We start from the raw sequence: 115,343 nt of genomic DNA, 5'->3' as shown, positions 1-115,343 counted from the left end.
GATGAAGATCTTGATGAAGAACCCCAATTTCCTGATATTGGATGAGCCAACCAACGATCTGGACATTGACACACTCAACGTTCTGGAAGAGTTCCTGATGACCTACCCCGGCATCCTGATGTTGGTATCGCACGACCGTTATCTGTTGGATAAAATGGCCGAGCAATTATTCATTATGGAACCGGGTGGCCATGTAAGGATCTTCAACGGTAACTATTCATCATATAGGACTGAGCTGGAAGAAAGCAAACAACAGGCTAAGAAACCGGCGCCTGTTACAGCCCCTACTCCTGCGCCGCAGGCTAAAAAGAGTAAACTATCTTTTAAAGAAGAGAAAGAATTAGAGGGGCTGGAAAAAGAAATAGCAGAACTGGAAGATAAAAAAGCAAGAGCAAGCGAGGCCCTCAACAAAACTGGGATTGACGCAAAAACCTTGTCTGATACAACAGATCTGTTAGACAAACTTGACGCCCAACTTGAGGAGAAGACTATGCGCTGGATGGAATTATCAGAACTAAAAGAAGCTTAATAACACGGCATGAAACAGTCTGATATCATTGCATCTGTTGGGGTAACTATCCTGTTAGCGGCCTTTGTGTTTAACCTTTTTAAGGTACTAAACACACAGAGCAGGGTTTATTCGGCTATGAATTTTATAGGGGCGGCTATATGTGGCTACTCCTCTTATTTAATAGAATTTTATCCTTTTGTTGTACTTGAAGGTATATGGGCAGCATTTGGATTGTACTCGTTTTTCAATGTTCCACGTGGAACATCTAATTGATATTTTAAAGAATGTTCCACGTGGAACATCACCATTAATATGTTTAAGAAGTATAATGTTATTGTAGTTGGTGCGGGTCATGCGGGCTGTGAAGCTGCTGCTGCTGCTGCCAATTTAGGTTCATCTGTGTTGCTTATTACCATGAATATGGGCACCATTGCACAGATGAGTTGTAACCCTGCAATGGGTGGTGTGGCTAAAGGACAGATAGTGCGCGAGGTAGATGCTTTGGGTGGATACTCGGGTATTATCACCGATAAAACGTCTATCCAGTTCAGGATGCTGAACCAGTCTAAAGGCCCGGCTATGTGGAGCCCACGTGCCCAAAGCGACCGCATGCGCTTTGCTGAAGAGTGGCGTTTAGCCCTTGAACGTACCCCTAATGTTGACATGTGGCAGGATACAGTAACTTCTCTTTTAATAAAGAATAATACTGTTGCAGGCGTAAAAACTTCTATAGGTGTAGAGATAGAGGCCGATGCAGTTGTACTTACCAATGGTACTTTTTTGAATGGGATTATCCATATTGGTGAGAAGAAATTTGGCGGTGGCAGAACAGGTGAAAAAGCTGCTACAGGCCTTACCGAACAACTGGTAACCTTGGGCTTTGAAGCAGGCCGTATGAAGACCGGTACTCCACCCCGTGTAGATGGGCGCAGCCTTAATTACTCGTTGATGGAAGAACAATGGGGCGATACTGTCAGGGGCAAATTCTCTTACACCGATGTACAGGGTATAGAGGAGCAACGCTGCTGCTGGATAACTTATACCAACAGCAATGTGCACGAAACACTGAAAGAAGGCTTTGAAAAATCACCAATGTTTACCGGCCGTATCAAAGGTTTAGGCCCACGGTATTGCCCATCCATTGAAGACAAGATCAACCGTTTTGCAGAGCGCGACAGGCACCAGATCTTTGTAGAACCTGAAGGATTAAATACAGTTGAGATCTATGTAAATGGTTTCTCAACCTCGTTACCTGAAGATGTACAGTACCGTGCTTTGACCCAAATACCGGGATTTGAGACCGCCAAAATGTTCCGGCCTGGTTATGCCATAGAGTACGATTTCTTCCCCCCTACGCAGCTAAGTTTAACGCTTGAAACCAAACAGATCAGCAACCTGTATTTTGCCGGCCAGATAAATGGTACTACCGGTTATGAAGAGGCAGCGTCTCAGGGTTTCATTGCGGGCATCAATGCGCATCAAAAGATCAACGATAAACATGAACTGATATTGAAAAGATCAGAGTCATACATAGGTGTATTGATAGATGACCTGGTAACAAAAGGCACAGAAGAACCTTATCGTATGTTCACTTCAAGGGCCGAACACCGACTGTTACTTCGCCAGGATAATGCCGATATCAGGTTAAGTCCTATTGGCCATGAGCTGGGTTTGATCAATGATGAACGACTGGAGAAAGTGAATGCCAAGATCAAAAACTCTGACGATATAGTAGCTTTCACAAAAGCTAAAAGTATTGAGCCCAGTAAAGTAAATGCCATACTGGAAGAGAACGGTACTTCAGCCATCCCTCAAAACACAAAGCTTTTCAATTTATTAAGCCGCCCACAGGTAGGCTTTGATGAGCTGAAAGCCGCAGATAATTCATTACAAGAGCTGTTATCAAAATATGATAAAGAAACTATTGAGCAGGCTGAAATAAAAATCAAATACGAGAGTTACTTTATCAAAGAGATGGAGATAGTTGACAAGATGAAAAAAATGGAAGACCGTGAGATCAATCCAAATTTTGATTATAGTCAATTGGGTTCGCTATCAAAAGAGGCTCGTGAAAAACTGAGTAGAATAAAGCCACGTACTTTAGGCCAGGCATCTCGTATCTCGGGCGTTTCTCCGTCAGATGTGTCGGTTTTGATGGTGCATGTATCGCGATAGAGCATAAATTATTGATTTACAGATAATTATAAAATATTAATTTTAAGCCATTATTTTACTTTTTTAATATTGGCGTTCATAAAAACATAAAAATCGCTTATAGGGCTTAAAATATATGTTAAATCAAAAACCTGCCTTTTTTGCAAAAAATCTTTCGCTTGTGATAGCCATTTTGATCATTTTTGGTTGCGCGGCTATTCAAAAACCTCAGGGTGGCCCGCGTGACCTTACCCCGCCCAAATTGCTGAAAGCAACACCGGCCAACATGACCAGAAATTTTAATGCAAAAGAAGTTAATCTTGAGTTTGATGAATTTTTTAAACTCACCAACACTTACCAGGAAATTACCATGAGCCCTACCCCGGAGAAAGCACCGGAGTATAATGCCAATCGAAGAACACTTCAAATCAAATTTAAAGACACGCTGCAAAAAAATACAACTTACGTTATCAATTTTGGTAAGGCAATACAGGATGTAAATGAAAGCAATGTGCTAAAAAACTTTACTTACGTATTTTCCACCGGTCCGCATATTGATTCTTTGAGCATGTCGGGTTCGGTGATCAACAGCACCACACAAGAGAGAGAGAAAGATGCTACAGTAATGATCTTCCCTATAAGCCAAGACTCGTTGCTGTTTGGCAAAAAGAAACCAAGCATATTTGCAACAACAGATTCATCCGGTAACTTTTCTCTTAACAACTTACATGAAGGTACTTATCGCATTTACGCGTTAAAGGAAGCCAGCCCGAATAAGATATTCGATAACGATAAGGAATTGATCGCTTTCTCAAAAAAACCTATAGTACTTACTAAAGATTCGAGCAATATCCGCCTCGCACTCTTCCAGCAGATACCAAACAAATTCAGGGTTGAAAAAAAGTTTGGTACAGATGGAGTATTAGCGCTAAACTTCAACAAACGCCTGGCCAGTCCTTCGGTTAAAATAATTTATCCGCCTGCATTAAATGATCAAAAAATAGTAGAAATAGCCAAGACCAAAGATACTGCCACAGTTTATATGAAAAATATGGATTGGGATTCGATAAGTGTAGCTGTTTTTGATAATAATAAAGTTTTAGATACTATTTATCAGCGCAAGCAAAAGAAAGAATCGTTTACCCGTAATTTAGGTTTTAAGTACGGCATAAACAGAGACAACAGGCTTAAACCGGGAATGGATCTATCTATAACTGCTAACCTGCCTATAGCCTCATACGAACAGGGCTTGATGATCCTTAAAGAAGATTCGACAACTATACAAAACTTTACAATTACAAAAGATACCGCATCAACCCGTACGGTCTATTTAAAATACCGTTTCAGGCCGGGGCGCAAATATCAGCTCACTTTAAATGAAGATGCTTTTACAGATATTTATGGCGATAAAAACAAACGTGCAGGGGTTAACTTTGAAGGTGATAAACAAGAAAATTATAGTCAGCTTACTTTAAAAGTAACCGTTCCGGAGCCTGATAAAAGTTATGTAGTTGAGTTATTGGATGACCAAAAGAACTTATTAAGAAGCGACCCTATAACCAGCAGCACCTCTATAATCTATAAAAACTACCTAACCGGTAAATACCGTATAAGAGTGGTTTATGATAATAACAAGAATGGCCGTTGGGATAGTGGTAATGTAAAGCAACAACAACAGCCAGAGAATATATGGCTTTATGATAAGGAACTTACGCTGAGGCCCAACTGGGAATCGGAAGAACCTTTGGCCATCCCTCAAGAACAGGTTACTCTTTAAACCAGCCCGAATACATGATATAATTATTCGGCAACTTATCTAATAAAGCCCTTTGCTCATCAGTAAGGGGCTTTATTTTTTTAGCGGGAGAACCGGCGTATAAATAGCCCGATTCGCATACGGTGCGTTCTAATACAACAGAACCTGCGCCGATGATCACATACTCCTCTACCACAGCATCGTCCATTACAATGGCCCCCATGCCTATTAAAACATTATCCTTTAATGTACAACCATGTACAATGGCGTTATGACCGATTGAAACATTGTTACCTATATTAGTTGGCGCTTTTAAATACGTAGCGTGGATGCAAGCATTATCCTGGATATTGGTATTGTTACCTATCTTGATGTAATGTACATCACCACGGATAACGGCATTGAACCAAACGGAGCAATTATCGCCCATTACCACATCGCCCACTATAGTAGCATTAGGCGCAATAAACGAATCTTTACCAATCTGGGGCGATTTATCTTTTACAGGTAGTATAACAGGCATATTTTAATGAGTGATTTTTGAATGAGTGAATGAGTGAATAAATTATTATGTTTGATGATACAAGCGAAAATAGCTCAGCTGGTAGAGCATCAGTTTCCCAAACTGAAGGCCGCGGGTTCGAACCCCGTTTTTCGCTCAAATACAAATATTAATGTGTTAAGACCATTTTTTTTTCTCCTTCTTATCGCAAGTCCTTACAACTTATTTGGGCAAGACGATAAAATGAGTGTTAAATCATTTATAGATTTAACAGACGTAACAGCAATTGAAATTCATGATTCAAATAACAATAAAAAATGGATCGTCAATCAACAAAGCTTGAGATTAATAAAAGATATATTAGCCAAATCGTACTACACTAATCAACTCTTAGTAAAACCGGGACACTTGTCGATTAAGTTCATAGGACCTCAAAACTTAAAGAGTTACATCATATACATGTATAATGACGGTATCTACTTTGACCCGTTTCGCTACCGTAGAGATGGTAAACTTAAAAATAAAGAAAAGCCTGTCTCGATAGTTTTAACGCGGTCAATAAATTGGGCCAAGCTAAAATAGTTCAATGTGCTAAAACACCGTATCTTCTAAAACTTCTTGATGTGCAGGGTAGTCCGTAGTATAATGCAAACCCCTGCTTTCTTTACGCATCATGGCCGATTTTACTACGATGTACGATACTTGTATCAGGTTACGCAACTCACAAAGTTTAACGGATAGTTTAGTTCGTTTATAAAACTCCTCAGTTTCTTCATATAATAAACGCAGGCGGCGCATGGCCCGCTCCAGTCTGAAATCTGAACGGACGATACCTACATAGTCATTCATCAGCTTTTGCATCTCACGGATGTTGTGTGTAACCAGGATATCTTCGTCTGACAACTGCACACCTTTCTCGTCCCAATCCGGTATGTTATCCGGTACTACTATGTTAGAGAAATCAACAACCGCATCCTTATATATACGATGGGCAAAAACCAATGCTTCTAATAATGAATTAGAAGCCAAACGGTTAGCACCATGCAGTCCTGTTGATGAACACTCGCCACAAGCATACAAGCGGTTAATAGACGAACGGCCCTGATGATCTACCAGTACACCACCACACATATAATGGCACGCAGGTGCAACAGGTATCATATCGCGGGTCATATCTATACCCATATCTAAACATTTGGCGTAGATATTAGGGAAATGCTGCAGGATATCCTTCTTCTTTTTATGCCTTACATCAAGATAAACATAATCCTCACCCGATTTTTTTATCTCAGCATCAATAGCACGTGCTACAATATCTCTTGGTGCTAACGACTTACGCGGGTCATACTCCTGCATAAACTCTTCACCATTAGTACGTTTTAATATACCCCCGAAACCACGTACCGCCTCTGATATAAGGAAAGATGGATATTCGCCCGGATTATATAAAGCCGTTGGATGGAACTGGATAAACTCCATATTCCTTACTTTACCTTTTGCACGGTAAACCATGGCCACACCATCACCGGTAGCAATAACAGGGTTAGTAGTAACAGAGTAAATATGCCCCGCACCACCAGATGCCATTACGGTTATCTTTGAAAGTATCTTTTCAACATGATTAGTTTCTGTGTTGAAAGCATAAATACCGTAACATTTAATATCCTCGGTAGACTTATCCACAAACTCACCTAAATGGTGTTGGGTTATCAGGTCTACTGCAAAGTAATGTGTCAGTATTTCAATATTAGGTTCGCGGTGGATCTCTTCTAATAAAGCACGCTCTATTTCAAAGCCGGTTATATCCTTATAATGCAGTACTCGAAACTCAGAGTGGCCGCCCTCTTTTGCCAGGTCATAAATGCCATCGTTTGTCTTATCGAAATTAGTACCGTAGTCTATTATTTCGTTAATTCTCTCCGGGCCTTCGGTAACAACAGCCCTAACAACTTCGGGGTCGCAGAGGCCATCCCCGGCAATTAAGGTGTCATTTATATGCTTTTCAAACGAATCTTCTTTTTTATCCACAACTACTGCAACACCACCCTGGGCGTATTTAGTATTGCTTTCGTCCTCGTTAGCTTTTGTAACTATCAGAACCTTACCGTGCTTTGCAGCTTTAAGTGCAAAACTCAATCCGGCTATACCCGATCCGACAACAAGGAAATCAACATTTCTGGTCATGCTTTGTATATGTATTGTGTAAAATTAGGTTTTATGTTAATAAGCGGGGTAAAACGTGTTAAATTTGTGTAGGAAAAAAATCAGAAAAAGTATTGACTGTGGATAACCCCGATTTTTTGAGATTTCGACAGATCTTTTGAGCAATTTATAAGACAGTTTCACAACGAAATCAACAATTTTACACACCGATAATTATTAACAAATAAGTATTTAAACAAAAAGTTGTTTACGATATGGATTTAAAAATCAATTAGATAAAAAATATAAAGACGTTTAAAATTGTTAATAACAATGGAAAAACAACTTTTTAGCTAATTCGTATCCCGACTTTTTAACATAACTAACACCTTAACAAACAATAGTTTTATTTTAATATAAAAAGAAGCTATTATTAATTGATTTGTGGAATGAATACCTTCGAAGAAATAAATGTGAAAGGATTTGCCGACGAATACATCGACCCGACGCTTGATCTTTTTGCGGAAATAGATAAACTCAAAAAAGAAAAAAATGCTGTTATACTGGCCCATTATTACCAGGAAGGAGATATACAGGATATTGCCGATTATATTGGCGATAGCCTTGGCCTTTCGCAACAGGCTGCTAAAACAGATGCCGATATCATTGTTTTTGCCGGTGTACACTTCATGGCCGAAACAGCAAAAATATTATCACCCGATAAGAAAGTTCTGCTACCGGATCTGAAAGCAGGCTGCTCACTGGCTGATAGCTGCCCGCCGCATTTGTTCAGGAAATTTAAAGAGCAATACCCTGACCACCTGGTAATTACCTACGTAAATTGTACAGCAGAACTGAAAGCTTTAAGCGACATCGTATGTACCTCGAGCAACGCGGTACAGATTGTAGAAAGCTTACCAAAAGACCAAAAGATCATCTTTGGGCCCGATAGAAACCTTGGCGCATGGGTAGCCAAAAAAACAGGCCGCGACCTGGTACTATGGAACGGTGCCTGCATGGTGCACGAGATATTTAGCCGTGAAAAGATCACTAAGCTTAAAGAACGCCATCCTGATGCCAAGATACTGGCCCACCCGGAGTGTGAGGAAGTGATACTGGAACTGGCCGATTACATAGGCTCTACTACCGGTATACTGAAGTACGCTACTAACAGCCCCGCTAAGGAATTTATCGTAGCTACAGAATCGGGTATTATGCACCAGATGGAAAAGGATAATCCTGATAAAGTATTTATCCCGGCGCCGCCAAATAACCTTTGTGCATGTAACGATTGCCCGCACATGAAACGCAATACACTGGAGAAACTTTACCTGTGCTTAAAAAATGAAATGCCCGAGGTTGAGGTACCTGCGCATATCATTAAAGAAGCTGTAAAGCCGATAGAGCGTATGCTGGAGATATCAGCTAAATTGGGTTTATAAGCCCTGTAAGACATTAATGCCAACGGATAGGTATCTTGGTACTGATAATAGCAAATGAGAGCCTTAAACGGCTGCTATTGGAAAACTAAGATAGAAAGTAGTACCTGCATCAATAGCGGTATCAAACCAAACCTTTCCGTTGGCATTTTCTATTGAGTTTTTAACAAAGGCCAAACCAAGGCCTGTACCGGAACTTTTGGTAGTAAAGTTTGGCTCAAATATTTTCTCGCGCATATTCTCAGGTATGCCGCTGCCGTTATCTTTAATAGTTAAAAGGATGTTTTTTGTCGTGATGAGGTAATTGATCTCTATCTCACATTTCCTGTCCTCAGGCGTAGCCTCTATAGCGTTTTTAAGCAGGTTGTTAAAACAACGTAACAGCTGGTCGCGGTCGGCATCAACGTTAAATGGTGTTTCGGGCCATTTATAGGTGATCAGTACATTGTCCATTTGTTTAAAGATGGTTACCGCCTGGTTAAGGATATCAAAAATATTCATCCGCTCTATCCTGGTATCAGGCATCTTAGCAAAAGCCGAGAACTCAGATGCAATGGATGAAAGGCTTTCTATCTGCTCAACAAATGATTTGCTGAAACGCTCAAATTTCTGGTCAAACTTAGGGTCTTTATCCTTCCATGATTTATCAAGCAACTGTAAGCCAAGTTTAAGCGGCGTTAGAGGGTTTTTGATCTCGTGGGCTACCTGCTTAGCCATTTCACGCCAGGCGCTCTCACGTTCAGACTGTGCCAGTTTTATAGCGCTTTGTTCAAGCGCAGCAATCATGTTGTTATATTCTTTTATCAGTGCCCCTATCTCATCATCGCGGTCCCATTTAATAGGCTCGTTCTTTTTACCGTAAATGGTTTTACTTAAGTTGTATTGGATAAAGTTTAGCGGCGCTGTTATTTGCCTTGCTATGATCACCGCAAACAAACCAATGGCTATAAATACCAGGGCATAAACGTTTATCATGATGTTAAGCAATGAGCCTATACGCTCTGTATAATCGGCCTGGTTGGCAAAGTAGGGTAACTGCAGGTAAGCAATGGTTTCGTGCCTAACATTGCGGATGGGTGTATAAGCAGCTTTATACGATAGTAAACCTATCTTTTCATCACTTAAAACTTCAGATTTTTGCTGACCATTTAAAGCAATAAATGCCCTGCCGTTCATTTGGCGGCAAAGCAAACCATAATCATAAATTTTAGGTTGCGTGGTTAACAATAATTTGCCGTTCAAATCAAATAAGCTAAGGTCGGCAGAGTAGTTGCCGGCCAAATTATCAAAGGCTACCCTCGCCTGTTCATTATCGTAATTTAAACGATCAACCAGCGGGCCCACCTCAAAAGCCGTTGCTATTTGTAAAATTTTTGATCGTATCAGCTTCTCCTGCTGTGTTTGAAACTGCGAACTGATAGATACAAAAGTGATTATACCCACCAATATCAGCGTAATTACTACGGCAAATATCATAGAGAATTGTATACGCGTACGGTATAAGATCTTATCGAGGCTTATTTTAAAGCCCCATTTAATGCGGTTATTGTTAACCGTTAATATCCTTACTCTTATCCATAACAACCTTACCAAAATTACCAGCGTACCAAATAAAAGCAGGATAACAAAGAAAAAAGTTATGGCCGTTATATTTGATAAAAGCGCATTGTTTTCTTGTGTAACTACAATAAGGTTACGTTCGCTTTGCTTGTACAGCAGGTGGTTATATGTGGTAAACCTACTGGCTAAAGCGTTGTTGGTACCTTCAGATGTTTGCGTGGTATAATCATGCAGTTTTCCTTTAAACTCATTATTACGTACGCTGTAAACGTAATTACCGCTTTGCGTTACCAGGCGGTTATCAGCATAAAAAGCAAAAGAATAACCTTTAAAATCATCGCTATTTCCTTTTACCTGCTTATCTATCAACAGATCGGGGAATGAACCGGGAATCAAAAGAGGTTTAGACTTTAGTTCAATAACAACCGTACCCAGGTTATTGTCATTATCGAATACCGGTAAAATGGCAAAGTAGCTTTGGAAACCGAACGATTCGTTCTCCCGGTAGAAGTAATCAGATACTTTGTATGAACTGTAAACCACCATATCCTTGAAAACATCAAGCGAGTAGTTTTTTTCTACCGATATAGGCGAACCATTGGTATCGTATCCATGTACCTTAAAATCATATTTAGAAAGGTATTGGTCAAAATATGTTTTCTTTAAGCGGGTTTCCAGGTAATCATCGCTTCGGTCGGTACTTTTAAAGTACGATACCAGTAACGAATCTTTACTTAGGTCTTTTTCTATTTTTTTGAAGATGCCATCAGCTATAGCATCATCAGGCATCTCCAGTTTTTGGATCAGTACTTTTCTTACACCTTCTTCCCTAACCTGTTCAAAATGGTTAAGCTTTATGGCCGATATAATGGTACATATTAGTATTACCCATATAAAGGTCATCGAGGTAAACCGCCGGTTCTCATACTCATAAGCGTAACCCCTTATCAGTATAATAAACATCCACAAAATATTGTACATGCTAAACTCCCAGTAAAAAGTGGTGACTGCGGTTACAATAGCAATTGCACTAATAAAAATAATAGCCTGCTGCGAGGTTGGAATAGCAAGTTCAAAACAAATAGTAAGCGATATCTCGCTTAGCAGAAAGAACATCAGGAAACTGAAACAAAGCATCAGTACACCTAAATAACTAAAGCCAGATAAATTAAGGATGTTATTTACATCGAAACTTATCTTAGAGTTAATTACCAGGCCGTAGAATATCCTTAAAAGCTCGTTTGAGATAAATATGAGTATGCCCAATATGGCTGCCAGGATAACGTAGCTTAAAATTTTTCCCGGCTTTTTTTTCACCAACCGGTTGCGCTGGGTGTAAGCAAATGCAAAGAACCAGCATAAGCACAGGATATTGATACAAAAATCGCCCAGGGAACGGAATACGGGTGATGATGCATATAACTGGGGGCTAAATAATGATAATTGTTCGGTAAATACCGGTATACCTAAAAACAGGTTTATTATCCTGATGATGATCAAAGAACCGGCAAGGAACAAGAAGGAAGCATACACCCACTTACGAGCAAGATATTGCGTAATGTTTTGGATAAGTATGCATAAGCTGATAATTGCCAATACCCAAAAACCAACAACAAGGTTAAAGAAACGATGATTTACACCTTTTGTGAGTTTTAAAGAGAATAGGTAAACGCCATTAACATCATGCACGGCGTATACTTCTTTATCAGTAAAATCGGCAATTTCTACATTTTGATCGGTGGTGAGATCTTTTGCAAAAACGTTGCGCAGATATTCGTTTCCGAAAGGATAGCTGTTTCTTACAGGGATAAAAAATATAACCACTGTTTCACCATCGGTTTTACGGATAGCTTCGTAATAACCATTTGGTTGTTTTATAAAAGAACAGCCTTCTTTTATCCTTTGGACCGCCTTCGGCGGGATAACCTTAGCACCCGACCAAAAATTAAGTTTCCCGTTTTTGTATACCAGTGCCCATATACCACGTTTCATGGTATAATCCTGGATAAAATTGAGGCCTTTTTTAGGGGTATTACGTAAATTCTTTATCTCCTCAAAAGCTTGCTTACTGGTTAGGAAGTTATAAACAAGCGTTTCTTTTTTATGGAGATTATTTTCGAGCAGGCGTGCCGTTTGCACCAAATTGTTGGCCGGCGTGTACGTGCTTTCTATAGCCAGTGCTGTAAACAGTAAACTGGCAAACAATAAGGCTAACAGTACCCGTATTTTTCCGGCGGTTGACAATTATTTTTGTATCTAATAGGTAGTATAAAAATAAAGCCACCCAAAAAGGGCGGCTTTATGTAATGTATTATTCCTGGATGGCTGCGCTTGCAGTAGCAACCTCGCGGTTTACCTTTTTAACAAGTCCTTGCAATACTTTGCCGGGGCCAACTTCAGTAAATGATGTTGCGCCATCTTCAAGCATGTGCTCAACGGTTTGCGTCCAGCGTACCGGGCCGGTCAATTGTGCAATCAAATTATGTTTTATCTGCTCAACATTGGTATAAGCTTTTGCATCAATGTTTTGGTAGATAGGGCAAACCGGTTTGCTAAATGCTGTATTCACAATAGCTTGCTCCAGCTCAACACGTGCAGCTTCCATTAATGGTGAATGGAAAGCACCACCTACGTTAAGTTTCATAGCGCGTTTTGCGCCTGCCGCGGTCATTTTTTCGCAAGCTGCATCAATACCGGCAACCGTGCCCGATATAACCAGCTGGCCAGGGCAGTTATAATTTGCCGGTACAACCACATCAGTTAATTGCTGGCAGATATCTTCAACCGTAAAATCATCCAAAGCTAAAATAGCTGCCATGGTACCCGGTTGTATCTCACACGCTTTTTGCATAGCGTTTGCACGTGCAGCTACCAGGCGTAAACCATCTTCGAACGATAAAGCGCCCGATGCTACCAAAGCAGAGAACTCACCTAAAGAGTGGCCTGCAACCATATCCGGCTGGAAATCGCTGCCCAATACTTTAGCCAATATTACCGAGTGCAGGAATATAGCCGGCTGGGTTACATTGGTTTGTTTAAGATCTTCTTCGGTACCCTCAAACATTACATCAGTAATGCGGAACCCTAAAATTTCGTTCGCTTTTTCAAATAATTCGCGGGCCTGTCCGCTTTGTTCGTAAAGGTCTTTGCCCATTCCCAGAAACTGGGCACCCTGCCCAGGGAAGATGTATGCTTTCATAAGTTGCCCCCTAACCCCCTAAAGGGGGAATAAGTGTATATGTTTAGTAATTGATATATAAATAAATAGCTCCTGCTTCTCCGCCAGCTGGCGGAGGTTGGGGGGCTATTAACTCAATCGTGATGAGATCAAGTTTAAAAATTCTGTCCTGGTTTTTTCTTTCAAAAACTCGCCGGTAAATGCCGATGTGGTAGTTACCGAGTTTTGCTTTTGTACACCGCGCATGCTCATGCAAAGGTGGCGGCACTCTATTACCACACCTACCCCGATAGGGTTAAGCGTTTCCTGTATACAATCGCGTATCTCGTTGGTTAAACGCTCCTGCACCTGCAATCTGCGGGCAAAAACATCAACTATACGCGGTATTTTGCTTAGGCCAACTACATAACCGTTCGGTATGTAGGCAATATGCGCTTTTCCAAAAAATGGCAACATGTGGTGCTCACACATCGAATATACTTCAATGTCTTTAACAATCACCATTTGGCTGTACTCTTCCTTAAACATGGCCGAGTTAAGGATCTCTTTAGCATCCGAATCATAGCCATGGGTAAGGTAAAGCATAGCTTTTGCTACACGCTCGGGCGTTTTAAGTAAACCTTCGCGGTTTGGGTCCTCGCCAATTTGTTTTAAAACTTCGTGGTAATGGCCCGATAGGTTTTGGATCAGTTCGGGATTGTAACGGTCAACTTTTTGGTAACCGTTTATGCCCGCGTCCCTGTCAGGAATGTTGTCGTCGTCGTCGATCATCTATAAAGGTTTACTCGCCAAAGTACTCGGCAGAATTATTTTCGGTTTCAAATAATCTTACAGAATGCAAAAATACGCCTTCGTGTGCTTCAATAGGGCCTTTTAACTGGTTGAAAATTTCAATTGTCAGTAATTCTGTCGAAGCCATTTTGCCGGCCATAAACTCCACATCTTTATTGATGTTCTTATGATCCAGCTTTTCTATCACGTATTCGTTAATGATCTGTTTCAGATCTTTAAGGTCAATAAGGTAACCGGTAGCATGGGTAACTTCACCTTTTACAGTTACAAAAAGGTTGTAGTTATGGCCGTGCCAGTTAGGGTTTGCGCATTTGCCAAAAACCTCAAAGTTTTTCTCGGCGCTCCACTCCTCGCGGTACATACGGTGTGCCGCGTTAAAATGTTCCTTGCGCGTAATATGTATCATCATAACTTTTAATGGTGCAAATATACAAAACAAAAACAGGCGAGTTGTTTTATCTTAGCTTTCAAAAAATAGAGCTTATGCGGGTATTGTTTGTAGCAGCTACGGAGTTTGAAGTTGAAAGTCTTAAGTCCGAAGTCCGAAGGCTTAAGTCCGAAAGTGGAGATTCAGACTCCAGACTTAGAACTAACGACTTCAGACTCCTAATAACCGGCGTAGGTATGGTAGCAACAGCCTATGCCCTTGGCCGCGAACTGGCCACAAACCAATATGACCTGGCCATAAACCTGGGTATTGCCGGCAGTTTCGACCGTAATATTGCCCTGGGTGATGTTGTGGAGATAACCGAAGATAACCTTGCCGAACTGGGTGCCGAAGACGACGAAAAATTTTTGCCGATAGCAGAAATGGGCTTTGGGAAAAGCGCCTTCGGCGCAACTAAACCGTTGGAAGAACTGGTTGACCTGGGCCTTAAAAAATGTTCGGCAGTAACGGTGAACACTGTCCACGGAAATGAAGCGTCTATCCAAAAATTACAGCAACGTTTAAAAATCCAGATAGAAAGTATGGAAGGAGCGGCCTTCTTCTACGCCTGTTCCGAGGCCAAAGTAGCATGCATCCAGGTACGATCCGTTTCCAATTACGTGGAGAAACGCAACCGCGATGCCTGGCAAATAGGCCCGGCTATTAAAAACCTTAATGAGATAGCCATAAAATTGTTGGATGCGCTTAGCATAATGTGATAAGTGTTCAGGGTGTTCATGCGCGTGAACACTTAGGCGGTGAAGCCCCCTCTAAATCTCCCCCGACAGGGGAGACTTTTTACTAAGTCTTTTTTATAGCCCCTCTCCCTCGGAGAGGGGTTGGGGAGAGGCCTATTGTGCTTTCTCTACCCTCAAACCGGCATCAGTAACCTCATGCAAAGGGTTATCGCGCATGTTCTGTTCTATCTCAAAATGCCACTTGCCCGCCGTCGGGAATTTGTATGCTTTGCGGATAGGGATCTGGTAGCTATACATATTACCGGTACCGCTGCCCAGCCACTCGCCATCGGGTTTGGCCAGCTTAAACTCGTAACGGGTAACCAGTGTTTTCTTGCCCGGCGAGGTCATTTTTACCAGTGCAAACATGTTTGAATAGCGGTAGTTACCCGTTACCCGCACATTAAAATACAGGTTATACGGGATGTTGTTATCAGCAATATCAACATCATACTTAACCCTGTTAACGTACGACCAGTTGTGGTTGGCAATCTCGGTATTATCGTCCATCACCCTTGTAGGATCTGAACAACCCTGGGCAATTGCCGCTACCATTAACCCCAATAATAAAGCTCTTAACCTTACCATATATTACTGCGGATTTTGAGGTGGTGCACTGTTGCCACGTTCCTGATTACCGCCACCACCGCGGTTACCACGGTGCCTTCTGTTACGGTTGCGGTTATTGTTGCCGCTGCCTTCCGTTTTTGGGCCTGCGTTTTGAGCGCCTTCGGCGCGTTCTCCCTGAGCTTGTTGCGGCTGCTGCGGGCGGTTTGGCCTGTTATTTTGTTGCTGTTGCGGACGGTTACCCCCTTCGCCACCCTGCTGTTTGCCTTCCGGGCGAGGTTGGTTTTGCTGGCGGTTATTGTTATTATTTTCAGAGCGTTTAGCCTGCTGGTCGCCGCCACGGCGGTTGTTATCGCGGCTTTTCTGTTTTTGCTTGTTCTTGTTGCGGCGCTCATCCAAACGGGTAAGGCTATCCTGGCCAACAACGTTCTCGTAATCAAGCACTTTTGCCGGTTTGGTTTCTACCTCAACTACCTGCCCAAGGTCTTCAACCAGTACGCCCTCTTTATTTAACGCTTGTATCTCTTTAACACGTTTAATAGGCAGCGGGATCCATGATTCGGCACCAGGGAAACTGAACCACATCATGCGTTTAAAGATGTCGGTTTTTTGCAGGCGGGCATCACCGTTTTGGGTCTTTAACACATTTACATTATCGGGGATGTGTTTCAGCGCGTCCATATAAGTATCCAGCTCGTAGTTGAGGCAGCATTTTAATTTGCCACACTGGCCCGCAAGCTTAAGGGTATTTAAAGATAGATTTTGGTAACGTGCGGCAGCGGTAGAAACCGTTTTAAAATCGGTTAACCAGGTACTGCAGCAAAGCTCGCGACCGCATGAGCCAATACCGCCCAAACGGCTTGCTTCCTGGCGCATACCTATCTGGCGCATCTCGATACGGATGCGGAAAGCCTCGGCCATTTTCTTGATCAGTTCCCTGAAATCAACGCGGCCTTCGGCCGTATAATAAAAGGTGGCTTTGGTTTTATCGCCCTGGTAATCCACATCACTTATCTTCATTGATAAGTTGAGGTTAAGCGCCAGCGTGCGCGATTTGTGCATGGTTTCCCACTCCAGATCTTTGGCAGCTTTCCACTTATCTACATCGGCAGGCGTAGCACGGCGATAGATCTTTTTAACAACATCAGCTTCTTTAACATGGCGTTTGTGCATTTGCATACGCACCAGTTCGCCGGTTATCGAAACGTGGCCGATATCATACCCACCTGTAGTGGTCTCTACGGCAACCAGGTCGCCGTTCTCCAGGTAGATATTATCGTTGTTATGAAAAAATTCCTTTCTCGATCCTTTAAATCTTACTTCGATGATCGAAAATGGCTTATAGTTAGTTGGCATGTCCATGTGCGACAGCCAATCGTGTACATCAAGTTTGGCGCAACCATTAGTAAGGCATGAGCCATTACTTTTGCAGCCTGCCGGCGTACATCCGCCGGATGAGCAACTTCCGCATCCCATAATTAGTTCGGTATATAGTGATTCCCCTCGGGGACAATTTTCAAATGTAATATTTTTATAATCTGTAAAGATACGTCTAAAAACAAGATTTTAGGGTTTGCATTCCTTTCTATATGGTAATGCGCCGTTTCAAGCTCGCTGATCACCGCCTGAGCCATACCCAAACTGATAACGCCCGACATTTTTTTGGCCATTTCCATTTCATGCTCGGGCAGTTTCACAATTCGCTCCGCACCTGCACGTAAAAGGCAGCATTCCCGAAGGAAACTTATTCCGTATCTGATAAAATTCTTTTGGTTCTCACGCCCCATCTTGGCGGCCTGGTCTACAAAGCTCAGCACCTCGAGGCCTTTGTTGCTTACACACAGGCGCAGCCACTGCACAAAAAGTTCGTGATAGCTTTTGGTATCTTGTTGCAGCATGCCCAAGGCTTCGGTCATGTTGCCATTGGCGAGGTAGGCTATTTCTGAAGCTGCTGTTTCTGTTTGATGATGGCGGGTAAGCATCTCGGTTTTGATATCCTCATAATTTAAACAAGGAATTTTAACCAGTTGCGTACGCGACAGGATGGTGTTCAGTATCTGATCCTGATTTTGCGCCACCAATAAGAATAATGTATTCGGCTGAGGCTCTTCAATTACTTTAAGTAAAGCATTACCCTCTTTATCCAGATACTCGGGCAACCAAAGGATCAGGATCTTGTAAACCGATTCAAATGGTTTAAAGCTGAGTTTCTTGATGATCTGGTGGCACTCGGCAATATTGATGTTAGCTTGCTTGTTCTCGGCGTCCAGATATCCGCGCCACAAGTCGAGGCTTAGGTATGGGTTAGCCGTAAAAGCTTCGCGCCATTGTTCAATAAAAGTAAGTGCGTTATCATCCTTATGCTTCGCGAAGAAAGGGTATGAAAAATGCAGATCGGGATGCATCAGTTTCTGGTATTTGCGGCACGATGAACAAACCCCGCAAGAATCATCGGGCTGTTTATCCTCGCACGATAGATACTGTGCATAGGCCACTGCCAAAGCCAAAGAACCCGACCCCTCGGGCCCCAAAAACAACTGGGCATGACTCACCCTGTTCTCGGCTACCGAATTGATCAACCTTTGCTTTACCTCTTGCTGCCCTATGATCTCTTTAAACTGCATTTGGTGCAAGGTAACGAATAGATTTTAGATGTGAGATATGAGATTTGAGACCGCGGGGCGTTTACCGTATCTTTGGCGCAAAGATTCAATTGAAATGGTAGTTTATCTCATATCTCATATCTCACATCTAAAATCTGCGAAGCTATGAGGATCATGGCTTTCGACTACGGTACAAAGCGTATCGGCATTGCCGTTACCGACCCTATGCAGATCATAGCAACGGGATTGGATACCATACACCCTATGCATATTATTGATTACCTGAAGAAATACCTGCAAACCGAACAGGTGGAGCGATTTATAGTGGGCGAACCCAAGCAGATGGATAATACGCCATCACAATCGGCCATACATGTAAGGGGTTTTGTGAATTTGCTGAAGAAGACCTTCCCCGAGGTTCCCATTGAAATGCTGGATGAACGCTTTACTTCAAAAATGGCATCGGCAGCCATTGCCCAAAGTGGAATGGGCAAAAAAGCAAGGCAGAGTAAAGAGCTGGTAGATACGGTATCGGCAGTGATATTGCTGCAAAGCTGGATGAGTAAAGGTTTTTAAGTTGAAAGAGTTTTATGAACGATATGAGGCACAGATAAGGGCATTGGCCGTTGCGCCAATAGTGTTTATCGCATTGTATTTTATTAGCAGGGAGCCAAAGTTTTCTTGTGATGATTATGCAAAAGGATTTAGAGACGATTACGAATGCCATTTGATATTATCCCATAAGAGCGACGACCACATTTTTGCCTATTTTTTTGGGACGGATCTTTATACACACCAATCAACAGATGTTAAAGATGGTAGCAAGTGGATCTCTAAAAACTTCGATAAGTTTCGTAAAGGCGATACCATTATCAAAAACAAAGGCGAATACACCATAACCATTAAAAGAAAAGGAGAAGTTGTGAGTATCCCTTTTGAATGTAACAGGATATACCCCGATACTTTAGCTGCCCGCAAATAGCAAAGCATCTGTTAAAATTTGTTAACGTACTTGTGAATGCAAAGGCTAAATAAATAGTTTTGGTAAAATACTATTTATACCCATGAAAAGCCTTATCACCTTAACAGCTTCCCTATTATTATCGGCACAACTATTTGCGCAAACCAATACGGCTACGCCGGATGCCGGTTATAATCTTGATTTTGAAAGAGTATCTGCCGGCAGGTCGTTGCCCGATAACTGGGAGATATTCTTCCACGAAACAATATATAAAGACGATTATAAATACGACACCGACACAAAAGAGAAGCATGGGGGTAAATACTCCTTATTAATAGAGCAAACCAAATCTACGGATGCCCGCTCTTTTATGAGCATAAAGCAGGTTATCCCGGCAAAGTATGCGGGCAAACAATTAGAGTTTAAAGCATGGCTAAAGTTTGAAGGAGTTGAAGATTTTATGGGCCTGCTGATACGCGCTGATGATATTAGAGGGAATGTGTTAGACTTCCGCTCAATGCAGGGCCAGAAGATAAATGGCACCGGCGACTGGAAACAGTATTCTCTTAAATTCAACATCCCACAGTACGCGCAAAACATTTCGGTGGCGGCCATATTAAAAGGTGCTGGCAAACTTTGGGTTGATGATGCACAGATCTTGATAGATGGTGATGATATCTCTAAAGCTAAAACCAAACCCGACTATGACCCCAACGCCATTGCTTACGGGTATAACAAAGCAGCATCGGGCACGGTAAAATTGAAAGATGCCACGCTTTATTATGAGACCTACGGAAAAGGCGAGCCGCTGCTTTTGCTGCATGGCAACAGCCAGGAAATTTATGCCTTTAATTTTCAGATAAAAGACCTGGCTAGAAAATATAAGGTGATTGCGGTAGATACCCGCGGCCAGGGCAAAAGCACCGATGAAACCACCGGCCCGCTCAGCTACGACCTGTTTGCCGATGATATGAAACAACTGCTTGATTCGCTCCACATCAAAAAGACAAACATCCTTGGCTGGAGCGATGGCGGTAATACGGGGTTGATAATGGCCATAAAATATCCTTCGTATGTAAATAAGCTGGCTGTAATGGGTGCCAACCTGTTCCCTACCAATGAGGCCCTGCCCGATAAAGTGCTTGAACAGGTAAAGGCACAATTGGCAACCTACAAACTCTCTAACCAGCCCAAAGCAAAAATGCAGGCCCGCCTTTTTACCATGCTGTTAGAAGAACCGCACCTGACGTTTGATGATGTCCGCAAAATTAAATCGCCGGTATTGGTACTGGCCGGCCAGGACGATCTGATACTGGAGAAACACACCCGCGCCATTGCGGATGCCATCCCCAAGGCAAAACTTGTGATATTTAAAGGTGCAACGCACTACGCACCTGTAGAGATACCGAAGGTGTTTAATGAGACGGTACTTAACTTCATAGACCGCTGATTTCCTTCACCCGCGCGTCATTGCGAGGTACGAAGCAATCTCCGAGCTGTACAGAGCCGCTTGTCCTAAAGAGATTGCTTCGTACCTCGCAATGACGCGGTTTTATATTTTTCGCTGGCGCACGCGTGCCGCGTGTGCTGTTATAACAGCCGCCACGCGTTAGGGATAGCAACGGATACCGGCCATGCGCCTAATGCCCGTGCGCGTATGAGTGTATAGCCCGACCCGAAGGGGAACGCCCATCTAAATACCTATATAATATTGTAAAACAACACTTTATCCATCGTAAAATCCCATTAAAAATAAAATTCTTACCTTTGCCGCCATGGAAATTCTTGACGCGGCCTTGCAAGGCTACCTTGATAACCATTGCGACCCCGAGCCGGTGGGGTTGCAAAAGATAAATCGGGATACTCATCTGAAGATGCTGAAAGCTAATATGCTGTCAGGTCATTATCAGGGCCGGGTGCTGAGCATGCTCAGCAAAATGATGCAGCCTAAGCTTATTTTAGAAATAGGGACCTTTACCGGTTACTCGGCTATTTGTTTAGCCGAAGGATTGGTTGAGGGTGGCATTTTGCATACCATTGAGGTGAATGCCGAGTACGAGGAAATGCTCAATTCACACTTTGAACAAACAAATGTGGATAAAAAAATCAAGCTGCATATTGGCCCTGCAGAGGCCGTATTGGCTGATTTTCAAGAAAATAACTTTGATATTGTGTTTATCGATGCGGATAAACGAAATAATTTTAAGTACTTTGAGTTAGTACTTGATAAGTTAAGACCCGGAGGGTTAATAATAATTGATAACGTTTTGTGGAAAGGAAAGGTGTACGACGAAACCCAAAAGGACGCCGATACCGAGAGCTTTCGCAAACTAAATGAACAGATAGCTGTTAACACACAGGTTGAAAAATTAATTCTACCAGTGCGCGATGGACTATTGCTCATCAGAAAAAAGTAAATTATGAAGAAACTCTTAACTATTGCTCTTCTTTCAGTTTCAGCATTAATTGCATCAACATCAGCTGCTTCAGCTCAAAGTGCTCCACAATCTTATATTGATAAGTTCAAAGATAATGCCATTCGTATTATGCATGAGACCGGCGTACCGGCAAGCATCATTCTTGGAGTGGCCATGCACGAGAGTGCAAGCGGAAAAAGCGCAATTGCCAAAAATTTGAATAACCAGTTTGGTGTAAAAGGCGGCGGTGGTGCCGTGTACTATAAAGGCAACAAAAAGGTACGTACATCATATAAAAAATACGACAGCGTGATGGATTCTTTTAAAGATTTCGCCCGCATCATGACTGAGCGTAAACAGTTTAGCCACCTGGCTGATAAGTTTACGCAGTACGATTACAAGGGCTGGGCTAAGGGCATTCAGCGCAGTGGTTACTGCAGTAGCCGTACCTGGGCATCGCAAGTGGTAAACATCATCAAAAGATACAGCCTTGATGATTATGATGATGATCCAAACCCGGACTCGACAGCTACTAAAAAACCCGAATTAGCAAGCAATTAATTTTTTGCGATTTAAAACCTTAAGTTTGGCTCAGCTATAAGCAAACTCATGCGTAGACTTCTTATCCTGTTAATTGCTGCTTTCTGTTTTACATCATGTTCTGCCAAAAAAGGCACCATAAGCAGCAGCAAAGCCCGTAAAAACAATCAAGCCATTCAAAAGCGCAACCGCGCAAGTATTGCCGCGCATAAAGATCTCACATCGCTTGAGTATATTGAGCAGTTTAAAGGCATAGCCATTGAGGAGATGAATGCCTACGGCATACCGGCAAGTATTACGCTTGCACAAGGTTTGTTTGAGAGCGGCGCCGGCAACAGTGACCTGGCGAAGTTTGCCAATAACCACTTCGGTATAAAATGCGGCAGCGGCTGGACAGGCGAAAGCTACTATAAGAACGATGATAACGAGAACGATTGTTTTCGTGTTTACTCAAATCCTGAAGAATCATTCCGCGATCACTCTACCTTTTTAAAGAAGAAAAATTACGCCCGCCTTTTTGAGCTGAATAAAAACGACTATAAAGGCTGGGCTTACGGTTTAAAAGCTTGTGGTTACGCCACCAACCCAAAATATCCGCAATTGCTGCTCAATATCATCACTAAATACCAGCTTGATCAGTATGATCGTGCTGAGGGAGAGGTAGCCAAAATAAAACGTGAAGACCGCGTACTGGCCGAAATAAGCGATAACGCGAATACGCCACAGCAAGACAGCATTACCAAAACCCCGCCCGACGATAAAATTTACACCGTTAAACAGGGCGACACACTATACAACATATCCAAACGTTTTGGTATCACTGTTGACGACCTTAGGGAACTGAACAGACTGCCTGATGCCGGCATAAAAATTGGCCAGAAACTGGTTGTAGTGAAATAGTGTGTTAAAGATTGTTAAAGAATAATTCATCGCGCAGCAAAACTGTAACTTTAAGATCCCAAATGAAGTTATGGCTTACCTCTGTTTTTTTAATGCTATGCTTTACCGGCTTTGCGCAAAGCACGGTAAGCGGGATAGTATTTGATAAAAACAGCAATGCCCGTATAGCAAGGGTAAGTGTTACCAACCTCACATCGGGCAAATCTGTTTACAATACTTTTAAGGGCGAGTTTGAGATACAGGCCAAACCCGGCGATAGGCTCGCGTTTGTACAAACCGAGCATTTTGGCGATACCATTACTGTTAACAATTACGAATCAATGGCGGTTTACCTTAAGCCTGTAGCCATACAGCTGATGGAAGTTACCGTAAAAGGAAAGAACACAACGCCTGAGAAGCAACTGGAGAAAACCAAGCAGGAATACAGTAAAATATACGGCTCCACGGCTAATGCCGATCTGTTAAGTTTGGGCAGCGGCGGGGTTGGTTTAAGTATTGATGCTTTATATAATGCCTTCAGCAAAAGTGGCCGCAATGCCGAGAAACTGAGAGGGATAATTGATGCCGAGTATAAGCAAAAGGTGATAGACTACCGGTTTAACAAAGCATTTGTACAGGGCATTACCCACCTGGAAGAGCCAAAGCTTACCGATTTTATGCAGAAATACCGCCCCGGTTATTACCTGGTAACCACTGCCGGCGACTATGAGTTTATCTCTTACATCCGCACCAACCTTAAGCGCTACCTGCGCAGGCCGCGATCATACGAGGTTGCTCCCCTGCCCGAGATAAAATTGGATGTAAACTGATTCTTTAACGCACGCAAATTCTGCACATTTCTAAGGTATTTTTAATTAATGCAATGAAATAAGAGATTTTTGCTTTTTATTTGTGGCATGTTGAAAACCGGTATTAAGCTTTTTTTACTGTCATTCACTTTTGCTATCGGGGCATCAGCCCAAACTACCGACTCGGTTGCAAAAAAAGATACCGTTAAGATAGACACCGCTCTACTTAACAAATACCGCATCAACACAAAAAAGAATGCCATCCCGGTACCGCCAACCCCTTTGGAGATAAGGCAGGAACTAATACCGGTTACCATGTTGGATTATAAAGTGAGCTACTGGCGCAAAGCCATCACCTTTGGGTTAAATTTTAACCAGGCCGCGTTTACCAACAATTACTCAGCGGGTGGTGTATCATCTATCGCTATCGGATCAAACTTTATTTACCATACCGAGTATAACAAAGCACCGTTCAGTTACATATCTGAACTGAACCTGCAGTACGGTAAATCAAAAAGCAAAGGCTTAGGATCGCGCAAAACAAACGACCGTATTTTTTGGGATAACAAGTTTGCTACGCAGATGGCAAAACACTGGTTCTTCTTCGGGTCGTTGAGTTTCGAGTCGCAATTTGATAAGGGTTACAATTATGATGCTAACCCGGCGGTTGCGCCTACCCAGATCTCTAACTTCATGGCTCCCGGTTACCTCACTGAGTCAATCGGTTTTGAGTATAAGCCTGTATCATACTTCGATCTGCGTTTAGGTACCGGTACCGCCCGTCAAACTTTTGTGTTAGACGAAAAGGTTTACGCGCAAGACCAATTAGAAGCTTACGGTGTTAAAAAAGGGAAAAACGTCCGTACCGATATCGCATTCCAGGCAGTAGCCATTTTTGATAAAGACATTGCACAAAACATGCACCTTAACACCCGTTATGAGATGTTTGTGCCTTACGGCCAGCCATTGAGTTACACCCGCCACCGTTTAGATGCAGTATTAGCGGCTAAGGTTAACCGACTCATCAACGTATCTATCAATGGTACCTTGTTGTTTGATAAAAACACAGGTATCAATGATATCCAGGGCACCGAAGGCTTATCGCTGGGTGTGCTGTACAAGTTCCCGTGATTTTCAGTCGGCAGTAGCCGGTTCGCAGTTTGCAGAAACGTTGATAATGCGCTTCGACAGGCATTCGCTTGCATTTAAAAAATCAAAAGCTATATTTGCGCATTAATATTCTCAAGGGGTGCCTTGCTTTGAGTAAAATCAAACTGAAAGACAGGCTGAGATCATACCCATGATCCCCCGGACCCCCTGAAGGGGAGCAATAAAAACTCTAAAGTCGACTTAGGGTTCTCCTGCTCCCCCTTTAGGGGGCCGGGGGGCGACACCTGATCCGGGTAATGCCGGCGTAGGGAGAGGTAAAAAGTTAATTATGCTGCAGCTTTACCCTGGCTGTGGTTAGTTTAACTAATTTTATTGTTCAACACATTTTGAAAAACTTATTTGTGGCCCTTGCGGCCCTGCTGTTGCCTGTTGTGGCATCAGCCCAATTTTCCATCACAGGGAAAATTACCGATCAATCCGGCGAGGCTTTGGCTAACGCTACCGTTTCTATTACCAACCCAAACATTAACACACAAACTGATGGCCGCGGTAGCTACACCATCAGCAACCTGCCTGCGGGAACTTATGCTGTAAAAGCCAGTTTTATTGGCTTTCAGTTGGCTACCAAAAGCATTACGCTGAACGGAAACCAGACGCTCAATTTTGTACTAACCAACAATGTTTTCACTACCGAGGAAGTAACCGTTACCGCAACTCGTGCCAACAAAACATCGCCTACGGCATTTACCAACCTTAGCAAAAAAGACCTGCAGAAGAACAACTTTGGCCAGGATCTGCCTTACCTGCTTAACCAAACACCATCAGTAGTGGTGACATCTGATGCCGGTGCGGGCGTGGGCTACACAGGTATCCGTATCCGCGGCAGCGATGCCAGCCGGGTGAACGTAACCATTAACGGCATCCCGTATAACGATTCGGAAAGCCAGGGTTCGTTCTTTGTAGATCTGCCGGATATTGCATCATCTGTGAATAACATCCAGGTGCAGCGCGGTGTGGGTACATCAACCAACGGCGCCGGTGCATTTGGCGGGAGTATAAACATCCAAACCACCACCCGCCGCGATACCGGTTATGCCGATATCAGCAGCTCGGCAGGCTCGTTCAATACATTTAAGAACACGCTCAACTTTGGCACCGGCTTAATGGGTGGCAAGTTTGCTGTAGATGGCAGGTTATCGCAGATCACCTCTGACGGTTATATCGACGACGCATCATCAAACCTTAAATCGTACTTTGTGAGTGGTGCTTACTACGGAAAGAACAATACTTTGCGCGCAAATATCTTCTCGGGCAAAGAGCGCACCTTCCAGGCTTGGAATGGTATCCCTGATTATATCATTGGCGATAACACTATCCCAAACCACCGAACTTATAACGAACTGGGCATGATGGACGGCGGCAAACGCTATGCCGACCAGGTGGATGATTACCTGCAGAACCATTACCAGTTATTGTATGATCATAAACTGTCAGACAAGGTATCGTTTAGCGGTGCCTTGCACTATACCCGAGGTAAAGGCTATTATGAGGAATACAAGAAAAACGACTCTGTATCAAACTATGGTTTGAAGCCGGTTAATTACGGCACTGATACCATCAGTACTACTAATTTAGCCCGCCGCCGCTGGTTGGATAATTATTTCTATGGCGTTACTTATGCTTTGAAATATAACCCGCAAACTAATCTGAATTTTACCCTCGGCGGTGCTTACAACGAGTACAAAGGCGCGCACTACGGTAATATTATTTATTCAGAACAAGGTATCGGGGTTGGTCCAAATTATCAATACTATCGCGACGATGCCAAGAAGACTGATTTCAACATTTTTACCCGTGGCGAGTGGCGTTTAGGCGATGTAATATTAAATGCTGATATGCAATACCGCCGTATTTATTACTCATTCCTGGGGTATGACAGGAACCTGAATAATGTTCAGCAAAATGCTACGCTTAATTTCTTTAACCCTAAAGCGGGTATTACTTATGTGTTTAACGAGAACAGCAATGTTTACGCATCATACGCCGTAGGTAACCACGAGCCCAATCGCGATGATTATACCAACTCGAGCCCAAACAGCCGGCCAAAACCCGAAACCCTGCATGATTTTGAAGCGGGTTACCGTACCGCAGGCGATGTTTTCAAAGGCGGCATCAATCTGTTTTATATGCTGTATAAAAATCAGTTGATATTAACAGGAGCGTTGAACGATGTTGGCTCGCCGGCCCGCGTTAACGTAGATGACAGCTACCGTGCGGGTATTGAATTTGACGGCCGCGTACAGGCAACAAAACAACTGAGTATTGCTGCGACAGCAACTATAAGCACCAACAAGATCAAAAACTATACGCAGCTGCTTAAAAATTATGACGATGATACTCGCGTGCCAATATTTTTGAAGAAGACGGATATTGCTTACTCGCCATCGTTCATTGCATCAGGCGAAATAGCCTATGCACCGGTAAAAGGCGGCGAGATCGCTTTGCTTAACAAATACATCAGCAGCCAGTACCTGGATAATACCATGAACACCAACCCTGCAGGCTTAACGGCCACCGGCGATAACCGCTTTGTACGCGACCGCCTGCTGAAAAGCTATTTTGTGAGCGACCTGCGTGTGCGTTACAATTTTGCGGTTAAGCATGTTAAAAACATAGCGCTGGGCGTGCAGGTGAACAACATTTTTAATAAAGAATACGAAGCCAACGGCGCAACCTACCCTGATATTGAGGGCGGACAAGTGGTTAACTACAACTACTTTTTTGCACAGGCAAAAAGGAACTTCATGACATCAGTAACCGTAAGTTTTTAAGCGATGGAGAACTGGGCACATTTATTTATAGAACAGGTTAAAGCTACTTCGGCATTAGAGTGGCTGGCTGTGATATTGGGTGTAGCCGAAGTGCTGCTTGCGCGGGCCAACAAAGTGGGGCTGTACCCAACAGGTATAGCCGCCACTTTGTTATGGATTTACATATTTCTGCACGCTCACCTTTTTGCCGAAAGTTTGCTGAACGTTTACTACGTAGTAATGAGCGCTTACGGCTGGTACCACTGGGTAAAAAAACGCGACCAACCGCAGGTGAAAGTAAGCTTTGCTTCGCGACAGGAGTGGATAGTTACCCTGCTCATTTCATTTGTTGGCTGGGGTGTGCTTTATCTGCTACTCACCAAGTACACGCCGTCAACCGTGCCTATAATGGATGCCTGGGTGTCATCAACTGCTTGGGCGGGAATGTGGCTGCTGGCAAGGCGCAAGGTAGAGAATTGGCTGCTGCTGAATGTGAGTAACCTGTTTGCAATTCCGCTGCTGTTCCATAAACATCTGGTGATGGCTTCGGTATTAACGCTTATACTGTTCATCGTAGCCATTTTTGGCTACCTCGATTGGCGTAAAATTGCGAAAGGAGAACGGGCATGATCCATCATCCTTCAGAATTATTAGAGTCCGATTGGATAAAAATAATAAGAGAGCACGCACCCGGGGCCGAGGCGTTGGGCAAACTTCATCCCAGGCAACTGGAGTTGGTTTATCAGCAGCAATGGTTCAATATGCTGGTGCCGCAAGTTTACGGCGGTATGCAATTTTCGCTTCCTCAACTCGTCAAAACAGAAGAAGCCTTAAGCTGGGCCGACGGTAGTTTAGGGTGGACGGTAACGCTTTGCAGCGGAGCCGGTTTTTTCGGGGGCTTTATTGTGCCCGAGGTTGCGCAACAGATCTTCAAAGATAAAAAAGCCTGCCTTGCAGGCAGCGGTGCCGATACCGGTACTGCTACCGAACAGGGCGGTGGCTATATCATCAACGGCAGCTGGAAATACGCCAGCGGAGTGCATCATGCCACGCATATCACCATTAATTGCCGTATTGTAGATGCCGCAGGAAATCCGTTGACTGTTGACGGCTCGCCGCTTATCCGCTCATTCGTTTTGGATAAAGCCGATGTGCAACTCCAAAGCGGCTGGAAGTATATGGGTATGGTGGCTACAGGCAGCGATGCGTACAGCATCAGGAATGTTCACGTACATAAAAATCGCACTTTTGAGATAGTGCCCGATGCGGCGTTTATTGACGAACCGATCTACAACTATCCTTTTCTGCAATTAGCAGAAGCTACGCTTGCAGCCAACCTATCCGGGATGGCCGTAAACTTTGTGGACCTGTGCAAAGAGGCATTTGAGTTTAAAGCCACCAACCTGCGCCGCGTAAGCGAAGCTAATGCCGAACTAATGATGGAAGCCCGCGAATCAGCAATTATATTATTGAATGCTGCGCGTTCGGCCTTCTTTGATGCTGTGGATAAATCATGGGATGATATTACGAATGAAAAATATCTGAAAGATGTTAGCCGCACCAGCCGTATCCTGGCCCGCATAGCCCGTGAAACGGTTGACGAATTGTACCCCTACTGCGGATTGCTTGCCGCCTCGCCGGATACAGAGTTGAACCGCGTTTGGCGCGATATCCACACCGCCAGCCAGCACGCCTTGCTGACATTTTTGGAGTAAAAAATTACGATTTGCTAATCACGTCATTGCGAGGAGTGATAGCGACGTGGCAATCCCCTACTTACAGAGCGGCTCTGTAGATCGAGGATTGCCACGCTATCGCTCGCAATGACGTAAATAGGATCTCCCCCCTCTTTTGTAACACCATTATAACATAAATATCACACTGTTTGTATACACAAAACCTGATATTTGCCTTTTACCCACACTTATGTTTATGAAGAGAAAAATACTGCTTTCGTTAGGATTAGCCGCAGCCATCTTCAGCTCATCGGCACAAACAAAAAAAGCAACCGTAACCCCGTCGGCAGCATTGCCGCGCCCAAAACTTGTTGTAGGCCTGGTGGTAGACCAAATGCGCTGGGATTATTTATACCGTTATTACGACCGCTACCAAACGGGTGGCTTTAAGCGCATGCTTAATGAAGGTTTTACCTGCGAGAACACGCTGATACCTTACATACCTACGGTAACGGCTGCCGGCCATACCTGTATCTATACCGGTTCGGTACCATCTATCCATGGTATTGCGGGCAATGATTTTATTATCCAGGCAACCGGTAAATCTGTTTATTGTACTGACGATAGTACCGTTGTTGCGGTAGGCAGCACATCAAAAGCGGGCAAAATGTCGCCGCGCAATATGCTGGCAAGTACGGTTACAGATGAGTTAAAGTTTGCTACAAACTTCCGTTCAAAAGTTATCGGTATTGCATTGAAAGACCGTGGTGGTATTTTGCCTGCCGGTCACGCTGCAAATGCAGCTTACTGGTTTGATGATGCCAACGGCAGCTGGATAAGCAGCACATATTACATGACCGACCTGCCTGCATGGGTTAAAACCTTCAACGCAGGTAAACCTGCCGAGAAATATTTGAACATGGATTGGAATACCTTGTATCCTATTAACACCTACGTACAAAGCGAGCCGGATAACAGCCCGCGCCACGAAGGTAAATTCAGCGGCGCCGAAGCACCAACCTTCCCTGTAAAAACATCAACGCTTTATAAAGGCAATGCAGGTTTGATCCGCTCTACCCCTTACGGTAACAGCATGACGCTTGACCTTGCGCGCGCTGCTGTTGAAGGCGAAAATCTGGGTAAGAACGTAGTGACAGATTTTTTGGCAGTAAGCCTTTCTTCTACCGATTATGTAGGCCATCAGTTTGGTCCAAACTCTGTTGAAGCCGAGGATACTTATCTGCGTTTGGATAAAGATCTTGCAGCTTTCTTTACTTATTTGGATGGCAAAGTAGGCAAAGGCAATTACACCGTTTTCCTTACTGCCGACCATGGTGCTGCACACAATGCCAACTTCCTGATAGACCATAAAGTGCCTGCGGGCATCTGGAACGATAGCCCGGTTATGGCCAATATCAATAAAATGATAGAGGATAAATACGGTGTTAAAAAAGGTGTGTTAAGCTTTAATAACTACCAGGTAAACTTTAATTATGCAGAGATCCGCAAGCAAAAAGTAAGCGAAGACGGAATTAAGTTTGATGTGATCCAATACCTGATGACCCAGCCGGAGATTGCTTACGCTGTTGATATGCAGCGTGTGCAGGAAGCCAACATCCCTGCTGCGTTAAAAGAACGTATCCAGAATGGTTACAATCCGGAGCACAGCGGTACTATCCAGATAGTTCTAAAACCGGGATGGTACAGCGGCCACGGCCAAACAGGCACCACACACGGCACCTGGAACCCTTATGATGCACACATCCCGCTGGTATTTATGGGCTGGGGCGTTAAGCACGGCAGCCTTACCCGCGAAACACACATGACAGATATTGCGCCAACCGTTGCACAACTGCTGCACATACAGGCACCAAACGGCAATGTTGGTACCGCCATTGGCGAAGTGCTTAAATAAGAAATTGTCAGATTGATTAAAGGCTGTAGTTAACTCTGCGGCCTTTTTTATTTTTCAGGCGGATAAGCCGTATAAACATGCTCATCCATCACAAAGCCGCGTTTAATAACAGATTGTTGGATAATGCCTTGTTTAATGTATCCCGCTTTTTCCAGCACCCGCATAGATCTTGGGTTTTCGCTAAAAACAAAAGCTTGTACACATATTGCCTCAAGCTTAGTAAAAGCATAATCGGTAAGCAGTTTTACGGCTTCGGCCGTGATGCCTTTGCCCCAGTGCTGTTCGCTTAGCCAGTAGCCGATGAGCGGCGAGTAGCGGTAAACATCTTGTCGAATTTCCAGCCCTATGCCGCCTATGGCTTCGCCGTTAACCTCAATAGCAAATGTGGTTACAGGTGTTTTGGTGGTAATGTGTTCCAGAAACTCTTCAGCATCAACAATAGAGTACGGGTACGGGAAACGGTTAAGCAGGCAGGCGCTCACATTGGGGTTATCCGCATGTTTTTGTAATGCTTTTGCATCATCCATCCGCCATGGGCGAAGCTTAAAACCTTGTCCGTTAAACTCCATTTGTAACAATTGATGGGATAAAAATAGTAATCTTCGCTAAAGTGGTAAATTGCAGCGACTAACTCACGCACATGAAAAAGATCTTTACCCTGTCGTTTGTTTTATTTTCGGCAGGCGCAATGGCCCAGAACCTTGGCCAGCTCACCGTTGAAAAAATAATGCGCGACCCAAAATGGATGGGTACCTCACCCACAAACATAAACTGGAGCGCCGACAGCAAAAAAATATATTTCGACTGGAACCCTGAGAAAGCGGAACGGAGCGCCCTATACGCCATTACCCCAACCAATACCAAACCGCAAAAAGTAAATTTGGATGAGCGCCGCGATATGCCCGGCGATGGCAAATGGAACCGTGCGCACACGCTTGAAGTATTTGAAAAAGATGGCGATATTTATCTTTACCAACTATCTACCAATAAAGCTACACTGCTTACCAACACCACCGATCGCGAAAGCGCACCATCATTTAATACTGATGAAACGGCTATCATTTTTACCCGCGAGAATAATTTGTACTGCCTAAAACTGGCAAAGGGTGAATTGGCACAGCTCACCAATTTTGTTAAAAATACGAGCGATAAAAAGCCGGCAAAAGATAACGAACAGGCCGCCTGGCTAAAGAAACAGCAGCTGGAATTATTCGATATCATTAAGAAAGAAGCGAAAGAGAAAAAGCTTGATTCAATAGAACGGGCTGAGTTAAAAGGCGATAAACTGAAAGAGATAGCCATTGGCGATAAACGCGTAAACTTTCAGCAGGTTAGTCCGGATGGCAGGTATATCACTTACCGCTTAAGCCAGGCTGCCGAAGGCGCAAAAAATGGCATTGTTCCCAACTACGTAACCTCATCGGGCTTTACAGAGGATATCCCGAACCGTACAAAAGTAGGTGCGCCCCAGCAATCGTACGAGCTGTTTATTTTTGATACCAAACGCGATAGCGTTTATAAAGTGATCACTAAAGATATCCCGGGGATAAAAGACATCCCTGATTTCTACAAGGATTACCCTAAAGAACTGGCTGCCATGAAAAAAGCCAATGCAGAGCGTAAAGTAGATATTATTGGCCCCTACTGGAGTCCCGACGGCAAATACGCCGTTGTAAATGTGGATGCACAGGACAACAAAGACCGCTGGCTGATGAAACTGAACGCCGAAACCGGCAAACTAATCCTGCTCGATCGCCAGCACGATGATGCCTGGATAGGCGGCCCGGGCACAGGTGCCTGGTTCGGCAATAGCAGTTTAGGGTTTACGGATAATACCCATTTCTATTACCAAAGCGAAGCCAGCGGCTACTCGCACCTTTACCTGGCTGATGTGGCGAGCGGCTCAAAAAAGCAACTCACATCAGGCAAATGGGAAGTGCAAACGCTGCAGCTATCAAACGACAAAAAGACGTTTTACTTTACCGCAAATATTGAACACCCCGGCATTACCAATTTTTACAGGATCCCGGTTACAGGTGGCGAACCTGTTAAACTTACCACCATGAAAGGCGGTAACGAGGTAACGCTATCGCCCGATGAGAAATGGCTGGCTATCCGCTATTCGTATTCAAACAAACCATGGGAACTTTATGTGCAGTCCAACAAGCCGGGCGCGCAGGCAACGCAGGTTACCCGTTCAACCACACCCGAGTTTAACTCTTACCAATGGCGCGAACCGGAAGTGATCAGTTTTAAGAACCGAATCGGCAAAGATATCTATGCACGTGTTTATGTGCCTAAAAATGCTGACCCGGCTAAACCTGCCGTAATATTTGTGCATGGTGCCGGCTACCTGCAAAACGTACATTACTGGTGGAGCAGTTATTTCCGCGAGTATATGTTTAACAACATGCTGGCAGATAACGGTTATGTAGTAATGGATATTGACTATACCGCCAGCTCGGGCTATGGCCGAGATATCCGTACCGGCATTTACCGCCACATGGGTGGCGCCGATCTGGACGACCAGGTAGATGGCGCAAAACTTCTGGTTGAAAAATATGGCGTTAATGCCAAACACATTGGTATGTACGGCGGCTCGTACGGCGGCTTCATGACGCTCATGGCCATGTTCACCAAGCCCGATGTTTTTGCAGCCGGAGCGGCATTACGTTCTGTAACAGATTGGGCGCATTACAACCACGGTTACACCTCAAACATCCTGAACGAGCCTTATAATGATGAGAAAGCCTATCGCCAAAGCTCGCCTATTTATTTTGCAGACGGTTTAAAAGGCCGCCTGCTGATGTGCCATGGTATGGTTGATCAAAACGTAAACTTCCAGGATATTGTGCGCCTGAGCCAGCGATTGATCGAACTTCATAAAGAGAACTGGGAGCTTGCCCCATTCCCGGTTGAAGACCACGGATTTGAAGAGCCAAGCAGCTGGACAGATGAATATAAACGCATCTACAAGCTGTTTGAAGAAACACTAAAAGGAAAATAAAACAAAAAAGCCGCAAGAACATTGCGGCTTTTTTAATTCAATATGCGAACGAAATTTAAGCTTCCTGCTGAATTTCTGCCGCCACTTTCTTCATCGAAAGGATAAACACCGTAGCAATGATCAGCAATGCTCCTACCCAATCCATCAGCTTAAAAGATAAACCTAACAGGGCAACTGAAATAAGCGTTGCCGAAAGCGGCTCGGCAGAGGTAAGTACGCTTGCTTTTTGTCCGCCGATAAGGTGTACAGCCTGCAGGTAAAGGTAGAACGGAAACAGCGTGCCGAAGATTACCACAAACAATGTGTTGCCGTAAGTATAAATATCCCAGATGCCATCGGGCTTCCAGGGCGCTTTAATTAATGATATGGCAATGCCGCCGATAAATAGGCCCCAGCCGATTACGCTAACCGCGCTGAATTTTTTTAGTAATGGCACGGGCAACAGCGTATAAGTAGCCAGACTAACTGCAGATGCCATGCCCAAACCAAAAGCCAATGGCGAAATATTTAAAGCACCGATATTGCCATGCGTAACCAACAGCACCGTACCTAACACCGCTAAGAATATAGCGAAGTACTCTTGTCTAACCAATCTCTGCCCATGGCGGATGGCCAGGTAAATAGCGATCATTACCGGTGCGGAAAACTGCAGGATAGTTGCGGTTGCCGCATTTGAAAATTTAATGGCGGCAAAGTAGGTGTATTGTACGGTAAGCATCCCGAAGATACCGAACATGAGCAGTTTGCCGCGCGATGGTTTATCCAGCCAGATGTTGCGTACATCTTTATCCTTTTTGGCTAAAGCAAATAATAACAATATACCGCCGGCGCCTAACATACGTACAGACATTAGCCATTCTACACTGATATCGCGTTGCTGAAATAAAAACTGCCCGCAAGTGCCGGATACACCCCATAGCGTTGCGGCTATTATTGCCATTATAATCCCTTTGCTGTTGTTGGTTTGATTTGCCATGGCGCAAAAATAAATTGCATAGCTTGCATTTTTTGCTCAATTTTTATTGATTTGTGCAAGTTTGTTTCATTTTAAAACACCAAATGGAGGCTTTAGACCCGTTAGACTACAAAATTCTGGAAATACTACAGGTGAATAATATGGCCTCGCAGCGCGAGATAGGTAATACTATCGGTCTTTCGGCTCCTGCAGTGCAGCGCCGCATTGTGCGTATGCGCGAGATGGGTGTCATCAAAAAGGATATAGCCGTGTTAGATCCGGAGCATTTGGGCCAGCTCATCACTATTGTGGTGCAGGTAGAAATGGAAACCGATAAAGTAGAACTGGTAACCAAAACCAAGCGAAAATTTGAGCAAACGCCGCAGGTACAACAGTGCTACTATGTAACCGGCGAGGCCGATTTTATCCTGATAATGGTGGTGCACAATATGAAAGAATATGAAACCCTAACGCACGAGTTGTTCTTTAATAATCCGGGTATTCAAAGGTTTAAATCGTCCATCTGTATGGATATCGTGAAGAGCGGGTTGAGTTTGCCAGTACCTAAATCAGATAAATAAGGATATGAAAAGACATTATTTTCTGCTGATCTTATTACTCGCCGCCTGTTCCAGGCCTCAAAAGCTTACCTCAACGGTTGCGGTATCTGTGACGGCTGATCATCGTTCCGTACAATTTAAAGGATTAGACAGACTGGTTATTGGTGAAATATCAAGAGATACCAATGCGGCAGTTTGGCAAAGCCTGGTAGCTGTTTACAAAATGCCGGCAGATACCGACCTAAAAAGCTACCAGCCTGTGCAGCCGGGCAAATACCGGGTGCAGGATTCGGTTGTGGTGTTTACGCCTGATACGCCTTTCGTAAAAGGAAAAACTTATTTTGTGCGTAACTACCGGCCCGATGCCGCCAATCACCTGTCAGATTATATAAAAGGCCAAGCCCATGTTGGCAGCCTTAAATACATTGATTTGATTTTTAAGCCATAAGGGCTTTGAAAATCCGTAAAAACATATTATATTTGCATTGAAAATTAAAAAAGAGGGGGCAGTGTGTCCCCTCTTTTATTTTATCGACCAATTTTTCCTGCCTTAAAACAGGGCGAAAACACAACGATAATGAACATTGAAAAGCGAGTAACAGAGCTGGTTGAAGAGAAGATTGCGGAACTACCACACGTTTTCCTGGTTGATGTAAAAATGCATTCGAACGGGAAACTCATCATCCTGGTTGATGGTGATAACGGTGTAGGTATTGCCGATTGCGCAGCTATCAGTCGCCACGTAGGTTTCCATCTCGAGGAAGAGAACGTGATAGAGAATGCCTACAATCTTGAAGTATCATCACCGGGTATTGATGCCCCGCTTAAGCTAACAAGGCAGTTTACCAAAAACATTGGCCGTAACTTGAGCATTAAGATGGATGACGGTACCAAACGCGAAGGCAAACTATTGGCCGCAGGCGATGAGGCTATCCAGATAGAAGAGACCATAAAGCAAAAAGGTAAAAAAGCAGAGATAGTGGAGAGCACTATCCCGCTTGATAAAATAACAGAAACAAAAGTTTTAATATCATTCAAGTAATAAGAGAAGATGAGCAATATTAATTTAATTGATTCTTTTCAGGAGTTTAAAGACTTCAAGAATATTGACCGCCCAACCATGATGAGCGTACTGGAAGACGTTTTCAGAAGCATGATCAGGAAAAAATACGGCACAGATGAGAATTGCGACGTTATCGTGAACACCGACAATGGTGACTTAGAGATATGGCGCACACGTACCGTAATGGAAGATGGTTTTAGCGAGGATGATGACCTGGAAATTGAACTGGCAGAAGCACACACAATTGACCCTGACCTGGAAGTTGGTGACGACTTTATTGAGCAGATCACTTTAGAAAGTTTTGGCCGCCGTGCAATTTTAGCTGCACGCCAAACACTGGTTTCTAAAATTCTGGAGCTGGAGAAAGACGAGATCTTTAAAAAATACAAAGACCGCGTTGGCGAAATTGTTACCGGCGAGGTTTACCAGGTTTGGAAAAAAGAAACTTTGGTACTGGATGATGAAGGTAACGAATTGTTGCTTCCAAAAACCGAGCAGATCCCTGCAGATTACTTCAAAAAGGGAGACAGCGTACGTGCAGTTGTGAGCAAAGTAGATATGATGAACAGCAATCCTAAGATCATCATTTCGCGTACTGCTCCCGAGTTCCTGCAGCGTTTGTTTGAGCTTGAGGTACCGGAGATATTTGATGGTTTAATTACTATCAAAAAGATCGTTCGCGAACCGGGCGAGCGTGCAAAAGTTGCCGTTGAATCTTATGATGACCGTATTGACCCTGTTGGTGCCTGTGTGGGTATGAAAGGTTCACGTATCCATGGTATCGTTCGTGAGTTGAAGAACGAGAACATTGACGTAATTAACTACACCAACAACGTACAACTGTACATACAGCGTGCATTGTCTCCGGCTAAGATCACTTCGATCAAGTTAGATGACGAGAAAAAAACCGCTGCAGTTTACTTAAAACCAGATCAGGTATCATTGGCTATCGGCCGTGGTGGCCATAACATAAAACTGGCAGGTAAATTGACAGGATACGAAATTGATGTTTACCGCGAGGCAGATGAGCACGATGAGGATGTGGACATCGAAGAATTCTCAGACGAAATTGATAGCTGGATATTAGACGAATTCAAACGCATTGGTTTGGATACGGCAAAATCAGTACTGCAGCTATCTGTAGGCGAATTGGTGAAACGTACCGACTTAGAAGAAGAGACGGTAAAAGAAGTTTTATCAATTCTGCAGGCTGAGTTTGAATAAAACCGAATAACAAATTAAAAATCGTATTTTTGCGATAATTAGAGAGAAAATTTAATAAATGTCAGAAGACAAATCCATAAAATTAATTAAAGCGGTAAAAGAACTCAACATTGGTATGGGTACTATTGTCGACTTTCTTGGCTCCAAAGGTTACAAAGTAGAAAAGCAACCGATGGCCAAGTTAGATGGCGAAATGTATGATGTGCTTTTGAAGGAATTTGCTGCTGATAAAGTTATTAAGGAGGAGGCCAAACAGATCAGTATCGGCAAGATCAGAAAAGAGGAAACCCCTGCGGTTCCTGAGCAACGCCCTGCAAACGCGGGCCGCTCACGAGATTTTGACAACGAGGAGATATTGATCAAAAATGCGGGCCAGTTTACTTCGACGCCGGCTGAGAAGCCGAAACCGGCAGAGCCAGAAGAGGCCAAAGCCGAGGAACGTAACGATGGGTTACCGGGCGTTAAGGTAGTTGGTAAAATTGACCTTGATAATTTGAACAAGCCGGCTGCGAAGCCTGCCACCCCGGAACCGAAACCAGAGCCTGTTGTTGAGAAAGCACCAGAGCCGGTTGTTGCCCCTGTTGCCGAAAAAGCACCTGAGGTACAAAAGCCAGTAGAAGCACCTGCTGCCCCTGTTGCTGAGAAAGCACCGGAAGCACCTGCTGCGCCTGTTGCAAAACCAGAGCCCGTTGCCGAGAAAGCACCGGAGCCGGTTGCTACTGCTACACCAGTAACAAGTGCACCGGTTGCTGAAATACCTGCAGCAGCAGATGAGCAGGCAGAGGTTATCCGCGCAAATGCAGAGCGCCTTTCTGGTCCTAAGATCATTGGTAAGATACAGCTACCTGTTGAGCAGCCAAAACGTGGCGGCCCGGTAGCATCTTCATCTAACGCGCAAAATAACGCTGCCGATCAAAAACGTAAGCGTAAACGTAAAGAAGGTGGTGGCCAGCAACAACAGTTGAGTGGCACTATTAACCCTAACCGCCCCGACTTTAGGAACCGCCCGCCACAGCCGCAAGGTGGTGGCAATGCTAACCCTAACCGTCCCGACTTTAGGAATAACAGGAACGCACCACCTTCAACACCAAAAGAAGAACCTTCAGAAAAGGATATACAAGACCAAATTAAGGCTACGCTTGCCCGCTTAAGTGGTGCAGGTAAGTCTGGTAAGTTCTCACAGCGTGCCAAGTTCCGTCGTCAGAAACGTGATGACGTAGCAGCAAGTGCTGAAGAGCTGGCAATGGAGCAGGAACTTCAATCGAAAATATTGAAGGTTACCGAGTTTGTTACCGCAAACGAATTGGCTTCGATGATGGATGTTCCGGTAACGCAAATTATCGGTACTTGTATGAGCCTTGGTATGTTCGTGTCTATCAACCAGCGTTTGGATGCCGAAACCCTAAGCATTGTTGCTGATGAGTTTGGCTACCAGGTTGAGTTTGTGAAACCACAGGACGAAGAGGCTAACCTTGACCAACCTGACGAACCGGAAGACTTGATACCGCGCTCTCCTATCGTGACCATCATGGGCCACGTTGACCACGGTAAAACATCATTGCTTGACTTTATCCGCAAAACCAACGTAATTGGTGGCGAGGCGGGTGGTATAACCCAGCACATTGGTGCTTACGAGGTTACCCTGCCTGAGAATAAAGGAAAGATCACCTTCCTGGATACACCGGGTCACGAAGCGTTTACCGCTATGCGTGCTCGTGGTGCGCAGGTTACAGATATTGTTATCATCGTAATTGCTGCTGATGACAGCGTGATGCCACAAACCCGAGAGGCTATAAACCACGCGCAGGCTGCAGGTGCACCAATCATCTTCGCATTCAACAAAATTGATAAACCGGGTGCCAATGCTGATAAAGTGCGCGAGCAGTTATCAACCATGAACATCCTGGTTGAAGAATGGGGTGGTAAATATCAAACACAAGAGATATCTGCAAAAAGCGGTTTAAATATCGACCTGTTGTTAGAGAAAGTATTGCTTGAGGCCGAGTTATTGGAGCTAAAAGCTAACCCTAACAAACGTGCCGTTGGTACCGTAATTGAAGCTGCCTTAGATAAAGGCCGTGGTATTGTTACCACTGTACTGGTACAGGCAGGCCGTTTAAAAGTGGGCGACCCTATATTAGCTGGTTGCTACAGCGGCCGTGTTAAAGCATTAACCAATGAGCGTGGCCAGCGTGTAGAATCTGCAGGCCCATCAACACCGGTACAGGTATTGGGTATGCAGGGCGCGCCAACAGCGGGCGACAGGTTCAACGCACTTGACAGCGAACCGGAAGCACGCGAGATAGCTAACAAACGCTTACAGTTACAGCGCGAGCAAGGCCTGCGTACGCAGAAACACATCACGCTTGATGAGATCGGACGTCGTTTGGCTGTGGGTAACTTTAAAGAGCTTAACGTTATTGTTAAAGGTGACGTGGATGGTTCAATTGAAGCGTTATCAGATTCATTACTGAAACTATCTACAGAGCAGATACAGGTTAACATTATCTCAAAAGCAGTTGGTCAGATCTCAGAGTCAGACGTATTGCTGGCTTCAGCATCAGATGCGATCATCATCGGTTTCCAGGTTCGCCCATCACAAAATGCGCGTAAACTTGCCGAGCAGGAGCAGATCGATATCAGGCTGTACTCTATCATCTACGACGCGATCAACGAGATCAAAGCGGCGATGGAAGGTATGCTTGCACCAACATTTGAAGAGAAGATTGTTGCTAACGTTGAGATCCGCGAAACCTTCAAGATCAGCAAGGTGGGTACCATTGCAGGTTGTATGGTGTTAGATGGCCAGATCAACCGTAATAGCAAGATCCGTATCATCCGCGATGGTGTGGTAGTACATACCGGCGAGCTGGCTTCATTAAAACGTTTCAAAGACGATGTTAAAGAAGTTAAGCAAGGTTACGAGTGTGGTTTGAACATAGCCAACTACAACAACATTGAAGTAGGCGACATAGTAGAAGCATACGAAAACGTAGAAGTAAAACGTAAACTGGCGTAAGCGGGTTAACAGATAAAAAGTAAAGGACGGCTATTTAGCCGTCCTTTTTTGTTTAAGAAAAGTATAAAACCATGTCATTGCGAGGAGCGCCAGCGACGTGGCAATCCTCTCGCGTTCATCTACATGCGAGGAGATTGCCACGCTATCGCTCGCAATGACACATTCGATAATTGCTTTTTACAACGTAAAAACTACCTTAAAACTCACATTCCTTCCCATATTATAAATTCCCGAGCGGCCGTTGGGCGATGCATTGTAATACTCGAAATACTTTAACCTGTTGAGGTTGGATTGATAAGCAACATCAAACAAGTTATCTCCTTGTATAAACAAATCACAAATAGGTTTGCCCGATTTTCGTTTAATGCTCGCACCCACACCTGCGTGTACTAAAGTATATCCCGGCGTTGGTGTTTCTGTATCATTCAGCGCGTAATAGCGGTTCTGCGCCGCAAACAGATCTATACCGGTGCGCAGCCATAGTTTGGAGAACAACCCGTAGCTACCATTCAATTTAAACTTCACATCAGACTGCCAGTGGAACGGTGGAATAAAAGGCAGGTATTTGGCGGCCCCATTGCTTTGCTCTATCAGCTTCTCGTTTTTATTAAGGCCGATAACATAAGCAAGGCTATTACTCAGCTCAAACCAATTGGTAGCCTGCGGATGCACGTTAAAAGTAAACTCAGCCCCGTATAAGCGGGCTTTCGATTGCTGGTACTGGTAGGTGGTATTGCCGGGCACAATGATCACCGGATTGCCGTTCTCATCATCCAGCCGCGATTGGTAGATGTAGTTATCGATGTTGTTATTGAATACCTCAAGGGCGAGGTCGGCATCTTTCAGATAAGCGATAAATCCCACATCTTCCTGTAAACTAAACTCCGGATTAAAATTGCGGTTACCCAGGTAAACAATGTGTGCTCCGGGATCTAAGCCGTTACTGCCAATTTCTGTAATGTTCGGCGCGCGGTAGCCGCGGGCTATATTGGCTTTTAATAGCACGCGTTCGCTTACGTTATAAGTGAGGCCTAAACTGCCGGAGATGCCATAATAGTTATGGCTGAAAGAAGGGAATTGCAGGTTCCCTGCAGGATCATCAGCCCCTACCTTTTGTTCAAAACCGTTAGCGGGATTTGGTCCCACGTAGAAGTCGTTCCAGTTAATGTGGCGGGTATCATAACGAATGCCGCCTGATACATCCACCTTACCGAATTTCTTTTTTGCAAACGCAAAACCACCAATGTCAAACAAATTATAGTCGGGTATTGGGAAATCGGTAGCATTCTTACTGGTGTTGTTTTGGTAAATGCCGTTCACCCCGAAGGAAGTTTCCCAGCCGTGCCATATCTGCGGGCTGAAGCGGAAATCGTAATTAATGGTATTCAGCGTTACATAAAGCCCTGCCTGCTGCGGTTGTGTGGGGTGGTTGTATTCCCTGCGGATGCTCTGTTGCCAGCCCAGGGCTGCGTCAAATATACCGCCGCCCACTTTTACTTCGGTTTTGTTATAGATGCGGTAATGTTGGATGTGCTGATGCAGCGGAGTCATGCCATAAGAGGTTAGCCATTCATTCGGCACAAAAGGGCGGTTCTTGATGTCGTCCCTATCGCCCTCTGCCACCTGCACCGTAAACCTGCGGCTAAGCGAATCCCTGCTCCCATCAGGTATTTCCTGCTTGTTGTTATACGCAGCCGCGCTGAATTGTGAGTACCCCCATTGTTTATCAACCCTTGCCATGCCCGAGAATATGTATTCCTGGTAGGCGGTGTTGTAAACGTAGCCATCCACTTGGTTATGGTAGTTATGTGCTGTTTTGCCGGTAGCCCTGAAGGCATATTTCCAATCATTCTGCTTGTAAGCCAAACCAAGTGACGAAGCGATGAGGCCATTATTGGTATGATATTCCGTAGTAACGTCGCCGTTCAACCTGCCATTCTCCCCTGCGGGGATGTAAGGGATCAGGTTGATGACCCCGGCCAGCGCGTCCGACCCATAGGTTAAACTTGCCGGGCCTTTTATTACCTCGGCGCGGGCCATGCCGTATTGGTCAACCTCAATGCCGTGCTCATCGCCCCATTGCTGGCCTTCCTGCCGGATGCCATCATAAAGGGTAAGCACACGGTTGTAGCCCAGCCCGCGGATGAAGGGCTTGGAAATATTTGGCCCGGTGGTTACCGCCGTTACGCCGGGTACCCCTTTGGTAATGGCTTCAATGATGTTGCTGTTTACGTTTTGCTCGATGTCTTTTTTGGTTAAAACGGCAATAGGCACGGGATTGCTGCGCAATTCCGTAGCGCGCGATACGCCGGTTATTACTACCTCGTTCAGTTTAGAGCTGCCTTCTTTCAATTCCGCATTCTGAACAAGGGTATCGGCAGTTATATGCACTTTAATATGCTGCGAGAAGTAACCGATACTTGAGAATACTGCAACATAATCGCCGGGTTTTATCCGTGCTAATTTATATGCGCCATTGCCATCTGTTGTTGTGCCGTACGTAGTGCCTTGTAAACTAACGCTGGCATAAGCCAATGATGAGCCGCCGGATATTACCTTGCCGGCCAATACGCCTTGCTGAGCATAAAGTGTTGATGATGTGAATATAAGCAGACAAGTGATTAAGCAACGCATTGTTATGTATTTTGCACAAACGTATAAATTAAATTTTATTAATTGAATAAATAAAATTAGTCTCACCTAATTTTATTTATAACTGATGCTAATTGTTTATGTTTGTATAAGCCGGAAAATAAAATGATCACCCTATCAGAAGAGAACTACTTAAAATGCATTTACCGCCTTTGGCAGGATAAAGGGCAAAAGATAACGCCTACTGCGATAGCCGAATCGTTGGGGAACAACCCGGCATCGGTAGTAGATATGATCCGTAAGCTTACGGATAAGCAGCTCATCAACTATGACAAGAAGAAAGGTGTTGAACTGACCGCACAGGGCCAGAAAGACGCCACCATGATCGTTCGTCGCCATCGCTTGTGGGAAGTTTTCTTGTTGGAGAAGCTGGATTACCACTGGGATGAGATACATGACATAGCCGAAGAACTGGAGCATATTAAAGATGCCACCCTTGCAGATAGGCTCGATAAATTCCTCGGCTTCCCCGAATACGACCCGCATGGCGACCCTATCCCAAAAGCTAACGGTAAAATGGCCAAGCGCTACTCTACCACCCTGGCCGATGTAAAGACGGGCGGGCAATGCCGCGTAGTTGCCGTTAAGGATACTACCAGTCAGTTTTTACAGTATTTGCAAAAACTGGGTATCAACATCGGCACAAAAATTCAATTGATAGAGAAGATCTCGTTTGATAACTCGCTGGTAATAAGTATTGACGGGGCAGAGCATAAAACCGTATCGCAAAAATTTGGCGAGAGCTTGCTGATTGATATGTAATGATAAAACAGCAAAAGCCACAATGCATAACATTGTGGCTTTTGTATATAAAGGAAACCTAAGTACTTAATCTAAACTGATCTGGCGTTTAATACTTTCTTCTAAAGAGATGAAAGTTTCGGTACGCTGTATGCCCGATACGCTTTGGATCTGCTCGTTCAAAACCTCGCGCAGGTGGTTGGTATCATGACAAACAATTTTAGCGAAAATGCTCCAGCTGCCGGTGGTGTAATGCAGCTCAACAATCTCAGGTATTTTTCTCAATTGTGCCACGGCATCGTTATACTGCGACCCTTTCTCAAGGAAGATACCCAGGAAGGCAGTAACATCATACCCTAATTTCTGCGGATTAACTTCCAGGCTGGCACCTTTTATAACGCCCATCTCCTCCAGTTTCTTCATGCGCACGTGTATGGTACCGCCGGAAACGATTAGTTCTTTTGCAATCTCGGTGTACGGAGTAGTTGCATTTTTCATTAAAATGGATAAAATCTGAATATCCAGATTATCAATTTCTAAATTTTGAGGTTTCCTGTGAGGCATAATTTCAAATATCTTTATTTATACACAAGTTTAATTAAAATAAAACTAAAAATAAAAATATTTTGTTGAAATATTTGCAAGAAAACGATAGCTCCTTTACTTTTGTATTAAGCGATTGCTAATTGCTAAGCGTTCTTTAAACAAAAACAACATTGTTGGGTGGTGAAATTTTTGGCAGACACACCTCCTTGTCCCGGTGGCGGAGAGCATAGGAAACCCGAAGCGGGCTAACTACTCCTTGAAGGTTCGAACCCTTCCCCAACAGCAAGTTCTAAGTCTTAAGTACTAAGTCCGGAGTCGCAAGTCGACTTCAGGCTAATGACTAAAGGTTTCAGACTTATATCCTGTAGGATGGTGAAATTTTTGGCAGACACACCTCCTTGTCCCGGTGGCGGAGAATAATGGGAAACTCTTAGCAATAAGAATAACCACTCCTTGAAGGTTCGACCCCTTCTCCTACAGCTCTTCTCATAATTTAGGTTTATAATTGGTTAGTAAAGGCTCCTGCCCATCAGGAGCTTTACTTTTATAATAGAATTTCTAAAATTTATAATAACGAACATCAAATGTTGAATAATGAATATTGAAGGTGTATTTCATCATTCTTAAATCGGAATTCGGTGTTCGATATTATCCAAAGACAGCAAAGCCGCGGCATACATGCCGCGGCTTTGCTCATTATACAATAAAACACAGATCCGTTTTTAGAAGAACTTAAAGCCTACGCTAAGTGCCCAAAGGTTTTGGCGCTGGCCAAAGTTCTGGTTTATTTTGGTGAGGCCGCCCTCGTACCTGAAATCGGCCGTGATGTGACCAATATCAACACCGGCACCGGCCTGGAAGCCTAAGGTACTTTTCTTGTAATCGCCAAAATCATTATACGCGCCACTCACATTGTCGCTAAAGCTTTGATTTTTATCAAGCACATAGCTGTAAACAGGGCCGGCCATTATCCTGAAATTGAGGTTATCACCACCAAAACCTTTACCAATTAACAACGGCAGGTTAAGCGAGGTAAAAGTTACTTTGCCGTTGGTGGTGGTTGTAGTCCCGTTGTTGTTAAAATCAAATTTACCGCCGCTGCTGCCCAGGTAAAGCTCGGGCTGTAAGTAAAGGTTATGGCCAAAGCGTGCAAATGCACCCACCTGGTAACCCGTTACTGATGATTCACTTACATTATCGGCATTAATTTTTGAGAAGTTAACGCCCGCCTTTGCTCCCAGCGAGAACTGGGCTTTGGCGCTAAACGCTGCTGCTAAAATTATAGCAAAACTTAAAAGGTACTTTTTCATAGTTGTCTGTTTTTAGTTTTACCGCATACGCCCCTTACTATCAATTGGTTTATTTTAAAGACAAACAGGGGTATAATTGGCTGTTAATAAACTGTTTCGATGCGCTTTTGTGTTAAAAGTTTAACACGCTGCATCATCTTAAACGTTTAACGCTGTGTTTTTTATATTTTTGCTTCAATAAATTCTTTTTATGGCAGAGATTACAATTAGCGATAAGGACTGGAAACGTGTTAAAATAAAACTTCAGCGTAAATACAACCACCTTACCGACGAAGAATTACAATACACCGCAGGGCAGGAAGACCAACTGATTACCCGTATTGCCGAATTGGTGAACCGCAACAGGGAATACGTGGTTTTTACACTGAAAAAAGCGCTTGTAAATATTGATACTAACAGGCTGTAAAAACAGTTTATAGTAAAAAGTCGGCAGGCTTTTATATATTTATAGTTCAAGTGCTTACCGATGAAGGAAGAACGCGCATTAAATCGATTTAAAAAACCTGCGCTTGTTGTGGGTGCCCTGGGCCTTGCCTTTGGGTTATGGAGTTTTCAGGACGATCTCTTCCAGATATCAAAAAACCTTGATGTATTTGCCTCGGTATATAAAGAGGTGAATTTGAACTATGTTGATGATATCAACTCGGCCAAGTTGGTGAAAACGGGAGTTGATGCCATGTTAGATGGCCTTGATCCTTATACCGAGTTTGTGCCCGAGAGTGAGGTTGAGGATTATAAACTCCATTACGTAAGCACGCAATACGGCGGTATAGGCGCCAGTATTTTCCTTCGTGATAACAAAGTATTCATCTCGGATATTTTTGAAGGCTTTGCCGCGCAGAAAGCAGACATACGCCAGGGCGATCAGTTGATGAAGATCAATGATATCGATCTTTCCGGCAAAACTAATGATCAGGTAAGCGCCCTGCTTAAAGGTTCAAAAGGTGCTGCAGTAAAACTCTTGCTGAAACGCGATAATGAAGCCCCGGTTGCTAAAAGCCTGATACGTGACGAAATCAAACAACCAAACGTAGTTTACTACGGCATGGTAGCCGGTAATATGGGTTACATAAAACTCAACAAGTTTTTAGAGAACTCGGCCGAGGAAGTGACCACCGCGCTTGCTGCCCTCAAGAAAAATAATCCCAACGGTATTATTCTCGACCTACGCTCAAATGGTGGCGGTATATTACAGGAAGCTGTAAAAATTGTGAATCTTTTCGTGCAAAAAGATGTGCTGGTGGTATCGCAAAAAGGTAAAGTAAAAGAAAAAAACTTTAGCTATAATACCGTTGCTACGCCAATGGAGCCTACTTTGCCGCTGGTTGTCTTGGTTAATGGCCGCTCGGCATCTGCTTCAGAAATTACCGCCGGAGCTTTGCAGGATCTGGACAGGGCTATAGTGATCGGTCAGCGTAGTTACGGAAAGGGCTTAGTACAGCAAACCTTTAACCTGCCTTATAACAGCCTGGTTAAAATAACTGTTGCTAAGTACTACATTCCAAGTGGCCGTTGCGTGCAGGAGTTGGATTACGCCCACCGTAAAGATGATGGTAGCGTTATTAAAGTGGCCGATTCATCAATACACGAGTTTAAAACCCGTAATGGCCGCTCTGTTTACGATGGCAGCGGTATCTACCCTGATATTGCCGTGAAACAGGAGCGCTTTGCCAACATCACATCAACCTTAATAAGTAAGTTGTTTGTGTTTGATTACGCTACAAAATACCGTAACAGCCATCCGCAGGCAATAGACCCCAAAGTATTTAAGTTTACCGATGCCGATTATGCCGACTTTACTAAATACCTGGAAGGCAAAAATTATACATATACCCCTGTATCAGAAAAAATGCTGAACAGCCTTAAAGCAGAGGCTACAAAAGAAAAGCAGTTTAGCCAGATCCAGGCCGAGTTTGATGCATTAAAAGCCAAGATGGCTGCCAACAAGCAAAGCGATCTGCAGATGCATAAGGACGAGATAAAACAAGTGCTGGAGAACGAGATCTCATCGCGCTACGCATACGAGAAGGGCCGCTATGAAGCTAACTTTAAGTATGACAGGGAGCTGGCCGAGGCGGTGAAAACCATGCAGAATAAAACGCAATTGGCATCTATCCTAAAAGGCGAAGGCAGCTTCAAAGTGATTGGCAAACCTGTACTGGCCATGGCTGGTAAAAAGGATGATAAAGACGATAATGATTAATGAAGCCGACTATCCACTTAGCAATTATTTTCTTCTTAAGCCTCCTCTCAAATCTTTCGTTCGGGCAAAGTAAATCAGACCCTGCCGGTTTGCTGTATGGCGATTGGGTTTGTGTAAAACACTATTATCGTGGATTGCAGAAATTCTCAGCAAAGCAGGCAGAGCAGATCCGAAAATCTACATTAAGTATCAGGCCCAACACCTATAGCTTTAGTAAGGCGAAGTTTGTGAAACAATGCCACTTTTATAAATGGCAAATGCACAAGTTTGATCTGGCCGAAGAGGCTTATTCTTATAGTTTTCAATACGCATACACTAAACCGGAGCTGGCAAAAATGGGGGCTTACGAGCCTGTTGATGCAAAAGGTGAATATGCTTGCTTTAATGAGTGCTCTGGTATTTTTATGAAAAAGGATACCGTAATAATGTCTTGCGGTGGCTATGCTTTTTTTTGGCTTAGGAAGAAAAATCAGTAAAATCATCCGGCGTTTCTGCCCCGCCCATGTTAAAATAACAGTTGTAACATCAACGCTACACACTAAACTGTTTATCGCCAACACTGTCATATCTACAAAACTTTACAGATATGAAAAAGATGATTTTAACCGCAGCGATATTTTTAGGCTGCATAGCATACAAACAAGAAGCGAAAGCACAAATTAGTTTAAGCATTAACATTGGCAGCCAGCCCGACTGGGGCCCTACCGGTTACGACCATGTAGATTATTACTACCTGCCGGATGTTGGCGCTTATTACGATGTACCTGCACACCAGTATGTTTACTATGAAAACAACACCTGGGTACGCCGCACATCATTACCAAGCCGTTACGCCAACTACAACCTTTACAATGGCTACAAAGTAGTAGTTAACGAGCGCCAGCCATGGTTACGTGATAATGTGTACCGTACCAAATACGCCAGCTACCGTGGCCGCACCGGCCAAACCATCATCCGCGATAGCCGCGACGTTAAGTACCGCGACCACTGGATGGCTAACAAACAACGCCAGGCGTACCACAAAGAGTTACAACGAGATCGTAAAGACGCACGTAAAGATTACAAAGACTACCGTAAGGATGTAAAACAGTATAATAAAGACCGCAGACACGGCCATTAATCAAAAAAAGCCGCGACTATAATAAAAAAGTTAAGGGTTGCCAAACAAGGCAACCCTTAACTTTTGCGCCATTTATACTAACTATTGTTTAAAATTATTTTAAATAGCCTGTAACCTTTGGCATATTTTTTCGTTGAAAGATAAAAACATTTAACCTATGGATAATTTTAAAGGAACACTGCATGCACGTGTGCACAAGTGGATGGATGCGATAGGCTTTAGGCTAAATACATCGCAAACAAGTGGAAAAAGTAAGATAACCACCAATCATTATTTCTTTGAGACCTTTAACTTTTTTGAGAAGGAGAGAGATAATGACCATACTAAAACAAGGTTTTTGTGTTTTGATATGTATGGAGAAAAGATCAATGTGAAAACATTGTTAGATATCCAGACTGCATTCTTCGATAATATAAGTCAACTAAAATAAATGTGTACTAAACAAGAAAGCCGCCGGTTTTACACGGCGGCTTCTTGCTTTGGTAATTTTGCTGCTTACCAGGTTGTTTTTGGCCAGCAGTTGTTGTTATCTTGTTTTACAGCAGTGTCGTCTGTTAAACGGCCCGGTGCACCCATGCTCATGTTAACCACAGGGCGGGTTGGGTTCAATGCTTCTTTTATACGTAAGCGCAGGTCTGTATTGTGTGCAGCAGTAAGCGCATCGCCGCCGGCAGGCAGGCTTTTGCTTATCTTGCTTAACTCAACACGTACCATCGGCCTAATGTCAGACAAGGCAATGTTTATTGGCGTAAAGCCGATGTTAGCCAGTTGCGCAGGTGTAGCACCCGGGAAACTTCTGCTCGCATCATCATTCAATAAATTTTTCAGGTTATCAATATAGCCGCGTTGCAGGTTACGTTTAAATTCATCCAATTTGCCTTTAAAGATACCTGCACGCAGGTCGTCAAATAAATTAGCAACTGTGTAAGCGCTTGCTCCGTTTTTAGATTGGTTATCATACATACGGGCCAGGCGCGATGCATTGATAACGTTGGCAACGGCATTAACCTGTACTGCTTTAATGCGGCTAAGTGTAGTACCGTTATCAAATTTGCTTAGCTCCTCGCGGTTAATTAACCAGGTTGGCGTGGTAAACACTTGTTGGTTTAAGAAAGCCACTGCATCGTGCTGAAGGGCTTTGTTAACGAAACCATAAACCGGGCCCTTTTGGTCGTAAGTTTTAAAGTTCTCGTTCATGCCGCCAATGTTCATGGTAACGTGGCCTATGTAGCGGTTGTACTGGCCTATCACTTCATTATAAAGTGTTTCAACGTCGTCAAACTCCTCACCTTTCTGGTAGGTCCATTTCTCAAGGTTTGGCAGTATACGTTTTAAGTTGGCAATACCGTAAGTGCTTGCTTTCATGGCATTATCGCCCAAATCTTCGTTTTGTAAACGAGGGTCGATAGAGGTACCCTGGCGGCCGTAGTAATAAAGCGGGTTACCTGCTTTTGCTTTGGTCCATACATCAAGCGCTTCTTTTTCCTGTTGTGCAGTTTTGTTGCCCGGGAAATAGCTGTAGCCCCATTTAATCGACCATAAGTCGTACTCGCCAATTTGCGGGTAAAGGTGGGTTACACCGTCGCCGGGCTGTGCAATGTAGTTAAAGCGGGCATAGTCCATAATTGATGGCGCTGTACCGTGTTTAGCCGTAAAGGTTTTTGAGCGCAACGAATCAACAGGGTAAGCATAGCTCGAGCCGAAGTTGTGCGGCAAACCTAATGTGTGGCCTATCTCGTGCGATGATACGAAACGGATCAGCTCGCCCATTTGCTCATCGGTAAATTTAGCCATGCGTACTTTAGGGTTAACTGCGGCCGTCTGGATAAAGAACCAGTTGCGCAGCAGGCTCATTACGTTGTGGTACCAGCCTACGTGGCTTTCCAGGATCTCGCCGGTGCGCGGGTCTGAAATGTGGGGGCCGTAGGCATTCTGTACGTCTGATGCAAAGTAACGCACTACGCTGTAACGTGCATCCTCAGTACTAAATTCAGGATCTTCTTTTGCTGATGGCGCTTCTTTACCTACAATGGCATTTTTAAAGCCAGCAGCTTCGAAACCTTTATTCCAGTCGTTGATACCAGCAATAAGGTACGGTACCCATTTTTTAGGCGTAGCCGGGTCTATGTAGTAAACTATCTGTTTCTTTGGTTCAACCAATTCGCCGCGGGCATAAGCAGCCTCGTCCTTAGGCTCCAGTCTCCAGCGGTGGATGTAGGCGGTAACTTCAGCTTTTTGCGCATCGGTACCATAATCAACCTGGCGCTGGCCAAAGAAACCCACACGCGAATCATTCAAACGTGCTTTCATCGGTGTTTTTGGCAGCAATAACATCGATGTATTAAACTCAAAAGTTAAAGCCGCGTTGCTGTTATCAGTAGGTGATTCGCCTGCGCGGAAAGTTTTCAACGTACGAACTTCAAGGTTGATAGGAAAACTCCTTACCGTATCAATGTATGATCGGCTTGCATCAATACCTGATAATTTGTACTGCTTTTTAATATTATCGGGCACGCTGATGGCAGCTATATCGCCATTGTAAAAGTCGGTTACGTCAACCAAAACGCCTGTGGTATCTTTGTTGTAAGCTTTGATATCGAAAGCTGCCAGTACTGCATCAAGGTTTGAGTTTTTAACCGATGCATACATGTCTGATGTACTATCGGCACGTACAGAGTAGCTTGGCACACGTACAAAAACCTGTTTATCGTGGCGCTGCCATTTCCAAACCTGGTCATTCACTTCCTCGCCGCCGTATTGCTGGCCAAAAGATTTTAAGCCAACCGGTGTTTTAACAAATCGGGTTACTACCAGCATTTCGCGGTTAAGCAGGCTGTCTGGTATTTCAAAGTAATACTTGCCATCCACTTTATAAGTAGTGAACAGGCCGGTATCGCCTTTAGCTTTGCCGATAAGATCGCTGAATTTTTTGATGCCTTCTTTTTTGCCGGCACCAACTGTTGCGGTTGCTGTAGAGCCGCCGCCCGGGGTTGAAGTAGTTTTTAAGGTAACAGTACTTGCTGCCTGCTTTTTGGTAGCGCACGATGATGCCAACGCTGCTGCAGAAATAGCTGCTACCTGTACATACGTTTTTAAACGTAGAGAGGTGATCATAGTTAATTAATTAGTTTTACAGTAAAACGTAAAAATATCTAATTAATCAAATATGTTACGCAACATATTTATTACTAAATGCCTTTAATTACAATTGCCTGCGCAGGTTGATCACTACCCGATCGTGGCGGCCGTCATGATATACTTCTAACAGCAAGCTTCGGCCGGGTGTCTTAAAATAGTTATCTATTTCTTCGGTGGTCATTTTTGATACAGGTTTAAAATTGATGGATACGATCTCATCTCCCCTTAACATTCCGATATCATCAGCTGCCGAGCCGGCTGCAACTCGCGAAACGATGAGGCGCGATAGGTCTTTACCGGCAAGGTAATACTCAATGCCGCTCATATCGTGCTCAAAAGGCGCTTTAAATGTATTGCTGGGCCTTATGTACATAAACCCGTTGCTATAATCAAACCCAATATTGAATTTTTTAAGGATATCCATGCCAAGGTTACCATCGCGCTGTACGGACGCCCGCTGCACATAATCTTCGCTCGGGAAGGATGTGATCACGTTTTTAAGCGTATACTTTCCCATATCCACCGACTTTATCCGGCTTAGATAACCAGAAATAGGGCCGTTCAACGCCACGCCGAGGTTGGCCGTTATAGCACCTTTAGGCAACCCGTACTTTTTAATCATATTCTCAATAGATACCGGATGCCCTGCGCCCAGATCAATAACAAATTTGTTGAGCACATTGGTACCATCAGGCATGGTGATATAAGTTTGCAGGTAGGGCTTGTGGTCTTCTATCGTGATGGGTATTTTTTGGCTTTTTCTAAACGGTTTAAAGTCTTTAGGCCGGTATACGGTCATCAGGCTGTCGTTAAAATTTATGTTAACACCCAGGCCGTTAAAAAACTCGTAGCCCAACAGGCCATGGATAGGCATACCTACGTGCCCCGAAAGGTCAAAAAGATCGTTCTTTAAAACGGCTGCAGATATACCATTACTAACAAGGCCATCAATACCTAAATTAAGCTGCGGGCTAACCAATGCTTCTGACGCATCGCCATCGCCAAGACCATTTAACCGAATGGTTCTTGCATGCGGAAGCTTGAGCGAATCAACCAGGCTATAATCAGTAATGATCATTAAGCCTACACCGGTATCAATAATAAAGTTAAAAGGCCCTTTATCATTAATAAGCAGTTTCACAACCATCATGTTGCGCATCATTTTAAAGGGGATGTTCACCTTTTTTCTGCCCGGCTCTAATGTGAAATATTGTGCGTTTGCAAATTGAAGCGCACACGCAAGCAATGCGGTAAAAAACAGGGCTTTAACCCAAAAATATGTGGCTTTCCCGGCTAACACTGGTTACAATTGGTAATGCTAAATCTACGTTTATTATTTGTAAATAAAGCATTGCCAATGCGTGTTAAACCAGCTGATTATGAGCGTTATTTCCGCTCTTGGGAGTCTTCTTTCTTCTCGTCTTTAGGATCGCATTTAAGTGCGCCCTGCAATTCGGGGTTTTGAGCGGGCATGGTATTTAGCTTACGTTCTACCTCGGTTTGTTGTACCACAACGGCATAGTCTGCAGGCTCAATATGGCTGCCTTGAGCCTCGGCATAAACCTGCGTAAACTCGGCACCTATGTAAAGGATGGCTGCGGTATAGTATATCCACACCAGAATAACGATGATAGAGCCCGCTGTACCGTAAACAGAGCCCTGAGCCGTGTATTGGATATACAAGCTGATAATATATTGGCCAACAATAAATAATATAGCTGTAAATATTGCACCGGAGCGTACATCTTTCCATTTGATCTTAACATCCGGCAGTACTTTGAAAATAATACCAAACAGTACCGAGATCACCAGTAATGTAATACCGGAGTTTACGGCAAAAATGAAACCTTCGCCAACCACACTGGCAATATCTTTTCCGAGCAGCTTTGGTAAAAAGGCCACCAGCTTTGTGCTTATTGCGCTGATAACGATGTTTACCAACAGTGATGCTAACAACAAGAAGCCCAAACTAACGATGAGCGAAAAAGACAGAAACCTGTTCTGCAGCATTTTGATCCAACCTTTTTTGGGCTTGGCTTTTACGCGCCAGATAATGTTGAGCGAATCCTGGATCTCCAGAAAGATACTACTTGCACCAATTAATAAGGTTACAATACTAATCCCCAGCCCAATGCCACTTTTACCTGCTATATCTTGTGATCGGATAGTACTTTGAATCTGTAGCGTACCTGCTTTACCTAAGTATTCTTGTATCTGATCGTAAAAGATTTGTTGATACTTGGGGTCTCTTAAAAATATACCCATTAACGAAAGAATCAATAAAAGCAACGGCGCCAGCGAAAAGATGGTGTAGTACGCCAGCGAAGCACTTAATTTAAGGCCATTATCAGCAGAAAATCCGCTGAAGGTGGCCATTATTACTTTCCATAGTTGTTTTAAATATTCTTTGCTAAAAAATTTCATATCAAAATTCAGATATATTTGTTAGTAAATGCATATAACCAGATAACAGACGTTTATGAAAAATGTACTAAGGCCTGCTAACTTTTTTAAGCTATTCTTTATTTGCCTGGTGTTAAGCAATTTTGGTGCCTTTGCACAAAAAACCACTATTTATTTGGTTAGGCATGCCGAAACACCTGTAACGCTACCCAAGGCAGATGACCCTGTTTTGAGCGAGGCCGGCCAAAAACGGGCCGAAGACCTGGCAAAGCTGTTAAAGGGTAAACACATAAAAGCCATTTATGTTGCCGCTAATAAACGAAGCGGTTTAACAGCTCGCCCCCTTGCTGTAAAAGCTAAAATATTGCCGCGCGTTTATGAGACCGACAGCACAGGCGTAAAAAGCATTGCTAAGGCATTGCTGAAAAACTTCCAGGGAAATAATGTCCTGCTGATCGCCGATACCAATACCCTGATGCCTTTATTGGCTGCCCTGGGTGCCGATACGCCATTTGCTGCCGTGAGCGAACAGGATTATGATATGCTGTACAAAGTGACCGTAAAAGAGAACGGTAACGTAGAGCTTGATCTGGATTATTACGGCCAAAAGCACCACGAGAACGATATCCCCGAGAAATACCTGCCCGAGATAAACCATCCGGAGAATATAAGGCCGTTTACGAACTATTAGAATGGTATTCCACACTCGCGCGTCATTGCGAGGAGCGATAGCGACGTGGCAATCCCCTGCTTACAGAGCCGCTCTGCAAGTCGGGGATTGCCACGCTACGCTCGCAATGACGTGTGGAAGAATTGCTTGTTAATGATTTGATACCACCAGCAGATCCAGATCCTTGCTTGGGATATTGAAACGTTCGCCAATGTATTTGTTGGTGAGCTGACCCTGGTAAATGTACACCGCTTTGCGGATGCCGGCCTTTTGCCATATCACATTTTTAAGGCTGCCCTGTTCGCCAATATCCAGCAGGATAGGCGCAAAAATATTGGTCAACGCATAAGTAGCGGTACGTGCCACGCGCGATGCAATGTTGGGCACACAATAATGTATCACATCGTATTTGCGGAAAACCGGATGGGTGTGGTTGGTTACTTCTGATGTTTCAAAACAGCCGCCCTGGTCAATACTTACATCAATAATAACCGAGTTGGGTTTCATTTTGCTTACGGTAGCCTCAGATACAATGCAGGGACTACGGCCATCATCGGCACGCATGGCGCCAATGGCAACATCGCAGGTGGTGATGGCTTTCTCCAGCACTATGGGCTGCACTACTGAAGTAAATACGCGTGTACCAATGTTATTCTGTAAACGACGGAGCTTGTAAATAGATGGGTCGAACACTTTTACCTCGGCACCTAATGAGATTGCGGTACGTGCGGCATATTCGCCAACTGTACCGGCACCTAATATTACAATTTCGGTAGGAGGTACGCCGGTGATGCCGCCCAGCATCAGGCCTTTGCCTTCAAATATATTACTGAGGTATTCTGCCGCTATCAATACTGATGTTGCGCCCACAATCTCGCTCATGGCACGCACAACGGTCAACGAGCCGCCTTCATCTTCCAGATGCTCAAAGCAAAGTGCAGTAACCTTCTTTTTGATAAGAGCATGCAGGCAGTCGGCCTTCATGGTAGATAGCTGCAGGGTTGATATCAATAGCTGGCCCGGCTTCATCAACTCTATTTCCTCTAAAGTGGGGGGCGCAATTTTAATGATGATATCCGCTTCGTAAACCTTTTTGGTGTCGTAAACTATCTCGGCACCTTGCTCGCTGTAGTTATTATCAGTGAAGTTGGCTGCCTGGCCGGCGTTGCTTTCCAGATAAATGCTGTGCCCGTTATTAACCAGCAGGGCAACAGATAAAGGGGTTAATGCAATACGGTTCTCCTGAAAGGATGTTTCTTTGGGGATACCGATATATAATTGCTTTTTGTTACTCTTTACTTCAAGCATCGATTCCTGCGGCTGCATCATGGCCTGCCTGGCAACGCTTGAAAACCCGCTGTATTTCCCTGAACTCATGGTCTATTCTTAGTTTTTCCGGCTGATGAAGATACGAAAATTATACGGCACACTAAAAGTTTTCAACCGTGATCAAACGCTCATGCTGGTCCTGTATATGGATACGAACACCTGTATAGGTATCGGGTATAAGATCGGCTATCTTCTCGGGCCATTCAATAAAACAGTAAGCGCCCGAGTAGAAGTACTCCTCGTAACCCATATCCAGCGCTTCGCTGTGTTGTTTAAGGCGATAAAAATCGAAATGGTAAACCGGCTCATCCTTCCCCTCGTATTCGTTAACGATAGAGAAGGTAGGGCTGGTTACATCATCGGTAACGCCTAAATGAGCGCAAATGGCTTTTATCAACGTGGTTTTACCGGCGCCCATCTCTCCGTAAAACAAAAAGATGCGGTTATCGCCGGCTGCATTTAAAACCTTTTCGGCAGCGCCGGCAAGGTCGGCAATGGTAGTAGTGTGAATTTCCATCTCAGCGCCAAATATCTTATTTATTGCCGTATGTTACTATCGGGATGATCATTTCTTCTAACGAGATACCACCATGCTGGAAGGTCTCGTTATAAAAATTCACAAAGTGGTTATAGTTGTTTGGGTACACAAAGTAGCTATCGCTTTTGGCGAACACAAAGCTGGAGCTTACGTGCAGCTTTGGCAATTGCGCATCATGCGGGTTACGGATGTGGAACACCTCTTTAGGGTTAAAATTAAGGTTTTTGCCTTGTTTATAACGCAGGTTGGTGTTGGTATTCCGGTCGCCTATGATTTTGCTTGGGTTTTTAACGCGGATGGTGCCGTGGTCTGTAGTGATCACCACTTTTACCTGTTTTTGTGATAAGTATTTCAACAGGTCAAATAACGGCGAATGCTCAAACCACGATAGGGTTAACGAGCGGTATGCCGCATCGTCACTCGCCAGCTCGCGGATCATTTGCATATCTGTACGGGCATGGCTCAGCATATCTACAAAGTTGTAAACCACCACGTTCAGCTCGTTATTCATCAGGTTGTTAACTGATTCGTTTAGTGAGCGGCCTTCATCAATATTCAGGATCTTATGGTACGAGTGCTTTACATCGCGGCGCATTACGCGTTTTAAATGGTCGGCCAAAAAATCGGCTTCGTAAAGGTTTTTACCGCCTTCATCCTCGTCGTTCTGCCACATTTTTGGGTAGCGGCTTTCCATCTCCAAAGGCATCAGGCCCGAGAAAATGGCGTTACGTGCGTATTGTGTAGCTGTTGGCAGGATGCTGTAATAAGTATCCTCTTCCTCTAAACGAAAGTACTCAGATATCAATGGGTTAATGATCCTGAACTGATCATAACGCAGGTTGTCTATAAGGATAAAGAAAACCGGTGTTTTGCCATCAAGTTTAGGAAATACCGATTTCTTGAACAACTGCGGCGAGTTTACCGGTGCATTCTCGGGGTTTTTTAACCAACCCAGGTAGTTCTTCTCTACAAACTTGCAGAATTGTACATTGGCTTCGGCTTTTTGCAGGGTTAAGATCTCGTGCATGCCGCTATCCTGTAGCGCCTCAAGCTCAAGCTCCCAGTAGCTTAATTTTTTATACACCTCTACCCATTCCTGGTAAGTAAGGTTATCATTGAGGGTCATGCCCAGCGTACGAAAATCCTGCTGATAGGCCATGGTGGTTTTCTCGGTAACCAGGCGCTTGTTCTCCGTAAGCTTTTTAATAGTAAGCAATATCTGCTTAGGGTGAACCGGTTTTATCAGGTAGTCATCTATTTTTGATCCGATGGCATCTTCCATCAGGTATTCTTCCTCGTTCTTGGTGATCAGTACAATCGGCACATCATTATTGATGCTCTTAATTTGCTGAAGTGTTTCCAGGCCGGTAAGGCCGGGCATATTCTCATCCAGGAAAACCAAATCGAAATAGTTTTTCTTAAACTCGTCAATAGCATCATTGCCATTTGTTACGGTAGTTACTTTGTAGCCTTTTTCGCCCAGGAAAAGTATATGTGGTTTAAGCAGATCTATCTCGTCGTCGGCCCATAAAATTGTGGTATCCTGCATAATATCTTTATTTTTACCACCCTATAACCTATAGGTTGTATATTTTGTTGTAAAAATATGTAAAGGATTAACATTTATTAACAAATACACAGTGCGTGTTTTGTCATATTTAGCCACCTTTGCAGCCAGAATAATATTCCTTTGAATAAAAAGAAAATAATAAACGACCCCGTTTACGGTTTCATAACCATCCCAACAGAGTTGGTTTACGACCTTATAGATCACCCCTACTTTCAGCGCCTGCGTTATATTAAACAGGTAGGCATGACGCACCTGGTTTACCCCGGCGCTTTGCATACCCGTTTTCACCACGCGCTGGGTGCCATGCACCTGATGGGCCTGGCTATTGAAACCCTGTGCAGCAAAGGGCAGGAAATAACGCCCGAAGAAAAAGAGGGCCTCATCATCGCCATACTTTTGCATGATATCGGCCACGGCCCGTTCTCACACGCGTTGGAGCATACCATTGTTGAAGAGATAAGCCACGAGGATATCTCTATCCTTTTGATGGATAAGCTGAATCAGGAGTTTGAAGGTAAGCTGGATCTGGCGATAAGCATCTTTAGGGGCGAGTATCATAAGAAATTCCTGCATCAACTGGTGAGCAGCCAACTGGATATGGACAGGATGGATTACTTAAACCGCGACAGTTTTTTTACCGGTGTATCAGAAGGTGTGATCAGTTCAGACCGTATCATCAAAATGCTTACCGTGAAGAACGATATGGTAGTGGTTGAGGAGAAAGGTATTTATTCGATAGAGAAATTCCTGATTGCCCGCCGTTTGATGTACTGGCAGGTTTATCTGCATAAAACGGTTATCTCGGCCGAGCAATTGCTTTGCAAGATCTTTTGCCGCGCCCGTGAACTGGCATTGGCTGGTACGCGTTTCCCGCTTACTCCGGCATTAAGTTATTTCCTTGATACGGAGATTAACCGAGCCGAGTTTATGGCTAACCCGGCCCATTTGGAAGTTTTTGCCAAATTGGACGATACCGACGTAATGGCCGCCGTTAAGATCTGGGAAGGCAGCAGCGATTGGGTATTATCTACCCTGTGCAACAGGTTTATTAATCGTAGCCTGTACCACACAGATATTACATCAGAAAACCCTGACGAGAACTTTGTGAAGGAACTTACGCAGAAAGCAGTGCAGAAATACGGCATCAGCGAGCACGAGGCGTCGTTTTTTGTATTTACAGATAGCATCAGAAACAATGCATATAATAAGGGAGACGGTAGTATCCACATCCTGAAGAAAGACGGCAGTATTATTGATATTACACTGGCCAGCGACAACTCAAACCTCGAGGCATTATCAAAAACGGTAAAAAAACACATACTGTGTTACACCAAAGACCTGGTTTGAAACGTATTATGCTAAAACTTAATAATTTGTTGCTTTAGTATTAACATTTAACTTTGCACGATGCAATTTACTGCCAAAGATATAGCAATGCTGCTAAACGGCACAGTTGAAGGCGACGCGTTGGTTGCCGTTAATCAGCTGGCCAAGATAGAGGAAGCCCAACAAGGCTCCCTTTCGTTTTTGGCTAACCCCAAGTACGAGCAGTTTTTGTATACTACAAACGCATCTATTGTTATAGTGAACAATAGCCAGCAGCTTACGGCTCCGGTTAATTCAACTTTAATAAGGGTGGAGAATGCTTACAGCGCGTTTACCCTGCTGTTGGAGAAATACAATACTTTTAAACTTTATAAAGAAGGTATTGAGCAGCCAAGCTTTATCCACGAGACAGCTAAACTGGGTGAGAACGCCTACGTTGGTGCTTTTGCTTACATAGGGCAGGATGTTAAGCTGGGCAATAACTGCAAGGTATACCCTAACTGCTACATAGCAGATAATGTTACCCTTGGCGATAACGTTACACTATTCCCCGGTGTGGTGGTGTATTTTGATTGTGTTATTGGCAGCAATGTAACTATCCACTCCGGTGCTATTATCGGCAGCGATGGCTTTGGCTTTGCCCCTAATGCAGATGGCAGCTACACCAAAATTGCTCAGATAGGCAACGTGATTATAGAGGACGATGTAGAGATAGGCTCAAATGCCACAATTGACCGCGCCACTATGGGTTCGACAGTTATCCGCAAGGGTGCTAAAATAGATAACCTGGTGCAGGTGGCGCACAATGCCGAGGTAGGTAACAATACGGTTATTGCGGCACAGTCGGGCATATCGGGCAGTACCAAAATTGGCGCAAGGGTTGTTGTAGGCGGCCAGGTGGGTTTTGCCGGTCACCTTACTATTGCCGATGGCAGCCAGTTTGGTGCACAAACGGGTGTGAACAGTTCTATTAAAGAAGCGGATAAACAATGGGGCGGCACACCATATTTGCCATATAAAGATTACCTGCGTGCCCATGTCAACATCAGGCGCTTACCTGATCTGGAGCAACGCGTACGCGAACTTGAGAATATTATAAAAGACTTAAAAAAAGATGTTCAGTAATTCAGGCTCTGCGGTATCCCAACCAATGAACTAATGAACCAATGAACGAATGAGCAATATAAAATGAACGTAAAACAAAGAACTATCAAAGCACCGGTATCTATATCTGGTGTTGGTTTACACACAGGCCAAAACGTTACCATGACCTTTAATCCTGCGCCGGAGAAGCACGGGTATAAATTCCGTCGTGTAGATTTACCGGGTCAGCCCATAATTGATGCTGATTGCGATAACGTGACTGATACCTCGCGTGGTACTACGCTTACCCAAAATGGCGCAAGCGTTAGCACTGTTGAACACGTATTGGCAGCTTTGGTTGGTTTAGAGATAGACAACGTGCTGATTGATATGGATGCACAGGAAACGCCTATCATGGATGGTAGTTCTATCCAGTTTATTAACGCTATTGAAGAAACAGGTTTTGTTGAACAGGAAGCTGACCGCGAATACTACCACATCCCATACAACATTCACTATTCTGAAACCGACCGTAAGGTGGATATGGTAGCCATGCCTTTGGATGATGATTACCGCTTTACCTGTATGGTTGATTACAACTCGCAGGTATTGGGTAGCCAGCATGCTACTATCTCCAGCTTAAAAGAGTTTAAAAAAGAGATCGCATCAAGCCGTACATTCTGTTTCCTGCATGAGTTGGAAATGCTGGTAAAGCATGATCTGATAAAAGGCGGTGACCTGAACAACGCTATTGTTGTTGTTGATAAAGATGTTGACCAGGAAGAGTTAGATCACCTGGCTAAACTGTTTAACCGTAAGGATATCAACGTTGCCCCTCAGGGTATTCTGAACAATATTGAGCTGCGCCACCAGAACGAGCCTGCACGCCACAAATTGCTGGATATGATAGGCGACCTTGCACTGGTTGGCGTTCCGTTGAAAGGCCATATTATGGCTGCCCGCCCGGGCCATGCAGCTAACGTAGCTTTTGCTAAAAAAATTAAAGCGCTTATTAAGAAAGAGCGTAGCCGCAAACATGTTAAGGTTTACGATCCAAACATGAAACCGGTTTACGATACCGTACAGATCATGGAGATATTGCCGCACCGCCCGCCGTTGCTGCTTATCGATAAGATTTTAGAACTTACTAAAACCCATGTGGTAGGCTTAAAAGCCGTTACCATGAACGAACCTTTCTTTGTGGGCCACTTCCCTGGTGCACCGGTAATGCCGGGCGTATTGCAGATTGAGGCTATGGCACAAACAGGCGGTATTTTGGTATTAAACACCGTTCCTGATCCCGAAAACTACCTTACATTGTTCCTTAAAATAGAAAATGCAAGGTTTAAGGATAAGGTTTTACCGGGCGATACGTTAATATTCCGTTGTGACCTGGTTGCGCCTATCCGCCGTGGTATTGCGCAGATGAAAGGTATTGGTATGGTGGGTGAGAAAATTGTGGTTGAAGCCGAGCTGATGGCACAAATAGTTAAATACAAATAAAGCATGATACAACCTTTAGCATACATACACCCACAGGCAAAAATTGCCGATAATGTGGTGATCGAGCCGTTTGTAACCATCCACAAGGATGTTGAGATAGGCGAAGGTTCATGGATAGGATCAAACTCGGTAATTATGGATGGTGCGCGCATTGGTAAAAACTGTCGCATTTTTCCGGGTGCTGTTGTATCTGCACCACCACAGGATCTTAAGTATAAAGGCGAGGCCAGTACCGTTACCATTGGTGATAATACTGTTATCCGCGAATGCGTAACTCTTAACCGCGGTACCGCGCTCGATAAAAATACTACTACCATTGGTGAGAATTGCTTGCTGATGGCCTACACCCACGTAGCACACGATTGTGTGATAGGTAACAATGTGATTATTGCCAACGCTGTGCAGCTGGCCGGCCACATCAATGTGTACGATTATGCTTTCATTGGGGGCACATCAGCCGTGCACCAGTTTGTTGAGATAGGTGCACATGCCATGATCTCTGGTGGTTCACTGGTACGTAAAGATGTGCCGCCGTTCACTAAGGCAGGCCGCGAGCCTTTGTCTTACATCGGTATCAACTCGGTTGGTTTGCGCCGCCGTGGTTTCAGTGCCGAAACCATCAACGAGATTCAGGAAATTTACCGTATCATATTCCTTAAAAAATACAACATCACCAAGGCCCTTGATATCATCGAGGCCCAGTTTAACCCAACCGTTGAGCGCGACGAGATCATCAACTTTGTGCAGAACTCGCAACGCGGTATCATGAAAGGTTTTGGGGCGGTGTAATAAGAGTTGATAGTTCATGGTTCATAGCAAATAGTTAAACTCCGGCTCCGCACCATGAACTATGAACTATTAACTATCAACTATTGAAAATTACTCTCCAAAACATAGGCCGGCGGTTTAACCGCGAATGGATTTTTAGGGGTATTGATTATACCTTTGAGGAGCAGAACAGCTATGCCATTTTGGGATCGAACGGTTCGGGTAAATCTACATTGCTGCAGGTGCTTAACGGCAGCCTCAATCCGTCGGCAGGAACAATCAAATACAGTAACACCGGTGCGGATATTGAGCCGGAGAATGTTTTCAATTACCTGAGCCTTGCCGCGCCTTACCTGGAAGTGATAGAGGATTTCTCCCTTACGGAGATGATAGACTTTCACTTCAAATTCAAAAAATACCGCCCGGGCATGGATAAACAGGCGGTTGCCAGTATCCTGAACCTGCAGGGCAGCAACAACAAATTGATCCGTTACTTTTCATCGGGGATGAAACAGCGTTTAAAATTGGCCCTGGCTTTTTGCGCTGACACCCCCATGCTAATGCTTGATGAACCAACATCAAACCTCGATAACCAGGGGATAGACTGGTATCTGAGCCTGATAGAACAATACAGCGCGGGCAGGTTAACCATCATCTGCTCAAACCAGGAGCATGAGTATAGTTTCTGTAACCATACATTAAGTATTGCTGATTATAAGAAACAAGCGGTATAACACGGCTAAAGTATTATCTCGCCGTTATCATTCTTAAAATTAAGGACAGAATAATTAACGTAATGCCGAGGTAAAAGATAATAAGGCCCTGTTTTCTGTCGGCTTCCCGGTACACAAACACGCGTTCTCCATTTGGTAATGTTCTTTTATAGGTAGATAAATGCCAGCCTATAAATATGCCAATGATGCCACCGAGTAACGCAAAAAAATACCCGATCACAATCCAGAATGTCTGCGGCTTTTCGGTTGTCTTCAATTCGTTTATACGTTGCTCTTCCATTTGCGACAGGCGCTCTTCATCAAGTTCTACACCTCTGTCTTTTAGGATCTTTTTAGCCAACAAATAATCGTAACTGCTCCACTCATCGCGTTTGGCAATAAGGTCTGTGAGTTCCTCGTTGCTGAATTTAAAGAGATAATGGTCTGGGTCAACGTCATTAAGCTGGTCGGCTTCAATATCATTCAAAAGCGTATTTACGCGTTCAAAATCAGCAGGCTTTAGCTTAACAAGATATTCGGTTTCAGCGGCATCGTTATAAAAAGTTGGATTAAAGGAAAGCTTATCTTGCTCAACCAGATAATCAATTTTGTGCTGACTAAGGGTTTCTGCGAGTTGACCGGCAAGTGCCGGGTCATTAAATTTGCGGTAAGTGATAAAGGTTTCTGCCATGGTTATTTGCCGTTTGTGGCCATATAATCGAGTGTTAAATTACACAAAGTTTTTACGCCGAGGGTAAAGCCGCTTTCGTCGATATAAAAATCGGGGGTATGGTGCGATGGTGCAGTTAAGCCAATGCCGCCTTTGGGCATGCCGCCTAAAAAGAAGAACAGGCCGGGCACTTTTTCCTGGTAAAAACTGAAATCTTCGGCGCCGGTTACCGGTGGTACCAGCAAAACGTTGCTTTTACCTGCCGTCTCCTGCAGGGTAGGCAGCATTTTTTGGGTAAGCACCACATTATTGAATGTTACGGGATAGTGGTTGGTGTAGGGTGCCCAAACTTCAGCGGTTGCGCCAAAGGCTTCGGCGGTTTTGATGGCAATACGTTTAACGTTCTCTGTTACCAGTTTCTCATCCGCAGGGGTAAAAAAACGAAGCGTGCCCAGCATCTCCACACTCTCGGGGATGATGTTAAAGCGTGTACCGCCTTTTATAGCACCTATGGTAACTACGGCAGGGTTCTCTGTTATGTTCACATTGCGGCTTACAATGGTTTGTAGCGAACTGATGATCTGCGCCGAAACTACAACCGGGTCTACACTCTGCCATGGGTAAGCGCCATGGGCCGATTTCCCCTTTACTACTATCTTCAGATCATTCACGCCTGCCATGGTACCGCCCGGGCGGTAAGTAAGCTTGCCCACCTCAACTGCTGATGATATATGCAGACCGAATATGGCATCAACCTTTGGGTTTTGCAGCACGCCCTCTTTAACCATTTGCTCAGCGCCGCCTTTTTCTCCTGCAGGCGCCCCTTCTTCTGCAGGTTGGAAAATAAATTTCACAGTGCCATGAAGGTCTTTCTTCATGCCGGAAAGTATTTCTGCCACACCCATTAGGATAGCCATGTGCGAATCGTGGCCGCAGGCGTGCATGGTGCCCACATCTTGCCCGTTATATTGTGTTTTTACTTTTGATGCAAAGGGCAGGTTAACGCGTTCGGTTACCGGCAGGCCATCCATATCTGCACGCAGTGCCACCACGGGGCCGGGATGGCCGCCTTTTAACAGACCAACTACGCCCGTTGTGGCCACGCCGGTTTGTACCTCTATGCCTAATGATTGAAGATGTTTGGCAATAATGCCCGATGTGCGCACCTCGCGGTTGCCCAGCTCGGGGTGTTCATGAAAATCGCGCCGCCAGGCTATCACTTTTTGCTCCAAAGCATCGGCTTTTTTGGCCGCTTGTGATTTTAGGTTGACCTGCGCGAAAGCAGGCAAACCAATTGCAGTAAGGGATAACAGCAACAGTTTTTTCATGATGAGGGGTGTTGGTATAGCTAATATAATAAAATCCGTAGCTGTTGAGAAGCGATACATCACGTCTGCTGCTGTTGATAGAACAAGCGTTAGGTATCGCTTCTCAACCGTTTTATGAAAGCTCCGAAATCAACAATGTGAACCAATCTGTGGATAAGCCTTTAAAGCTTACTTTTTGATGACGAAATTTAGATTGTTTCTAAATAGCTATTATACCTGTTTTAAGCCGAAACCATTTATATCTTTTGGCTTTTAATAAATACTTTTGCGGGAAAATAAATCTGATCTATAATGAGCGAATTTAAACAAACCTTTAACTCCTCGCTGGGAAAAAAGCTTATCATGGCTTTAACAGGCTTGTTTCTATGTACCTTCCTCATCGTACACGTTGGCGGTAACTTATTACTGTTTAAACACGATGATGGTTTTGCATTTAACAGCTATGCTAACTTCTTAACGCATTTTCCGCCAATTGAAGTTGTTGCATGGATCCTTTACCTATGCATTATTATTCACGCCGTTTATGCATTGGTGTTAACCATTAAAAACCGCAAGGCAAGGCCGGTAGGTTATGCGGTGCAATCAAAGTCGCCAACTTCTTGGTCGTCAAGAAACATGGGCATCCTGGGTTCTATCCTGTTGTTGTTCATCGTTATCCACATGGGCGATTTCTGGTTTAACTACAAGTACCAGGAAACTATCGGTTTTAAAGAATACCGTACCAACCTGGCAACTAACGAAACTACTGTTGCCGACTACAAACCCGAGGTTGCCGGTTTCGAGAGATCAATATCTACCGAAAATAACGTAGAGATTGTTCGTGTAAAAGACCTGCACACACGCATCCAGTGGAGCTTTAGCCACCTTTGGTATGTTGTGTTTTATGTGATAGCAATGGGCGCAGTATCATTCCACCTGCTGCACGGTTTCCAAAGCGCGTTTAAAACGCTTGGCTGGGTTCACAAAAAATACGATGGCATTGTGTCATTTATCGGTACATGGCTTTTCGCGGTTATTATACCGTTGCTTTTTGCCGCTATGCCAATTGTTTATTATTTCCAAAGTCTGAGCAAATAGATTCAGGATATAAGAATCAGGAACCAAGAATTAGTAAACTGAATAGAAACAAAAAGGATAGTAAACAGAGAACATCGATCAATCTTAACTCCTGATTATTGTCTCTTGATCCTATCCTCTCTAAATAAAAAGAAATGAGTTTAAATGCTAACATTCCGCAGGGGCCATTAGCCGAAAAATGGAGCAAGCATAAATTTAACTTAAAGCTGGTTAACCCTGCCAACAAGCGTAAATACAACGTTATTGTGGTGGGTACCGGTTTGGCCGGCGCATCAGCTGCGGCATCATTGGCCGAGCTGGGTTACAACGTTACGGCTTTCTGTTTCCAGGATAGCCCACGCCGTGCACACTCAATTGCTGCACAGGGTGGTATCAACGCCGCTAAAAATTATCAGAACGATGGTGACAGCGTTTACCGTTTATTCTACGATACCATTAAAGGTGGCGATTACCGCGCCCGCGAAGCTAACGTACACCGTTTGGCAGAGGTATCTGTAAATATTATTGACCAGTGTGTTGCGCAAGGCGTACCATTTGCTCGCGAATACGGCGGCTTATTAGATAACCGCTCATTCGGTGGTTCGCAGGTATCGCGTACGTTCTATGCTCGTGGTCAAACTGGTCAGCAATTATTGCTGGGTGCTTACTCGGCACTTAACCGCCAGATCAACCTGGGTAAAGTAAAAGTTTATACCCGTCATGAAATGCTTGACGTGGTAATGGTTGATGGCCATGCAAAAGGTATTGTTACCCGTAACCTAATTACAGGTGATATTGATACACATGCCGGTCATGCAGTATTATTATGTACTGGTGGTTACGGTAACGTGTTCTACCTTTCAACAAACGCTATCGGGTCAAACGTAACGGCAGCATGGAGAGCCCACAAACGTGGTGCTTACTTTGCTAACCCTTGTTATACACAAATTCACCCAACTTGTATCCCGGTTACCGGCGACCACCAGAGCAAGCTTACGCTGATGTCTGAGTCGTTACGTAACGATGGTCGTGTTTGGGCACCAAAAACTGTTGAAACAGCAGAGAAACTTCGCAAGAAGGAGATCACAGCTGCACAGGTGAAAGAAGAAGACCGCGATTATTTTCTTGAGCGTAAATACCCATCATTCGGTAACTTGGTTCCGCGCGACGTGGCTTCACGTAACGCTAAGGAAATGTCTGACGAAGGCCGCGGTGTTGGTACATCTGGCTTAGCCGTTTACCTTGACTTTGCCGACGCGATAAGCCGCATGGGCGAAGATACCGTACGTGCTAAATATGGTAACTTGTTTGATATGTACTATCAGATAACTGATGAGAACCCATACAAACAACCAATGCGTATTTACCCAGCAGTTCACTATACAATGGGTGGCCTTTGGGTTGATTATAACCTGAGCACTAACGTAAAAGGTTTATACGCCCTGGGCGAGTGTAACTTCAGCGACCACGGTGCTAACCGCCTGGGTGCTTCTGCTTTGATGCAGGGTTTATCTGATGGTTACTTTGTTATCCCTTACACTTTAGGTGATTACCTGGCTACCATAGGCCCTAAACCGGTTGATACCAACCACCCTGCTTTTGCGCAAACCAAACAGGATGTAATTGATAACGTGAACAAATTGCTGGCGCTTAAAGGCACCAAAACAGTTGTTGAATACCACCGCGAACTTGGCCACATTATGTGGGAGTACTGTGGTATGGCGCGTACCGAAGAAGGCCTGACCAAAGCGAAAGCGATGATCAAAGAACTGAAAGCTGACTTCTGGAAAAATGCTTTAGTAGTAGGCGAGAACGAAGAGTTTAACCTTTCGCTTGAGCGTGCCGGCCGTGTTGCCGACTTCATTGAACTGGGCGAACTGATGGTTACCGACGCATTAATGCGCCGCGAATCATGTGGTGGCCACTTCCGTTTGGAATCGCAAACTGAAGAAGGTGAAGCCCTGCGCGATGACGAGCACTACGCATTTGTTGCAGCCTGGGAATTTAAAGGTGAAAACCAGGAAGAAGAGCTGCACAAAGAAGAGCTGGTATTTGAAAATGTTAAGTTAACACAACGATCTTATAAATAAGTTCCAGGTCTGAAGTCCAAAGCCTTAAGTCTTGAGTCAATAGCTGACTTCAGACTTAAGACTCCGGACTTCGGACTTAAGACTCCAATCTCAATAGTATGAGCGGACACATGAACCTGACGCTGAAAGTATGGCGCCAAAAAAATACACAAACTGCGGGTAAGTTTGTGACCTATAAAGCCGAAGGGATATCGCCTGATATGTCGTTCCTGGAAATGCTTGACGTGGTGAACGAAAGCCTGATCAAGAAACAGGAAGACCCTATCCACTTTGACCATGATTGCCGCGAAGGTATTTGCGGTATGTGTTCGTTGTACATCAACGGCCGCCCGCATGGTCCAAAACGCGCTATCACCACCTGCCAGCTGCACATGCGCAGCTTTAGCGATGGCGAAACCATTACCATTGAGCCTTGGCGCTCTGCAGCCTTCCCTATTGTTAAGGATTTGGCTACAGACCGTTCGGCGTTTGACCGTATACAGCAGGCCGGTGGTTTCATCTCGGTAAATACCGGCGGTGTGCCCGATGCTAACTCAACCCTTATCCCTAAGGTAATTGCTGATGAGGCTTTCAACTCTGCAACTTGTATTGGTTGTGGTGCCTGCGTTGCTGCATGTAAAAATGCATCTGCAATGTTGTTCACCTCTGCTAAGATAACCCAGTTGGGCTTATTACCGCAAGGCCAGCCAGAGCGTTGGAGCCGTGTGCAGGCAATGGTTAACCAAATGGACGAAGAAGGTTTTGGTAACTGTACCAACACTGGTGCCTGCGAAGCCGAGTGCCCTAAAGAGATCACCCTGATGAACATCAGCCGCATGAACAATGATTTCTTCAGCGCCGAGCTATTCCGCGAAGAACATACACATGACGGTGGCGGCAACGGTTAATTGCCGCTTGCTTATAAAATAAAAAAGCCTCTCAGAGAAATCTGAAAGGCTTTTTTATTGATGGTGTAAGCTGTTATGACAATTATAGCATACTGATACTAACCATTTAATTGGTTCTCTCCCAATATTTCTTTTAGCGTATTTTTTATGGTGCACTTCAGTAGCACGTGCACCACAGTAAACACAACGCCAGCTGTCGCGTTTTAGCACAACATGCCGCTTTCGTTGCCATTCTTCAGATTTAAGGTAGACATTTCTATAATAGTCTCGACGACGCTTGCGTTTAATCTCAAATAGCAAACGTTTTACTCCCGCAATAACGAATACAATTAGTAGAATAAATAAATCATTCTTTTTCATTGATTTAGGCTGTCAAAATCTTAGGATAACTAAGATAGCAATAAAAGGAAAAAATGCTCTTTAGCAAAATGAAATTTACCGCAGAGCAATATTGGAAGCTATCACATCACTCCTAATCCTTTAACAACATCATCCTTCTGTTGCATTTGCCAGCGGTATAAACAATAGCCGCCTACGGCTAACAGGCAAAGTACACCTTCCAGCGCTACTACGTAACGGGTTGACATATATTCGGCAAACCACCCTATCAACAAACTACCCAATGGAGATACCCCTAAATAGGCCGTAATGTAATAACTAATAGCCCGTGCACGCATGGTGGGTATGGCATGTGTTTGAATATACATGTTTATGCCCGATACCTGTATCATCATGCCCGCGCCGGCTATTACCATCCCAACAATGGCAAAATGTTGGGTTGGGGCTACGGCTACCGTTAACAAGCCGATGGCAAACAATATGCTTGCGCCAATAACCAGGCGGATCAGTTTATCCACATCATTTAATCTTGCCATAAATACTGCACTGCATAATGATCCCAAACCTACCGCACTCTCAAATAAGCTGAACGTGCCTGATGTGCCTTTGAAAACATCTTTGGCAAACACAGGCATCAGTGTGGTGAAAGGAATGGCAAACAGGCTGCTACAGGCACACAACATCAGCAGGCCCAGTATTTCCTTTTCGGTGGTAATGTAATCCAGGCCTTTTTTAAGCTCTACCCAAATGTTATTTTCGGGGCGCCCGGTAATGTTTACATCCAACTTCATCTTATATAAACAAACCAATATGGCCGAGTAGCTTGCAAAATTGCTCATGAAACAAAAGTCCTCGCCAAAGGTGCTTAAGATAACGCCTGCCAATGCAGGGCCAATCAATCGCGCCAGATTGGTCATGGTAGAGTTAAGGGCGATGGCGTTGGGTAGGTCGGCCTTGTCGTCAACCAGTTCTATCATTAACGATTGCCGGCAGGTTACATCAAAGGCATTAATAACACCTTGAAGCAAACTAAGGAATATGATAATAGAGATATTGTAGTATTGAAAATGAACAATAGCCGCTAATGCACCCGCCTGTATCATGGCCGCAAGCTGCGTTTGCTTCATCACGCTGAATTTATTATGCCTGTCAACAAAGCTGCCGGTGTAAGGGGAAAGGATTAACGAAGGGATAAGACTAACAAAGGCTACGATACCTAACAACATAGCCGAACCTGTAATACGGTACACCAGCCACATTACCGCTGTTTTTTGTACCCAGGTACCTAATAAAGAAATTGATTGACCGTAAAAGAATAATTTAAAGTTGGGGTATTTGAACGACCGGAAAGCACTCATCTAATTTTATTTTCTATGCCACAAATTTCCGCTGGATTGATTAATTTGTAAAACGTTATTTTTCTATCATATTAATCGATAAAACCGATCAATTATGGAACTAAGGCAATTGCGGTATTTCATCAAGGCAAAAGAGTTGTTGAACTTTACAGAAGCCGCTAATCAGTTATTTATCAGCCAAAGCACGCTTTCGCAGCAGATTAAACAATTAGAAGATGAGCTGGGCACACCGCTTTTTAATCGTGTTGGTAAACACGTGTATATTACCGAAGCCGGAAGCCTGTTTTACGATTACGCCCTGCAGGCCCTCAGTAAGGCTAATGATGGGCTGCAGTTGCTGAAAGATATAAACGGACTGCATGCCGGGCGCTTATCCATTGGTACCACTTATGGCTTACGCCATATCCTTACGCCGGCTATCTTAAAGTTCCATAAAGCATACCCGCAGATAAACCTTGAGGTGGTATTTGGTACCTCGCAGGAGCTTACCCATAGGTTAGAGAAATTTGAGTTGGATTTTGTACTGACCTTTGAGGAAGTAACCCATCGCCCTGATATTAAACATCAGCCGCTATTTGATTCTGAACTGGGCTTTATTGTAGAGAAAAGATCGCCGCTGGCTAAACTAAAAACCATCAGCCTGAAAGAAATACTGGATCATGAGTTGGCGCTACCTGCCAAAGGCTACAGTACCCGCCGGTTTGTTGATGAGGTTTTTGCCAAAAACAAACTTACCCCGCGCATTAGTGTAGAAATAAACGATATCCCCACGCTGTTAGATTTGATTGAAACCGGCAACTGGCACACCATACTTACCCATACAACCGTACAAAACGCGGCCCGCCTGGTCTCTGTTCCGATAAAAGCCGTGAAAGGAATGCAGCATGCAGCTATCATCTCCATGAAAGAGGTTTATGAGAAACGCGCCGTAAAAGCTTTTTATGATATCTTGCTTAAAGCAGGAACATAAAGGTTACTTCTTCACCACAAAAGATTTTTCAACAGGCTTTCCAACCTGATTAAAAATATCAGTTACGGTAACCTTTGCTATATATCGGCCGGGTAATAAAAGGGTTTTTACTATTGCAGATCTTTTCTCCGGCAGTATTTCGTCTATGGTTTGCACAACCTTGCCTGCCGCGCTTACTATCTCTACTTTTGATGAAAGCTGCGGACTTTTTGTGGCATCGGTTTTCCAGGTTATTTTAATGGTTTTTGCGGTGTAGGTGGCTGTTACGTTTGAGGTAGCGCCAACATCAATTTTTGGCGCAACGCCTTGTTGGGCTTGTTCCGGCAGATCAAGCCTGCGGCCGGCACCAAATGCTTCGGCAGGTTTGGTATCGCCGCCGTGCTGCATAAAATAGGCATCTTCGGCGCCATCGTATCCGGCGTTAAAGCTGCGGTCGTATTTGCCATTGCGGGCTTTATCGTTGCCGTTCGCGTTAAAGAAACGGCGGTTGTGTTTTTCCCAGGTGTTGCCTTCAGTAAGGCTCCAGCAATCTTTAAAAAATGCTTTTCTTACGTAACGGCCGTCCCAGGCTGCATTAGTACCATCCCAGTTTTCTAAAAAGGCATCATCGCGTTTGCCAAGGTAGCCGTCTCTATCAACCTCTGCCAATGTTGAGGTATGGAACCAAATGCCCGTGCCCATATCCTGTATAAAAGTGGCAACGTAGAGGTCGCCGTTGTTTTTCCAGGCACGGATAGCGATGTTATACCATGTATTCAATTTCCATTTGTAGGAGTTTATGGTTTTCCAGCCGTCGCCCTCGCCACCAAACCTGCTGGTGAAAGTTCCTTTGCCTGCGTAAGTTACTTTAGAGAAAACCTTGTTTGCAGTGTTAGGGTCCCAAAGTGATGCGATGAGGATATTTGATGCACCATAATCCTTATCGGGTGTTTGCTGCAAACCATCATATCCGCCACGGAAGTTATGTACCGAGAAGTATTCCGCATCTGCCGAGCGGGTTATCTTTATCTTGTGGATTCTCGCAATAGCATCATCAGAAAAATCAAAAAAGATGTGTTGTGAAGGGGCTGCATTTTCCGTTTGAGGAACAGCGCTATTTTGCGGCAGCGTAGTGTCTGTTGATTGGGCAGATGCAATATTAACAGCGAAGAACGAAGCAGCACAGGCCACAAGTAAAAAGGCAGATATTTTCATCGCTTAAAAGTAACTTATTAGAATCTTAACACAACACGCTGTGATACAATATAAAGGCATCAAACTAAATTTTTACATTTAGCGTTTGTAAAAGCATGAGAAAGTTTCTCTGTCTGTTTATTCTCCTGAAAAGTTTTGTGCTGACACTATCTGCACAAAATAAGCCCGTTATCGCCTTCGCCAGCGATACGCAGGAACCCATGTGGGTAGAGAAACTATTCCTGAAATCCAACCATAACCTGCTGGCTACAAAGATGATCTTTAACGATGTAGATCAGCTGCGCCCAAAAGCATTCTTTATTTTAGGCGATGTGGTGTCGGTTGGAAAAAACAAAAAAGCCTGGCGAAATATCGATAAGTACATTGGCCAGTTAGTTAAAGATTCTATTCCCGTTTATGCTACCCTGGGTAACCATGAGGTGATGTTCAATTCCAAAAAAGGCACCACCAATTTTCGCAAGCGCTTTCCTGATTATAACCCATCAGGCTATACCGAGGTGATTGACTCTGTGGCTGTGATATTGCTCAACTCCAATTTTGCGCAGATGAGCGTGCAGGAGATAGTGACCCAAAATAAATGGTACGCCGATAAACTGAACGCGCTTGACGCCGACGCAGCCATCAGGCTCATAATTGTAGGCTGCCATCATTCACCTTATACCAATAGTTCTATCGTAAGCCCGTCCAATGCGGTAAAGGAGAATTTTGTACCACCTTATCTTAAATCAAAAAAGGCTGTGCTATTCCTGTCCGGGCATTCGCATAATTTTGAGCAGTTTAAAATGCAGGGCAAAAATTTCCTCGTGATAGGCGGTGGCGGCGGTTTACATCAACCTCTTAAAAAGAAAGAGAACCAGCAAGCAGATGTTGCCGCTGTTTACAAACCTGATTTTCATTACCTTGAAGTAAGCCGCCAGGGCGAAACGCTCAACATACTATCGCGCAGGCTAAGCGCCGATTTTAAAAGCTTTAGCGACGGGTATAGCTTGAAGGTGGATAAGTAAGATTAAGCTTTATTATCCGGATGCCCTTCTCCGGAAACGATCAATTGCCGCAGGCTATCTATGTAATATTGCCAACCGCCTGTACAGGCTTCAAAGCATTCTAATTGGGGTACTAACCCCTGGTGCGTAAATTCTAAAGTAGTTAGCCCGTCTTTTTGTAAAATATCAAAAGTAACCGTTGTACCCGTCCATTCGGTTTTATCATCCACAAAGTTGATGCTGCTATCAGTAGTTAGCCAAACAACTTTCTTATCGGGCACCACCTCAGTTAAACGGTGGCGACTGTAATGCAGATCGCCATGGCGATAAACAAACTCGTCTCCTACGTCTGCAGATTCACCATCAAGCGTGGCCAACCACCAGCCGCGTACGTTTGTTACTGCTTCAAACACCTCTGATGGTGTTTGGGGTACAGTAAATGATATTTTTAAATCTTCCATAACTGTTATTTCTTAGGGAAACGAGCGTTTGCTTTAACCCCATCAATTTGTTGTGTATGCCTGTTACTATGTGCTGATATCAGCAGGATAAATTGGTAGGCATCATAAGTACCAATGGGCAATACAGATACATGATTACGCAGGTCATCTTGTGTGTTTTTTACAAAAGCAATTAACTTGTCGCGGTTCTGTTTAAAATTGGCCAGGGCTTCTGCGGCACTGTCGTAGTTTGAGTTGGCAGGCTCCAACGCGGCAAATGTTTTAGATCTGTGCGAGCGGTCTTCTACAGCTTTGACCAGATCGGCATCTGTAAATTTTATCTCTGCACGTTTATCAGGGTTTGCCGGTTTTTTCAATGATTCTTCTACCATTGCCCATAAGGCTTTCTCCGCTGTCGCGATGTGTTTAACGCATTCTTCAACGCTCCATTTATCGGCCGATGCTTTAAACTTCAGCTGGGCTTCGCTCAGATCTTTTACTGATGCGAATACCCCTGCTTCGGTTTCAGCTAATGACCTGATGGCATAATCCCGCTCGGTTGTTGTGAGGGTAGCTTGTGCATTGCTTTTATAGGTGATAATACTTAGGGCGATCAATAAAATACCGGTGGTTTTCATACTGTATTACTTTGGTTTACTCTACAAATTTATCGACTAAACCTGCGCCTTTACGGGTGGTATTTAGACAACCTGACGGGTTGATTTAGACAGGAACAATGCGTTATCTTTGTGAAAAACAGTAAATTATGAAACACCTCACCATCCTGGTTCCCGACGGCGAAAATAACCTCAGCAGTATTGTGGGGGCTTACAAAATATTTAGTCGTGCTAATGCTTATCGTAAAGAGATTTTCAAGATAGAGCTGGCAGGGATCTCTCAATCAGTTGGTTTTTATGGCGGCTTATTCACTGCTAAACCGCACAAACATATATCGGAGATAAAAAGAACAAATCTGGTGATCATCCCTTCGCTTAATCATAACTATGAAAAAAGTGCTGCGCTAAATAACGAGGTGATAGATTGGATAAACAACCAATACCGGCAGGGGGCCGAAATAGCGAGTATCTGTACCGGGGCCTACTTGTTGGCCGCGGCGGGCTTACTGGATGGCAGGAGCTGTTCTACCCATTGGTCGGCGGCTGATGAATTGAAGCAGCGCTATCCGAAGGTAAATCTTAAAACCGATCAGTTGATAACCGATGAACAGGGCATTTACACCAACGGCGGTGCATACTCTTTCCTTAATTTGATACTTTACCTGGTTGAGAAATATTATGGCCGCGAAACAGCCATATTCTGCGCCAAAGTTTTCCAGATAGAGATCGACAGGCAAAGTCAATCGTCATTCATCGTTTTCAGGGGGCAAAAAACACATAACGACGAGATTGTGAAAAAAGCCCAGGAGTATATTGAAAGCAAGGTAGACGAAAGGATATCAACTGAACACTTGGCAGCGAGCTTCGCCATTGGCCGCCGCAATTTCGACCGCCGTTTTATAAAAGCTACAGGGAACACGCCAACCGAGTATGCCCAGCGTGTGAAGATAGAAGCCGCTAAAAAAGCTTTTGAAACCAGCCGTAAAACAATTAACGAAGTGATGTACGAGGTGGGTTATGCCGACCAGAAGGCTTTCCGCGAAGTGTTCAGGAAAATAACAGGGATGTCTCCGTTAGAATATCGCAACCGGTATAATAAAGATGCCGCGTAAAAAACAGGCGAATCTTGTTAAGCTTACGCCGATTGATAACTTTGCGATATGCCTGCTAATCAAAACATAAAAGTAGCCGTAGATGCCGTGGTATTTGGTTATACATCAAAAGAAGGCCTTTCGGTACTGCTTATCAAGCGCAATATCGATCCTTTTAAAAACAGCTGGGCCTTGCCCGGTGGTTTGGTTGGCGATGATGAATCATTAGAAGAGGCGGTGCAACGCGAGCTTAAAGAAGAGACCGGCGTTAACATCAACTACCTGGAACAGCTTTACAGCTTTGGCAAACCGGGCCGCGATCCGCGCAACCGGGTAATTTCCATCACCTATTACGGCTTGGTTAAACCCGATGCCTTTGAATTGCAGGCCGCTACTGATGCAGCAGATGTGGCATGGTTCAAGATCAAAAAGCTCCCGCAACTGGCTTTTGACCACCAGGAGATACTGCAGGCCGCGCATGAACGATTGAAAAGCAAAATGCTTTACCAGCCCGTAGGCTTTGAGTTATTGGAAGAGAAATTCCCATTCTCTGAACTGGAGAAACTATACATGGCCGTGCTGGACAGGCCGATAGATCGCCGGAATTTTAAAAAGAAGGTGATCAAATTTGGTTTCCTGGAAGAGACCACCGAGAAGCAAGAACTAAGCGGAGCAGGCCGCCCGGGTAATCTTTTTCGCTTCAATCAGCAGAAATACTTTCAGTTACAAAAACAAGGCATCAACTTCGAGCTTTAATATATTTTAAAAAAAATGTAAAAAATAATTTGCGTAATAAAAACGCATATTTATATTTGCGTATAATTAACGCAAAAAATCAACCTATGAAAACAGCAGTAATTATTGCCCGCTTCCAGTCACCTTACCTGCACGAAGGGCACAAACAACTTATCAGCACCGTGATGAAAGACCACGCCAAGCTGATCATCCTGTTAGGCGTAAGCCCGATAATGGGTACCCGTAAAAATCCCTACGATTATTACACCCGCGAGAAAATGATCAAGAAGGATTATCCGGATGCCATCATCCTGCCTATCAGCGATCATCCGAGCGATAAAGCCTGGTCTGATCAGATAGATACCCTGCTGAAAAGCGTTTTCCCTACCGAAAGCTTTTGTTTGTACGGCAGCCGTGACAGTTTTATCCCATACTATTCAGGCCGGTTTGAAACAGTAGAATTGCCGGAGCATGGTGATTACAATGCCACCGAACTGCGCAAGAAATACGCCGATAAGGTTTTTGATTCGAATGATTTTCGTGCGGGTATCCTGTACGCTTACTATAACCAATACACCAAGGTTTACCCAACGGTTGATATCGCCTTGTTCAGGAATGATAAAACGGAAATACTGCTCGGCAAAAAAGCCAACAGCAGCAAATGGCGCTTTATTGGCGGCTTTGCCGACCCTGAAGACGAAAGCTACGAAGTTGCCGCCAAACGCGAACTGATGGAAGAGTGCGGCGAGATGGAAGTTGGCCCCATGACCTATGAAACATCAGCCAAAATAAATGATTGGCGTTACCGCAGCGAGGCTGATAAGATCATCACGCTGCTCTTCAGTACAGATCATATCAGCGGAGAACCGGCAGCTAATGATGACATCATTGACCTGAAATGGTTTGTAGTTGCAGATCTTCCGCAGATGCTGGCTGATGGTAATATTACCGATGAGCATGTGCACCTGTTCCAAACCATTATTACTAAATACCTTAAAAACTAATACCATGAAACGCGATAATTTGATATTACTGGCTGATGCCTACAAATACGCTCACCATAAATTTTATTACCCCGGCACTACACAGATCTACAGCTACCTGGAAAGTCGTGGCGGTATGTTCAATGAGACCATCTTTTTTGGTCTGCAATACTTTCTGAAACAATACTTACAGGGCCCCGCCTTTACACAGGTAGACCTTGATGAAGCCGATCACTTTCTGCGCCAGGTTTTTGGCCGCGATGATGTGTTTAACCGCGAAAAGTTCCAGTACATTTTGGATAAATACGATGGCCACCTGCCTGTGCGCATAAAAGCCGTGGCCGAGGGCACAGCCGTACCAACCGGCAACGCACTCATGACCATTGAGAATACCGACCCGGAGTGTTACTGGTTAACCAATTTTCTTGAAACCTTGTTAATGCAGGTTTGGTACCCATGTACCGTAGCCACTTTAAGCAACCAGATCAGAAAAGAAATCACAGGTTTCTACAACGATACAGCTACCGAAGGTGCAGAAGCAGGAATTGATTTTGTACTGAACGATTTTGGTTTCCGCGGGGTAAGCAGCGTAGAGAGTGCTAAGCTGGGCGGTGCTGCACATTTGATCAACTTCAGCGGTAGCGATAACCTGGCCGGCAGCGGAATGGCTATCCATTATTACGATGCCACCAAAGTTTACGGCTTAAGTATCCCGGCTACGGAACACAGTATTTGTACCTTGTTAGGTCGCGATGGCGAACTGGAAATTTTCAGGCACGTGTTGCGCAGCTTCCCTACCGGCACCATTGCCTGCGTATCTGACAGCTACAACATTTTTAAAGCTTGCAAAGAATACTGGGGCGGCGTGCTAAAAGATGAGATACTGCAACGCGACGGCACCCTGGTGATACGCCCCGATAGCGGCGACCCGATAAGGACATTGCTGGCTATTTTCGAGATATTGTTTGAGACTTTCGGATATACTACCAATACTAAAGGCTACAAAGTATTGCCGCCACAAGTGCGCGTGATACAGGGCGATGGTGTAAACTATCAGGAGATCATCAAAATTTATGAAGCCTTAAAAGCTGCCGGCATAAGTGCTGAGAATTTAGTGTTGGGCATGGGCGGCGCATTACTGCAAAAAGTTGACCGCGATACCCAAAAGTTTGCCTTAAAATGCAGCAGCGCGGTGATTGACGGTAAACAGATTGCCGTTGAAAAAGACCCAACCGAGATGGATGCCCAAGGCAACATTACCCCAAGTTTTAAAAAGAGCAAGGGTGGCCGTTTAAAACTGATAAAAATAAATGGCACCTTTAAAACCGTAAAAGAAAAGGAAAACCCTGAGCAAACCGACGAGCTACGCACAGTATTCGAGAACGGCCAGCTGGTTGATCCTGTTACCTTTGAACAGGTAAGAGCTAACGCGCTTGCCTAAGCCTTGCCTTATATGTTACGAAAACTTGTATTAACTAACCTTGTGCTTGTAGCTGCCCTGCAGTTACAGGCGCAGGTTTTGCCTAAGCGCGATACCGCGCATCTTAAAGAAGTGGTGGTTACTTACCAGGCCGACAAGCTGACGCCCGTTACCTTCCAAAACCTTAACGGAAACGTCCTCAAAGCCAAATCTACCGGGCAGGAGCCTACTTTTTTACTGTCAGAAACACCGTCCATTACCGTGTATTCTGATGCAGGCAGTACGCAGGGTTACTCCTATTTCAGGATGCGGGGCATTGACCAGACGCGGATAAACATTTCGTTAGATGGCATGCCGCTAAGCGAGCCGGAAGACCAGGGTGCTTATTTTTCTAACTATCCGGATATTATCAACTCGGTAAGTAAGATCCAGATACAACGGGGCATTGGTACCAGTAAAAACGGCGTAGCCGGTTATGGTGGTAGCGTGCAATTGTTCTCGCCCAACCTTAATGATTCTGCTTACACGCAGTTGGGTGCAGGCTATGGCTCATTCAACAGTCACCGTGTATTTGCAGCTTACAACAGTGGGATGAAGAACAACAAGGCATTTTATATCCGGGCATCGCAGGTATATTCTGACAGGTATAAGTACAACTCATCAAACAACTCGCAATCTGTTTTCATGAGCGGTAGTTTGGCGGCGAATAAATCTATTTTTAAGATAAACGCAATGGTTGGTCATCAGCAAAATCAGTTGGCCTGGCTGGGTGTATCAGAAGCACAAATAGCGCAAGACAGGCGCACCAACGTTAACGAGAACGAGCACGACAACTTTACCCAGGCACTGGCACAGTTGCAGCATTTATGGTCGCCCAACAACATCTCAACATTGCAAACCAGTGTTTACTATACGTTTCTGAACGGTAATAACGATTTCAACCCTAACAGCTTTGTGGGTTTGCCATCAACCGATGAAATGTATAATTACGCTTTCCGCTCAAACCTGGTGGGCTTGTTCAGCAATTATACTTATTCAAAAGGGGCATTAAACTGGACAACCGGCATCCACGGAAATATTTACGATCGCCGCCACATCGGCAGCGAAAGAACGGCGGGTAGGCTGTACCAGAATACCGGTTACAAAGATGAGTTCAGCGCATTTACCAAGGCCGATTATACCATTGGCCGGTTAACCCTTTTTGCCGATGCGCAGTATCGTTATGCTACGTTCAGCTATACAGGTGATGTGCCTTTGAACCGCCTCGACTGGAACTTCTTTAACCCCAAAGCAGGCTTAAGTTACAAAGCAGCCAACAACCTTACCCTGTATTACAGCATCGGCAGAACCGGCCGCGAACCAACACGTAACGATATGTTTGGCGGTAGTGATAACTTATTGGCTGATGATAACGGCAATGCTGCAATTGCCGTAAGCAAGCCGGAGTTTGTGGTGGATCAGGAGCTGGGCTTAAGGCATCAATCGGGCAATCTTAATCTCAACCTTAATTTTTACTACATGAACTTTAAGAACGAGATTGTGCTTAACGGCCAATTAGGGCCAAACGGACTTGCCCTTACCAACGAGGTTGATCGCAGTTACCGTACCGGCGCCGAACTAAGCATTACTTATAAAGTAAACGAACATATCAGCCTCATCAACAATTCATCGTACAATTACAGCAGGATAAAAGAGCAGAGCCAATCGTTCACGCCTATACTAACGCCGCCGGTTATTGTTAACCAGGAGGTGGTTTACACCGGCAAGAAATTTTTGGTTGGCTTAGCAGGCAGGTACCAGAGCAGGGCGTTTATTAACTTCGCCAACTCGGCGCAGGTAAACCAGTACTTTTTGCTGAATGCAAGGGCGCAGTACACCATTGGCAGGTTTGAACTGGGCGTGTTCCTTAACAATGTCACCAACGCCAAATACTTTAACAATGGTTATGTTGATGCAGATGGCACAAAAAAGTATTTTGTACAGGCACCAACAAACTATTACACCTCGGTAAAATATACTTTCTGATGCATTTTTTTGATATCGGCCATATCGCTTTCACCATTATGGGTTACCCCGTCAGCTTTGTTGAGCTGATAGGCACCTTGTTTGGTTTGATCTCTGTTTGGTTTGCATCAAGGGCCAATATTTTAACCTGGGGCACAGGCATTGTGAACGAGGTTTTCCTGTTCATCCTGTTTTTCCAGGTACAGCTATATGCCGATATGTTTCTGCAGGTTTACTTTTTTGTGGTCACCATTTACGGCTGGTATAACTGGAAAGCTAAACCTGATGCGGGCAGCATAACCGTGCTGAATAGCAAACAACGCTGGTTAACCGGCATCGTGATCTTAGCAAGTTCAGTTATAGCAGGTTTTCTTATCCAAAACATCCACCGGTATTTGCCTCAGTATTTTAAGATACAAGCGGCGTATCCATATACAGATTCCTTTGTAATGGTACTCAGCATTGTAGCTATTGTTTTGCTGGCCATGAAGAAGATAGAAAATTGGGTGCTGTGGATCTTAACAGATGCTATCTGCGTTGTGCTGTACATCAAAAAGGGAGTTTATTTCCTCTCGTTAGAATATTTCATCTTCTTCGGACTGGCATCTTATGGCTTGTACCAGTGGAAAAAACAAATGGCCCATGGTTAAAGCTTTTGTATTCGGCAAGTTCCTGCCTTTTCATAAGGGTCACGAGGCGATGATCCGTTTTGCGCTGCAGCATTGTGATGTACTATCGATAATGGTGTGCGAGGATAGCCGCGAGCATATCCCCGGCGAGTTGCGAAAAAGTTGGATCGAGAGTACCTTCCCCGACCACCGGAATATCGAGATAAAAGTATTTCCTTATGATCATGAGGTCCTACCTAATTCTTCAGAGACTTCGGCAAGTATTTCTGAGATATGGGCAGCAGAGTTCCGCAAACATTACCCCGATCATACCCTGCTCATTACATCCGAGCCGTATGGCGAACTGGTAGCCCGGTTTATGGGCATAAAGCATATTCCCTTTGATCCCGATAAACAACAGGTGCCTGTTTCGGCTACCATGATACGAAGCGATACTTTTACCAACTGGCAGCATTTGCCTGATGCTGTTAAGCCTCATTTCGCACTTATGGTTGTTATTCTGGGTACAGAATCAACCGGCAAAACTACCCTAACGGAGCAACTCGCCCATCACTTTAATTGCAGTTACGTACTGGAAGCCGGCCGGGATCTGATACCCGACTCTACCCGCTTTAAGTTTGATGACCTGCTGTTGGTTGCTAATGAACATGCCAAAAGAATTAACACAGCCGTGAAAGGCGATAGCGGATTGGTGATAATCGATACCGACATACACATTACGGCGTCATACGCGCAGTTTGCCTTTGGGAAAGAATTACCGGTTCCTACGGAGATATACAACGCAAACAAAGCCAATTTATATCTTTACCTCGATAATGATGTACCTTACTACCAGGACGGGACACGGTTGGCCGAAGCAGAGCGAGACCAGCTCGACCGATCGCACCGCAAAGTTCTGGCAGCACATAACATTAATATTACGGAAATAAGCGGTGACTGGCCTGCCCGTTTTGAACAGGCCGTTGCAGCTGTTTCCCAATTGATAAAGAATAACACAACCCTATGAAAAAGATACTTTTTGCCATAAAAGAATACGAATACTTAGCCGACAAGGTACTGGCCTGTGGTGATTTCGAAAAAGGCGAACTACTGGTAGACCATTTTACCGACGGCGAGCGTTACCAGCGCATCATCACCCCGATAGAGAACCGCGAGGTGATATTGATCGGTGGCACGGTAAACGATGCTGCTACGCTGGAATTGTATGACCTTGCCTCGTCGCTGGTAAGTTACGGTGCCGATTCGCTGACTTTGGTTATCCCTTATTTCGGTTACTCTACCATGGAGCGTGCAGTGCTAAGCCGTGAGATCGTAACAGCTAAAACCCGCGCACGCTTGCTATCAGCCATCCCAAAATCAAACCGTGGCAATAAGGTATTACTGTTTGATCTGCACTCAGAAGGAATCCAATATTACTTTGAGCATGATCTTTACCCTGTGCATGTGTATTGCAAAAACATCGTAACCAAGGCTGCTTTGGAATATGGCGGTGATAATTTTGTAATGGCCAGCACCGATGCCGGTCGCGCCAAATGGGTAGAATCTCTTGCTAACGACTTAGGCGTAAATGCAGCCTTCATCCTTAAACGCCGCCTCAAAGGCGACCATACCGAAGTGAGCGCCATTAATGCGGATGTGGATGGTAAAACCGTTATTATTTATGATGATATGATCCGCTCGGGCGGTAGCATCATAAATGCAGCAAAATCATATAAAGAAGCAGGCGCTGGCGATATCTACGTAATTACTACACATGGTTTGTTTGTGAATGATGGCATTAACAAACTGAAAAACTCGGGTTTGATCAAAAAACTCATCTGCACCGACTCGCATGTGAACACCCAAAACATCGACGGCGATTTTGTGGATGTTCGAAGTTTAGATACGCTCATCTGCGAAGCATTATAAAACAAAAGCCTCTTAGCAATCTAAGAGGCTTTTTTATTGGGGTTATCGTCCTATCCGTTTACGTATGCGGCTTAAAGATGGATTTTTGATACCCAGGTATGATGAGACATGGTAAGCCGGTATGCGGTTAATGATATTCGGGTGTTCATCCAAAAGCCTCACATACCGCTGTTCGTGACTAAAGAAAAGCAACTCCTCGGCGCGGCTTTGCGAGTAGGTAAAAAACTGCTCGGCCAGCAGGCGGCCAAACTTTGCCCAGTTGGGATGCGTATCATACAAACCGTTCAGGTCGCGGTGACTGATGTAGATGATCTCACAATCTTCCATAGCCTGTATAAAATAATGGCAGGCATTGCGGGTAATAAAGCTGCGGAACGATACGATGAACTGGTTCTCTGAAAAGAAGAAGATATTGGTCTCTTCGCCCGTGTCGGGTCGGCTGTAATAGATCCTGAAAATACCTTTCACTACAAAGCCCAGATCATTACATACCATGTATTGCATGTTAAAGAAATCGCCTTTTTTGATCTTGCGCGGCTTCCAGAACGGTTTGCTATCGGCAATATCCTTTTCTGTTAACGGTGCAAAATCCGCTAAGTATTTCTCTAACATTTCATGATGTTCGTTCATGGCAAAGGGCTTTTAATTTGAGCAAGATAGGCAATAAATTACGCCGCTTTTTCTTGCACTTTAATAGTTTTTGATAAGCGGATTGCTGCCAGCAGGAAGTAAAAAGCGCCAAAGGCAGCGTATCCCGCCAGGTTGCCAATCCCCATTTTGGGCGAATTAGCCATAGCGATGAATGAAGCACCTGCCAGCATAGATTGCCCGCCGCTGATGATCATTGGCCATTGCCCGCCCAATGCTTTGCGACGGCGTAAGCCCAAGATTAATTGTATTAAACCGGTAACTATGGCCCACACACCAAAAACAATAAGCGCTGCGGGTACTCCTTTTTGTAAAGCCGCTATCACGCCGATAGTGGTAAGCAAACCTATGCCGATGTTTACATACTGAGGTGTTTTATTAGTCTGTGGCGGATTAGCTTTAATATCAAGGTAAGTAGCGATAACATCCCATAAAGGGTAGATAATGAAAAGTATTCTCGTAACACCTTCATTTGTTTTAGCGAAAACGGATATGAGGATAACCCAGATAAAAGAAAATGCTACACGGGTAAAGTACAGGCTACGCAAACCACGTGCGGTTTGGGCGGTGTTTGTTGTATTTGTTTCAATTGTTGTGTTCATGATAATTTGATGTTGATTATTGAAGCAAAAGTAGCCTGCTATACTATCGTTGTTTTTCACTTAAGTGAAAATGGAAGGCTGTTTACACTTGTTCAAACAATTGGCATCATGTATCTTACATCACCAAACCAATAAACCATGCAAACCCGTAGGGAATTTATCAAAACAGCCGGCGCAGGCCTGGCCGTCACTACCGTGCCTGATTTTTTTAACATCTCAGCAACTATGACCCAACACCATGTAGCCGTACAGCTTTACACTTTGCGCGATGATCTCGAGAAAGATTTTAATGGCACACTGAAACGCCTTGCCGCTCTCGGCATTAAAAATGTTGAAACAGCCTTCTGGCCAAAAACAGTGAGTGTTGAAACTGCCGCGGCTGCGTTAAAGGCGCATGGTTTTAAGGTAACATCAAGCCATGCCGATATACCCACAAAAGAGAATATCCAAAAACTGGCCGATGCAGCAAAAGCCTACGGTACCAACCGCCTGATATGGCATGGCTGGCCCGAGGACAAACGCTATAGCTCGTTAGAAGGCACAAAGGAACTGGCGAAGATCTATAACGAAAGCAGCAAACTGGCTAAAGATCACGGGCTGCGATTTGGGCTGCACAACCATTGGTGGGAATACCGCAACCATGTGGGCGGCAAACTGGTTTACGAAGTTTTAAATGAAGAGTTGGAAAGCGATATCTTTTTTGAGACGGATGTATATTGGGTAAAAGTAGCGGGCCATAACCCTGCAGATATCCTCAAGAAATTAAAGAACAGGGTACAACTTATCCACATTAAAGATGGCCCCGCTGTGTTTAACGAGAAACTGATAAAAGATGAACCCGACCCTATGTCGCCGGTTGGGCAGGGGGCATTGGATGTGCCATCAATTATAGAGGCCTGTTCAGATAAAGTGGAATGGCTGGTGATTGAACTGGATAAATCGGCCATTGATGTTTATGAGGCGTTGAAGCAAAGCAAACAGTATCTGTCGAAGTTTAAATCGGTTAGTTTGACGTAGATTTGTGGCGTAGTTAAAACCCATCACCATGAATTTAAGCAATAACAAGATCCTGATAACCGGCGGTGCTACGGGCATTGGTTTAGGGCTTACCGAACGTTTTATAAAAGAAGGCAATATCGTTATCATCTGCGGCAGACGCGAATCGGCTTTAAAAGAAGTGACGGATAAATTGCCGCAGGTGATCACCAAAGTGTGCGACCTGGCCAACCCTGCCGACCGTACTGAACTTTTTGAGTGGATAAAAACTAACCACCCGGATACCAACGTGCTGGTGAACAACGCCGGTATCCAAAACTGGATGGATGTGAAGGCCGATGATTTTTATGACAAGGCAGAACAGGAAGTTGAGATCAACGTCACTGCCCCGTTGCATTTAACTAACCTGTTCCTGGGTTTGGAGGGTTTAAATACCATTATGAACGTCACCTCTGGATTGGCATTTGTGCCCTTTTCAAAAGTGCCGGTGTATTGTGGCACCAAAGCGTTCCTACGCTCGTTCACACTATCGCTGAGACATCAACTAAAGGATAGTGGTCCGGAAGTTATCGAGATCATCCCACCGGCGCTTAACACCGATCTTGGTGGCAAAGGTCTGCATGACCAACACCCATCAGTGAGCGAATTTGTGGAGCATATTTTTGAGCAGCTAAAAGCCGGCAAAACCGAACTTACCTTCGGCACCAGCGAGGCACGGGCCGAAGCCAACAATGCCACCATAGCAGAGTATTTTAGCCGGATGAACCCTTAAAATATAAGGTAACCAATAAAATAAAAAGCCCCAGATATTTAATCTGAGGCTTTTTGTTTTGGCGCTTGTCTTTCCTTAAAGTATCCTTTGGAGTCGATGAAAAAATGTTGTTTCATCTCTTCATGCTCAAACTTCCCATTTTCAGTCTTAACATTGTATTCGTTTGTGAGCACAACTGTAAGGTTATCAGGGTTAACAGTAGCCGATCTGCCTGCCTGGTAATTGGAATTGCTGGCCGGGTCGCCACGATAACCGTTTATGGCATCTATTAAATGCAGGTCATATCTCAAAGTGGCTAATATGCCGTCAACCTTTATCAGGAAAAATTTGGATGTTCGTTTTATAACTTGCCAATCTGCCTTAAAGGTTTCATTTACTAAACTGAATGTGGCATCCTGCTCATCCCCATCTATCAATCCACCGCCTATTTCTACGGGGATGCGTTTGAATTTCAGATCAAAAAGCTTTTTCGATTTAAAAACCGACAAATCTATTGTTCCGCTAATATTTTTCTGCAAGGTATCCAGCCGCATAGCAACCTTATCACTATCTCTTAGAACAGACAAATGTTCTTTATGTAAAGGTGATTTTTGCTCAGGTTCGGGAGCTGCTTTTGTTTCTTTGTTCTCCTGACTACAAGATGTAAAGAGCAAAACAATGAAACCATATTTGAATAAAGTATTCATCATAACATTGCTATCAACCCCTTAATAATTTCTTCTGTCGACGCTCGCTTGCTATTCCCCGCGGCTTGCCCGGCCCAAAGTGCGATAAAATCTTTAAGATTATTCTTTTGAGCATAAGCACGGATCAAACTCATCAGCTGGTTTTGAATGGTGTAGTATGGGATGCTGATGCCTTTCGCATCCATGCGTTTCATAAATTCGTTTTGGATACCGCGTGCCCACCTGCCCGAGAAAGCGCGGGTAAGTTGGGTGGATGTATCTTTGGCATTCAACACGGCTTGTTTGTAGGCTTCGCTTGCGGCGCTTTCATCAGCAGTAATAAACAAGCTGCCCACCTGTACACCCGATGCACCGAGTGCAAATGCGGCCTTTACTGTATGTTGGTTATAAATACCACCTGCCGCAAGCAAAGGCACATCTACCACATCAGCCACCTGTGGCAGCAACGCTGACAAACCGATTTGCGGTGATGGCTCATCAGCCAGAAAACTCCCGCGGTGTCCGCCTGCTTCTATACCTTGTACGGTGATGATATCATTGCCGTCCTGTGCCAATAGCTTTGCTTCGGCTACACTGGTTGCTGTACCGGCAAGGATAGTTCCTTTGGCTTTAAAAGCGGCAATAACATCAGGCTTTAACCGCCCGAAGGTGTAGCTTACAACGGGAATGTTTTCTTCCAGCAGGATCTCAATAAGGTCTTCGTAGTAATAAAACTTAAAGTCGGCGGGATTTTGCCGTTCAAAAGGGATATTAAACTCGAGGCATAGCTCTGCCAGAAAATCCTGCATAGTAGTTATCTCAGCCTCGTTAATTTCTTTGGCCGGCTCGTGTGCAAACAGGTTGACTGCAAAAGGGCGGTCGGTTAAGGCTTTTGTGGCATGGATACGTTCGCGGGTTCTATCCGGCGACAAACCGCCCACAGGTAAAGAACCCAGGGCACCTGCGTTAGAAACTGCTGCTACCATGGCAGGCGTGGTAACACCCAGCATAGGAGCCTGCACAATTGGGTAACGGACGTTTAAAAGGCTTTTGAGATCTTTCATGGCGTAGAAGATTTTATGCAAGTTAGCTTTTCCTGCAACCCGAAAGAACCATCGGTTACTTTATTGACATTGGCTTTACTTCTGCCTGCTCACCATCTCATTTATCCAGATAGGCGCAAATGGCGAGGTACAGCCTTTTGATACAGGATAATCGCGGTAAATGCCAAGGCGCTCGCCGATCTCCAGTGCGCGTTCTCTGTATTGCGGATGGTTGATACCGATCTGGGCTAATGCGGTGTTCATTGTCCATTGCACTTCGGGCGCGGCAGTTGGCATTTCGGCCTCGAGGCGGTCAAGTATAGCCGGGATATCGATCCCATCTGGCGCGCGACTTATACGGCCACTGGTGAGGCTCCAACCCAGGCGGGCAGGCATACCATTGGTGCCGGTAGCCATCCATTGCCGGCGCAACTCCTCTTTCTGCGGATGGTCTTTGAGGATGTATGATGACAGCCAGTCTATCACATGCGGAAATTGCTCAGACTTTGCCATAGCGGTCAACTCATCTGCAGAAAGCTCCTTCGGCTTCATGATAAGCACGGCTACAAAACGGGCTTCAACGTTGCCGGTTTCCCAAAGCGCTTTACCCAGTTCATGGTCGGTTTTTATCTTGTTGGCAATAGCACGTATATCGCCCATCTTTACTCCGAACTGGTTATCGCCCGCACCAAATTTTTTGTTATGGGCACGCACTTTATCGTTACCGAGACTTTCCAGTTGGCTTAAAACTTCTGCAGTTGTCATAATTTAAATTTAGGAGTTTGTTACAGACGGTACAACAAATGCTTTTAATTTACTGTTTAAATATCAAACATCACCCACATGGAAATTAAACGCATAGGCACCCAACCCTCAGGCAAAGGCCCATCAGAATATTTTACAGGTACCGTACGTATAGACCCGCTGAACAGCCCGCCCGAACCGTCAAATGTGGCTATGGCGCTGGTTACTTTTGAGCCGGGTGCACGTACCGCATGGCACACTCATCCACTTGGGCAAACGCTTATTGTAACCACAGGCTGTGGTTGGGTACAACCTGAGGGGGGAGATATAGAAGAGATCCATCCCGGCGATGTAGTTTGGTTCCCGCCCGGCGAAAAACACTGGCATGGTGCTACGGCTACCACAGCCATGAGCCACATTGCCATACAGGAAAAACAGAATGGTTCGCCGGTGGATTGGATGGAGCAGGTAAGTGATGAGCAGTACCAGGGAAACAGTTAAACGCATTATCCGGTAGGGGAATGCCGAAGTGACTAAACATCCATCAAACGAGCCTTTTGGGTGATCTTTTTCCAAATGGTGTATCCGCCGTAAGCAAATATCAGCCCGATGAATATATATACACCGAAGTGGATGTTACGGCCAAAAATGATGAAGTACACGTAAGGGATACTGAAGCACAAGGCAGCAAAAAGTATCAGCATGGTAAAAGGCTTCTTAGCCCTCATATTGCGTATCATTAAGGCCAGCATAATAACAAACGATACCTTGCTTATCACATAAAGTACGCCCAATACCAGCACATCAACCCCATGCTCTTCGCTAAGGTTATCAAGTGTTTCCTGCAATTGGGTAAGCAACTCGTCCATTATATATGCAAGGTAGGTATTTATATATTAAAACCCTGCAAAACAAAGACGGAACATCAACGTGTGGCTTCGTTGTTAAAGCTTAAAAGCCTTGTAATAATCAACCGTGGCGGTGGTTGCCGGGTCAATGTAAATGCCTAACTGGTCAAACTTTACATTGCCGGCTTTGCGCGAGAATACTTCGGTTCCGTTTATGTAATAATGATAAGTGCCGCCCCTCAGTTCGATACGCAGCGTGTTGAAATCGTTTATTTTAACGGCAGGGCTGTTATCGCTATGATATACCGTACCAAAATTATTCTCGTCGTAATGAAATATTTCAAATGTGCCGTTGTTATAAAAGCCAAAAACATCCATTGTATTGTTTCCGGGTAGATAATTATGGCTTATGCCGCCAAATGTGGAGTAATCGGCATTGCCACCGGTAAGCTTTAACTTGGCTTCTACACCAATGTTATCTGTATTTGAGCCGAATATTGGGTCGGTGTAACTGAAGTAATAAGAGTCCTGGTCTTTGTTTTGTACAATATAATATCCGTTTGCTACCGTACGTTTCGAGTAATCGTTTTCGCCGGTTCCCCAGGCCGGGTCAACTTTATCAAATTGGCTGTTGAGCAATAGTTTAGCGCTTTCCGGATCGATTTTATCCTTTTTACAGGATGTAAAAGCGCAGGCAATAACCAATGCCAATAAAGTTAAGGGTCTAAATAATTTCATACATAGGTTTTATTGAAGTACGTTGATCAAAGGCTTAATGCAACAACAGCTTATAAATTACAGACAAGTAAATTTTCACAATGTTTTGCTGATCGTAGCTGTTAATCAGCTTATTAAAGTTATTAGGTTTAACCTGCACTGCGTTTAGATATAGCAGGCGGCTTTTGAACCACTAATATTTTTTATAAACATTATACAACACATCCAGATCAAACTGGGTAAGCCTGGTCGATTCTTCGCGCTGTACAAAATGGCGTTTAAAGGCGCCGATGGCTGCCGGTAGGTTACTGATATCATACCCAATAAGGCGCAGTGCCGTAGCGCTATCGAAGTTTGCAGGGGCCGGTATTATGATCATGTCTGAATAAAACCCGAACCCTTTTTGTGCTAATTGTTCCCAAGGGAAGCGGATGCCGGGATCTGGCTTGCGGCCAGGTGCAATATCGCCGTGGCCAATAAAGTTGGCGGTTGGGATGTTATAGTCTTTTTTCAATTTGGCTAACAGCAGCAAGAGGCTATTGATCTGCGGTTGAGAAAATGGCTCATTGCCTTTGTTATCCAGCTCAATGCCGATAGAGCTGCTGTTCATATCCGTAACGCTGCCCCATTTACTTACGCCTGCATGCCAGGCCCGCATATAATCGTTAAGCATGTGTATGATCTTGCCATCCTTACCTATTACGTAATGCGCACTTACCTGCGGTTTTACCGTGGTAAAAGTGCGCAGGGTTTGCGGTACCGAATCCTGGGCGGTATAATGGATAATAACGTAGTTGGGCTTGCGCAGATTGAAATTTACCGTACCAATAAATTCTGATGGGATAGCCTTACCTGTGCTATCAACCAGTATGGCCGGGTTAGTGGCCAGCATCATTTGGCTCAAAGTATCTGCATGCCCGGTATAAACCTGGTTGGTGGCATCGTAAGCGCTGTTTGTTTTAGCGATCTTCTTTTTGCTTGAGCAAGCAGCAAATACAGTGGCTATGATTAGTAGTAGCAGGTATTGTTTTTTCATACGATGCTAAGCTAAGCAATTTCTATGCCCTTAAGTTGGGGCTAAATATTCTTGCCGTCTACTATCTTAAAGAAATCCTCACGATAGGTATCGCCTACGGGGATGACTTTATCACTTATAAAAATGCGGCTGCGCTCAATGCTGTCTATCTTATTGATAGATACGATGTACGATTTATGTACGCGGATAAAGTGCTTCTCGGGCAACGCATCTTCCATCTTCTTCATGTTCTGCAGCGTGATAATGCGCTCTGATGGGGTAAAAATGGAGATATAGTCTTTCAACCCCTCGATAAAAAGAATATCATGTAGGTACACTTTCTGGATCTTATGCTCGGTTTTCACAAAGATAAAATCGCTCATAAAATCGTCCTGGTGTATCGGCTCGGTGGCAGCGGCAGGTTTGGCGGCAGGCTGAATAATCCCTTGCACCTTTTGTGCCGATTTATAGAACCTGTCGAACGCTATCGGCTTTAGTAGATAATCAACCACATCCAATTCATACCCTTCTAAAGCATATTGCGGATAAGCCGTGGTAAGGATAACTTTTGCTTTACCGTTGGCTATTTTAAGGAACTGGATACCGGTAAGCTCGGGCATTTGTACATCCAGAAAAACCAAGTCAATACCGCCATCCTGCACCATGGTAAGCGCTTCAATAGGGTTGGTTGTGGCCTTTACCAGTTGCAGGAAAGGAATTTTGGATATATAATCTTCCAGTATGTTCAGGGCCAAAGGCTCATCATCAACTACAAGGCATCTGATCATGGCTATAAAACTAAGGATAATTGACAAGTATAGGTATCAGCTTCATCACGAATCTCTAAATTATGTTTACCGGGGTAAAGCAGGGCAAGGCGCCGGCGTACGTTAGGCAGGCCTATGCCCCCTATAGCATCGCGGTTATGGCTGTGTTTTTTATTCTGGATAAAGAAGTATAAGCGGCCTTCCTCAACATTAATTCGCATGTTTATAGGATGCTGGGCATCATTCGCAATACCATGTTTAAAAGCATTTTCAATAAATGATATCAGCATCAGCGGCACTATCTGCTGGGTGGTTACCTCGCCCAAAACCTCAAAATTGATGAATGCTTTATTTCCGAAACGGATTTTCTGCAGGTCGATATAGTTCTGCAGGTATTGTAGCTCTTTGCTCAGATCTACCTGGTTATCGTTACACTCATACAGCATGTAGCGCATAATTTCTGATAGTTTGAGGATAGCCTCGGGCGTGGTATCAGATTTCTGGTAGGCGAGCGAGTAAATACTGTTCAACGAGTTGAACAGGAAATGCGGGTTGATCTGCGATTTCAAAAAAGAAAGCTCTGCAGATAGTCGCTGATTTTCCAGGTCGCGCTGTACGCGTTCGTTCAGGAACCAGTCTATGGTAAACTTCAGTACTGTACTCAGGAACAGGAAGATAAGGGTGATAAAGAAACTATTCAGGAAATATTTCCAAAACCCTACCGATTCGCCTTTTCTATGATCGAGGATAATATCTCTGAAGATTAAACCAAAGCCGTACTTAACCAGTCCATAGGTTATAAGTGTTGCGATGATTGATAATGCAAACAGCTTGTATCGCTTCCGGTTGAGGAAGTTGGGGATAAGCACCAGGTAATTAACATAAAATACGCTGATGTTGATAATGCCATACAAGCCAAATATCACAGCGATGGGTTTGGGTGTCATCTTGCCGCTATAGCGCGCAATTGATGCGAAGAATGCGATAACGCAGATCCACGATACGATGTGCCAAAATATTTGCCAGCTTCTTTTCACCGCATCTAAAGTAATATTTTGCGGTAATTAATAAGCTGCTATTATATATAGGTTGTTATTTTGCCGATGAACAGGCTCAAAAATCCGATGAACGGGTTGGTAGCTTATTATGCCCGTTCATCTACGATTGCTGCCTGTTGGTCTAAATGATTTTAGCAGGAAATTAATCTTTTATTCCTTTGTTGTGTAAATCAATCACAACAACACCATGAAAAAGTTAGTTTCAAACTCAAATCCATTCATCGTTTTATTGGCACCTGTAGTGTTTGCCATTATAATGGGCGTAAGCTACCAGTTTGAACAAAAAAACCTATCTGTATCTAACAACAATGCAGTAAAGGCCACCTCGTTATTTGTTAAAGGGTTAGGCGTTGTTAAAACTGTTGCATCTGTTGCGGTAGAGAAATTATGGTAATCCGCACACAGGGTTTATCATTTAGCTTTGGCAACCAGCAAGTGGTTAATTCAATATCGCTTGAGGTTCCTGAAGGAAGCATTTACGGGTTTCTGGGCCCAAACGGTGCCGGGAAAACTACTACTATAAAAATGCTGCTTAACCTGCTGCAAGCGGGCGAGGGCAGCATTCATATTTTTGATAAGGAGCTAAAAAGCAACCGTATCGAGATCCTCAAACAAATAGGCTCATTAGTTGAGCAACCTGCCATATACCAACACCTTACCGGCAAAGAAAACTTGATGAACCGCGCCATGCTTTTGCAGGTGAGCGAGCAAAGGGTTAATGATATGCTTAGCCTGGTACAGCTTACCTCAGCAGCCAACAAAAAAGCGGGCCAGTATTCGTTGGGTATGAAACAACGCCTGGGTATTGCCCACGCCCTCTTGAACGACCCTAAACTCCTGATATTAGACGAACCCACCAATGGCCTCGATCCAAACGGTATCATCGAGATCCGCGAGTTGATGATGCGCATTGTTAAAGAAGGTAAAACGGTATTCGTATCAAGCCACCTGCTTTCTGAAGTTGAAAAAATGGCCACCCACGTAGGCATCATCAACCACGGTAAAATGATGTTCCAGGGTACCATTCAGGATCTGCAAAACATTAATCAGCCACATATTTTCATCGAAACAGATAACAGCGCCGATGCGGCCAACCTGCTTAAGCGCAACCATATTGATATTACTGAGGTAGAGAACGATTACCTGTTGGTCCCGTTCACATCAAAACAACAAATAGGCGACATTAATAACCTGCTGGTGCAAAACGGCATAACTGTTTTCGGCATCAACAAAAAACATAAAGACCTGGAGCGATTATTCCTGGATATCACCCAAAGCAACTAAGCATTTATGAAAGGATTTCTACTATCATTCAGGTCTGAGTTTTACAAGAGCCGCAAAACCCTTGGCTTTTGGGGCTCTATTATCCTGCCACTGGTAATTACCCTGCTGGCATTGACTGCCTTTTTTGTTAAGAGTGGTGATTTTGCCAATAAGCCTGGCATACTGCTTTGGATCCAGTTCAGCATGATAAGCCTGGGCAGTATGGGCACGTTGCTGTTACCTATCTACACCATTTTTGTAGCCTACTCGGTTAATAATGTTGAACATAAGGCAGATACCTGGAAAACCATATTCAGCCTGCCCATATCACGCTGGAGCGTTTACGGGGCCAAATACGCTTATGCGTTTTTCCTTCTGTTTATTTGTATGGCTTTGTTCACGCTGTTAAACATTGGCTTTGGTAATTTATTAAGCGTAATAAAGCCCGAACTAAAGTTCAATGAATACCACATGGAGAAAGAGCTGGCCCAGGTATTTTTTAAGCTGCTTTTATCTGCCCTGGGCATCCTGTCTATACAATTTTTGCTAAGCCTGCTTTGGTCTGATTTTTTGAAACCTATGGGCTTTGGGTTTGTAGCAACTATTGTTGGTGTAACATTGGCTTCACAAAAAGATCCATGGAAGTATACTTACCTGCTCCCTTATTCGCACCCTATGGCGGCTATTAAAAGCATGGTTAAAAACCAACACGGCCCGGCGGATAGGTTTGAGATAGCCGTGTTTACGCAAGAGGTTTACGTAAGCCTTATTGTGGCTGTTATTGTTTTCTTTGCAGGCTATTTCATTGTACAAAAGCGAAGCGTTAAATAATGTTAAAGTTGCTTTATAGGCAAACAGAATACATATCTTTAATTAATGTTTAAAGCCAACATGGTATTAGCTGAGATGACAAGCAACAGCTGGATGATATTTATCCTGGCGCTGGGCATTGCCTATTTCGGCTTTGTTCTTTTTTGTTTGATGGATGTGCTGAAAGCTACATTTAAAGACCCCATCCAGAAGTTTGTTTGGATAGCCGTAATAGTTTGCTTTCCGTTTTTAGGCTCTATTATTTATTTATACATGGGCCGTAAAAACAAAATAAACTGAATCACTACAACCTAATCACTATATGAAAACCGGCGCGATGCTGGTTTTTTTGCTTTAAGGCTTAGTCTATTCTGTCATTTCGAGCGAGCAGATGGGTGGGGCTGCGCGTTAGAGTGAGGAGAAATCTTGTTACTCCTTGCTTGTTCATTTGACCTACACAATAACAAGATTTCTCCTCGCTGTCGCTCGTCCGAAATGACAATCGTTTATCGTAACTAAAATCCCTTTTTCCTCGTTACACCCGCTTTGCGCGAACGTGGCTTAACCGGTTCCGGTACTTCATCTACTTCATAGCGACGGGCCATTTTGGATATGCGCTCTTCCATGGTTTCGGTAGTAAGGCGTTCGCGGCCCAGGCTGTCAACCATTATAGGGAAAGCAAAAGGTGTAGGGCGTTCAATTTCTTTAAGGATGATATTTTGCGTTTGGATCCGCTGCAAGGCCGCGCGTAACCTGAACTCCTCTAACTGAAATGCCAATGCCTCGTTATTGGCTTGCCTTATCAGCAAGTTATCCGGCTCGTACTCGTTAAACACCTCAAACAATAATGATGTAGATGCCTGCAGGTGCTTGTTCTTGATCTGCTGACCGGGGTAGCCGGTAAACACCAGACCGCCGATGTGCGCAATATCCCTGAATTTACGACGAGCCATTTCATTAGCGTTCAAGCTGTGCTGAATATCTTCTATCAGGTTTTCTATAGAGAAAAATGCAGCATCTTCCAGTGCTTCTTCAATAGGGATATCTTCGTCGGTAAGCAGCTCAAAGCCATAATCGTTCATTGCGATGGAGAAACTGGCCGGCTTTATTTTGGAGATACGATAGGCTAATAACGATGCCATTCCCTCGTGCACCAAACGCCCCTCGAAAGGATAAAATAACAGGTGATGCCCTTCTCTCGATTTAAAAGATTCTATCAAAAACTCGTGGCTTTGCGGCAGGTGTGATAGCTTGCTCTGCAGATCAAATAAGGGTTTCAAAGCTTTTACTTCAACGTCACTTTCCTGCCCGTGGGCTACTTCATCCAGCTTATCACGAAATACTGCAGATAGTTGCGACGACAACGGCATCCGCCCCCCTGCCCAGCTCGGTATCAGTCCTTTGGTTGCTTTTGATTTTTTAACGTAGGCCGTCATATCTTTTACCTTGATAAATTCCAGGCTGCGGCCTGCAAACCAAAAGGTATTGCCCGGTTTTAGTTTGGAAATAAAACCCTCTTCTAAAGTACCTAAGCTACCACCGCTTAACCATTTCACGCGGATACTCAGCTCGCTGGTAATGGTGCCGATGCTGAGTCGGTGGCGCATGGCTACGCGCCTGCTGTTCACTTTATATAATCCGTTCTCCAGTTCCACTTTCAGGAACTCATCGTAGGAGGCCAGCGTTTTGCCGCCGTTAACAATAAAATCCAAAAGCTGGCCAAACTCCTCGCGGCGCAGGTCGGCAAAAGCGAAGGTGGTTTTTACCTCGTTATATAATTCATCAGCATAAAATCCGTCTGATACGGCCAACGTAACCATATACTGGATCAATACATCGTAAGTAAGCAACATCGGGTCGCGGCTTTCAAATACGCCCTTTTTGATGGCGCTTTTCAGCGCAGCGCCTTCCAGTAATTCTAACGAGTGGGTAGGTACATAATAAGCTTTTGATATGGCGCCCGGGTGGTGACCGCTCCTGCCTGCGCGCTGCATAAAACGCGCAACACCTTTGGGGCTGCCTACCTGTACAACGGTATCCACTGGGCGGAAATCTACACCCAGATCCAAACTTGATGTACATACCACAACTTTCAGGGCCTCGGCATGCAGCGCTTGCTCTACCCAGTTGCGCAGTTCGTTATCCAACGAGCCATGATGCATGGCCATAATGCCGGCATACTCGGGGTAGTTATCAATAATAGCATGGTACCATATCTCGCTCTGCGAACGTGTGTTGGTAAAAATTAGCGTGGTTTTGCTTTTGGCTACAATCTCCATCACCTGGGGCAGCAGCTTTACGCCGATATGCCCCGCCCACGAATAATTCTCGATATTCTCGGGGATAACAGATTCTATCACGATCTTCTTATCCACGTTTGCCCGCACCATCCTGATCTGTTCGGGGTCAAAATCAACTCCCAACAAAACCTCGGCAGCTTGTTCAAGGTTACCTATGGTTGCCGATATACCCCATATTTTGAGTCTTGAGTCTGAAGTTCTAAGCCTTAAGTCATCTTGTTTTGAAACTTCAGACTTCGGACTTAAGACTTCGGACTTAAGACTTAGCGCTTTCAACTTACTCAATCCAAGTTCAACTTGCACTCCTCTTTTTGTTCCCAGTAGTTCGTGCCATTCATCGCACACCATTACTTCGAGGCTTTTGAAAACTTTGGGGTATTCTTTTTGGGCAAGCATCAGGTGCAGGCTCTCGGGCGTAGTGAGCAGTACTTCGGGCAGTTTGCGTTTTAACGCTGCTTTCTCGGCGGCCGATGTATCGCCCGTTCGGGTCATGATACGCCAGGGCAAACCAAGCTCGTCACAAGCTTCCTGCATGGCTTTACGGATATCATTGGTAAGTGCCCGTAATGGCGTTATCCAAAGCATCAGCAGGCCATTGTCTTTGCGGGTTTGGTAGTCGTTGGGATGGCGGTTAATAAAATCAGCCAGGAAAGGCAGAAACAAGGCAAAGGTTTTTCCGCTGCCTGTAGGCGCGTTTAGCAAACCTGAGTATCCGTCAAGGTAAACCTGCTCCATCTCTTTCTGAAACGGAAATTGGTGCCAATGCTTTTGCTTGTACCATTGTTGTATTACCTGTTGCCCTTTGGTTACCATGTGTTTGTTACAACAAATTATCAGGTTATTAGTTATAATTACCAATCATCTAAATTAATTAAACCGAGTAATCATGAGAATGCGCCAGTATATTATTATCTCAATTTGTGCTATCGGCCTATTTGCCTGCAAACAAAAAAGCCAACCTACAGAGGCCGACAGTACATCAGCCGCTATTGCCAATGAAGAGGCTGATACTATTAAAAGCAGTGATACATCGGCTGTTGACTTGCCCGGCGACAAAGCTGTGCCCTTAGCGCAACTGATAGTGCCTGGAACAAGCCTTGGCCAAACCGCCATAAACGAGACCGGAGAGAACGTGCACAAAAAGTTAGGTAAACCCGATGCCGGCGATGCTGTCATGGGTAAAAGTGTATCTATATGGTATGCCGATCATAACAAAAAAGGCTATGCAACACATATCTATTTTGTTACCGACATGGGTAATGATCCTAACCCGCGTGCAAAGGTTATCCGCGTAAGCTCGCCAACATTTAAAGTAAATAACAAGCTTTACACCGGCGTACTACTTAAAACAGCTGAAGCTTTATACAAACTAAAAAAGATAGGCACATATAAGGTTGACGGCAGCGACCGCAACATTTACGATGATGAGAAGGCCGGCATTGCGTTTGATACCGATCGTAGCGGTACCATTACAGGCATTGCGGTACATGATACCGGCAAGAGCGCCATTACTGCTTACATGGCCTTTTTTGAAGGCGTAACACAGGTGCAATAAACAAGAAACCCCGCCTATAGCGGGGTTTCTTGTTTTGATTATTTCTTTTCCGGCAGCAGGATAACCCTTGCCAGGTTTGCTGTATTTAAATATTTAACAGCAGATTCTTTTGTGCTTTGTACCGTTACACCATCCAGGTTTTTAACGTGGGTAAGTATACGGTCGGGATTTTCATTGTTTTGGGCTGATGACGCCAGTAAGCCCAGCCAGGCAACATTTTGTTTGAGTTGCACTTGTGTAGAGCGAGCTTCTTCAGCCTTAAATTTATCAATATCGGCCTGTTGGGCACCGGTTTGTTTTATTTTGCTGATCTCATCAAGCGTAGCGGCTATCAGTTTATCAACATTGGCCGATGCACAGGTAAAGGCAACAGTAATAGAGTAGCGCCCCTCCGGGTTTTTGGCGTAAGTTGCCTTTACGCCCGGTGCATAACTGCCGCTTTCCTGCTCGCGCAGGCGCTCGGTCAGTTTAATGTTCAGTACCTCTTCAAGTGCATCCATCTGGATATTGTTCATGTCGTTATAAACATACGAACCACTAAATATCAGTTGAACATTTGCCTTATCGTCTATGCCTTTATTAACCGTTTTGGTATATGCCCCCGGCAACGGGTACATCTTCAGGTTCTTAAAAGTTTCTTTCTTGTTTGTTGATGGCAAAGAGCCCAGGTAAGCAGCAAGCATAGGCCTTATCAGATCGCTGTTGAACGATCCTACCAGTACAAACGTGAAGTTACCAGCATCGGCAAAGCGGTCTTTATAAAAACTATAAGCTTTATCAAGCGTAGCTGCATTAAGCCTTTCAATTGTTGATGGCATGCCACGGAAGTTTTTGCCGCTGATAACGGATGACAACGTATCCTGGTAAACACTACCCGGATCAAGGTTTCGGTTAGCTAAAAGGGCTTTTGTTTGGTTGATATTTCCCTGCCATATATCCTGGTCTTTACGCGGCTGGGTAATATAAAGGTTAACCAGCTGCATGGCGGTCTCCAGATCGCGCGGAGAGAAAGCCCCGCGGATACCTTGGGTAATTTCGCTAACGTATGGTGTTATGCTTACATTTTTATCAGCCAGCATTTTATCAAGCTGGCCCTGGTTAAACTCAGATATACCGCTGCTGCCGATGATAGAAGCGGAAAGGCTTGCTGCTGTATAGTCAGCATCGCTGGCTAATGACGTGCCGCCCGGTGCAAAACCATTTAGCAATATCTGGTCGTTTTTAAAGTCAGTTGGTTTCATGATCACCTTAACGCCGTTGGCGAATGTTAAAGTAGTGGTGCCCATGGTCGAGTCCTGCATTTCGGCAATAATTTTGCCCTGCTCCGGCGCCTTTTCCATCAACGGTTTGCTGGTAACATTGTCTACATAAGCAGCAATGCCATTACCGGCGGTACCTATCCAGTTAAGAATGGTTTTCTCATCGGGCAGTTTGTCTTTATCTTTTTCGGGGCCTTCAACAATTACTGTGCGGTTTTGGTCGCTTATGTATTTGCCGGCCATGGCATTCATCTGCTCCAAGGTTATCTTATTGATGTTTGAGATGTAGTAATTGTACTCAAACTCGATACCGGGGATAGCTTCGCCTTTTAAGAAATGTTGTTGATACTCGCGCACATAATTGGTTGAATTGGTTTTATCGCGCTCATAAAAAGCGTTTTGCATGCCCACCAAAGCCGCTTGCCTTGCGCGTTCAAATTCGGTTAGCGTAAAGCCAAACTTGCGGGCACGCTCAACCTCGGCCATCAGGGCTTTAACCGAAGTTTCAAAGGCATCGGGCTTGGCAATAACCACCGCCGAGAAGGCATCCATTTTGCCAATTAAAGAACCATAGCTGGCGCGTGCAAATAAAAATGGCGGATCGGGCCTTTGCTGCAACTCGCCCAGGCGCTGGCCCAGCATATAGTTGAACAGGTTAACACGCATACCTTGTAACAAACCGGCTTCGGTTTTGGTTACTGCTTGCGGGTGTTTCATCACTATTTGCGCCAGCGTGTAGGGGAACTCCTTATCTGTTGCTATCTTAACAACTGTGCCCGGAACCGGCGGCACCGAGTAAGCCGTGCGAGTCTTTTCGCCGGCAGGGTTTTGCAAGGCAGAGAAGTTTGCTTTTATCAAAGCTTCCACACGTTTTACGTCAAAATCGCCTACGGCGATTACAGCTTGCAGATCAGGGCGGTACCAGTCGTGGTAAAAGCTTTTTATAGTTTCTGCCGTGAATGATTTCAAGACATCTTCTTTACCGATAGGGATCCTGTTGGCATAGCGCGAATTATTTAACAAAGCAGGCAGCGTTTGTTGGCTTAACCTCTCCTGTGCATTTTTACCGCGAAGGCGTTGCTCTTCTAATACTACACCGAGCTCTTTGTCAATCTCGGCGGGATCAAAGGTTACATAGCCTGCCCAGTTGGCCAATATTTTAAAGCCGTTCTCAAAAACAGAGACGCTATCTGTTGGTAAAGGCAACTGGTAAACAGTTTCATCAAATGAGGTGTAGGCGTTAAGGTCGGCACCAAATTTTACCCCCGACTTTTGCAGGTAGTTAACCAGCGCATTCTTAGGGAAATCGCGGGTGCCGTTAAAGGCCATGTGCTCGGTAAAGTGAGCAAGGCCCTGCTGGTTATCATCCTCAAGTATTGAACCTGCTTTATTCACCAGGTAAAGATCAGCGCGGTTTTGTGGTTGCTCGTTATGGCGTATGTAATAGGTAAGGCCGTTTGGTAATTTGCCTATTAAAACATTTTTATCTACAGGGAGTGCGGCATCAGCAACCAGTTGAGATTTGGCCGATGCCGGTTTGTTTTTGGGTGATGGCTGTGGTGCACGCTTTTTTACTTGTGCATTTGCTGTACCTGCAGCAACTATCAGTGCCAGTGCGGCAACTGATAAGGTTCGGTTAAAGTTCATAGTTCTATTAAAAAAGGGAATATAATCAGCTAAAAATGCTAAACGAATATTTTAGTTACAAATTGTTTACTTACTGTCCTTAAATGCTTCTTCCATCATTTGCTGTAATTCAACCTGATGGCTTTGTACCATTTGTTGCCCAAGCGCAGCTCCTTTGGCTACCAGCACGGGCTGCTTAAGCAATAGTTTCTTGCCAAGCGGAGTGTTATAGAAAGTGATGAGCCCCTTTATTTCGGCAACTGTAAATTCTTTGGCGTAGGTTACTGCGAGTTGGTCTTTTAGTTGATCCCAGCTTACATACTTAGCTATAAAGGTGTTCATTACCTCAATAAATTTAGTGCGTTTATCTTCGGGGATGTTAGTGCTGGCCTGTTGTAACATAACACTCATATTCTGCTTAAAAAGCGAATCGGCATGTATAGTTCTAAGCAGATCTTCTGCTGTTTGTAAATGCGCGGGTGTAATGTTTGGGGTAGTTTGTGCCCTGGCAGCAACACAAAACAGCAGGGCAGCTATCAATAGTTTAATTTTCATTCAGCTTAAATAATTATCGTAAAAACGTGTTAAAATAAACAAAAAGGCCTTGCAAAAAGCAAGGCCTTAAATATTTAATTATATGTAACTATCAAATTACGATGCATTAACGTAGTTGTTGATCACTTTAATGGTTTCGGCTTTGTTCTTATCTGAGTTCCATTTTTCTTTTTCCGATCTCTCTGCCAGGTCAAACAGTTGCTCAAAAAGCAATTTGCCATCTTTCTTTCCGGCTAATTTGATAGAAGGATTTTTCTCGTAGATGGCGTCCCATGCCTTACGTGCATCGGCCCAGTAAGCTTGTTGGCCGGCCCACCATTTTTTGGCGTAGGCAAATTTAGCCTCATCAACTTTGGTAAACTCTTCGTAGCCTTTTTCTTGGGCAATGGTTTTGTCGCCATCTGCAGAACGTACTACTTTGTTATTATCCTGCTCAAACATCCAGCCTTGCGTGGTTAGGTAAATGCGGTTGCCACGGTTAAGTACATTATAATCGCTACGTTTGGTGAACTCGCGGCGCGGCAGGGGCGAATCTGTTTTGCTTTGCCACTCGTGGCGGCCATCAACATGCACCCAGGTACCAATACCTTCATAACGCGGGCTATCATCAACCTGGTAAACCTTCTGTACCCAGCGGCCTTTCACCTCGGCTGGTTTAAGGGTAACTTTCTTCCAGGTATTATCTTTATCATATTGCAAAATGGTTGGCTGCTCGTACACCCAATCCTCGCGCCAGTGCTTAATAACGGTGCTATCGCCAACAACCAGCAGGTGCTGTATGGCTATCTTTTTCGGTGAATCTTCTACAATGGTGGCCCACTCGTATCCCCATGAATGGTAACGAGGATGAAATTTGTATGCGGTATCGGCAGCAAAGGTTTCGGCATAATTGAAAGTAACTTTGTAATAACCGGCCAGGGCTTTAATGGCATTGCGGTCTTGCTCAAACTTTGATTGTGCCGATGCGCTTAAAACACAGGCGAAAAGTGACAGGCTGATAAGGATCTTTTTCATTGTCTATTTAGAATAAATCTAAACGAAATTAAGTACTTTACCTTATCTTTTACAATAGGCGGACAATAATTTTTCGAGTTATCTGTTTGAAATCAAGAAGTTAATTGAGTACTTTGTAACCATGATGAAAAGGACGGGCATATTATTGTTAGTGTTGCTGTACACGGTTACAGCATCCGGCTTTAGCCTTAACCTTCATTATTGCGGAAACCGTGTTGCTGATATCAAGCTGAACACTCCTGCTCAAAGCTGCATTAAACCGATGGCTAAGAGCAAGATGAAGTGCTGCAAAGATTCAAAAATTGACGTAAAAGTTAAGGACAGTCATGAGCAGCAGCAAGCAGCAGGGTTACCAAAAATGCCGCCTGCGGCAGATATGCCAAGGCTTTCTTTCACCGACTTTTTTCTGCCGGTACAACAGGCTATCATGGATAAACTGTTTAACCGCGGCCCGCCCGATAAGCCCCAGCCAACGGCAGATGTTCTGATTAAAAATTGTACGCTTAAAATTTGATGTGTGATGGTTCTGATAACCAAAAACAACCTGTCACAAACCAAAACATCAAATCAGTAACATTACAATTTTTAACAAATGAAAACTCTAAGAATATTCATCATAGCAATATTGGCAACCGTTTCTGTTGCTAAAGCACAAACTACAAAAGCCGAATTACAAGTAAGCGGACTTACCTGTTCACTTTGCGCAAAAACCACCGAAAAATCATTAAAAGCACTTCCTTTTGTAAGCGAGATAAAACCCGATCTGATTCGCAACGTGTATACCATCACCTTTAAAGATGGCATGCCCCTGGATTTTTCGCAGATCAGCAAAAAGGTAAAAGACTCGGGCTTTAGCGTTAGCTATTTTAAAACCACCCTTAATTTTGATGATATTAAGGTTGCCGATAACACTTTTACCTATGCCGGCAATACCTTTAAATTGCTTAATGCCGATAAACCACTGAGCGGACCTATTGCCTTAACTATTGTTGATAAAGGTTTTGCGCCAAACTCGGTTACCAAAAAACATTTGGGTAAAAACCCCGAGCAGCCATCGGCCACAAGCCCTGTTTACCACGTAGCTATTTAAGGCCCTTTTAAATTTTATTTTATGAGGACTATTTTAGTGGCGCTGTGCCTTACGGCACGGGTGTGCACTGCATTTGGCCAGGAACTGTATATTAATACCGAACCTGCCAGCAATATGGCCGCACGCTCGTTAGGCATACGTATAGAGAACCAGGGGTTTTTTAAACCCGATTTTAAGAACCGCACTACCCTTGAAGCTATGTTTGGTGCCAGCGGCAAACTGATGCTGCATGGCGCTGCTTATGTGTCTGATTTTTACCAGTCGCAGCAACGTTTTGAGGGTGCAAGCTTTTACGCCAAATATCGTTTCCTTTCGGTTGATGACGTGCAAAAGCATTTTCGTGCGGCTGTGTTTGGCAAAGTGGCGAGTAGCCGTAACCCATATATGATGCAGGAGCTTGCCCTTGAGGGCGATAACTCGGGCGTGCAGAGTGGACTTGTCTTCACGCAATTGCTGCACAAGTTTGCCCTCTCAGCATCCGGCAGTTACCTGCGCGGCTTGAACAGTGCTAATGATTACGGCCGCATTACCGGTGCAAAAGAAGCGCTGGCTTATACGCTATCTGCCGGTTACCTGCTATTCCCTAAAGCCTATAAAAGTTACGACCAGGTTAATGTTAACCTGTACGCCGAGCTATTGGGTAAAAGCAATCCCGGTTATGGCCAAAGCTATCTGGATGTGGCACCGGGCCTTCAGTTTATTTTTAACAGCGTTTGCCGGTTAGACTTCTCATACCGAGCACCGCTTTATAACAACATGCTCCGCAACAGTGCCAATATGTACCTGCTGCGTTTTGAGTATAACTTTTTTGAACTATGAAATACCTTCCTTTAATAATCATATTACTTGGCCCAGCTGCGTACGCGCAAACAGACCACATGCAGCACATAAAAAAAGACAGTGCTGCCAACAAGCAAACCATGCCCATGCACCACGACCATGCCAAAATGATGGCCGAAATGCAGCACGATACCACCAAACATGAGATGATGATGAGCAGCCAGTTCTCGCGCGACCTGCCCATGAACCGCGACGGATCCGGAACATCATGGGTGCCCGATGAAACGCCGATGTATATGTACATGGTGCACAGTAAAAACTGGATGCACATGTTCCACGGGAGTGTTTTTACGCGCTACAACAACCAGGATGTTTTTAACAAAGGCAGCAGAGGCGGCAGCAAGTTTGACGCACCCAATTGGTTCATGTATATGGCCCAGCACAAAGTGGGCAAGAACGGTTTGTTCTCGGTAAACACCATGTTTTCTTTTGATCCGTTTACAGTTGGGTTGGGCGGCTACCCGCTGTTGTACCAAACCGGCGAATCATACAAAGGGGCCAAACTGGTTGATAAACAACACCCGCATGATCTATTTGCTGAGTTAAGCGTTGCTTACACCCAGCGCGTGGCCAAAAATACCGATGTATATCTATCAGTTGGCATGCCCGGCGAACCCGCGCTTGGCCCGCCGGTGTTTATGCACCGGGCATCGGCCATGAATAATCCTGATGCACCGCTGAGTCACCACTACGCCGATGCCACGCACATTACCTTCGGTACGGCTACCTTAGGCTTTCGATACAAAAACGTAAAGCTGGAAGGTTCTGTATTTACAGGCCGCGAGCCGGATGAGTACCGCTATGATTTTGATAAACCTAAGTTTGATTCGTACTCGTTGCGTTTATCCTACAATCCGTCAAAAGAGTGGGCACTACAGGTATCAAACGGCTGGCTCAAAAGCCCCGAAGAGGCCGAGCCGCATGATAATGTGAACCGATTCACAGCATCGGCCATCCACACCAAAATGCTGGGCGATGATAGCTATGTGGCTACCACTTTGGTTTACGGGCAAAACCGCCACCATGGCCGTACGCAGCCATCCGTATTGTTAGAGAACAGCCTGCAGCTAAGCAAAACTGCTATTTATGGCCGCTACGAGTATGTACAAAAAGATGCCGGTGAACTGGATCTGGAAGATATGTTTGCCAACGATCCAAACTTCAATATCAACGCGGTAACACTTGGTGTTAATCGCATTTTGGCAACCGTGAAGCAAACCAACCTTACCATGGGCCTGCAAAGTACACTGAATGTATCGCCACAGGCATTAAAGCCCTTGTATGGCAGCAGCCCGGTAGCATTCCAGGTTTATTTGCGCATCAACCCGGCCCTCATGAAAATGGGCGGAAGCAAAAAATCTCACGATCACGACCACATGAACATGGATATGTAAAACAAAAGAGGCTGCTCCGGAAAGGGCAGCCTCTTTTGTTTATGCTTTAGGTATGTTATTTAAGCGTAATGCTGGTTTTACCCATTGTATAACCATCAGCATACAGTAATACGGTGTAAGTACCTTTCTGGAATGGCACAGGGTTTACCCAGTCAATAGTGTACATACTGCCGTCATCGCGGAAATCAATAGACGTTTTGTAAGTAAATTGAAGGTCTTGCCCATCGGCAGTAAATGTACCCGAATCTGTTTCGGTGATCAGGTTGCCGGTTGGGTCTATGATCCTTACAAACACATCATGTAAACCTTTTTCGGCAACCTCGTTGGCAGCCACGTTAAAGTTTATCTTGATCTTGGTAGCCTGTTTAGCTTTAGTAACATCGCTTTCTTTACCGCTGTTCTTTACCTTATAAGCAACAACTTCGGCTGTGGAAACTTTAATGGCCGATGCCACTTTAACCTTGGTATCCAGCTCCTGATTTTTCTGCTCAAGGTCGGTAGCTTTTTTACTAACGGTGGCCAGGTTGTTTTTAAGCGTATCGCGCTCGGTTGCCAGGCTGGTGTTTTGTTTTTTCAGTTCCTCAATATCGGCAGTGTATTTGGTAACAAAGTAGCGCAGCTGCTTAATATCTTCCTGTGCTTTGTTTAATTCAGACGCTGTTAATTTGCCTTTAGCTAATTCGCTGCGCAATACGCGGATCTTTAAACGTAACGAGTCATTTTTGGCTTGCATGGTAGCCGTCATCTTGGCTCTGCCGGCATTTACCTGCTCTATTTGTGCCTCAAGGCTATCCAGCTCTGTTTGTAAGCGTGTTTTCTCATCGTTTTGGTAAACTATCTTAACATCCGATTTATTTTTCTGCATATACAGATAAACATCGGTACCCAACAATGCCACCACCACAGCTATAAGGAAATAAATAACATTCGAATTCTTTTTGGGCGCTTGCCCCGGTTGGTCATCCTTAGATTGGTATTCCATAGTAAATGTTTAAAGGTTATATAGCTTTAACGGCACGTTAACCGTTTGTAGCTACTTTGCTCTAATTATTTTTTAATATCACAACAACTCAAACAACGCGGTGTTGCTTTAGTTGTTTGCTTTTTATAGATGTACAAAGGGCTAAAATAAGTACAATATGATAAAAACACAAAACCGCGGCTTTTATTATAACTAATACTAAAACAGCTTACCGCTGAGTTTATATCTTTGGGCTTCAATTAAAACCACGGCTTAATGCGTTTATATAAATATTTCTTTGCTGCTTTACTTTCTGTTCTTACATATACAACCGCTTGTGCACAAGGTCCTTTAGTTGGCGATACCGCCACTGATATTGAAATAGACACCACCAGGCAGCCCAAATATGAGATGCGTGCCGTATGGATAGCTACCGTGGTAAACCTTGACTGGCCTACCAATGCGCGAGCTACCGCCGAAGCGCAAAAAAAAGAATTAGCTGATGAAATGAGCGTACACCAGCAAAATGGCATTAACGCTATTATGTTCCAGGTGAGGCCCGCTGCCGATGCCTTATATGCCAAAAGCCGCGAACCATGGTCAAAATATCTTACTACAAAACAAGGCCAGGACCCCGGCTATGACCCGCTTGAGTTTGCCGTAGCCGAAGCGCACAAGCGCGGTATGGAACTGCATGCCTGGTTTAACCCTTACCGCGCCACTTTCGACAATAAATTCTGGACACTGGCGCAGGACCATGTTACCCGTACCCATCCCGACTGGTTCTTTATTTACGATGGCATTAAACTCTTTAACCCGGGCATACCCGAAGTGCGCGAATACATTGTACAGGTGATACTGGATGTGGTGAAGAACTACGATGTTGACGGCATACACATGGACGATTATTTTTACCCTTACCCCGTACGCGGGCAGGTAATAAATGATGCCGAGACATTTGCCAAATACGGTGCTGATTTTGATAACATCAAAGACTGGCGCCGCAACAATGTTGACCAGTTGATACACATGATGGCTGATAGCGTTCATAAATATAAGCCCCGTATGAAGTTTGGCATAAGTCCGTTTGGGATATGGGCCAACAAGAGCCAGCACCCTGATGGCTCGGCAACAAACGGCGGTTCATCATACATTGAAAACTTTGCCGATACCCGCAAATGGATGCAGGAAGGCTGGATAGATTACCTTAGCCCGCAGATCTACTGGCACATAGGTAACCGCGCCGCCGGCTTTGATGTGCTGTTAGACTGGTGGAGCAATAACACCTACAACCGACATTTATATGTTGGGCAGGCACCTTATCGCTTCTATGAGCAGCGCAGCCCGGCGTTTAAGAATCCATCTGAGATACCTAACCAGTTACGACTGATACGGGCCAACCCACGAGTGCAGGGCAGCATTTATTTCAGGTCGCAGTCGTTGATAGCTAATGCTAATCACCTGGCAGATACGCTGAGGAAAGACTTTTACCGTTACCCGGCCATGCCGCCGCCAATGATGTGGCTGGATTCGGTGCCGCCCAATCCGGTACAAAACCTTACCGCGCGTGCCGAGAATAGAGGTATTATGTTAAAATGGAACGCACCTGTTGTTGCAGAAGATGGCGAAGCGGCTTACGGCTACGTGGTTTACCGTTTCCAGGGCAGCGAAAAGTTTGACCTGGCCGATCCTAAGAACATCGTCCATGTACAGTACGATACTACACCGTATTACTTTGATACCAACATACAACGCGGGCAAACCTATTTTTATGTAGTAACAGCGATAGACCGGCTCAAGAACGAAAGCGACCGCTCGCCTACGATGGCAATGAAAGCACCGTGACCTGTACAGGGTGTTCACGTTCACGCCATGAACATTCGTGAACATACATGAACGCCTGGTTGTCAGAAAATTGCGATTTTGGAATTTTGGAACATATTTCTTTACGTCTGATAATCAAATACTTGAGACTGATAGGATTTTGTCAGTACATCTTGCGTTATTTAACAAAACCTGTCATTTCGAGCGAGCAGAAGGGCTGGCCACGAGTGTGTGCGCGACGAGAAATCTTCTGCACCGTAAGTACCGCGCGTAGAAGATTTCTCCTCGCTGTCGCTCGTTCGAAATGACATGGTGGCTTTAGAATGGCCAAGGATTTACCCTTGCTCCACCACTTCTACCTCAGCAACCGGGCTAAATAAATATACCCTGCGGGTGCTTATCTCCACGCATTTGTAGCGTTTACGCAGCTTTTCTTCTTTGCGGAAAACACGGCCATCTTTTAGTTTGAAAATGGTATGCATGGGCAGCTTCTCCACCGTATGCACATCCTCTTTGGGTGCATCGTATTGGCAGAGTGAGCGGTAAAGGTTAAGGTCCGAGCAACTTGATGCTGCAGGGTTATTCAGGTAGCTGGTGATGGCGCGCTTTACATCGGCAGGGAAAATATCCTTCTCGAAGAAAGGCTGCATCATCTTTTTAAAATTGCTTTTCCATTCGGCGCCATGGGGCTTTACGCGGTGTTTATGCTCGTTCCAGGTATGCAGGTGGGCAAACTCATGCACGGTGGTCACCAGGAAGGCGTAGGGGTTAAGATCGTAATTAACAGAGATGCGGTGGCCTTTGCCATCAAAAGGGGCGCGGTAATCGCCAAACTTGCTGTTGCGGTTACGCGATATCTTAAACTCACACTTAAAGTAATCAATCCATCGGCCTATAAGCGGGGCCGCATCAGCCGGAAGATACTTTTCTAATACTTTTACTTTATCCAATTTCTACCTCTGTATCAAATGTAAAGGTTTAAAGGTGAAGGGTAAAAGGTGAAAGGTAATTCTAATGTAGAAATGTTCATTTTCGTTGTTAAGACGATATAGGTTCCGGTACGTTGACCTTACACCTTTTGCCTTTTACCTCAAAAGATGGTACACCAAAAACGCCATTCCATAAGCCAATACCGTCATGTAGGCGAATTGGGCGGCGGGCCAGCGCCAGTTCTTGGTTTCGCGATAAACAACGGCTACGGTGCTGGCACATTGCATGGCAAAGGCATAGAACATCATCAGCGAGAATGCCACTGCCAGTGTAAACACAGGTTGCCCCGTTTCAGGGTTTTTGGCCCTGCGCATTTTTTCCTGTACCGAGTCTATCTTATCAGCATCGCCTTCTACGCTGTAAATGGTGGCCATGGTGCCCACAAATACTTCGCGGGCGGCAAATGATGTGATAAGGGCTATACCTATCTTCCAGTCGAAGCCTATGGGTTTTATTACCGGCTCAATTACGTGGCCTAAAACACCTGCGTATGAGTTCTCCAGTTTCTCGGTTGAGATCACACGCGCCAGACTATCAGGCGTCATGGTTTTGGTGTATTGCGGCTGACTGTAGGTTTGTTCTATTTTCTCAAATCGGTTACCCGGCCCGTAGCTGGATAGCACCCAAAGAATAATAGATACCGCGATGATCACTTTACCCGCCTGCAGTACGAAGGTTTTAGAACGCTCATACATGGAGAAGATAACGTTTCTCCAGCGCGGCATGCGGTAAACCGGCAGCTCCATAATAAAGTAACCGCGTTCGCGGGCTTTCAGTACAAACTTCATTACAAAAGCCACAATAACGGCCGATACCAGGCTAAGCACATACATACCCGTGAGGGCAAGGCCCTGCAGGTTAAATATCCACCAAACATTTTTATTGGGTACAACAAGGGCTATCAATAAAGTATACACCGGTAAGCGGGCAGAACATGCCACCAGCGGCGTCACCATAATGGTGATCATGCGGTCTTTCCAGTTCTCAATGGTACGGGTACTCATGATAGAGGGCACCGCGCAGGCAAAGCCACCAATCAATGGCACTACCGATTTGCCGTTGAGGCCTACCTTGCGCATTATCTTATCCATCATGAACGTAACGCGCGACATGTATCCCGTATCTTCCAGTATCGATATAAAGGCAAAAAGGATAGCTATCTGCGGGATAAATACCAATACGCCGCTTAAGCCTGCAACAACACCATCAATAAGCAGATCGGCCAGAGGGCCTTCCGGTAAAACGCCGCGCAATATGCCTTCGGCCCAAACAAAGCCATCCTCGATCAATGACATAGGGTACTCTGACCAGGCAAATATCGACTGGAAAATAAACAGCAACACACCAATGAAAATGATGAAGCCGAATACCCTGTGGGTAAGGATATGGTCTATCTTGTTGCTTAGGCTTTCTTCGTGCGCTGTTTGGGGCGTTTGCACGGTATCATACAATACATCGTTAATGTAATTGTAACGCGCAATGGTTTCTGAAGCCTGTGCTTTTTGAGAGTGGAAATCGTGTTTCTTTTCCAGCTCCTCTATACGGTTGCTTTGCTCTGTTGTTAAAAACTTAAGGTGCTCATGCTGGTGCGCCAGTTGCAGGGCAAAGTATGGGTTATCTGTTTGGGTCTCCGCTTCAATATCAGCTATCAAAGCAGGGGCTAAGGTGCGTACATCAATACTATCAACCTGTAAGGCAATTTTATTGGCGTGATTAATGGCTTGTTTTAGCTCATCAATACCTTTTTCCTGGCGGGCGGCTATCGGTACAACCGGTACACCAAGCCTGCGCGAAAGCAGATCTATATCGATAGATATATTGGCTTTATCGGCCATATCCATCATGTTAAGAGCAATGATAACAGGGATTTTTAAGTCGGCAACCTGGGTGTATAAAAGCAGGTTACGCTTAAGGTTGGTTGCATCAAGTATAATGATGATCAGATCGGGCGTTAGTTCTGAACCTTTTTCCGCTAAAACAGAAAATACAATTGATTCGTCTTTGCTTTTAGGATAAAGACTGTAAGTACCCGGAAGGTCGATTATTTCGGCGCGGCGGCCATCTGTTAACTGGCAGATGCCCGTTTTTTTGTCAACTGTAACACCGGGGAAGTTTCCTATTTTTTGATTGAGACCGGTAAGTGCGTTAAAGAGTGTCGATTTACCGGTATTTGGATTTCCTACAAGCGCTACTCTGATATCAGCTTTCAAATGAATATACTATTGCAAAATAATGGTTGATGCTTCAAACCTGCGCAAACTTAACTGGTAGCCCGATACATGGATGGCAATGGGATCGCCAAGGGGGGCAATGCGGGCAATAGTAATGGTTTCACCCGGAAGACAGCCCATTTCCATCA

107 protein-coding genes and 2 tRNA genes (2 of these 109 only partly in view) are annotated in these 115,343 nt (G+C 44.5%); 64 read left to right on the top strand and 45 right to left on the bottom strand.

Annotated features, from left to right (window positions below):
- The 4 genes from abc-f to D0C36_RS14090 form a co-directional block, all read left to right on the top strand.
- Positions 1-529, top strand: the 3' end of a protein-coding gene (gene abc-f / locus D0C36_RS14105) for a ribosomal protection-like ABC-F family protein (RefSeq protein WP_117392261.1). It extends 1,343 nt beyond the left edge of the window; 529 of the gene's 1,872 nt are visible here — the last part of the coding sequence; its start codon lies off the left edge, out of view; the stop codon is at positions 527-529.
- A gap of 9 nt (positions 530-538) precedes the next feature.
- Complete coding sequence (locus D0C36_RS14100; protein ID WP_199502021.1) at positions 539-784, top strand: CBU_0592 family membrane protein; 246 nt, start codon at positions 539-541, stop codon at positions 782-784.
- A 39-nt stretch (positions 785-823) separates the two neighbouring features.
- Entirely contained in the window at positions 824-2,686 is a 1,863-nt protein-coding gene (gene mnmG / locus D0C36_RS14095) for a tRNA uridine-5-carboxymethylaminomethyl(34) synthesis enzyme MnmG (protein ID WP_117392260.1), read from the top strand.
- Positions 2,687-2,801: 115 nt separating this feature from the next.
- The gene (locus D0C36_RS14090; protein ID WP_117392259.1) at positions 2,802-4,442 is read left to right on the top strand and encodes an Ig-like domain-containing domain; all 1,641 of its coding nucleotides are present in this window, start codon (positions 2,802-2,804) and stop codon (positions 4,440-4,442) included.
- On the opposite strand, the gene D0C36_RS14085 is transcribed toward D0C36_RS14090, so the two are convergent.
- The gene (locus D0C36_RS14085) at positions 4,432-4,944 is read right to left on the bottom strand and encodes a gamma carbonic anhydrase family protein (protein ID WP_117392258.1); all 513 of its coding nucleotides are present in this window, start codon (positions 4,942-4,944) and stop codon (positions 4,432-4,434) included. The two genes, D0C36_RS14090 and D0C36_RS14085, sit on opposite strands and share 11 nt — an antisense overlap.
- A 63-nt stretch (positions 4,945-5,007) precedes the next feature.
- Here D0C36_RS14085 and D0C36_RS14080 point away from each other — a divergent pair.
- A tRNA-Gly gene (locus D0C36_RS14080) sits at positions 5,008-5,080 on the top strand.
- A gap of 434 nt (positions 5,081-5,514) precedes the next feature.
- Here D0C36_RS14080 and nadB read toward each other — a convergent pair.
- Positions 5,515-7,107, bottom strand: a complete 1,593-nt coding sequence (gene nadB, locus D0C36_RS14070; RefSeq protein ID WP_117392256.1) for an L-aspartate oxidase — start codon at positions 7,105-7,107, stop codon at positions 5,515-5,517.
- A 407-nt stretch (positions 7,108-7,514) separates the two neighbouring features.
- On the opposite strand from nadB, the gene nadA reads away from it, so the two are divergent.
- A complete protein-coding gene (gene nadA / locus D0C36_RS14065) occupies positions 7,515-8,507 on the top strand; it encodes a quinolinate synthase NadA (RefSeq protein WP_117392255.1) in 993 nt (330 codons plus the stop codon).
- A 63-nt stretch (positions 8,508-8,570) separates the two neighbouring features.
- On the opposite strand, the gene D0C36_RS14060 is transcribed toward nadA, so the two are convergent.
- From D0C36_RS14060 to D0C36_RS14045, 4 genes are all read right to left on the bottom strand, one after another.
- Positions 8,571-12,269, bottom strand: a complete 3,699-nt coding sequence (locus D0C36_RS14060) for an ATP-binding protein (protein WP_158557115.1) — start codon at positions 12,267-12,269, stop codon at positions 8,571-8,573.
- A gap of 106 nt (positions 12,270-12,375) precedes the next feature.
- The gene (fabD, locus tag D0C36_RS14055) at positions 12,376-13,263 is read right to left on the bottom strand and encodes an ACP S-malonyltransferase (RefSeq protein ID WP_117392253.1); all 888 of its coding nucleotides are present in this window, start codon (positions 13,261-13,263) and stop codon (positions 12,376-12,378) included.
- A gap of 108 nt (positions 13,264-13,371) precedes the next feature.
- Positions 13,372-14,013, bottom strand: a complete 642-nt coding sequence (folE, locus tag D0C36_RS14050; protein WP_117392252.1) for a GTP cyclohydrolase I FolE — start codon at positions 14,011-14,013, stop codon at positions 13,372-13,374.
- A 10-nt stretch (positions 14,014-14,023) separates the two neighbouring features.
- Positions 14,024-14,440, bottom strand: a complete 417-nt coding sequence (locus D0C36_RS14045; RefSeq protein ID WP_117392758.1) for a 6-pyruvoyl trahydropterin synthase family protein — start codon at positions 14,438-14,440, stop codon at positions 14,024-14,026.
- 11 nt (positions 14,441-14,451) lie between these two features.
- Here D0C36_RS14045 and mqnB point away from each other — a divergent pair, with 11 nt between their 5' ends.
- Positions 14,452-15,180, top strand: coding sequence for a futalosine hydrolase (gene mqnB, locus D0C36_RS14040; protein ID WP_317126774.1), 729 nt, complete (start codon positions 14,452-14,454; stop codon positions 15,178-15,180).
- A gap of 132 nt (positions 15,181-15,312) precedes the next feature.
- On the opposite strand, the gene D0C36_RS14035 is transcribed toward mqnB, so the two are convergent.
- From D0C36_RS14035 to D0C36_RS14025, 3 genes are read right to left on the bottom strand one after another with little or no spacing between them, the layout of a single operon-like run.
- Positions 15,313-15,786 (bottom strand): gliding motility lipoprotein GldH, encoded by a 474-nt coding sequence (locus D0C36_RS14035; protein ID WP_117392251.1) that lies wholly within the window; start codon positions 15,784-15,786, stop codon positions 15,313-15,315.
- 3 nt (positions 15,787-15,789) lie between these two features.
- Complete coding sequence (locus D0C36_RS14030) at positions 15,790-17,241, bottom strand: PSP1 domain-containing protein (protein WP_117392250.1); 1,452 nt, start codon at positions 17,239-17,241, stop codon at positions 15,790-15,792.
- A 2-nt stretch (positions 17,242-17,243) separates the two neighbouring features.
- Positions 17,244-18,389: a DNA polymerase III subunit gene (locus tag D0C36_RS14025; RefSeq protein WP_117392249.1), complete on the bottom strand. Its 1,146-nt coding sequence runs from the start codon at positions 18,387-18,389 to the stop codon at positions 17,244-17,246.
- 144 nt (positions 18,390-18,533) lie between these two features.
- On the opposite strand from D0C36_RS14025, the gene ruvX reads away from it, so the two are divergent.
- From ruvX to pafA, 12 genes are all read left to right on the top strand, one after another.
- Positions 18,534-18,944: a Holliday junction resolvase RuvX gene (ruvX, locus tag D0C36_RS14020; protein WP_117392248.1), complete on the top strand. Its 411-nt coding sequence runs from the start codon at positions 18,534-18,536 to the stop codon at positions 18,942-18,944.
- Position 18,945: 1 nt separating this feature from the next.
- Entirely contained in the window at positions 18,946-19,350 is a 405-nt protein-coding gene (locus tag D0C36_RS14015) for a hypothetical protein (protein WP_117392247.1), read from the top strand.
- 82 nt (positions 19,351-19,432) lie between these two features.
- Positions 19,433-20,779 carry an alpha/beta fold hydrolase gene (locus D0C36_RS14010; protein ID WP_117392246.1) on the top strand — a complete coding sequence of 449 codons (1,347 nt, stop codon included), beginning with the start codon at positions 19,433-19,435 and terminating at the stop codon, positions 20,777-20,779.
- Positions 20,780-21,104: 325 nt separating this feature from the next.
- Complete coding sequence (locus D0C36_RS14005) at positions 21,105-21,746, top strand: O-methyltransferase (protein WP_117392245.1); 642 nt, start codon at positions 21,105-21,107, stop codon at positions 21,744-21,746.
- 3 nt (positions 21,747-21,749) lie between these two features.
- Positions 21,750-22,307 (top strand): glucosaminidase domain-containing protein, encoded by a 558-nt coding sequence (locus D0C36_RS14000; RefSeq protein ID WP_117392244.1) that lies wholly within the window; start codon positions 21,750-21,752, stop codon positions 22,305-22,307.
- 48 nt (positions 22,308-22,355) lie between these two features.
- Positions 22,356-23,186: a glucosaminidase domain-containing protein gene (locus tag D0C36_RS13995; RefSeq protein WP_117392243.1), complete on the top strand. Its 831-nt coding sequence runs from the start codon at positions 22,356-22,358 to the stop codon at positions 23,184-23,186.
- Between the two features lie 62 nt (positions 23,187-23,248).
- On the top strand, positions 23,249-23,995 hold the full coding sequence (locus D0C36_RS13990) for a hypothetical protein (RefSeq protein ID WP_117392242.1): 747 nt from the start codon (positions 23,249-23,251) through the stop codon (positions 23,993-23,995).
- Positions 23,996-24,082: 87 nt separating this feature from the next.
- Positions 24,083-25,105: a DUF3078 domain-containing protein gene (locus D0C36_RS13985; protein ID WP_117392241.1), complete on the top strand. Its 1,023-nt coding sequence runs from the start codon at positions 24,083-24,085 to the stop codon at positions 25,103-25,105.
- Between the two features lie 365 nt (positions 25,106-25,470).
- Positions 25,471-27,915 (top strand): TonB-dependent receptor, encoded by a 2,445-nt coding sequence (locus D0C36_RS13980; RefSeq protein WP_317126773.1) that lies wholly within the window; start codon positions 25,471-25,473, stop codon positions 27,913-27,915.
- 3 nt (positions 27,916-27,918) lie between these two features.
- Positions 27,919-28,524: a nicotinamide riboside transporter PnuC gene (gene pnuC / locus D0C36_RS13975; protein WP_117392240.1), complete on the top strand. Its 606-nt coding sequence runs from the start codon at positions 27,919-27,921 to the stop codon at positions 28,522-28,524.
- Entirely contained in the window at positions 28,521-29,609 is a 1,089-nt protein-coding gene (locus tag D0C36_RS13970; protein WP_117392239.1) for an acyl-CoA dehydrogenase family protein, read from the top strand. Before pnuC (D0C36_RS13975) ends, D0C36_RS13970 begins: the two co-directional genes overlap by 4 nt.
- A 217-nt stretch (positions 29,610-29,826) precedes the next feature.
- Positions 29,827-31,485 carry an alkaline phosphatase PafA gene (pafA, locus tag D0C36_RS13965; RefSeq protein WP_117392755.1) on the top strand — a complete coding sequence of 553 codons (1,659 nt, stop codon included), beginning with the start codon at positions 29,827-29,829 and terminating at the stop codon, positions 31,483-31,485.
- Positions 31,486-31,532: 47 nt separating this feature from the next.
- On the opposite strand, the gene D0C36_RS13960 is transcribed toward pafA, so the two are convergent.
- Positions 31,533-32,054 carry a GNAT family N-acetyltransferase gene (locus tag D0C36_RS13960; RefSeq protein WP_117392238.1) on the bottom strand — a complete coding sequence of 174 codons (522 nt, stop codon included), beginning with the start codon at positions 32,052-32,054 and terminating at the stop codon, positions 31,533-31,535.
- A 71-nt stretch (positions 32,055-32,125) separates the two neighbouring features.
- Between D0C36_RS13960 and D0C36_RS13955 the strand changes: the two genes are divergently transcribed.
- Positions 32,126-34,492: a prolyl oligopeptidase family serine peptidase gene (locus D0C36_RS13955; RefSeq protein WP_117392237.1), complete on the top strand. Its 2,367-nt coding sequence runs from the start codon at positions 32,126-32,128 to the stop codon at positions 34,490-34,492.
- A 55-nt stretch (positions 34,493-34,547) separates the two neighbouring features.
- On the opposite strand, the gene D0C36_RS13950 is transcribed toward D0C36_RS13955, so the two are convergent.
- Positions 34,548-35,468, bottom strand: coding sequence for a DMT family transporter (locus D0C36_RS13950; protein ID WP_117392236.1), 921 nt, complete (start codon positions 35,466-35,468; stop codon positions 34,548-34,550).
- 83 nt (positions 35,469-35,551) lie between these two features.
- Between D0C36_RS13950 and D0C36_RS13945 the strand changes: the two genes are divergently transcribed.
- The 5 genes from D0C36_RS13945 (at position 35,552) to infB (ending at position 41,313) form a co-directional block, all read left to right on the top strand.
- Positions 35,552-36,028 (top strand): Lrp/AsnC family transcriptional regulator, encoded by a 477-nt coding sequence (locus tag D0C36_RS13945; RefSeq protein ID WP_117392235.1) that lies wholly within the window; start codon positions 35,552-35,554, stop codon positions 36,026-36,028.
- Positions 36,029-36,032: 4 nt separating this feature from the next.
- Positions 36,033-36,455, top strand: coding sequence for a hypothetical protein (locus tag D0C36_RS13940; RefSeq protein ID WP_117392234.1), 423 nt, complete (start codon positions 36,033-36,035; stop codon positions 36,453-36,455).
- A gap of 129 nt (positions 36,456-36,584) precedes the next feature.
- Entirely contained in the window at positions 36,585-37,049 is a 465-nt protein-coding gene (gene rimP, locus D0C36_RS13935; protein ID WP_117392233.1) for a ribosome assembly cofactor RimP, read from the top strand.
- 9 nt (positions 37,050-37,058) lie between these two features.
- Complete coding sequence (nusA, locus tag D0C36_RS13930) at positions 37,059-38,294, top strand: transcription termination factor NusA (protein ID WP_117392232.1); 1,236 nt, start codon at positions 37,059-37,061, stop codon at positions 38,292-38,294.
- 58 nt (positions 38,295-38,352) lie between these two features.
- A complete protein-coding gene (gene infB / locus D0C36_RS13925) occupies positions 38,353-41,313 on the top strand; it encodes a translation initiation factor IF-2 (RefSeq protein ID WP_117392231.1) in 2,961 nt (986 codons plus the stop codon).
- A 177-nt stretch (positions 41,314-41,490) separates the two neighbouring features.
- On the opposite strand, the gene D0C36_RS13920 is transcribed toward infB, so the two are convergent.
- Positions 41,491-43,947 carry a TonB-dependent receptor gene (locus tag D0C36_RS13920; RefSeq protein ID WP_117392230.1) on the bottom strand — a complete coding sequence of 819 codons (2,457 nt, stop codon included), beginning with the start codon at positions 43,945-43,947 and terminating at the stop codon, positions 41,491-41,493.
- A 123-nt stretch (positions 43,948-44,070) separates the two neighbouring features.
- Between D0C36_RS13920 and D0C36_RS13915 the strand changes: the two genes are divergently transcribed.
- Entirely contained in the window at positions 44,071-44,727 is a 657-nt protein-coding gene (locus D0C36_RS13915) for a metal-dependent transcriptional regulator (RefSeq protein WP_117392229.1), read from the top strand.
- Positions 44,728-44,793: 66 nt separating this feature from the next.
- Here D0C36_RS13915 and D0C36_RS13910 read toward each other — a convergent pair whose 3' ends face one another.
- Complete coding sequence (locus tag D0C36_RS13910) at positions 44,794-45,270, bottom strand: Lrp/AsnC ligand binding domain-containing protein (protein ID WP_117392228.1); 477 nt, start codon at positions 45,268-45,270, stop codon at positions 44,794-44,796.
- Between the two features lie 153 nt (positions 45,271-45,423).
- Here D0C36_RS13910 and D0C36_RS24535 point away from each other — a divergent pair.
- Positions 45,424-45,535: transfer RNA gene (locus D0C36_RS24535), tRNA-Asp, on the top strand.
- A gap of 439 nt (positions 45,536-45,974) precedes the next feature.
- On the opposite strand, the gene D0C36_RS13905 is transcribed toward D0C36_RS24535, so the two are convergent.
- Positions 45,975-46,562: a porin family protein gene (locus tag D0C36_RS13905; RefSeq protein WP_117392227.1), complete on the bottom strand. Its 588-nt coding sequence runs from the start codon at positions 46,560-46,562 to the stop codon at positions 45,975-45,977.
- 190 nt (positions 46,563-46,752) lie between these two features.
- Between D0C36_RS13905 and D0C36_RS13900 the strand changes: the two genes are divergently transcribed.
- From D0C36_RS13900 to D0C36_RS13880, 5 genes are all read left to right on the top strand, one after another.
- The gene (locus D0C36_RS13900; protein WP_117392226.1) at positions 46,753-46,968 is read left to right on the top strand and encodes a CsbD family protein; all 216 of its coding nucleotides are present in this window, start codon (positions 46,753-46,755) and stop codon (positions 46,966-46,968) included.
- A gap of 60 nt (positions 46,969-47,028) precedes the next feature.
- Positions 47,029-48,765: a S41 family peptidase gene (locus D0C36_RS13895; protein WP_117392225.1), complete on the top strand. Its 1,737-nt coding sequence runs from the start codon at positions 47,029-47,031 to the stop codon at positions 48,763-48,765.
- Positions 48,765-49,241: a hypothetical protein gene (locus tag D0C36_RS13890; RefSeq protein WP_117392224.1), complete on the top strand. Its 477-nt coding sequence runs from the start codon at positions 48,765-48,767 to the stop codon at positions 49,239-49,241. The genes D0C36_RS13895 and D0C36_RS13890 overlap by 1 nt, the downstream gene beginning before the upstream one ends.
- A 110-nt stretch (positions 49,242-49,351) precedes the next feature.
- Entirely contained in the window at positions 49,352-49,885 is a 534-nt protein-coding gene (locus D0C36_RS13885; protein WP_117392223.1) for a hypothetical protein, read from the top strand.
- A gap of 157 nt (positions 49,886-50,042) precedes the next feature.
- The gene (locus tag D0C36_RS13880) at positions 50,043-50,315 is read left to right on the top strand and encodes a hypothetical protein (protein ID WP_117392222.1); all 273 of its coding nucleotides are present in this window, start codon (positions 50,043-50,045) and stop codon (positions 50,313-50,315) included.
- 65 nt (positions 50,316-50,380) lie between these two features.
- Here D0C36_RS13880 and D0C36_RS13875 read toward each other — a convergent pair whose 3' ends face one another.
- The 3 genes from D0C36_RS13875 to D0C36_RS13865 all read right to left on the bottom strand — a co-directional run bounded on the left by D0C36_RS13875 (position 50,381) and on the right by D0C36_RS13865 (position 55,447).
- Entirely contained in the window at positions 50,381-52,999 is a 2,619-nt protein-coding gene (locus D0C36_RS13875; RefSeq protein ID WP_117392221.1) for a zinc-dependent metalloprotease, read from the bottom strand.
- Between the two features lie 88 nt (positions 53,000-53,087).
- On the bottom strand, positions 53,088-54,173 hold the full coding sequence (locus tag D0C36_RS13870) for an aspartyl protease family protein (RefSeq protein ID WP_158557114.1): 1,086 nt from the start codon (positions 54,171-54,173) through the stop codon (positions 53,088-53,090).
- A 236-nt stretch (positions 54,174-54,409) separates the two neighbouring features.
- Entirely contained in the window at positions 54,410-55,447 is a 1,038-nt protein-coding gene (locus D0C36_RS13865; RefSeq protein ID WP_117392219.1) for a YihY/virulence factor BrkB family protein, read from the bottom strand.
- 55 nt (positions 55,448-55,502) lie between these two features.
- On the opposite strand from D0C36_RS13865, the gene D0C36_RS13860 reads away from it, so the two are divergent.
- Positions 55,503-56,117, top strand: a complete 615-nt coding sequence (locus D0C36_RS13860; protein ID WP_117392218.1) for a phosphoglycerate mutase family protein — start codon at positions 55,503-55,505, stop codon at positions 56,115-56,117.
- Between the two features lie 129 nt (positions 56,118-56,246).
- Here D0C36_RS13860 and D0C36_RS13855 read toward each other — a convergent pair whose 3' ends face one another.
- Genes D0C36_RS13855 through porX form a run of 3 tightly spaced genes read right to left on the bottom strand, consistent with a single transcriptional unit; the run spans position 56,247 to position 59,512 of the window.
- Positions 56,247-57,473 carry an alanine dehydrogenase gene (locus tag D0C36_RS13855; protein WP_117392217.1) on the bottom strand — a complete coding sequence of 409 codons (1,227 nt, stop codon included), beginning with the start codon at positions 57,471-57,473 and terminating at the stop codon, positions 56,247-56,249.
- 52 nt (positions 57,474-57,525) lie between these two features.
- On the bottom strand, positions 57,526-57,942 hold the full coding sequence (tsaE, locus tag D0C36_RS13850; protein WP_117392216.1) for a tRNA (adenosine(37)-N6)-threonylcarbamoyltransferase complex ATPase subunit type 1 TsaE: 417 nt from the start codon (positions 57,940-57,942) through the stop codon (positions 57,526-57,528).
- Between the two features lie 16 nt (positions 57,943-57,958).
- Positions 57,959-59,512 (bottom strand): T9SS response regulator signal transducer PorX, encoded by a 1,554-nt coding sequence (gene porX / locus D0C36_RS13845; RefSeq protein ID WP_117392215.1) that lies wholly within the window; start codon positions 59,510-59,512, stop codon positions 57,959-57,961.
- Positions 59,513-59,653: 141 nt separating this feature from the next.
- Between porX and D0C36_RS13840 the strand changes: the two genes are divergently transcribed.
- The 5 genes from D0C36_RS13840 to D0C36_RS13820 all read left to right on the top strand — a co-directional run bounded on the left by D0C36_RS13840 (position 59,654) and on the right by D0C36_RS13820 (position 64,947).
- Positions 59,654-60,880, top strand: a complete 1,227-nt coding sequence (locus D0C36_RS13840; protein WP_117392214.1) for an HD domain-containing protein — start codon at positions 59,654-59,656, stop codon at positions 60,878-60,880.
- Between the two features lie 60 nt (positions 60,881-60,940).
- Positions 60,941-61,984 carry a UDP-3-O-(3-hydroxymyristoyl)glucosamine N-acyltransferase gene (gene lpxD / locus D0C36_RS13835; protein WP_117392213.1) on the top strand — a complete coding sequence of 348 codons (1,044 nt, stop codon included), beginning with the start codon at positions 60,941-60,943 and terminating at the stop codon, positions 61,982-61,984.
- A 63-nt stretch (positions 61,985-62,047) separates the two neighbouring features.
- The gene (locus tag D0C36_RS13830; RefSeq protein ID WP_117392212.1) at positions 62,048-63,445 is read left to right on the top strand and encodes a bifunctional UDP-3-O-[3-hydroxymyristoyl] N-acetylglucosamine deacetylase/3-hydroxyacyl-ACP dehydratase; all 1,398 of its coding nucleotides are present in this window, start codon (positions 62,048-62,050) and stop codon (positions 63,443-63,445) included.
- Between the two features lie 3 nt (positions 63,446-63,448).
- Positions 63,449-64,234 carry an acyl-ACP--UDP-N-acetylglucosamine O-acyltransferase gene (gene lpxA, locus D0C36_RS13825; RefSeq protein WP_117392211.1) on the top strand — a complete coding sequence of 262 codons (786 nt, stop codon included), beginning with the start codon at positions 63,449-63,451 and terminating at the stop codon, positions 64,232-64,234.
- A gap of 83 nt (positions 64,235-64,317) precedes the next feature.
- Positions 64,318-64,947 carry an ABC transporter ATP-binding protein gene (locus D0C36_RS13820; protein WP_117392210.1) on the top strand — a complete coding sequence of 210 codons (630 nt, stop codon included), beginning with the start codon at positions 64,318-64,320 and terminating at the stop codon, positions 64,945-64,947.
- A 13-nt stretch (positions 64,948-64,960) separates the two neighbouring features.
- Here the strand turns inward: D0C36_RS13820 and D0C36_RS13815 are convergent, their stop codons facing one another.
- Entirely contained in the window at positions 64,961-65,617 is a 657-nt protein-coding gene (locus D0C36_RS13815) for a hypothetical protein (protein WP_117392209.1), read from the bottom strand.
- Between the two features lie 2 nt (positions 65,618-65,619).
- Complete coding sequence (locus tag D0C36_RS13810; RefSeq protein WP_199502020.1) at positions 65,620-66,924, bottom strand: amidohydrolase; 1,305 nt, start codon at positions 66,922-66,924, stop codon at positions 65,620-65,622.
- Positions 66,925-67,215: 291 nt separating this feature from the next.
- Between D0C36_RS13810 and D0C36_RS13805 the strand changes: the two genes are divergently transcribed.
- The 3 genes from D0C36_RS13805 to D0C36_RS13795 all read left to right on the top strand — a co-directional run bounded on the left by D0C36_RS13805 (position 67,216) and on the right by D0C36_RS13795 (position 70,957).
- Positions 67,216-68,001, top strand: coding sequence for a succinate dehydrogenase cytochrome b subunit (locus D0C36_RS13805; protein ID WP_117392208.1), 786 nt, complete (start codon positions 67,216-67,218; stop codon positions 67,999-68,001).
- Positions 68,002-68,135: 134 nt separating this feature from the next.
- The gene (locus D0C36_RS13800; RefSeq protein WP_117392207.1) at positions 68,136-70,070 is read left to right on the top strand and encodes a fumarate reductase/succinate dehydrogenase flavoprotein subunit; all 1,935 of its coding nucleotides are present in this window, start codon (positions 68,136-68,138) and stop codon (positions 70,068-70,070) included.
- Positions 70,071-70,168: 98 nt separating this feature from the next.
- Positions 70,169-70,957, top strand: a complete 789-nt coding sequence (locus tag D0C36_RS13795) for a succinate dehydrogenase/fumarate reductase iron-sulfur subunit (RefSeq protein ID WP_117392206.1) — start codon at positions 70,169-70,171, stop codon at positions 70,955-70,957.
- Positions 70,958-71,011: 54 nt separating this feature from the next.
- Here the strand turns inward: D0C36_RS13795 and D0C36_RS13790 are convergent, their stop codons facing one another.
- Positions 71,012-71,317, bottom strand: a complete 306-nt coding sequence (locus tag D0C36_RS13790) for an HNH endonuclease (protein WP_117392205.1) — start codon at positions 71,315-71,317, stop codon at positions 71,012-71,014.
- A 101-nt stretch (positions 71,318-71,418) separates the two neighbouring features.
- Positions 71,419-72,654, bottom strand: coding sequence for an MFS transporter (locus D0C36_RS13785; protein ID WP_117392204.1), 1,236 nt, complete (start codon positions 72,652-72,654; stop codon positions 71,419-71,421).
- Positions 72,655-72,748: 94 nt separating this feature from the next.
- Between D0C36_RS13785 and D0C36_RS13780 the strand changes: the two genes are divergently transcribed.
- Positions 72,749-73,624, top strand: coding sequence for a LysR substrate-binding domain-containing protein (locus D0C36_RS13780; protein WP_117392203.1), 876 nt, complete (start codon positions 72,749-72,751; stop codon positions 73,622-73,624).
- Between the two features lie 3 nt (positions 73,625-73,627).
- On the opposite strand, the gene D0C36_RS13775 is transcribed toward D0C36_RS13780, so the two are convergent.
- Positions 73,628-74,818 carry a DUF3472 domain-containing protein gene (locus D0C36_RS13775; protein ID WP_117392202.1) on the bottom strand — a complete coding sequence of 397 codons (1,191 nt, stop codon included), beginning with the start codon at positions 74,816-74,818 and terminating at the stop codon, positions 73,628-73,630.
- A gap of 95 nt (positions 74,819-74,913) precedes the next feature.
- Here D0C36_RS13775 and D0C36_RS13770 point away from each other — a divergent pair, with 95 nt between their 5' ends.
- Positions 74,914-75,822 carry a metallophosphoesterase family protein gene (locus D0C36_RS13770; protein ID WP_117392201.1) on the top strand — a complete coding sequence of 303 codons (909 nt, stop codon included), beginning with the start codon at positions 74,914-74,916 and terminating at the stop codon, positions 75,820-75,822.
- Positions 75,823-75,824: 2 nt separating this feature from the next.
- Here D0C36_RS13770 and D0C36_RS13765 read toward each other — a convergent pair whose 3' ends face one another.
- On the bottom strand, positions 75,825-76,262 hold the full coding sequence (locus D0C36_RS13765; protein WP_117392200.1) for an SRPBCC family protein: 438 nt from the start codon (positions 76,260-76,262) through the stop codon (positions 75,825-75,827).
- A 5-nt stretch (positions 76,263-76,267) separates the two neighbouring features.
- On the bottom strand, positions 76,268-76,879 hold the full coding sequence (locus D0C36_RS13760; RefSeq protein WP_117392199.1) for a DinB family protein: 612 nt from the start codon (positions 76,877-76,879) through the stop codon (positions 76,268-76,270).
- A 128-nt stretch (positions 76,880-77,007) separates the two neighbouring features.
- On the opposite strand from D0C36_RS13760, the gene D0C36_RS13755 reads away from it, so the two are divergent.
- The 8 genes from D0C36_RS13755 to D0C36_RS13720 all read left to right on the top strand — a co-directional run bounded on the left by D0C36_RS13755 (position 77,008) and on the right by D0C36_RS13720 (position 85,628).
- Positions 77,008-77,970: a GlxA family transcriptional regulator gene (locus tag D0C36_RS13755; protein ID WP_117392198.1), complete on the top strand. Its 963-nt coding sequence runs from the start codon at positions 77,008-77,010 to the stop codon at positions 77,968-77,970.
- A 48-nt stretch (positions 77,971-78,018) separates the two neighbouring features.
- A complete protein-coding gene (locus tag D0C36_RS13750) occupies positions 78,019-78,705 on the top strand; it encodes an NUDIX hydrolase (protein WP_117392197.1) in 687 nt (228 codons plus the stop codon).
- Between the two features lie 86 nt (positions 78,706-78,791).
- Positions 78,792-79,688 (top strand): NUDIX domain-containing protein, encoded by an 897-nt coding sequence (locus tag D0C36_RS13745; RefSeq protein ID WP_117392196.1) that lies wholly within the window; start codon positions 78,792-78,794, stop codon positions 79,686-79,688.
- A 4-nt stretch (positions 79,689-79,692) separates the two neighbouring features.
- Positions 79,693-81,108, top strand: coding sequence for a nicotinate phosphoribosyltransferase (locus tag D0C36_RS13740; protein WP_117392195.1), 1,416 nt, complete (start codon positions 79,693-79,695; stop codon positions 81,106-81,108).
- A 12-nt stretch (positions 81,109-81,120) separates the two neighbouring features.
- Complete coding sequence (locus tag D0C36_RS13735; protein WP_117392194.1) at positions 81,121-83,112, top strand: TonB-dependent receptor; 1,992 nt, start codon at positions 81,121-81,123, stop codon at positions 83,110-83,112.
- The gene (gene pnuC, locus D0C36_RS13730) at positions 83,112-83,741 is read left to right on the top strand and encodes a nicotinamide riboside transporter PnuC (RefSeq protein WP_117392193.1); all 630 of its coding nucleotides are present in this window, start codon (positions 83,112-83,114) and stop codon (positions 83,739-83,741) included. Before D0C36_RS13735 ends, pnuC (D0C36_RS13730) begins: the two co-directional genes overlap by 1 nt.
- Complete coding sequence (locus D0C36_RS13725; RefSeq protein ID WP_117392192.1) at positions 83,734-84,726, top strand: AAA family ATPase; 993 nt, start codon at positions 83,734-83,736, stop codon at positions 84,724-84,726. Before pnuC (D0C36_RS13730) ends, D0C36_RS13725 begins: the two co-directional genes overlap by 8 nt.
- Positions 84,723-85,628 carry a ribose-phosphate diphosphokinase gene (locus D0C36_RS13720; protein WP_117392191.1) on the top strand — a complete coding sequence of 302 codons (906 nt, stop codon included), beginning with the start codon at positions 84,723-84,725 and terminating at the stop codon, positions 85,626-85,628. Before D0C36_RS13725 ends, D0C36_RS13720 begins: the two co-directional genes overlap by 4 nt.
- 42 nt (positions 85,629-85,670) lie before the next feature.
- Here D0C36_RS13720 and D0C36_RS13715 read toward each other — a convergent pair whose 3' ends face one another.
- Together D0C36_RS13715 and D0C36_RS13710 are read right to left on the bottom strand one after the other, a co-directional pair.
- Positions 85,671-86,258: a Crp/Fnr family transcriptional regulator gene (locus D0C36_RS13715; RefSeq protein ID WP_117392190.1), complete on the bottom strand. Its 588-nt coding sequence runs from the start codon at positions 86,256-86,258 to the stop codon at positions 85,671-85,673.
- A gap of 38 nt (positions 86,259-86,296) precedes the next feature.
- Positions 86,297-86,878 carry a hypothetical protein gene (locus D0C36_RS13710; protein ID WP_117392189.1) on the bottom strand — a complete coding sequence of 194 codons (582 nt, stop codon included), beginning with the start codon at positions 86,876-86,878 and terminating at the stop codon, positions 86,297-86,299.
- 138 nt (positions 86,879-87,016) lie between these two features.
- On the opposite strand from D0C36_RS13710, the gene D0C36_RS13705 reads away from it, so the two are divergent.
- Together D0C36_RS13705 and D0C36_RS13700 are read left to right on the top strand one after the other, a co-directional pair.
- Complete coding sequence (locus tag D0C36_RS13705; RefSeq protein WP_117392188.1) at positions 87,017-87,895, top strand: sugar phosphate isomerase/epimerase family protein; 879 nt, start codon at positions 87,017-87,019, stop codon at positions 87,893-87,895.
- A 28-nt stretch (positions 87,896-87,923) separates the two neighbouring features.
- On the top strand, positions 87,924-88,646 hold the full coding sequence (locus D0C36_RS13700; protein ID WP_117392187.1) for an SDR family oxidoreductase: 723 nt from the start codon (positions 87,924-87,926) through the stop codon (positions 88,644-88,646).
- A gap of 38 nt (positions 88,647-88,684) precedes the next feature.
- On the opposite strand, the gene D0C36_RS13695 is transcribed toward D0C36_RS13700, so the two are convergent.
- The 3 genes from D0C36_RS13695 to D0C36_RS13685 all read right to left on the bottom strand — a co-directional run bounded on the left by D0C36_RS13695 (position 88,685) and on the right by D0C36_RS13685 (position 91,119).
- Positions 88,685-89,335 carry a hypothetical protein gene (locus D0C36_RS13695; RefSeq protein ID WP_147321994.1) on the bottom strand — a complete coding sequence of 217 codons (651 nt, stop codon included), beginning with the start codon at positions 89,333-89,335 and terminating at the stop codon, positions 88,685-88,687.
- Positions 89,332-90,375, bottom strand: a complete 1,044-nt coding sequence (locus D0C36_RS13690; protein WP_117392185.1) for an NAD(P)H-dependent flavin oxidoreductase — start codon at positions 90,373-90,375, stop codon at positions 89,332-89,334. Before D0C36_RS13690 ends, D0C36_RS13695 begins: the two co-directional genes overlap by 4 nt.
- A gap of 75 nt (positions 90,376-90,450) precedes the next feature.
- The gene (locus tag D0C36_RS13685; RefSeq protein WP_117392184.1) at positions 90,451-91,119 is read right to left on the bottom strand and encodes a DNA alkylation repair protein; all 669 of its coding nucleotides are present in this window, start codon (positions 91,117-91,119) and stop codon (positions 90,451-90,453) included.
- A 78-nt stretch (positions 91,120-91,197) separates the two neighbouring features.
- Here D0C36_RS13685 and D0C36_RS13680 point away from each other — a divergent pair, with 78 nt between their 5' ends.
- Positions 91,198-91,599 carry a (R)-mandelonitrile lyase gene (locus tag D0C36_RS13680; RefSeq protein ID WP_117392183.1) on the top strand — a complete coding sequence of 134 codons (402 nt, stop codon included), beginning with the start codon at positions 91,198-91,200 and terminating at the stop codon, positions 91,597-91,599.
- Positions 91,600-91,631: 32 nt separating this feature from the next.
- Here the strand turns inward: D0C36_RS13680 and D0C36_RS13675 are convergent, their stop codons facing one another.
- From D0C36_RS13675 to D0C36_RS13655, 5 genes are all read right to left on the bottom strand, one after another.
- Positions 91,632-91,967, bottom strand: a complete 336-nt coding sequence (locus D0C36_RS13675; protein WP_117392182.1) for a hypothetical protein — start codon at positions 91,965-91,967, stop codon at positions 91,632-91,634.
- A gap of 75 nt (positions 91,968-92,042) precedes the next feature.
- Entirely contained in the window at positions 92,043-92,684 is a 642-nt protein-coding gene (locus tag D0C36_RS13670; RefSeq protein WP_117392181.1) for a hypothetical protein, read from the bottom strand.
- Between the two features lie 172 nt (positions 92,685-92,856).
- Complete coding sequence (locus D0C36_RS13665) at positions 92,857-93,699, bottom strand: N-acetylmuramoyl-L-alanine amidase (protein WP_117392180.1); 843 nt, start codon at positions 93,697-93,699, stop codon at positions 92,857-92,859.
- Positions 93,700-93,740: 41 nt separating this feature from the next.
- Positions 93,741-94,466, bottom strand: a complete 726-nt coding sequence (locus D0C36_RS13660) for a LytR/AlgR family response regulator transcription factor (RefSeq protein ID WP_117392179.1) — start codon at positions 94,464-94,466, stop codon at positions 93,741-93,743.
- Positions 94,467-94,468: 2 nt separating this feature from the next.
- Entirely contained in the window at positions 94,469-95,482 is a 1,014-nt protein-coding gene (locus tag D0C36_RS13655; protein WP_233524485.1) for a sensor histidine kinase, read from the bottom strand.
- A gap of 208 nt (positions 95,483-95,690) precedes the next feature.
- Between D0C36_RS13655 and D0C36_RS13650 the strand changes: the two genes are divergently transcribed.
- From D0C36_RS13650 to D0C36_RS13635, 4 genes are read left to right on the top strand one after another with little or no spacing between them, the layout of a single operon-like run.
- On the top strand, positions 95,691-95,897 hold the full coding sequence (locus tag D0C36_RS13650) for a hypothetical protein (RefSeq protein WP_117392177.1): 207 nt from the start codon (positions 95,691-95,693) through the stop codon (positions 95,895-95,897).
- The gene (locus tag D0C36_RS13645) at positions 95,891-96,787 is read left to right on the top strand and encodes an ABC transporter ATP-binding protein (RefSeq protein ID WP_117392176.1); all 897 of its coding nucleotides are present in this window, start codon (positions 95,891-95,893) and stop codon (positions 96,785-96,787) included. Before D0C36_RS13650 ends, D0C36_RS13645 begins: the two co-directional genes overlap by 7 nt.
- 6 nt (positions 96,788-96,793) lie before the next feature.
- Entirely contained in the window at positions 96,794-97,597 is an 804-nt protein-coding gene (locus D0C36_RS13640; RefSeq protein WP_117392175.1) for an ABC transporter permease, read from the top strand.
- 45 nt (positions 97,598-97,642) lie between these two features.
- Positions 97,643-97,876 (top strand): PLDc N-terminal domain-containing protein, encoded by a 234-nt coding sequence (locus tag D0C36_RS13635; RefSeq protein ID WP_117392174.1) that lies wholly within the window; start codon positions 97,643-97,645, stop codon positions 97,874-97,876.
- Positions 97,877-98,091: 215 nt separating this feature from the next.
- On the opposite strand, the gene D0C36_RS13630 is transcribed toward D0C36_RS13635, so the two are convergent.
- Entirely contained in the window at positions 98,092-100,689 is a 2,598-nt protein-coding gene (locus D0C36_RS13630) for a ligase-associated DNA damage response DEXH box helicase (RefSeq protein WP_117392173.1), read from the bottom strand.
- Positions 100,690-100,762: 73 nt separating this feature from the next.
- Here D0C36_RS13630 and D0C36_RS13625 point away from each other — a divergent pair, with 73 nt between their 5' ends.
- On the top strand, positions 100,763-101,431 hold the full coding sequence (locus D0C36_RS13625; RefSeq protein WP_147321993.1) for a hypothetical protein: 669 nt from the start codon (positions 100,763-100,765) through the stop codon (positions 101,429-101,431).
- Positions 101,432-101,469: 38 nt separating this feature from the next.
- Here D0C36_RS13625 and D0C36_RS13620 read toward each other — a convergent pair whose 3' ends face one another.
- From D0C36_RS13620 to D0C36_RS13610, 3 genes are all read right to left on the bottom strand, one after another.
- On the bottom strand, positions 101,470-104,337 hold the full coding sequence (locus D0C36_RS13620) for a M16 family metallopeptidase (RefSeq protein ID WP_117392171.1): 2,868 nt from the start codon (positions 104,335-104,337) through the stop codon (positions 101,470-101,472).
- 66 nt (positions 104,338-104,403) lie between these two features.
- Positions 104,404-104,871 (bottom strand): DUF2059 domain-containing protein, encoded by a 468-nt coding sequence (locus D0C36_RS13615; RefSeq protein WP_117392170.1) that lies wholly within the window; start codon positions 104,869-104,871, stop codon positions 104,404-104,406.
- A 96-nt stretch (positions 104,872-104,967) separates the two neighbouring features.
- Positions 104,968-105,885 (bottom strand): DUF6607 family protein, encoded by a 918-nt coding sequence (locus D0C36_RS13610; RefSeq protein WP_117392169.1) that lies wholly within the window; start codon positions 105,883-105,885, stop codon positions 104,968-104,970.
- A gap of 121 nt (positions 105,886-106,006) precedes the next feature.
- Between D0C36_RS13610 and D0C36_RS13605 the strand changes: the two genes are divergently transcribed.
- The 4 genes from D0C36_RS13605 (at position 106,007) to D0C36_RS13590 (ending at position 109,209) form a co-directional block, all read left to right on the top strand.
- Positions 106,007-106,399, top strand: coding sequence for an HYC_CC_PP family protein (locus D0C36_RS13605; protein WP_117392168.1), 393 nt, complete (start codon positions 106,007-106,009; stop codon positions 106,397-106,399).
- Between the two features lie 78 nt (positions 106,400-106,477).
- Positions 106,478-106,975 (top strand): heavy-metal-associated domain-containing protein, encoded by a 498-nt coding sequence (locus tag D0C36_RS13600; protein WP_117392167.1) that lies wholly within the window; start codon positions 106,478-106,480, stop codon positions 106,973-106,975.
- 21 nt (positions 106,976-106,996) lie between these two features.
- Positions 106,997-107,794 carry a hypothetical protein gene (locus D0C36_RS13595; RefSeq protein ID WP_117392166.1) on the top strand — a complete coding sequence of 266 codons (798 nt, stop codon included), beginning with the start codon at positions 106,997-106,999 and terminating at the stop codon, positions 107,792-107,794.
- Positions 107,795-107,853: 59 nt separating this feature from the next.
- Positions 107,854-109,209 (top strand): hypothetical protein, encoded by a 1,356-nt coding sequence (locus D0C36_RS13590; RefSeq protein ID WP_233524484.1) that lies wholly within the window; start codon positions 107,854-107,856, stop codon positions 109,207-109,209.
- 55 nt (positions 109,210-109,264) lie between these two features.
- On the opposite strand, the gene D0C36_RS13585 is transcribed toward D0C36_RS13590, so the two are convergent.
- Positions 109,265-110,191 (bottom strand): hypothetical protein, encoded by a 927-nt coding sequence (locus D0C36_RS13585; RefSeq protein WP_117392164.1) that lies wholly within the window; start codon positions 110,189-110,191, stop codon positions 109,265-109,267.
- Between the two features lie 255 nt (positions 110,192-110,446).
- On the opposite strand from D0C36_RS13585, the gene D0C36_RS13580 reads away from it, so the two are divergent.
- Positions 110,447-112,015 (top strand): glycoside hydrolase family 10 protein, encoded by a 1,569-nt coding sequence (locus D0C36_RS13580; RefSeq protein ID WP_117392163.1) that lies wholly within the window; start codon positions 110,447-110,449, stop codon positions 112,013-112,015.
- 314 nt (positions 112,016-112,329) lie between these two features.
- Here D0C36_RS13580 and D0C36_RS13575 read toward each other — a convergent pair whose 3' ends face one another.
- From D0C36_RS13575 to D0C36_RS13565, 3 genes are all read right to left on the bottom strand, one after another.
- Positions 112,330-112,944 carry a SprT-like domain-containing protein gene (locus D0C36_RS13575; protein WP_117392162.1) on the bottom strand — a complete coding sequence of 205 codons (615 nt, stop codon included), beginning with the start codon at positions 112,942-112,944 and terminating at the stop codon, positions 112,330-112,332.
- Between the two features lie 135 nt (positions 112,945-113,079).
- Positions 113,080-115,194 carry a ferrous iron transport protein B gene (gene feoB, locus D0C36_RS13570; protein ID WP_117392161.1) on the bottom strand — a complete coding sequence of 705 codons (2,115 nt, stop codon included), beginning with the start codon at positions 115,192-115,194 and terminating at the stop codon, positions 113,080-113,082.
- Between the two features lie 9 nt (positions 115,195-115,203).
- On the bottom strand, positions 115,204-115,343 hold the 3' portion of the coding sequence (locus D0C36_RS13565; protein WP_117392160.1) for a FeoA family protein. Its footprint extends 76 nt past the window's final position; the window shows 140 of its 216 coding nt (coding positions 77-216); its start codon lies beyond the right edge, outside the window — the gene reads right to left on this strand; its stop codon occupies positions 115,204-115,206.

This window comes from Mucilaginibacter conchicola, assembly GCF_003432115.1.
In the GTDB taxonomy this organism is placed as follows: domain Bacteria; phylum Bacteroidota; class Bacteroidia; order Sphingobacteriales; family Sphingobacteriaceae; genus Mucilaginibacter; species Mucilaginibacter conchicola.
This window is presented reverse-complemented; position numbering and strand designations above follow the sequence as displayed.

Coding starts and splice junctions, on each gene's coding strand:
- D0C36_RS13860 (WP_117392218.1), top strand. CDS start 55,503: ATGAAAAATGTACTAAGGCCTGCTAACTTTTTTAAGCTATTCTTTATT.
- D0C36_RS14000 (WP_117392244.1), top strand. CDS start 21,750: ATGAAGAAACTCTTAACTATTGCTCTTCTTTCAGTTTCAGCATTAATT.
- D0C36_RS13920 (WP_117392230.1), bottom strand. CDS start 43,947: ATGCGTTGCTTAATCACTTGTCTGCTTATATTCACATCATCAACACTT.
- D0C36_RS14100 (WP_199502021.1), top strand. CDS start 539: ATGAAACAGTCTGATATCATTGCATCTGTTGGGGTAACTATCCTGTTA.
- D0C36_RS13645 (WP_117392176.1), top strand. CDS start 95,891: ATGGTAATCCGCACACAGGGTTTATCATTTAGCTTTGGCAACCAGCAA.
- D0C36_RS13615 (WP_117392170.1), bottom strand. CDS start 104,871: ATGAAAATTAAACTATTGATAGCTGCCCTGCTGTTTTGTGTTGCTGCC.
- D0C36_RS13885 (WP_117392223.1), top strand. CDS start 49,352: ATGAAAAAGATGATTTTAACCGCAGCGATATTTTTAGGCTGCATAGCA.
- lpxD (WP_117392213.1), top strand. CDS start 60,941: ATGCAATTTACTGCCAAAGATATAGCAATGCTGCTAAACGGCACAGTT.
- D0C36_RS13595 (WP_117392166.1), top strand. CDS start 106,997: ATGAGGACTATTTTAGTGGCGCTGTGCCTTACGGCACGGGTGTGCACT.
- D0C36_RS14035 (WP_117392251.1), bottom strand. CDS start 15,786: ATGGTAAGGTTAAGAGCTTTATTATTGGGGTTAATGGTAGCGGCAATT.
- rimP (WP_117392233.1), top strand. CDS start 36,585: ATGAACATTGAAAAGCGAGTAACAGAGCTGGTTGAAGAGAAGATTGCG.
- D0C36_RS13715 (WP_117392190.1), bottom strand. CDS start 86,258: ATGAACGAACATCATGAAATGTTAGAGAAATACTTAGCGGATTTTGCA.
- D0C36_RS14005 (WP_117392245.1), top strand. CDS start 21,105: ATGGAAATTCTTGACGCGGCCTTGCAAGGCTACCTTGATAACCATTGC.
- D0C36_RS13875 (WP_117392221.1), bottom strand. CDS start 52,999: ATGATCACCTCTCTACGTTTAAAAACGTATGTACAGGTAGCAGCTATT.
- D0C36_RS13955 (WP_117392237.1), top strand. CDS start 32,126: ATGAAAAAGATCTTTACCCTGTCGTTTGTTTTATTTTCGGCAGGCGCA.
- D0C36_RS13665 (WP_117392180.1), bottom strand. CDS start 93,699: ATGAAAAAACAATACCTGCTACTACTAATCATAGCCACTGTATTTGCT.
- D0C36_RS13905 (WP_117392227.1), bottom strand. CDS start 46,562: ATGAAAAAGTACCTTTTAAGTTTTGCTATAATTTTAGCAGCAGCGTTT.
- D0C36_RS13740 (WP_117392195.1), top strand. CDS start 79,693: ATGAAACGCGATAATTTGATATTACTGGCTGATGCCTACAAATACGCT.
- D0C36_RS13865 (WP_117392219.1), bottom strand. CDS start 55,447: ATGAAATTTTTTAGCAAAGAATATTTAAAACAACTATGGAAAGTAATA.
- D0C36_RS13610 (WP_117392169.1), bottom strand. CDS start 105,885: ATGAAAAAGATCCTTATCAGCCTGTCACTTTTCGCCTGTGTTTTAAGC.
- D0C36_RS13910 (WP_117392228.1), bottom strand. CDS start 45,270: ATGCCTCACAGGAAACCTCAAAATTTAGAAATTGATAATCTGGATATT.
- lpxA (WP_117392211.1), top strand. CDS start 63,449: ATGATACAACCTTTAGCATACATACACCCACAGGCAAAAATTGCCGAT.
- D0C36_RS13690 (WP_117392185.1), bottom strand. CDS start 90,375: ATGAAAGATCTCAAAAGCCTTTTAAACGTCCGTTACCCAATTGTGCAG.
- D0C36_RS13700 (WP_117392187.1), top strand. CDS start 87,924: ATGAATTTAAGCAATAACAAGATCCTGATAACCGGCGGTGCTACGGGC.
- D0C36_RS14045 (WP_117392758.1), bottom strand. CDS start 14,440: ATGATACATATTACGCGCAAGGAACATTTTAACGCGGCACACCGTATG.
- pafA (WP_117392755.1), top strand. CDS start 29,827: ATGAAGAGAAAAATACTGCTTTCGTTAGGATTAGCCGCAGCCATCTTC.
- D0C36_RS13775 (WP_117392202.1), bottom strand. CDS start 74,818: ATGAAAATATCTGCCTTTTTACTTGTGGCCTGTGCTGCTTCGTTCTTC.
- D0C36_RS13995 (WP_117392243.1), top strand. CDS start 22,356: ATGCGTAGACTTCTTATCCTGTTAATTGCTGCTTTCTGTTTTACATCA.
- fabD (WP_117392253.1), bottom strand. CDS start 13,263: ATGAAAGCATACATCTTCCCTGGGCAGGGTGCCCAGTTTCTGGGAATG.
- D0C36_RS13940 (WP_117392234.1), top strand. CDS start 36,033: ATGAAAAGACATTATTTTCTGCTGATCTTATTACTCGCCGCCTGTTCC.
- D0C36_RS13735 (WP_117392194.1), top strand. CDS start 81,121: ATGTTACGAAAACTTGTATTAACTAACCTTGTGCTTGTAGCTGCCCTG.
- D0C36_RS13660 (WP_117392179.1), bottom strand. CDS start 94,466: ATGATCAGATGCCTTGTAGTTGATGATGAGCCTTTGGCCCTGAACATA.
- D0C36_RS13685 (WP_117392184.1), bottom strand. CDS start 91,119: ATGACAACTGCAGAAGTTTTAAGCCAACTGGAAAGTCTCGGTAACGAT.
- pnuC (WP_117392240.1), top strand. CDS start 27,919: ATGGAGAACTGGGCACATTTATTTATAGAACAGGTTAAAGCTACTTCG.
- D0C36_RS13720 (WP_117392191.1), top strand. CDS start 84,723: ATGAAAAAGATACTTTTTGCCATAAAAGAATACGAATACTTAGCCGAC.
- D0C36_RS13985 (WP_117392241.1), top strand. CDS start 24,083: ATGTTGAAAACCGGTATTAAGCTTTTTTTACTGTCATTCACTTTTGCT.
- D0C36_RS14090 (WP_117392259.1), top strand. CDS start 2,802: ATGTTAAATCAAAAACCTGCCTTTTTTGCAAAAAATCTTTCGCTTGTG.
- D0C36_RS13950 (WP_117392236.1), bottom strand. CDS start 35,468: ATGGCAAATCAAACCAACAACAGCAAAGGGATTATAATGGCAATAATA.
- folE (WP_117392252.1), bottom strand. CDS start 14,013: ATGATCGACGACGACGACAACATTCCTGACAGGGACGCGGGCATAAAC.
- D0C36_RS13900 (WP_117392226.1), top strand. CDS start 46,753: ATGGCAGAGATTACAATTAGCGATAAGGACTGGAAACGTGTTAAAATA.
- D0C36_RS13770 (WP_117392201.1), top strand. CDS start 74,914: ATGAGAAAGTTTCTCTGTCTGTTTATTCTCCTGAAAAGTTTTGTGCTG.
- D0C36_RS13630 (WP_117392173.1), bottom strand. CDS start 100,689: ATGGTAACCAAAGGGCAACAGGTAATACAACAATGGTACAAGCAAAAG.
- D0C36_RS13705 (WP_117392188.1), top strand. CDS start 87,017: ATGCAAACCCGTAGGGAATTTATCAAAACAGCCGGCGCAGGCCTGGCC.
- D0C36_RS13750 (WP_117392197.1), top strand. CDS start 78,019: ATGCCTGCTAATCAAAACATAAAAGTAGCCGTAGATGCCGTGGTATTT.
- D0C36_RS13590 (WP_233524484.1), top strand. CDS start 107,854: ATGCAGCACATAAAAAAAGACAGTGCTGCCAACAAGCAAACCATGCCC.
- ruvX (WP_117392248.1), top strand. CDS start 18,534: ATGAGGATCATGGCTTTCGACTACGGTACAAAGCGTATCGGCATTGCC.
- D0C36_RS14025 (WP_117392249.1), bottom strand. CDS start 18,389: ATGCAGTTTAAAGAGATCATAGGGCAGCAAGAGGTAAAGCAAAGGTTG.
- D0C36_RS13790 (WP_117392205.1), bottom strand. CDS start 71,317: ATGAAAAAGAATGATTTATTTATTCTACTAATTGTATTCGTTATTGCG.
- D0C36_RS13970 (WP_117392239.1), top strand. CDS start 28,521: ATGATCCATCATCCTTCAGAATTATTAGAGTCCGATTGGATAAAAATA.
- D0C36_RS13600 (WP_117392167.1), top strand. CDS start 106,478: ATGAAAACTCTAAGAATATTCATCATAGCAATATTGGCAACCGTTTCT.
- D0C36_RS14010 (WP_117392246.1), top strand. CDS start 19,433: ATGAAAAGCCTTATCACCTTAACAGCTTCCCTATTATTATCGGCACAA.
- D0C36_RS13785 (WP_117392204.1), bottom strand. CDS start 72,654: ATGAGTGCTTTCCGGTCGTTCAAATACCCCAACTTTAAATTATTCTTT.
- D0C36_RS13635 (WP_117392174.1), top strand. CDS start 97,643: ATGTTTAAAGCCAACATGGTATTAGCTGAGATGACAAGCAACAGCTGG.
- nadB (WP_117392256.1), bottom strand. CDS start 7,107: ATGACCAGAAATGTTGATTTCCTTGTTGTCGGATCGGGTATAGCCGGA.
- D0C36_RS13710 (WP_117392189.1), bottom strand. CDS start 86,878: ATGAACACAACAATTGAAACAAATACAACAAACACCGCCCAAACCGCA.
- D0C36_RS14030 (WP_117392250.1), bottom strand. CDS start 17,241: ATGGGATGCGGAAGTTGCTCATCCGGCGGATGTACGCCGGCAGGCTGC.
- D0C36_RS13990 (WP_117392242.1), top strand. CDS start 23,249: ATGAAGTTATGGCTTACCTCTGTTTTTTTAATGCTATGCTTTACCGGC.
- D0C36_RS13585 (WP_117392164.1), bottom strand. CDS start 110,191: ATGGAATACCAATCTAAGGATGACCAACCGGGGCAAGCGCCCAAAAAG.
- D0C36_RS13605 (WP_117392168.1), top strand. CDS start 106,007: ATGATGAAAAGGACGGGCATATTATTGTTAGTGTTGCTGTACACGGTT.
- mnmG (WP_117392260.1), top strand. CDS start 824: ATGTTTAAGAAGTATAATGTTATTGTAGTTGGTGCGGGTCATGCGGGC.
- D0C36_RS13880 (WP_117392222.1), top strand. CDS start 50,043: ATGGATAATTTTAAAGGAACACTGCATGCACGTGTGCACAAGTGGATG.
- D0C36_RS13895 (WP_117392225.1), top strand. CDS start 47,029: ATGAAGGAAGAACGCGCATTAAATCGATTTAAAAAACCTGCGCTTGTT.
- D0C36_RS13915 (WP_117392229.1), top strand. CDS start 44,071: ATGATCACCCTATCAGAAGAGAACTACTTAAAATGCATTTACCGCCTT.
- pnuC (WP_117392193.1), top strand. CDS start 83,112: ATGCATTTTTTTGATATCGGCCATATCGCTTTCACCATTATGGGTTAC.
- D0C36_RS14085 (WP_117392258.1), bottom strand. CDS start 4,944: ATGCCTGTTATACTACCTGTAAAAGATAAATCGCCCCAGATTGGTAAA.
- D0C36_RS13695 (WP_147321994.1), bottom strand. CDS start 89,335: ATGATGAATACTTTATTCAAATATGGTTTCATTGTTTTGCTCTTTACA.
- D0C36_RS13745 (WP_117392196.1), top strand. CDS start 78,792: ATGAAAACAGCAGTAATTATTGCCCGCTTCCAGTCACCTTACCTGCAC.
- D0C36_RS13670 (WP_117392181.1), bottom strand. CDS start 92,684: ATGAAATTATTTAGACCCTTAACTTTATTGGCATTGGTTATTGCCTGC.
- D0C36_RS13830 (WP_117392212.1), top strand. CDS start 62,048: ATGAACGTAAAACAAAGAACTATCAAAGCACCGGTATCTATATCTGGT.
- D0C36_RS13765 (WP_117392200.1), bottom strand. CDS start 76,262: ATGGAAGATTTAAAAATATCATTTACTGTACCCCAAACACCATCAGAG.
- porX (WP_117392215.1), bottom strand. CDS start 59,512: ATGCAGGATACCACAATTTTATGGGCCGACGACGAGATAGATCTGCTT.
- D0C36_RS13650 (WP_117392177.1), top strand. CDS start 95,691: ATGAAAAAGTTAGTTTCAAACTCAAATCCATTCATCGTTTTATTGGCA.
- D0C36_RS13760 (WP_117392199.1), bottom strand. CDS start 76,879: ATGAAAACCACCGGTATTTTATTGATCGCCCTAAGTATTATCACCTAT.
- D0C36_RS13580 (WP_117392163.1), top strand. CDS start 110,447: ATGCGTTTATATAAATATTTCTTTGCTGCTTTACTTTCTGTTCTTACA.
- D0C36_RS13620 (WP_117392171.1), bottom strand. CDS start 104,337: ATGAACTTTAACCGAACCTTATCAGTTGCCGCACTGGCACTGATAGTT.
- nusA (WP_117392232.1), top strand. CDS start 37,059: ATGAGCAATATTAATTTAATTGATTCTTTTCAGGAGTTTAAAGACTTC.
- D0C36_RS13800 (WP_117392207.1), top strand. CDS start 68,136: ATGAGTTTAAATGCTAACATTCCGCAGGGGCCATTAGCCGAAAAATGG.
- D0C36_RS13625 (WP_147321993.1), top strand. CDS start 100,763: ATGAGAATGCGCCAGTATATTATTATCTCAATTTGTGCTATCGGCCTA.
- D0C36_RS13890 (WP_117392224.1), top strand. CDS start 48,765: ATGAAGCCGACTATCCACTTAGCAATTATTTTCTTCTTAAGCCTCCTC.
- D0C36_RS13815 (WP_117392209.1), bottom strand. CDS start 65,617: ATGGCAGAAACCTTTATCACTTACCGCAAATTTAATGACCCGGCACTT.
- mqnB (WP_317126774.1), top strand. CDS start 14,452: ATGGTGCAAATATACAAAACAAAAACAGGCGAGTTGTTTTATCTTAGC.
- D0C36_RS13945 (WP_117392235.1), top strand. CDS start 35,552: ATGGAGGCTTTAGACCCGTTAGACTACAAAATTCTGGAAATACTACAG.
- D0C36_RS13640 (WP_117392175.1), top strand. CDS start 96,794: ATGAAAGGATTTCTACTATCATTCAGGTCTGAGTTTTACAAGAGCCGC.
- D0C36_RS13960 (WP_117392238.1), bottom strand. CDS start 32,054: ATGGAGTTTAACGGACAAGGTTTTAAGCTTCGCCCATGGCGGATGGAT.
- D0C36_RS13870 (WP_158557114.1), bottom strand. CDS start 54,173: ATGATGGTTGTGAAACTGCTTATTAATGATAAAGGGCCTTTTAACTTT.
- D0C36_RS13780 (WP_117392203.1), top strand. CDS start 72,749: ATGGAACTAAGGCAATTGCGGTATTTCATCAAGGCAAAAGAGTTGTTG.
- D0C36_RS13810 (WP_199502020.1), bottom strand. CDS start 66,924: ATGAAAAAACTGTTGCTGTTATCCCTTACTGCAATTGGTTTGCCTGCT.
- nadA (WP_117392255.1), top strand. CDS start 7,515: ATGAATACCTTCGAAGAAATAAATGTGAAAGGATTTGCCGACGAATAC.
- D0C36_RS13725 (WP_117392192.1), top strand. CDS start 83,734: ATGGTTAAAGCTTTTGTATTCGGCAAGTTCCTGCCTTTTCATAAGGGT.
- infB (WP_117392231.1), top strand. CDS start 38,353: ATGTCAGAAGACAAATCCATAAAATTAATTAAAGCGGTAAAAGAACTC.
- D0C36_RS13680 (WP_117392183.1), top strand. CDS start 91,198: ATGGAAATTAAACGCATAGGCACCCAACCCTCAGGCAAAGGCCCATCA.
- D0C36_RS13795 (WP_117392206.1), top strand. CDS start 70,169: ATGAGCGGACACATGAACCTGACGCTGAAAGTATGGCGCCAAAAAAAT.
- D0C36_RS13805 (WP_117392208.1), top strand. CDS start 67,216: ATGAGCGAATTTAAACAAACCTTTAACTCCTCGCTGGGAAAAAAGCTT.
- D0C36_RS13855 (WP_117392217.1), bottom strand. CDS start 57,473: ATGAGTTCAGGGAAATACAGCGGGTTTTCAAGCGTTGCCAGGCAGGCC.
- tsaE (WP_117392216.1), bottom strand. CDS start 57,942: ATGGAAATTCACACTACTACCATTGCCGACCTTGCCGGCGCTGCCGAA.
- D0C36_RS13675 (WP_117392182.1), bottom strand. CDS start 91,967: ATGGACGAGTTGCTTACCCAATTGCAGGAAACACTTGATAACCTTAGC.
- D0C36_RS13755 (WP_117392198.1), top strand. CDS start 77,008: ATGAAACACCTCACCATCCTGGTTCCCGACGGCGAAAATAACCTCAGC.